This window comes from Saliphagus sp. LR7, from assembly GCF_003344565.1.
In the GTDB taxonomy this organism is placed as follows: Archaea; Halobacteriota; Halobacteria; order Halobacteriales; family Natrialbaceae; genus Saliphagus; species Saliphagus infecundisoli.
Window position 1 is genome coordinate 1 of record NZ_QPND01000001.1, and the last position, 113482, is coordinate 113482.

Below are 113482 nucleotides of genomic sequence, written 5' to 3' on the forward strand. Positions count from 1 at the left end.
GATCGTGGCTCGTCGTAGACGACGTCCTCGAACGGCTCCGTTTCGAGCCGTTCGAGACGGCTGAACCACTTTGAGGCCCAGCTGCCGGAGAATCCGTAGAGTTCGGCGGCGGCTTTCTGGGTAAGGTCATCGATCTCTTTGTAGGTGATCGCTGCCATCAGCCGCTGTACTGCTGCACCGTCATCGACCTCCGCCAAGATCTGGCGGAGGTCTTCGGTAGAGACGTTCTCCAGATTGGCCATACGGCCATTACTGACTCGAACTCTATGAACTTTTAGCCGTCAGTATCATACCTGCGTTCTCAGCTTCCTCTTTTTGCTAAGTACAGGGTCCGCAGAGATCGCGGGAGTGCACAAGGAACTGGTATATCAGGACTCCTTCAGCGGCGAGTTCTCGTTCACTTTTTCTTATGAACGTGACGACAACGTCTCGTACGAAATACGCATCCTTGGCCTGAGCTGTTCTGATGGTGATGAGGTGGTTGACCTCCAATTCGATTCGTTCTCGGCCGGAGACTACAGTTTCGTCACGAAAGACGCAACTGACGGGCAGACAGACTACGACAATCAAGATCAATTCCGGCTGTTGTCCAACGAAATCGGCGGGAACAATGGCATGACTGGCGTATTCTCGATTACCGAAGGCCGGGGAAGGCCATTGATCACCCCGATTAGAGCCGCTGACTACCAGGGGAGTTTTGAGTATTTATTCCGCCCACAATCGGAAAACACTAATCCAAGACCCGATCTGGCTATGATCTCGGGGAAGGTGTCTAACGCGACTATTACGATTCAGAGAATTGTCGATATGCCCTGAGTGAACGCACACCACATCGACCGACAGTGTTTTTCATATACAGTTTCAAGACAATCATGCGGGTCGAATTGACGATCCGCATCCCACATGGCTTCGGAACACCCTGGCTGGGGTTCGGAAGCACACACGCGGTGTCCCCACGCCGCGTTTTTGCTGCATCCTAATGTCATAGGTTGAATGGTGATCATGGCGCTGGTAACCATTGCGCTGGTGACCAGGAGAATTAACACAGAGTGTGGAACCGTGATAGCTTACGTACAGAGCAAACAGTTATGCGAGCGGTTACCAATCTATATTTGACCTGTCAAATTCTGCATCCCGACTATAGAGGCTATAAACATCACTCAATTCATAACTCGACATAGACACTGTTCTCCTCAATCTCACCAGTCAACAAATAGATTAATAGCACATAGAAAATAACACGATTGTATGGTAGATGAGTACCTTGTTCGCTCATTGAAGCGAGTTCACGATCAAGCTGCGAGTGACTTGCAGGTTACTGAACCTACATCGTCAAAAACTACCGCTGAACGCTTTAATCAGGTTCTGACCGATTTTCAAGAAGCACATCCGGATAACGACCGATTGGATAGGATTGACGAAGTAGAAGGAAAAACCGCGTCGCTGCGAAATCATGAACGGGCGAATGAAGACCTCCGAAAAATAAAGTTAAAAACGGAACAAATCGCGGACTTGTTCGAACTGGACATGGAAGATTTCGAACGCCTTGGCGAAGCGGGTGAAATGCAGCCAATCGTGATTCAACAACACGCAACACAGGAAACGGAGGTGACCGCTGAACAATCAGCAGAAATGAACATCACAGTTGAACACATTGAAGAAACCATTGAACACATTCAGCGTCCCCCTGAACAAAAGGAAGAGCTCGAAAAACTTCTGAGGGAGTTCAACGAAGAATTAGAAGGTGAGCAAGACGACACCCGTTTGCAACAATTGTTGGGAGCAGCAGCGGGAATAAGTGAAAACGTGTCGACACAAATGGCACAGCGAGCGCTCATGTACGGGGTTACTAGCGTACTCTCGTTGGCAGGTTAAGCCTTGGAGGAATCCGTGTGACGCATTAAAATGATCTACCCGAAGACTGGCGTTCTGTCAAGTCTGGATATGCTGAAAGCACGGACCGGCGAGACCATTCGCTCCGTCCTAAGACTGTATGTAGCACGAGATTCACCGTTATCGGCAATGAAATCAAACGCCTTGTGAACTGTTACTCCAAGTACAGGGTACCAAAGACGAAGTACGGTTCTCGCGCCGTTTTGACATCGCCGAAGTCGTGATATGAAAAGGCGATCGAGATAGAACGATCAGCTAGTACTCCAATCATAACAATAAGAATTATCAGTAGTGGTGCGAACTATAACCGTGTCTCTACGTACCAAGAGAGACAATATCATGGTGAATACACGGCAGACGCGGCGGCGGCTGCTGCAAACCGCCGGACTCGCGGTCGGGAGTAGTATTGTAATGGGGACAGCGAGCGCGGACCATGAGGAGACATGGACGTTCCATGCCGACCTGACAGGCGAAGCAGAGACAGAGGACGTTGAGACGAACGCGACTGGCCGAGCAACGTTTGAGATCCCACCCGACGACCACCGAATTCACTATCGGATCGACGTCGAGTGGCTCTGCTACGTAACACAGGCCCACATTCACCTCGGCGAAGAGGGTGAAGACGGCCCTGTGGTCGCGTGGCTTTACCCCGAAGAGGGCCAGGAGCCACAGCTTATTGAGGGCCGGTTCGACGGCACTCTCGCCGAGGGGAGGTTCACTGTCGACGACCTCGTTGGTCCGCTTGAAGACGCCAGTAGCAGCGAGATCGTTTCAGCGATGATCGACGGAAATGCCTATGTCAATCTCCATACGGAGGAGTATCCTGCCGGTGAGATCCGGGGCCAGATCAGTCCTGATACCGACACTGAGGAGGCGATCGCGGAAGCGACGGACGACGAAGAGGAGGTCGTGACCGACGCCGCGGACGCCGAACTCTCGCTCGGAGCGATCAACGTCGCCGATAGAGGGGACGACGAATTCGAAGGGCTGTTCGTGATGTTTAAGAATGATGGTGACACCCCTATCGATTTCACGGGTTGGACGATGCGTGACCACCCCGACGACGGAGTAGTTGGGTCTCCCGGGGGACCGTCCCCGTTCCGCTTCCCGGATGGATTTACGCTGGAGCCCGGAGAGAACGTCTATATTCATACCGGTGGTGACGAAAGCCAGGACAGGGAGGACGTGCTTCACTGGGGGCTCCGGACCACGGTCTGGGATGAAAATGGGGACACCGTGATCGTCAAGGATGCTGAGGGCGATGTCGCTCTCGAACACTCCTATGAAAATGGAGATCAGAGAGCTGCAATGCGCAGATTTACCAGTCGTCTCTCCGCCCAACTCATCTAAGGAGCACCTCACTCATTTTTGTGACAGGCAATCCATCCCTTATCCGGCAATTCTTAATTCGTTCCTCGCCTTTGCACATCGAAATAGGGGTGTAACGTAGGCGGTAGCAAACAGATGATGCCGATTTCAGAGACGACAGCAGGCGTGAGAACAGTTCTATGACACCCCAGTGAGCAGAGAAAGAGTGGCGCTGATTCTCAAAGCAGTAGCGTTAGCGAAGTCGACGGTACGCCCGAAGAAGGAGTGATGCAGCCGTACCAACTCCGGGAATGCGAGAGGAAAGGGCTGCAGCACCGAGGAGAAACAGTCCACTGAGACGCCGCCCCTTCACGACTTCCATTGCCGCATCGATGATTGTCGACACTGTGCTTGCGTTCTTGAGTAGATCGGACCGATCACCTGCTACTGTCATCAGTACACGGAATATCGGATCCGGCAAAAAACATGGTCGGGTTGCACGTGCCGGGACAGAAATCGAACGACATGGCCGAATCGAGCACGGAATGATGCGTGTTTCTTATCGAGAATGAAGCCGCATCGGAAGCCCATTTTTCGTTTGAGTCGTGATTTCGGGTTCAAGCGTGAGTGTCGACTCCTCACGGCCCCACTCGAATGCCCACTGTTGTCCGACCGTCGCTAACACCAGTTTCGCCTCCAATCGCGCGAAATCCCGTCCAATACACGTTCGTCGACCGCCACCGAAGGGGATGAACGCGTAATCATCGAGTTCCGCTTCGAACTCTTCGGTCCATCGATCCGGACGGAAGTCGAGCGGATCCTCGTAGAAGCGATCGTCTCGATGCACTGCCAGAACCGAGAGATGAACCTCTTCATTAGCGGGGATCCAGTATTCACCGACACGAACGTCCCGAGTTGCCTGCCGTGGGATCGTATGAATTGGCGGGTACTTTCGCATCGTCTCGGTAATGATCCGATCAGTGAACTCGAGATCGTCGACGTCCTCGAGTGTCGGTGGTTCCCCACCCAAGACAGTCTCGAGTTCGTCGTGGAAGCGCTGACGAACAGCAGGATTCGTCGCCAAGGCATACCAGGCAAAGCCAAGAGCAGCAGCGGTCGTCTCGTATCCCGCAAAGATCATCGTAAGCATCTGATCTTCGATCTCCGTCCGGCTGAGTGCGCCGTCCTCGCTCGCCTCGGAGAGCTTCGACAGAAGCGTTGCACTTCCCTCTTCGCTTGTTCCTGAGGTGCCGTCGTGTTCGGCTAATAGCCGGCGTACCTCATTACGAAGGCGCTCGGCAGACTGGCGAAACTCCCGGCGTGCAGGCGTCGGTACCCAGTTCGGCAAGAGCCAGGACGTTGGCTGGAACCACTTGTTGAGCCCATCTGAAGCCTTGCGTAATTCCTGCCCTTCCCCTGGCAAGAGTTCGCGACCGAACAATGTCGAGAAGAGGACCTCGAGGGTGAGGTCTTGCATCTCTGATTCCATATTGCGGACCTCACCAGCCGACCACGTCTCGATCCGACGGTAGGTCGCATCGACCATCTGATCAGTGTACCCCTGAATTCGTTTCGGGTGAAAGAGTGGTTGGAGGACCGTACGTTGTTGCTTCCATTGCTGTCCTTCCGTCGAGAGCAATCCACTCCGAAAGACGCGTTGAAAATCTGCAGTCTTCCCGAACGCGTCGATATTATCTACAAGCGCCTGTCGGAAATAGTCCGGATGGGCGAGCACGTAGACATCCACAGTTGGGAGTTCCATTCGATAGACGTCGCCGCACTCGCCGATTGCACGATTGACGAACTCGAACGGGCTGCGAGCGAAATCGAGTGTGTGGCCGAGGACAGGATCTCCCGAGGGAGCAGGTGGTCGCGGGAAGCGATTGGCCATAACTAAGACTAGATCTCCTTGCCAGGTAAATAAACCATTGTATTCAATAGATCCAACTTAGAAGTACTGGCTGATAAGCAAACTAAATAGTAAAATTATGACTAGTAAGATAAACATGAGAGTGAGTAAAAACTGAATAAAATACCTCATACGCACTACATCACCGATGGATACATACGCTACAAACCCACTCACCGGGCAAAGACTCGAAATCCGATCCGAGATTAACGAACTCGTCGACTCAGCTCGACTTGAAGTTCTCCGTATTGTAGCAGCTCTCGAGAATCCCGAACCAGTAAGCCGAATCGCGTCTCAGGCAGATCTATCGAGACAAGTCGCATCGAATCATCTTGCTAAGCTGCGAGACCGGGGACTCGTGAATAGTCACAGTGCGGGCATCGAGTTCACAGGAGGTGGGAAACTCCTTCTTGATGCTGTCGATACCCATCTTCAAGATGTTGAGCGAGTCGAATTAGCCTTCCATACACGGTCTGCACATCCCGTTGATTTGCTACGCACGCTCGCACGCCATCCCTGCCGGGAAGACCAACTCCAGTCAACGACTGAGAACGGTCCTTCGCAACGGACTGTTAGACGAGTTCTCAGCACATTCCAGGAGTATGGGTGGAGCCGAACGGACGGAAATAGGCATGGGCTCACCACCGACGGGAAACAAGCTGCCGAACAGTATGATATTCTAGAGGAGTCGGTCGCCCAGTTAGTATGGAAAGCACAGTGGGTACAACGACTACCGATTGAGGCTGCGACGGTACCATTGACCGCCTTGGCCGATGCTGATGTCACAGTCACAAATCCATTCCGGCCATGGCAAGGCCTGGGCACGGCATTCAAACTGTTCGACAGGAAGATAACCCGATTTCGTGCTCTCTGTTCGGTCTATAACCCGTTTCTCTTCCATGCGTATCGGGCGAATCTTGAGGCAGGGGTTGATTGTGAGGCGATTCTCGATCTCTCGACGCTTCTGGACGTGCTTGAGAGGCCCCACCTGGCATTTGTAATTAGTAGTACCGCCTACAAGAACTATCGGCCACTGATTCACGAGGAGTCACTGACGCTCGGCATCGGCATCTACGATGACCGGAAAATCGCCGTTGGTGCCTATAACGAACAGGGTGATGGGGAACACATCGCGATCCTCGTCTCTACGAACGACGAGATTGTCGAGTGGGGGATTGACCTCTATGAGCGCTACCGCGAAAACACCCATCCGGTCGATGATGTCATATGGGATTAGATAGATCGTCGAATAGATAAAAAGATATTCGATCAACAACTCGTAAAACAGTTATATAGAAAATTGGTTTGAAGGGCTCAATGTGGTCATATAGTCCAGCTTCCAATTTTATAGTCCCCTATATTTAATTTACCATCGGCACACATAATAACATGGCTATCGCCCATGTCACTAAGACCGTCCAAGCGGAATCACCAGTAGTGATCCACCACAGCCTGTGAATATCTCTCTGAAACCCGGTTCTGGGTTAGGAGAAATCCTTGATCAGTTCGGCATATCTAGCATGAACTGAGGATAGGTTTTCTAATCTCGACTAATTCCTTGTGATGCCCGATTAGTGGCAGTAGCAACTATCTTTCTTATTTGAAATACATAGTTTTATGATGGTGAGGAAACAAAGAACAGTCGTCAGAGCAGCGCCGCGTGCCCCAAACCTGTGGCTCACGGGTACGTGATAGCGGGGTACCCGCGAACGAGGACCTAGACATCAGCCACGTTCGCGGGCACACCGAGCAGCTCTGGCACCAGTGATAATGATGACATCAAGGGACCAGAGCACCCGAGGATTTCGAGCCCCGGATTGTAAAGCTTGTCAGAGGTTTCACCACCACCTGTTTCGTTCTACAGCAGGTAGTCGAACACGCTATACACGGTCACTCGGATCTCGATGGAGGCGACGAGCGAGAAGTGGCCATCAGCTACAGCCTGATCGATGGACCAGAGGTAGACGGTACTGCGGGCGTGTGCTCCAGATTGGAGATGGATCACAAGAGGTGAGAGGGCGATGACTGAAACTCACGTCCCCTCGAAATCAGATGACAGTGATCCGTGGAAGCAGCTAGCCGCACACCGGGAAACACTCGAAATGTGTATCGAGGAGGGAACTCCCTTCGCCGAGCGGGCCGAGAGGCTTCTCGAAAAGCTTGACGAGGAGGGATATTGAGATGGTTGCTATAGCAACTGGCGATTCATCGTTCGGGCAGCAGGGCATTTCGAATTTCGGGATCGTCGAGGGACTCAGCGAAATCGAGCAATTGCCGAGCTTTCTCGGGTGGGAGCTCAGCGAGCGTTTCGTTGAGTTCGCTATCACTTTCGTCAAGTTCGACGGCAGCCTGCGGAGTCATTGCCTGCCCACACCACACACAGAGGGATTCGTCGCGAGGCGTCTCCCGCCCGCAACGGGTACACTCCAGCGGGGCGATTGGGTCATCCTCCTCCTCAGAAACGTCGAGGCCGTGCAGGCGAGCCAACTCGCGGTCGGCTTGTTCGGCGAAGACGGAGATATACCGGGAAGCAACCCGCGAGCCACGTACCCAACCGTGGTGTTCTTCGATATGGGCTTGATTGAGGTTCCGGCTCGCCAGGAAAGCAGCGCTGGACCTGCGGAAGTTTGTTGGTGTGACTGGCTTCGAGACGTCCGCTCGGCTAGCCGCCTCTTTCAGAACCTTCAGCACCATCTTATCCGAGATCGAGTCGGATTGGTGGAGCTTCGACCAGAGAGGGGCGGTTCGGTTGTCACCGTCGGGGTGATCCGAAAGCCAGCGGTTGACGTACGGAACCGACGGGATCAGCATAATCGTTCGTCGCCCCATCTTGTCCTCGACAGTGACCTGAAGGCCGTGGTCATGATCTTGCACGTCCCCGACGGCGAGGTTCTTGAACTCTCCCCCACGGAGGCCCGCGTCGAACTGGAGGGCGATCATCGCCGCGTCGCGCGCGTTGTAGCAGGATTCGATCATTGGCTGGACGTCGTCTTCCCACCGGAGCATATCGCGGGGATCGGGCGTCGGGTCGTAGTTATTCGACGTTCCCGAGGGGATCCAGCCAATCGACTCGGGGTGATCCTCTCCCTCCGTGACGCGCTTCCCAAACACACGGAGCGCAATGCGATAATCACGGTTCGTATCCTCGTTGTCATAGTTCCGATTGATCCAGGCAACAGCGGTTTCGGCGTCGTCCCGGTCTTCGATCGTTGCCGCAAGCGTCCCATCGGGGAGCTCTTCAGCGAGAACGACGACGTGCCGGAGCAGCTTATCGTGACGGGCTTCGCTATAGTTCTGAGCGAGGAGATCAAGTCGGTCGCTGAAGGCCAGCAGAAGTTTCTGATCGTCCGGCCCCAACTCGTTGCCTGTCTCGATTCGGGTTCGAAGCCGTTCGATCCTTGCACGGTAATTATCGGTCATAGCACCGCCGTTGAAGCCGGCCTATTTAAAAATGTGGCATTGAACCTCGGGTTCGAAGCTCAGACGGAGCATACGCGGCTCCGCCGCGTCCCGTAGTTTTCACACATGGTACAGAATGGTGAAAACCCTATGCCACAGGCCGATACGATCCGCACGAACACCGGCCCCGACGCCGTACAGTGGGCGCATAACTGTCTTCTATGGCCACCACCGTCGAGGCCACTGACCGCGAGGAAGAGGTGGTGGGCGATCTCATCGGCCACATCCACCCTTCGAAGCACCCTCTCGGTCATTCTGGCTTCGAGGAGCAGACGCTTGGCCGCTCGCACGTGAGTCGGTGATGGCTTCGGACGCGAGGACGCCCCCTCGGATCTCCTCGTCGTCGGGAAGTAAGGAGACGTGGATCCGCACGATTCGTTCGCTCGTTTCGGAAGGCGTGACGGGGACGTCGTACTGGCCGATGGCCCGGTTTGACTCCCCGAACGGCAGATCACTCGAGAGAGGTTTTCCGGTGGACGTCTCCGAGCGACAGCTCTCCGTGAAGGAGGTCGTCCCCGAACTGGACGTACCGCGTGCCGTCACAGGTGTCGGTCGTGATCGTCCGCTGTCGGATCGAGACCGACGACCCTGCCCTGTCGCCGACGTGCTCGCCCTCGAGGACGGCGTCGGCGCCACCGAGGTCGGTGATGTCCGCCCGGGAGACTGCCCCATAGAACAGGCACGCCGCGCCGGCGTCCATGTAGGCGCGGTCGGTTCGAAACACCGATCGGGTCGTCATCGGTCCTGTCACCAGTATAGTCACTGGTATCGGCGGTCCGACCGGGTCAATCTTTGGGCTTGACGTTCTTCAGCCGGTCGGGAAGCGGATAGGCGCAATTGTTCTTTTTAGTGTGCTTTTTCTTGTCGGCCTGCTTGGTGGGTAGAGCGTCGACGCGGAAGATCCCCCAGGCACCGGCCTCGAGGCGGCGGCGCTCTTTCATCTCCTTGTAGATGAAGTCGCCGGTGTCGCCCAGCGGGCCGCCGGCACCGTTCTCCAACTCGAAGGTGATCCCCTTTCCGGGCGTGAACCGGGCGTCGGTGCTGATCAGCGGGGCGTTCTCGACTTCCTCGTTGAACCGCGGCCACAGGTGGTCCGCGAGGTTCCACGAGAACCCGCGGGACGTGTCACCGGTCTGTGTGACGCGGAACCGGACCGGATCGTCGCAGTGGGCGTTGAAGATCGGCGTCGCTGGATCGCCGTGAACGTCCGAGTCGTAGACCCGTTCCTGACGGTCGTCAGTGAGTTCGAACCGTCGCCAGAACGGCTCCGCGCGGTTGTTGAACGCCAGATAGCCCTGGTCTTCCGCGTCGCCGTGCTGGTTGCAGGGATCGTCCGCGTCTACGTCGTCGTCTTCGGTATCGAACGGCACGACACAGCTGTCGAGGTCGTCGTTGACGACGTACCGACCGTCGCTCATCGTGAGCGCGAACTCACGGAAGTCCGCCTCGTCGTGGCCCGTGATGATCGCCTCTCGACTCGTGACCGTCGGCTCGCCCGTACAGCCGTCGAGCCACTCCGAGCCCTCGGGCTCGACGAGTAGATTGGCGAACGCACCGTGGTGGCGGTTGCTCCGCAGGTCCGCCATGTCCCACAGCGAGACCGGCGGCGTCTCCTGGGACGCGTACCAGCGGTAGGTGATCGACTCGCCGGGGGCGATCGTCTGGTCGTAGTTGAACCCGACGGTCGCGCCGTCGGACCCATTGGGGTCGTAGCTGAGCTGATTGGGGTGTAGCGAGATTCGGTTCGATCGCTTCCAGTCGTCCAGGTCGCCCTCCGGCGTTCGCATCCGCGGGTGGTCGTCGTGGTCGTCCGGATCCGTCGGGAGGCAGTTCGTCAGCGTCAGTTCGATGCAGTCGTTGACGTTCGCTCGCAACAACAGGGAGTCAGTGGGATAGTTCCCCTCCCGGACGTCCTCGACATCTTCGTCGAGTGCGAACACGATCCCGTGTGGATCGTGGTCGCCGTACTCGTTGAAGTCGATCCGCGTCTGCAGCGCCGAGACGTCGTACTCGAGCGTTCGTGCGGCGTCGGGACAGGGCTCGCCCGGATCGGGTGCCTGTGGTGGTGGACTGCCGTCGATGCATCCGTTCCGGCGGTGCGGACGGTCCGGCAGGTGCGCGGGGTCGTCCGTCGGCTCGTCGTAGAGCAGCGTCGCTTTGTGCCCGAGTTCGGCGCGCCGGTCGAACGCCGCAGGATGACCGACCTCCCGAAGCTCCTCCGTGGTGATCTTTCCCTCCGGCGGTTCGGTGCCGGGCACCGGGTACAGGTGGTCGACTTCGGCGTCGAACATCCGGTGGATGCCCCACATGCCGTCCCAGAGGTCGTGGGAGATCATCGACCCGTACAGGTAGTCCTGGAACGGGAGTTCCGCGGCGTTCTCCAGGTGCTCGAATTCGTGACTATCGCCCTCGTGGACAGTGAAGCTGAACTGCTCGGAGGAGCCGGTCATCTGGGAGACTCCGTCCTCGATGCCGAGTCGGAACTCGTCGACCTGGTGTTCGTGCAGGACGAAGTTGTGCTGTTCCTCGTAGGGGCCGTGGACGAGTCGAATAACGGCCTGCTCGTCCGGGTAGGCTTCGAGCGTCGGCGTCTCGGGATCACCGTGGACGAACGAGCTGTGGACGTACGCCGGGTCGGGATCGAGCCCGCGGCGGTAGTACGGCGAGTTCCGGTAGTTGATCGCGCCGACGCCGGCGTTGACCCCGTGTTGCTCGTTGGGATTGACGAAGGCGTTGTCGTCGGGATCGTCGGGCTGAGTGTCCAGTCCATCGCCGTCCTCGTCGGGATCGATCAGCGGCGCGAAGTCGTGGTACTCGAGACAGAACTCCCGGAACGCCTCGTCGTCCGGCGGATTGATGATCGCCTGCGAGCCGTGGCGGATGGGTTCGCCAGTGTGGGGGTCGAGCCACTCCGAGCCCTCCGGTTCGATGATGAGCGCACCGAACTCGCCGTGCATGATTTCGCCGATGCCGCGCATGTGGTCGTGCAGGAAGATGATCCCCTCGTCGTCGGCGAACCAGCGGTAGGTCATCGTGTCGCCTGCGTCGGTCCCCGAATCGTAGTTGTAGCCGACCATCGTCGAGTCCGACCCCAGTTGGTCGAAGCCGACGAAGTGGACGTGTGCCGACGTCGCTCCGTCGAGCTCGTTGCGCACGTTGAACTCGACGCAGTCGCCGACGTTCGCCCGGATGAACAGCGGCTCGGGCATCATTTCGCCGTTTCGGACCGCTTCGGCGTCCTCCTCGGGGACGAACACCTTGCCGTCCGGATCGTAGTCGCCGTGATCGTTGTAGACGAGTTTGGCTTCCATCGCGACGATGTCGTAGACGATATCGGGTTCGACTTCCGTCGGATCGGGCTGCATCGGATCTGCGCCCGCCTCGGCATCCTCGACATCACATGGGTCGGTGTACGGCGCGCCGGGGACGAGGGCCCCGAGTGCCTCCTCCTCTTCGGAAGTGGGTTGGCGCGGGTTGTTAGGCTGTGATAGCGGCGGTTTCGGCGGAATCTCTCCCTCCTCGGCCGGGATGAAGTCGGGGAATCCAAGGATATCCGAGTCCAGTGACAGCGTCGGCTCGTTGTTCGGCAATGGCTGCAGGTGAAGCTGTTGCTGATTGTGAACCCGCATGATTCCGTTCATCCCCTCGCCGTAGTGAGGGAACATGTGACAGTGGAACAACAGGTCTCCGACGCCGCCATGGAAGCCGCCAGCACCGAAGGAGAACGCTTCCTCAGCGGACTGCTCAGGGCGAAGGGATCGAGTTCCGTGCGCGACGGTGATATACTGACGGTATCCTTCGCCCATGCCGAGATTCTGGGAGTCGAGCGTCGCGCTCTCGCCGTTGAGGGGAATCTGGTCCCATCGGTGCTCGTGGAGGTGATGGACGTGGTTCTCCTCGGGGTTCGCACCGACGACGGCGAACTTGAGCGGGTCGCCCTGGTAGGCCTCGAAGACGTTGTCGCCGCCACCGGGATCGCCGTGGAGCCACGAGCTGTAGAACGTCCGGCCTTCCGCGCCGGTCTCGCCGATCCGCTCGCTCGTTCGATCGGCCCGATAGTTGATCGCGTGAAGCATCTGCTCGATGTCCGTCCCGGGGACGGTCAGTCCCTCCGGCCTGGTTCGGCCGTGATCGTGGTAGATCGGAACGAACTCGCGGTGATCGGGGAACTCCGGATGGTGGATGTCGGCACGAGTTCCGCTTCGCAGCGGAGCGCCCGTACAGGGGTCGGTCCAGGTCGATCCTGCGGGCTCGACCATGAGCGCGCCGAACAGCCCTCGAGCCATCGAGTTGATCTCCTCGTTGTTGCCGTCGTCGGGGATACTATCCCACGCCTGGTAGGCACCGTCCTGGAAGAAATAGGCTCCCTGGCTGTCGGCATGCCACGTGTAGGTGGTCGACTCTCCCGGATCGACGACCGTGTTCTCGTTGTAGCCGACGGCCATCCCGTCGCTCTCGTCGACCTCGTAGGCGATCCCGGTCGGATGGATCGAAGCCGGTCGTTTCTCGAAGTCGTCTCGTTCGGGATGGCAACCGAGACTGTTGACGAACTCGATCTCGACCGTGTCGCCCTCGTTGGCCCGCAAGACGAGCGGCTCGATCACCGACGTGTCGACCCCCGTCGTCCCCGGGTCGACGCCCTCGGCCTCGCGAACCGCCTCGAGGTTCTCCTCGAGGACGTACATCGCGCCCACGGGGTTGTGGGTGCCAAAGGAGTTGTAGGTGATCTCGACGTCGATCGCGTGGACGGTGTACTTCCGGGTCGTGGGTTCGGCGTGTTTCGGACGGCGCTTCGCCTTGAACGTGAGGTCGAGGCGTTTTCGATCGTCGGGAAGTGGACAGCTCTTGGGGACCTCCCACTCGAGTTCGAACCCGTGAGTGGTCCCGGGCTCGAAGTCACCGCGGTCGCCGTGGCTCCGGTTCCCGTCGAGGGGAACGCCCTTTTTCACCGCTTCGAGGACGTCACAGAGCGAGCCGCTGACGATGACCTCGTCGCAGTCGTCCGGACACGGCGTATACCGAAGCGTCGCACGCACGTGAGTCATCCACTCCCGTTTCTCGTAGTCGGGAGCGCACAGTCTGAGGACGAGCCGCTGCTCCAAAACGTGGGTTCTGAACTCGAGCGAGCCCTTCTGGCCTGGCGTGAACTTTCCGAAGTCGACCTCCGGTGACCGCGTGCGTTCCTCGTCGTGGGGATACTGCTTTCTGAACGCCTCGTCGATCGTCTTCTTCTTTCCGTCCGATAGAGCCGTATACCCCGTTTCGTAGCGTTTCGAGGCGAGTTCGTCGCGCGTGTGAATCGCTTCGGACGGATGGCCGACTTCGGTCGAACGCTCATCGCCCTTCTCATCGGATCTCGTCCCGTAGCGACACGTCCAATCGGTGTAGTACAGCGGTCCCTCGTATCCGTTCCGATAGGTAGCGCCCGCGACTCCCGTCGCAGCCGCGCCAGCAGCGAGGCCGCCTACCGTGCTCATCAACTGTCGTCGCGTCAGATCGATCGACTCCGCGAGGGGTCGATCGGATTCGTTGTTTCCGTTAGTCATTGTGTGGATCGCTCCATGTGTAAGGTTCCCATAACACGCTCGTGGACCGACGTGTTCCGGGCGCCTCTTCGACGGATCCTCCCCGACCGATGACACGATTCGCCGCCGATGCCGGGCTTGACGCACACGCCCCGTGAGCCGCGTTCTCGAGCGCCGAAGCCGAACCGACGATACCTCTCACGATATCGACAGGCAGACATCGACGCGTGGCTCGTGCTGGCATGGTGGTAAGCCCCGTTCCGCTGGTGTCGGTTCAGATCGCAGTCACCTCGTCCGGAATTACGATATTAAATATCCGGTGACTGTCAGCAAGTAGCGAGTATCTAACAGACACGGAATACTGACTTTCGGATCGTAGAAGCTCCCTACCGTCCAGAAAGCGTGCCTTAGATCGGGGTCTGAAGTGCCAAACTCATAGGAAGCGGTGGATCGACGAATCCAATGGTAACGGTGGTAGAGCTTCCACCCATGGATACACCCGTTGGATTTCGGCGGGACTTGCAATACGTGGTCGCTGGTGGCGATCAACCGTCTGGCCAATCGATCCGAATATCTATTTCAAGACAGAGATAACTCATGGAGGACTGTAGCCGGATCTCGATTCGCTTGTCGATACCGATCTCGTCGGGAAGGGGCCCCTTGATCGCCGCTCCACGCGTCACGACCACAGCGAGCGAGTCACGAGTGGGAAGGAAAATACGCCTATGAATAAGTAATTTTGTATTATAATTTATATTGAATTTATTCTATGGAAGAAAGTAATAGAGCATTACTACTGAGCAGCCGATCCTCACCACCTGTTCGACCACGGAGCGGTGGTGTCGAGTGAGTACCCGGCGTCGAGGGCCGGATTCAGTCGCTCGCTCGCATCGGTTGGTTCATGGCCGAGTTGACACGAAGTGGTTCGTTCCGGCGCTCGAGATCGAGGCGCCGACGGGAGAGATACGGCGCGAGCGACTCGGCTGACAGCACCCCCGAATAGACGCCGTCGCTGATGACGGGAAGGTGCTTGACACCGGCCGACCGCATCGTGGCGGCGGCTTCGCCGAGCGTCGTGAACGGCGAGATCGTAGCCGCAGGGGCGGACATGATCGTTTGTACCGTCGGCCGGTCGTCGGTTTCCGTGACGAGTGCGGCAAAGTCGGACTCCGTAACCATCCCGACCACGGTGTCGCCCTCGAGCACCGGAAGTGCAGGGACCCGGATCCCGCGGAGGTATTCGGCCGCTTCGGAGACCGGCGTCTCGGGGGTGACCGTCGGCGGCAGACCAACGGTGACGTTCTCAACCGTCTGTTCGTACATGAGTGGCTCGTGATACCAGCAAACCGCATATAAGGTTAGTGGACATACACCACCGACCTGCTAGTATTCCTAGTAGGATAACGATCTGAGGCTGAGAAGGATACACGAACGTTCGTGTGATTCCCGCCACGACCGACGGATCGAGAGATCGCCTCACGCCGAGCGGAGCGTGACCGCGATGCCTTCGTAGTCCTCCAGAAAGGTGCCGCTGCCGCCGATGCTGACCTCTCCCTCTTCGGTTTCGAGAAAGAGGCTGTTCTCGAGGGCGAACTCGCTCGTGGCCGGTTCGACGAACGGCTGTCTGATCCGGCTCACGCGCCCCGAAACGCGCTCCCCGTCGACGGTTTCGACGTCCGCCCACAGCTCCCGTCCGTTTCGGTCGTGGAGGAACGCGTGTAAGACGGCCGTCCGGAACCAGTCGTAGTGGTTCGGGAGCGGGTCGGGGTCGGTGACGTACCGCTCGGTCGACGCCGGCCAGTAGGTGCCCAGATACAGCCCGAAGACCGCCCCCGCCAGGTTGCTTTCCGAGACGAACACCGCGTTCTCCCCGGCCTCGTGGGTTCCCCTGGGGAGTCCCGAGTCGCCGATCATCGAGACCTCGTCGTCGACCGCATAGAGGAAGGGGAGGTCCGCGCCCCACTGTCTGACCACGTCCGCCGCGTCCGAAAACGTCCGTTGGCTCCCACCGGCGTCGTCGAGTTCCCCGATGAGCAAGAAGACGAGAGTCCCGTCCTCGTGGGCGGCTCGTAGTTCGGGTTCGATCTCGGGATACACGTCGTGGGGGATCGCGACCACGATCTCGTGGTCGGCGTCGGCGATCGCGTTTCGAAACCGTTTGAGCACCGTCTCGCGGGATTTCACGATCTGGATCTCCGGTGCCTTGGGCGCGGTCTCGGTGTACCGGGCCTCGAGCACCGGCCGGATCGACTCGAGCCGCTTCGAGAGCGTGGCGATGGCTTCGTCCGGCGGGACCGCACGGATCGTCGTCGGCGATGCGTGATCGTTGACGCGCACGAGGCCCCGGTCCTCGAGGCGTTCGGCGATGCTGTAGACCGCACGCTGGGTGACGTCGGACTCCTCGGAAACCTCCCGCGTCGTCGTCTCGCCGGTCGAGAGAATGGTGAGGTAGGCGTCGATCTCCGTGTCCGAGAGGCCGAAGGCGCCCAGCTCCTCGCGCAGGTCGTCCGCTCGACTCGGTTCCGTCATCTATCCCTCATAGGACCGGGTGCGTAGTTGTGTCATTCGGTTAGTGCGTATCGCCGGGCCGGCGAGACGTCGGGAGCCGACGTTCGGTCGATCGGTATGACCGAGTACTGCGGTCGCGCGCACGCGTCGATTCCGTTCGTCGACCTTCTCCGTCCTGGGGTTCGTCATCGAAGGAGGTCCTCGAACGGGTCCCAGTCGAGGTAGATGAACGTCGCGGAACTGACCAGGATCACCAGGAGCATCGCAGTGCTCACGACCGCGATGACGTAGGACCCGGTGCCCCGTTCGACGAAGGGAACCGACAGCGCGAGGAAGGCGAGCAGGACGACGCTACACCCGAAGAAGACGCGCCACACGGCCGTCACGGGACCGTCCTCCGGCCCGAAGCGGCCCCCATCGCCGACGGAGAGCGGTCCCTCGGCGGTTCCTTCGGTATCCGACCACGAGCCGGTGCGCGTGGAATCATGGCGAGCGTCGGTGGCCTTCCGCTCCGAACGACCCCGATCGGCGGTTCGTATCGGACGCGTACACCACCGTCGATCACCCGTCGGTCGCCGGCGTCGAAGACTCTTCAACTCCCTCGAGGGGCTCGCTCTCCCAGTACTCGTGGTCCTCGTCGGACCGGTGACAGGCCACCGCACGGCCCGTCGACCCGTCGTCCCCGAGAGCGGGGGCGGTTCGGGTACAGGCCTCGCGGGCTTCGGGACAGCGCGTGTGGAATCGACAGCCCGAGGGCGGGTCCACCGGGTCAGGGATGTCGATCGACCGCACCGGCGGGTCGGCGATCTCCTGGGCGCTCGGATCGAGGTCGGCGGTCGCCCACCGCAGGACCTTCGTGTAGGGGTGCTGGGGGTTCCCGAGGACCTCCTCAGGCGGCCCGATCTCGACGATCTCGCCGAGGTACATGATGCCGATGCGCCCGCCGGATTTCTCGGCCAGGTACCGGGCGTTCGACAGCGTATGAGAGATGAACACGAACGACGTGTCGAACTGCTCCTGGAGCTCTAACAGGAGATCCATCGTCTCGACGCGAAGCGAGACGTCGAGCGCCGAAACCGCCTCGTCGGCGAGGATCACGTCCGGGTTCATCAGCAGTGCCCGCACGAGCGCGACCCGCTGTTGTTCGCCCCCGCTCAGTTGGTGTGGGAAGCGGTTAGCGTAGTCCTGGGGCGGGGTCATCCCGACGCGCCCGAGAAGCGCGTAGATGCGGGCCTGCCGGTCCTCCGTCGACATGTCGGGCTCCCAGCGCTTCAGGGGTGCCTCGAGCGACGTCAGGACCTTCTTGTTGGGGTTGAGCGACGCGCCGGGGTCCTGGTGGATGATCTGGAGCGCCCGGCGGATCTCCCCATACTCGATGTCGACGTCACCCGTGTCGTCCTTGGCGTCCCAGACGTCCTGGCCGTGGTACGTGACGGAGCCCTCGGTCGGCCGCTGGACGCCGATGACGGTCTTGCCGAGCGTCGTCTTGCCACAGCCGGACTCGCCGACCAGTGCGACCACGTCGTTTTCCGTGATATCCAGCGAGACGTCGTCGACGGCCCGGACCGTTTCGGGCTCGTCGAACAGCGAGTCGAACAGGCCCTGTTCCGTCTCGAAGTGGACCGAGACGTCCTCGAGCGACATGACGACGTCGTCGTCACTCTCCACGGTCGCGCCGGCGGTCGCAGGCCCGGACGTCTCGCCGTTCCCGTCCCCGTTCTCGTCGAACCCGTGGTCGCCGACGTCGGCGGCGAACTCCTCGCCGGGATCGAACGGGACGGCGTCGGCGGCCTCCTCGTGATGGAAACACGCGGTCCGCTGGTCGGGACCGGCCTCGAACCACGGCGGGACCGTGTCGAAACACTCCTGGGTCGCGAGCGGACACCGCGGGGCGTAGTGACAGCCGTCGGGCGTATGAGCCGGGTTCGGGGCCGTCCCCTCGATGGGCGTCATCGTCGACAGCGGAGCGTCGAGGTTCGGGACCGCCGTGAGCAGCGCCCGCGTGTAGGGATGTGCCGACTCCCGAACGATCCGCTCGCTGGGCCCGACCTCCGCGAGTTCGAACGCATACAGGATGGCCAGCCGATCGGCCAGTCCCGCGACCAGCGGCAGGTCGTGGGTGATAAACAGGATCGAGAGCTCGTACTTCTCCTTTAGATCGTCCAGCAGGCTGAGGATCGAACGCTGCATCAGCAGGTCGAGCGCCCCCGTCGGCTCGTCCATCAGCAACACTTTCGGCTTCAGAACCAGCGAGAGGGCGATCAGCGCGCGCTGGCTCATCCCGCCCGACAGCTCGTGGGGGTAAGAGTCGAGCACCCGGTCGGGATCGAGATAGAGATCCGAAAGCAGCTGGTGGGCCCGATCCATCCCCGCCTCGGCGTCGTACTCGTGGGCGTCGAGCGTCTCCTCGAAGTGGCCCCGGATCGTCATCGTCGGGTTGAACGACGACAGTGCGCCCTGGAACACCATCGCGATCTCCTCCCAGCGGAACTTCTCGAGGTCGTCGCCGTCGAGATCGAGGACGTGAACCGGGTCGGCCCCCTGTTCGGGGTAGTAGCGCACGTCGCCGGTCGTGATCCCGGGTTCCTCGACGGCGTCCATCATCGAGTTCGCGAGCATCGACTTGCCCGAACCCGACTCCCCGACGACGCCGAGGATTTCCTCGCGCTTGAGGTCGACGCTCACGTCGTCGAGGACCATCGCGTCTCGCCTCTCCAAGTCGTAGGTGACGCTGACGTTCCGGGCCTCGATGATCGGATCCGCCGAGTCGGCCATGGTTTCGTCGCCGGCGCCGGCGGTCGATTCCTCCTGGGTGAGTGAATCGGAATCGTTCCGTGTGTGTGCCATTCAAACCCCTCCTGTAGCCGTTGCAGTGGTCGTCGTCGATCCGCCCTTGCCGCCCTCGTCCTCGTCGTCCTCGATGGTCTCGGCGTGGCGTGCGCGCACCCGTGGGTTGAACACCCGGTCGGTACCCTGTGCGAACAGCGTCAGCCCGAGCGCGAGGACGATGACCGTCACCATCGGCACCACGAGCCAGTGGAGGGCCGCGGCCGAGGAGGTGGCCCCGGCCCGGTTGACCGCGGCGTCCATCATGACGCCCCAGTTCGTACTCGTATAGGGGAGGACGCCGAGGAAGTAGAGCCCGACGGAGCCGAAGATGACGGCACGGGCCTGTTGGACGAAGTTCATCGTGATGTACGGCATCAGGTTCGGAACGATGTCGCCGAGGACGATCCTCGGCGTTCCGATCCCCATGATCCGGGAGGCCTCGATGTACTCCGCGTCCCGGAGCGTGAGGACCTGCGAGCGGATCGCCCGCCCCAGTCCCGCCCACGCGTTGATCGTGATGAGGATCCCGATGACCGCCGGATTCCCCTCTATCTGGAGGACGGCGGCGAGGACGATCGTCAGCGGCAGTCCCGGGACCGTCATCACCATGTCGTTTATCGTCATCGCGACGCTGTCGAACCGTCCGCCCTTGTACCCGCTTACGGTGCCGACGGCGGTTCCGAGGACGACCGTGAACACGGCGCCGCTCGAGAGCATGATCAACATCGCCGGCGTCGCGTGGACCGTCTGCGAGAGGATGTCGACGCCCGACGCGGTCGTTCCGAGCGGGTGTTCGAGCGTTCGGAACGCCCCACGGAGCCGTGGCCCCTGGTTCGTGCTCGGAGCGTCGACGAGCCGCGGGCCGACGATGCCCATGAACAGGTAGAACGCGACGATGAGCGCGCCCGTCCGGGCACGCCAGTCGTCCCAGATGATCCGGGCGGGCGCGAGGACGCGCTCCTCAAGCCACTGGCGGCGTCGCTCCGACTCGGTCATCGTGATCTCCGCGGTCTGCTCGAACTCCGAGACCGTAGAGCCGCCGTCGGCCGCGACTCGGCCACGGCGCCCGTGGCCGGTGATCGCCGCCCGTTCCGGCGCGTCCTCGTGGTCCCCGTCGTCGCCGAGTGCGTCGACGAGAGGGTCGTTCCCGTCGTCGCCCTCAGTAGGACTCACGTGATTCACCTCCTTTCGCCCGGGGGTCGAGTCGCCCGTAGGTCAGATCGGCGACGGTGATTCCGATGACCATCGCGACGGTGATGAGGATGAACCCGCCCATCATCAGCGGGTAATCGCGGGCGTCGATGGCCCGGATCAGGTAGAACCCGATCCCGGGGTACGCGAAGATGTTCTCGATGATGACCGCCCCGCCGAAGACGGTGCCGATGGCGATCATCAGCCCCGTGTACATCGGCAGTATCGCGTTTCGTGCGACGTACCGGATCGCGATGCGACGCGTCGGCAGTCCGCGCAGGCGGGCCGCCCGGAGGTAGTCCTCCCCGAGGATGCGGATGGCGTTGCCCCGCATGTTCAGCGCCCACCCGCCGAACGCGACGACCGTCATCGAGAGGATGGGTAACGCGCCGTGGTGGAGCACGCTCGCCAGAAAGGGGAGGTTGAACCCGACGGTGACCTCGGAGGCGTACCGGCCGCCGGTCGGGAACAGACCCTGCTGATATCCGAGAAACGTCAACCCCAGCAGTCCGACGACGTAGCTGGGCGTCGAGTTCAGGACCAGTCCGATGCCGGTCGATCCCACGTCGAACGTCGACCCTTCGCGATACGCCATGAGCGCGCCGAGGCTCACGCCGATGACGAAGGCGAGAAACAGCGACGACCCCGTCAGGAAGACCGTCCACGGGATGGCCGGGCCGACGATATCCGCCACGGGTTCGCCGTACCAGACCGACCGTCCCAGATCGCCCTGAGCGAGCCCGATCATGTAGTCGACGTACTGGACGTACACCGGCCGGTCCGGGTCGATCCCCGACTGGGCCTCGATGCGCATGTTGATCGCCTCGGGCGAGAGGTCGCTCCCTCCCTGCTGGATGATCTGGGCGCGCAGGTAGTCCATCGGCCCCCCCGGGAGGAGCCTGATGAGCGCGAAGCTAAACGACACCACCGCGAAGACGGTGAGGACGGATTGTGCGAGTCGTTTGACGATGTATTTCATGAGCGGGTTCGGTGGTGGAGCGTCGACGACTGGAGGGCGGTGGCCATCATCGGGACCCTACTCCTCGGGCGTTGCCAGCTCGGAGATGTAGTCGCCGGGGGCGATCGTTTCGGAGTCGCGCAGATCGTCGTGCAGTACGGGCGCCTCGAACTCCGAGGGAACGTTCCAGGAGTCGGTGGCGTCCCCGCTTTGGAAGATCCAGTCGAAGTGGAAGTACGGATGTGTGTGATCGTAGGAGGCCCACCCCTGGAGCGCGAGCTTGAAGTTGCCCTCGCTGTAGTCGCCGCCCCAGTAGGTCGCCGAGTCCTGCATGACCGGCTCGGACTCGATGCCGAACTCCTGGAGCTGGGAGACGATCGTCTCGACGCCCGAGACCCAGTCGGAAAAGCCCGCGGGCCCCTTGATCGGGAGTTCGAGTGGCTCGCCGTCCATCTGCCAGGTGCCGTCCTGGCGCTCGTAACCCGCCTCCTGGAGCAGTTCGGCGGCTCGATCGGTCTGTTGTTCGGCACGACCGTAGGTCTCGAACTGGTCGACGACGCCCTCGAGCCAGTGGCCCTCGATCTGGTCGTCGAACTCGCCGGTCAGGCCGCTCGGGTACGTGACCGCAACCTTCGACCCGGTGCCCGCGCCGGAGTTCTTCGCGGCGTCGTCCCGGTTGATGACGTGTGCGATCGCCTTCCTGACCCGCACGTCGTCGACCGGCTCCTGGTCGTGGTTGAACACGATCCCCATCCCCCAGTGACGGGAGACCAGCGCGGTCTGCATGTGATCGGGAAGCTGACTCGTCTGGTTCTGGGGCATGAACAGCGTCGCCGAGCCGTCGGTCTCGCCGTTTTTGAGCGAGTTCCACCGTCCGGAGTTCTCCGGCTTGTAGAGGTATTCGACCTCGGGAAAGTTGATGTTTCCCGCGTCCGGGTGGTCCTCGTACTTCGTGACGAGCGTCCGCTGGCTGTCTGCGTCCTCCCACTGGAAGGGGCCGTTTCCGACCGGTTCGGGATCGGTGAAGTCGGTGAGTTCGCCCAGAGCCGTCGAGCGCTCGTCCTCGCTCTCGGCGTCGTCGAGCGCTTGCACGAACTCGCCGTACGTACCGTCGTAGGCACGCAACTGCGTGGGTGCGAGCAGCGAGAGGAGGATGTCCTCGTTTATCTCCCGATCGAGGGTTATCTCGGCGGTCGTCTCGTCGGCCCCCTGGACCCGGTCGGGGACGGCATTGAGGTCGCCGTCGGGCAGGACGTACGGGCCGATCCCGCCCGCGCCACCGCTGTTGTAGAGGTCGAGTTTGAGCTGGTTCGCGACGTCGGTCCCCGTTACGGGATCGCCGTTGTGCCAGGTCTGTCCCTCCCGGACCTGCAGGGTCACGGTCGTCCCGTCCATCGTCCAGTCGCTGATGAGGTAGGGATGGTACTCCCTGGTGGAGACGTTGTACCGCATGAACCGGTCGAAGAGGGTCCGGCGTGCCTCGCCGTCGTTCGTCCCGTTCCAGGGGTTGTACTGGGAGTCGGCGGGGACCGCCCACTGCGAGAGGGTCAGCCGGTCGTCCTCGGCGTCCTCCTTCAGCGTCCAGTCGCCCGTCCGCGGGAGCCAACTCGTCGGCCAGTAGACCTGCATCCGCTCGTCGTCGGCCGGCGGCACGTTCCAGTCGTCGGTGGCCTGGAACGACTGGGCGAGCTTCTCCATCACCGGCAACACCGGCAACGTCTGGTTCGTCACGTACGCCAGCTCTTGGGTCATCGCCAGCGACGTGCTCTCGAACTGATCCGGGTTCGTCTCGTTGCCGCTCTCGTTCCCGCCGTCGCTGTCGTTTCCAGCGGTGTCGTTTCCGGCCTCGGTGTCGTTGCCGTTTCCGTTACCGTTGCCGTTGCCACCGCCGTTGCCGTCCCCGGTCGAGCCCGAATCGTCCGTCGCCTCCTGGCCCCCACAGCCGGCAAGGCCGGTCGCAAGCCCCGTCGTGCCGACTATCAGCATGTGGCGGCGCGATAGCGCCGGCGCGTTCGGCTGGTCAGCGTTCTCTGGCATCGTCCACTGTCATTATAGACCGGTGTATTAAAACTTCTGGTAGAATCCGTTCTTCAAGATTTTAGCCAGCGTTAAGTCCTCGATCCGAGTGGACACGACTCGAATGAAGGACTCATCGACCGAGAACCTCACCGGATCGGCTCGTCACCGGGACCGTCTCGAACGGTCGGAGAACCTCGACGTGAGCCGGCGTAGCTCCGATGGGCCGGCACGTACGGCACCCCAATCGTCTGCCCGTACTGCTGGCGTACGAGCCGGGAGTCGAACGAGTTCGTCACCGCCGTCCGAAGCCGGACCGTTCGCTCCGAGTGGCGGCCGTGACTGGCCGACCGGCGAGGTCGATGGGCGTCTCGCCCGTGGGGGCCAGTGAGCCGACGAAACGCAGGCGGGGACGACGACCACCCCTGGTGGAAGGAAGCCGTCGTCTACCAGGTGTACCCGAAGAGTTTCAACGACAGCGACGGGGACGGGATCGGCGATCTCGCGGGACTGGCGCGGCGCGCCGACTACCTCGACGACCTGGGGGTCGACGCCGTCTGGCTGTGTCCCGTCTACGGGTCGCCGATGGCGGACAACGGCTACGACATCAGCGACTACCGGTCGATCCATCCTGCCTACGGCGACATGGATGACTGGCGGCAAGTCCGCGACGTGCTCCACGAGCGGGACATCCGGCTGGTGATGGACCTCGTCGTCAATCACACCTCCGACGAGCACGAGTGGTTCCGGCGTTCGCGGCGCGAAGAGGACGGTTACGCGGACTATTACCACTGGCGGGAGGGAGAGCCAGACGAGCCGCCGAACAACTGGGAGTCGATCTTCGGCGGACCGGCCTGGTCGTACGACGAGGCCCGCGGCGAGTGGTACCTCCACCTCTTCGACGAGAAACAGCCCGACCTCAACTGGCGAAATTCCGCGGTACGAGAGGACGTCCACGGGATGATGCAGTGGTGGCTCGACGAGGGAGTCGACGGCTTCCGGATGGACGTGATCAACCTCATCTCGAAGACCGAGGGGCTCCCGGACGGAGACCCGGACGCGGGACTGACCGGGGCCGAGCACTTCATGAACGGGCCGCGCGTCCACGACCGTCTCCGGGAGATGCACGACCGGGTGCTCGACGACCGGGACCTCCTCGTCGTCGGCGAGACTCCCGGCGCCTCCGTCGCCGACGCCCGCGAGTACGTCGGGCCGAACGGCGACGGCCTCTCGATGGTGTTCCAGTTCGAGCACGTGACCGTCGACCACGGCGACGACAAGTGGACGACGGCGGACGTGCCCCTGGCCGAGTTCAAGGAGATCATCGCGAAATGGCAGGCCGGGCTCGCCGACGAGGGGTGGAACAGCGTCTACCTCAGCAATCACGACCAGCCCCGGATGGTCTCCCGGTTCGGCGACGACGGCGAGTATCGGCGCAAGTCCGCGAAGTTGCTCGGAACGCTCACGCACACGCTCCAGGGAACCCCGTTCGTCTATCAGGGCGAGGAGATCGGGATGACGAACGCCCCCTTCGAGTCGCCCGATGAGCTGCGGGACGTCGAGGCGAAAAACTACGTCGAACGGGCCGTAGAACACGGCGAGGCCGACTGCTACGAGGACATCCGGGAAACCGTCGAGGCAACGGCCCGGGACAACGCCCGGACGCCGATGCAGTGGTCGGACGATACCCACGCGGGCTTTACCGACGGCGAGCCGTGGATCGAGTGCAATCCGAACTACGCGGAGGTCAACGTCGAGCGCGCGCGCTCGGACCCGGATTCGGTCTTGAACTACTACCGGGAGCTGATCGCGCTCCGCCACGAGCGGGACCTGCTCGTCTACGGGGAGTTCGAACTGCTCGCTCCCGACGACCCCGACGTCTTCGCCTACTCGCGGCGCCTCGACGGCGAGCGCGGCCTGATCGTTCTCAACGTCGCGGCCGACGCCACGAGCTTCGACGTACCCGCCGAGGTCGACCGCGACGGCCTCGAGCTAGTGATCGCCAACGCTGACGACGCGCCGGCGACGGTCCCAGCGACCCTCGACCTGGATCCCTACGAGGCACGGGTGTATCTGACGCCCTCGCAGGAGGGTGGTGTGGGCCAATGACCCCCCGAACCGCCGACGCCGCGTTCGACCGCCAGTGGTGGAAGGAAGCGATCGTCTATCAGATCTATCCGCGGAGCTTCAACGACAGCGACGGCGACGGGATCGGTGACCTCCGGGGGATCGTCGAGAAGGTCGACTATCTCGACGACCTGGGCGTCGACGTCGTCTGGCTGTGTCCCGTCTACGACTCCCCGATGGCGGACAACGGCTACGACATCCGGGACTTCCGGTCGATCGCCGACACCTACGGCAGCGTCGACGACTGGGAGCGCCTGCGCGACGTGCTCCACGAGCGGGGCATCCGGCTGGTCATGGATCTCGTCCTCAACCACACCTCCGACGAGCACGAGTGGTTCCGGCGTTCGCGGCGCGAAGAGGACGGCTACGCGGACTACTACCACTGGCGGGAGGGAGAGCCAGACGAGCCGCCGAACAACTGGGAGTCGATCTTTGGCGGTCCGGCCTGGTCGTACGACGAGGCCCGCGGCGAGTGGTACCTCCACCTCTTCGACGAGAAACAGCCCGACCTCAACTGGCGAACTCCCGCCGTGCGAGAGGAGATGAAGGCGGTCGTCGAGTGGTGGCTGGAACGGGGTATCGACGGGTTCCGCATGGACGCCGTGAGCCACATGTCCAAAACCGACGGGCTTCCCGACGGCGATCCGTCGAACTCGCCCGTCGGCGCCGAACATTACAGCCACGGCCCGCGCCTGGAGTCGTACCTCGCGGAACTGAACGCGGACGTGCTCTCGGCGTACGACGCGATGACCGTCGCCGAGATGGGAATGACGACCGTCGACCAGGCCGCCGACTACGTCAACGCGGCCGACAACGGGATCCACATGGTGTTCCAGTTCGACCACCTTGACGTCGGCGGCCACACGGAGGACTGGGAGTTCGACGACGGGACCGACGGATCCGACGGGGACGACGCCGGCAGCGACGCGGGCGGAATCGACCTCCCGGAGTTCAAACGGGTCGTCACCGAGAAACAGCGCGAACTCGACTGGGACGCGATCTTCCTCGGGAACCACGACGTGCCCCGGATCGTCTCGCAGTTCGGCACCAACTCCTACCGCGAGCGATCGGCGACGCTGCTCGGAACCTTCCTGCTGACGATGCGGGGAACGCCGTACATTTACCAGGGCGAGGAGATCGGGATGACCAACACGGAGTTCGAGAGCCTGGACGCGCTGGACGACCCGAAGACGGTCGGACGGGTCGAGGCGCTCCTCGAGGACGGCGTCGTCGACTCCTTCGAGGAGGTCGCCGGCGTCGTCAACGCCCGGAGCCGCGACCACGCCAGGACCCCCATGCAGTGGTCCGACGACCCCCATGCGGGCTTCACCGGCGGCGAGCCCTGGCTCCCCGCCAACGAGAACTATCCCGCGGTCAACGTCGGCGTCCAGCGGTCCGGCGAGGAGTCCGTCCTGGCGGGCTACCGGCGGCTGATCGACCTCCGGCAACGGTTCGATGTGCTCGTCTACGGCGACTACGAGCTGCTCGCGCCCGACCACGAGCAGGTGTACGCGTACGTCCGAACCGGTAACGCGGAAACGGTACTGGTCGTGCTCAACTGGTCGGCCAGTCCCGCCCACGTGCCCGATCTCGATGTCGCGACCGACGACGCCGACCTGCTGTTCGCGAACGCGGCGGACGCGCCGGCCGACCCGAGCGGGGCGACGCTGCAGCCCTACGGGGCAACCGTGTACCTGCTCTGAAGTCATCGCCGTCCCGATCTCCTGGCTCGAACCGCTACTGATACATCCGCAGCGGCCGCGCCTGGGAACTCTCCTCGTCGCCGGCCTCCTGCATCCGCTGGGCGAGCCGTTCACGCTGGTTGCGGATCTCCTCGGCGCGCTCGACGAGCGTGTTCACATCGACGTCGATGTCGGCGATCGGGCCGATTCCGCTCTCGATCAGCACCCGGGCGGCCTCGGGGTCGGGGAACTGCGGGTTGGTCTCGACGACGAGGCCGACGCTCGTTCGGTCGTGCTGGGCGGCCAGATTGAGCAGCGCACCCGTGGGGCCGCTGACGGCACCGTCCTCGCGGGGGGTGTCGATTCCGGCGGAGTCGAGGACATCCCGGCCGTCGCCGGTCGCGATGCCGTACAGTGCCGGGACGCCGTCTTTCTCGGCGGGAAAGCCGCTGAGGTAGATCGGCGTCACGCCCGCCTCGTCGAGCCACCCCGAGAGGCAGTCGGCGACGCTGCCCACCGCCTGCGAGGCGATCGGGGCGTCGCTCTGGAGGGCTAACAGATCCCGCTCGGCGTCGCGATAGAGTCTGACCGGCGGCCGGACGGTCGGATCGCCCTCGCGGTAGACGCCGATCCGGGGGAGTCCGTCACAGTGGACGCTCGCGTAGTGGTCCATCTCGAACGCCTCGATCAGGTGGTCGGTCGCGATCTTTCCGACGAGCCCGATGCCCGGAAACCCCTCGACCAGCGTCGATTCCTCGAGGTCGGCTTCCTCGCCGTGGACGCGAATCTCTGCCATACGCGAGTGGTTCGCGGGCTGGCTCTTAAAATCGAGGGCGGCAGGCGCGTCACCCCGATATCACGAGCTGGTCGGTCGAGCCCCGCTGGAACTCGAAGGGAGTGGGCCTGATCTCGGCGTCGTAGCCCTCCGCCCTGAGCTCCTCTATGAGGCCGTCGAGAAGCCCCGAGGGTTCGGCGTCGAGCCCCTGGAGGGGGTAGACCCTGACCTCGCGGGCGACCCGGGCGAGTTCCCGGAGGCTCGCGGCGTGAAACGCCCGGTCGAACCGGTCGTCGTACAGAAAGAGCAGGTGTGCAGAGAGCGCGAGCGAGAACGCGTCGTCGGCGAAGGGGAGGTCGGGGAGCGCCCCGGCGACGTACCGGCCGCCCGACGCCGCCCGGTAATCCCCCAGGAACGTCTCGCAGGCGCGCTTGAGCAGTTCGATCCGTCCCTCGACGCTCCCGTAGTACTCCCAGTCGAAGAGCTCGCGCTTCTCGGGAAGCTGGTCGGCGACCGCGGCAGTGTCCGACCGACACCGGCGGGCGAGCTCCGCCGGGGGGCGGCGGTAGGCCCTATCGGCGCCGACGGCCGACACCCCTCGGTCGGCCACCCCCGCGGCGAACGAGCCCGCCCCCGAGGGACAGTCCAGCACCCGCTCGCCCTCGAGGTCACGCGCCTCGAGGTCGAACATCGCCAGATACTCCTCGAAGGTCCGTCCGATGACGGCGACGTCGCGCACCTCGAAAGCGTCGGGGCCGTCCATAACGAACTGAATAGTACACTGATGTATAAATATATCCATCAGAGAGGGCAGATCGGCGGCGGTCCGGTCGCTTCGAAACCCCCAAACGCCCGCCCGCCGAACTCCGCCCGATGGAGCCCCCACTGGACCCGCTCGAGCGCTACCGGCCGATCGTCGACGACTTCGAGGCCTTCCTCGCGGCGTGTCGACGGCCGCTTCCCCGTGCCGTCCGCGTGAACACGATCAAGGCCACCGTCGAGCGCGCGGCCGCGGTCCTCGAGAGAGAGGGGGTCGAGTTCGAGCGCCGCGGGTGGAACCCACAGCTGTTCACGCTCGCCGAGGAGGGCCCTGGTCCGGGCTCGACGTTGGCCTCGTTTCACGGCCTCACGTACGGCCAGGAGGAGGTCTCGACGGTGCCGCCGCTCGTTCTCGACCCCGAACCCGGCGAGCGGGTCTGGGACGCCTGTGCGGCTCCCGGGGGAAAGGCGACCCAGCTCGCGGCCCTGATGGACGACTCCGGCACAATTATCGCCAACGACGACAACCTCGGCCGGCTCTCGGCACTGCGATTCAACGCCGAGCGCCTCGGGGCGACCGCGCTCGCGGTCACCAACCAGGACGCCAGAAACTACTCGCTCAACCCCTTCGGATTCGACGAGTTCGACCGCGCGCTCGTGGACGTCCCCTGTTCCTGCGAGGGGACGATCCGGAAGAATCCCGACACCCTCGAGGGATGGTCGATGGACCACGTCCACTCGGTGTCGGGGATCCAGCGCGACGTCCTCCGGCGGGCGGTCCAGGCAACGAGAGAGGGCGGAACGGTCGTCTACTCGACGTGTACGTTCGCGCCCGAGGAGAACGAGGCGGTCGTCAACGAGGCTCTCGCCGCGGAGGACTGCCGGCTCCGGGAGGTCGATATCGAACTCGAGTACGCCCCCGGAGTCACGGAGTGGGAGGGCGACGAGTACGACCCGAGTCTCGAGCGCGCGGCCCGGATCTACCCCCACCACAACAATACTGGCGGGTTCTTCGTCGCGAAGTTGGAGGTGGGCGCGTGAGCGAGAACATCGGGGATCGCTTCGACCGACTGCCGGAGACCGATGCCGACCGCGAGGTCGAGGGTCGCGTCAGCCGCGAGGGGGTCGTCGAATACTTCGAGGACCGGTTCGGAATCCCCCCGGAGACGTTCGAGGACTACACGTTCTGGGAGAAGGGTGCCGGAAAGATCTGGCTCTACCGAGGGGAGGCCCCCTCCCCCATCGAGGTCGAGGCGATCGGGATGACCTGTCTCCGGACGCGCCAGGAACACTGGAAGCCGACGACGGACTTCGCCCAGCGATTCGGAAGCGAGGCAACCCGCTGTGTGATCGACCTGGAGCCCGACGCCGCCCGACGGTTCGTCGCCGGCGAGGACGGGGAGATCGCGTGGGACGGCGACTGGGGATACCTGATCGCGGCCCACGATCTCGTCGGGCGTCGCGAGCCGATCGGCGTCGGTCTCTACGTCCACGGCGAGCTGCGGTCGATGGTGCCCAAGGGCCGCCAGCGCGACCTTTAGACCTGATCGATCCGCGCCGTCTCGCCGGCCAGGAAGTCGAGCGTCCAGCCGTCGAACCCCTCGCTTCGCTCGAGGAGGGCGCCGTGGCGCCCGCCCCGAAAGAGCGCGAGCTGGGCGTCGGGAAGGTCCTCGTGGGTCTCTCTGAGGATCGACTCGGGGAAGAAAGGGTCCTCGTCGCCGCCGATGACGAGCGTCCGGGGCTCGATCTCCCCCAGACGATCGCAGCCGTCGTAGGCGAGGGTGGCGTCGATCGAGGCGACGACGTCGCCCGGATCGGCGGGCTCGGGCGGTCGAAGCTTCCCGACGCTCCGGGCGAGCGCGGGGTAGAGCCGCCGACGCCGACCCGTATACATCTCCTCGAACAGGGTCGCCCGGAGCTCGATCCAGTCCTCCTCCAGCGCATACCACCGGAGCCGCCGGCCGATCTCCCGGCTCCCGGGAGCGAGCCGACAGCCCGAGACCCCGAGCACGAGCCGGTCGACGAGGTCGGGCCGCTCGCGGGCGATCTCCTGGGCGATCAGTCCGCCCATCGAGATGCCCATGACGGGCGCGGGACCGAGCCGTTCCTCGAGCACCCGGACGTACTCTCGGGCCATCCCCTCGATCGAGGCGTCGGGATCGAGCCCGCGCGGGCGGCTGACGACGTAGACCGTGTACTCCTCGGCGAAGCGCCGGAGGGCCCACGCGGTCGCCCGCCTCTTGACCCGACCGTAGCTTCCATCGAACAGCGCGTCGTCGAGCCCGGGAACGACCAGGAGCGTCCCCGGCCCGTCGCCGACCCGGAGATACGGGTTCTCGCCGAACGATCCGGATTCCACCGCGGGCGAAGCGAGCATTCCCCCTATCCGAGGACGCTCGCGGTCAAAAGCGTGAGCCACGCGTGAGCAGACAGTCTCGACGCACCGATTCTCATTTCTCCCTGACAGTCCCACCGTCCAGCCCTTCCCACTCGACCCGGTAGCCCAACTCGGCGAGGACGGCGCTCGCGTCCGAGAGGCCGCGATCCGCCAGCGCCGCCTCGACCGCCGAGAGCGCCATCCCTGCCTCGATCTCGCCCTCCAGATCCGCGAGGACGGCCGGCCGGACCAGCGTTCGCCCGACCCGTTCGTGCTCGGGGAACTCGACGGCCTCGAGGGCGTCTTCGCCCACCCCGTGGCGGTCGGCGACCGACGAGAGGGGAATCGCGTCCTCCTCCGGGACGAGTTCGTCGGGAAGCGCGGCGGCGCTCTCTGCGACCAGATCGGTCTCGTACTCCCGGAGGACGCCCGTGACGTCCTTGAGTCGAACGCCGCCGGTGTAGGGAATCGCGCGGTGGTCGCGGGCGGCGATCTCCTCGCCGACGCCCAGGGATTCGTCCACGGCGACGAGCAGATCGACGTCCTCGACGCTCTCGAGTTGGGAGAGCTTCTTTGCGATGTACTCGGGGGTCCAGAACCCCATGATCTCGAAGTAGATCCGGAAGTCGGCGTGGCGATAGTCGAACGCGAAGTCGGGGATCATCACCCGAGTACCCGTCGCCAGCGGTTCGGGCTCCCGCAGGAGTTCCCAGTCGAGATCTAGGTTCGAGAAGCGGGCGGCAAAGTCGGCCTCGACGCCGCTGTCGAAGCTCACCTCGGCGATCGGCTCGTCCCCCGGTACCCGAACGGGGTCCTCGTGGGAGAGCGAAAGCGTGCGTTCGGTCCCGCGGTCGTCGATCGTCGCCTCGACGCGCCACTCCGCGCTCTTCGCGACGGTTCGAAGCAGGCGCGCAAAGCGGGTGCCGTAGCGCCGCGTCGCCCGGAACAGCCGCGTTGGACCCGTCACCACGAGTTCTCGGCCCTCGTCCGTTTTGTGGACCTCGTACATCAGTCGGAGGCGTTTGACCGCCGAGACGAGCGTCGCCGGCTCCGCCGAGCGCACCCGCATCTCGGTCGCGTCGAACAGCGCGGTCTGGGCCAGCGAGAGGTTGTAGCGGTCGATCAACTCGTCTGGACCCCACGGAACCTCGACCGAGGCGAGGGTCTGCCGTTCGTCCAGATCGGCGTACAGCGACTCCGCGACCTCGTCGGGGGCGGCCCCGAGCGACTCGCCCGCCCTAGTGAGGGCCTCCGTCCGGTCGTCGCCCGTCACGACCCCCACGTCCGCCGCGGCCTCGAACGCGGCCGTCCGGGCCGAGCGGGGCTCTACGGGCGCTCGCGTCTCGAGGACGACCTCGCGGTCGAGCAGCGCCGAGAACCCTCGGACGAGCTTGAAGTCCGAAGCGTCGGTCTCGAGGTCCGCCAGGGCCTCGTCCAGGCGCTCGCGGGGCTCGCCGACGTGGCCCTGGTAGGTGCCGATGACCCGTGCGGCCAGCGGCCGGTGCTCGCGGCCGGCGAACTGGGGGTGGTAGCCGCCACCGGCGCGCGAGACCCGGAGGTGCTCCTTGCGTAGCACTGGCTGGTCTCGGCACTCCACCGCCAAAAGCGGTCCGGGCCGGGCAGTGAAAAGGGGCTTTTGTGGGTAGGCCCCGATGCTTTCGCCCCTCGGTGTCTGGGTCCGGGTATGATCGGTGTACTCACCGTCGGCAAGAAAGCGGCAAAGTTCGGCTACAAGAAGTACGGCGTCCCCGGCGCGATCCTCGCTGGCGCCGGCGGCGTCGCGGGCCTCGTCGTCGCGAAGAAGGGCTTCAAGCGTCTGACCCAGTCGGCCATCGAGGGCGACACGCCCCGTCTCGAGAGCGGCGAGAGCTCCAGTAGCTCCGGCGACACGGACGCCGACTCCGACGCGTAGAGCCCGTTTTTCGCGAGCTCACTCCGAGGGCGCGAGCCGCTCGACGACCGTCCCGTTCTCGCCGACCGCGAGCGCGCGGTCAGTGCCGACCGCGACGGCCCGGAGCCCTTCGGCCCCGATCGGGTCAGCCCCCTCCCAGTCAGTGCCCGGATCGGCGCGCTCGAGGACCTCGCTTCCCGTACAGACGACGGTGCGCTCGCCGTCGCACGCCAGTCCCGCGAGCGAGTCGGCGACGCGCTCGGGCGTCCAGTTTTTCCCCTCCCGGCGGTGGAGGGCGCCGTCGTCGCTGCCGACGAACGGGCCTTCCGCCCCGATGGCGACGGCGACGAGCGTCCCGGAGGCACCGACCGGCCCGATCACCTCGAAGCTCCCGCCCCCGTCCTCAGTCTCGAAGATCGCGTCGTTCGTATCACAGCAGTAGCCCGTTTCGCCCTCGAGTACGATGCCGCTCAGGCTCGAGCCGCTTCCCGGCGTGGCGGGACCCTCCCAGCGCGCATCCGTGCCGTCGTAGCGCCCCCGGAGGACCCCCCCGGAGCCGTCGATCGCCAGAATCGTCTCCTCGCCCGCAGGGCCGGCGACGGCGATCCCAGCCAGGTTGTCCGTCCGGCCGCCCGGCGCGGTGTGGTCGGTGTGACGCCCGGTTTCGGCGTCGATCCGGCCGATCGCACCGCTCTCCCCGGCGACCCACACCGCCTCGCCGTCGTCGGTCGCGTCGATCCCGTGGAGGTCGTTTCCGTCCGCGCCCGGACCGTCCTCGAGAACCGCCGACCACTCGTCGTCGCTCGCGAGGACGACGCCACCCTCACCCGTTGCGTACGCCTTCCTCCCGGCGACGGCGGCATCCCGGAGCGTCGCCTCCGTCGGTGCCTCCGTGAGCTCCCAGCCCGCCGGTTCGGGCTGTGGCTCGGGCTCCGTCCCCTTCTCCGGCGAATCGCCTGCGGATCCGGACTCGTCCTCGTCGATGTCGGGTCCGTCGCCGGAATCAGCCGCGGAACCCAGCTCGGGCTCGTCGGTGCCGGCGGCGGACGGCGATGCGGGTTCGTCGGCGGCGTCGCCGGAGGAAGCCGATGCCATCTCGTCGGTCGAGCTCGCTTCGAGGTCGGGATCGGGACGCTCCGTCTTCGCCGTCTCCCGTCCGGATCGATCGCCGTCCGTGTCCGTCCGCTCGGCGTCGGGCCTCTCGCTTCCCTCCGTCCGCCGACTGCGGGCGTAGAGGACGACCGGCGGGAGGAGATACGACGAGATGGCCGCCAGCGCGAACCAGCGGTTGATGAAGGTGAGCGTCCCGAACGCGGTGAGCCCGGCGGTCGCGACGGCGTGGATCCAGCTTCTGGTGTACTGCCGGAAGAAGGCGCCGAAACCGTCGGGGTCGGTCGGTAGTTCGGTGGTCATCGGGTGTGGGGTCGGCGGCGGAGTCGCCGCGGTTGTCGTCCGGACGGAGCGCCCGGAGCCCCAAAAGGGGTGGAGTTGCAGGCGGCGGACTCGGGGCCAGATCCAGGGGTCGCCTGCCGGCGATTCACTGCCGCTGGTCGGCGATCCGCGCCTCGTCCGTGTCCTCGCTCACGACCTCGTAGAGGGTCGCCCGCGAGCCGTCGCCGGTCGGCCGGAGGATCCGTCCCAGACGCTGGGTGAACTCGCGTTCGCTCGCCGACCCCGAGAGGACGACCGCGACCGACGCGTCGGGGACGTCCACCCCCTCGTCCAGCACGTTCGAGGTCACGACCCGGTCGTACGTCCCCTCCCGAAACCGCTCGAGTATCTCCCGGCGTTCCTCGGTTCCGGTCTGGTGGGTGATCGCCGGGAGCAGAAAGCGCTCGCTCGCGTCGTACGCGAGATCGTTGTGGGCGGTGAAGACGATGGTGCGCTCGTCGGGGTGCTCTTCCAAGATTCCCTCGAGAGCCTCGATCTTGGCGTCGCTCCCGAGCATGATCTCGCGGGCACGGCGATGGGCGAGCAAGGCCTCCCGCGCTTCGGGGTCGTTCCCGGAGCGCTTGACGAGTTCCTGGTAGTCCGAGCCCTGCCGGAACTCGATGTTCGAGCGGGCGAGGTAGCCGGTGTAGGTCTCGCGGTGGCGTTCGTATTCCTCGCGTTCTTCGGGGGAAAGCGAGACCTCGAGGCGTTTCAGGTCGTAGGCCGCGAGGTGGGTGCCCGCGAGTTCGTCCGGCGCGATACGGTGGACCAGCGGGCCGAGAACCTCCGAAACGACCTCGTGGGCGCCGTCGGGACGCTCGAACGTCGCCGTCAGCCCCAGTCGGGCGGGCGCCGCGAGCAGGCGGGCGATCTCTCGATATCCCTCCCCCCCGAGGTGGTGGACCTCGTCGAAGACGGCGAGGCCGAACCGGTCGCCGACCGCATCCGCCTTGAGGTAGGCCGAGTCGTACGTCGAGACGGTGATCGGCTCGCGGCGCTGGACGCCGCCGCCGAAGCGCCCGATCGGGCAGTCGAACTCGCGTTCGAGCTCCCGGACCCACTGGTTGAGCAGGTCGATCGTCGGCGCGACCACCAGCGTGGGCGTCCCGAGGGACTCGATCGCCTTCAACCCGATCACGGTCTTCCCGCTTCCGGTGGGGAGTTCGAGGACGCCCGCGGGTGCGGCGGGGACCGGTGGCTCCTCGACTTCGGCCCACCGATCGGTCGCGAGCCAGTCCTCTATGGCCTCCCGCTGGTAGGCCCGGAGCTCGTAGGCCGAGGCGAGTTCGGGGAGGGAGTCGAGCGCGAGGACGCGGTCCTCGACTGTGTACCGCTCCTCGAGGGTCGCCCGGAGCTCCGCGTACCGGAACGCGGGCGCACGGAGGGTTCCGGAGCGGGGGTCGGCTTCGAGGGCGTCGGGAGGGTCCTCGAGGGGGCCGTCTGCCCGGATCGTCCCCTCGTCGTACCGGAGTTCGATCGTCGCCACCCCGGGAGGTGGGCGGCGCTGGCATATAGGTGGTACGACCCCGTTCGCGGTACGGCTTCCGGCCGACGGCTCCGTATCTCAACCCTTTTGTCGCCGCTCGGCCTTGAAGGCGATATGAGCGACGACGAGGGGACGAACGCCGTCGAGGACGCCCCGTCCGACGAGACCCGCGACGCCGCCGGCGCCAGCGGGGACCCCGGCATGGGGACCGACCGGGAGTCGGATCCCGAAGAGCTCGTCGAGCGGGCCGCCGACTACGACGAGGAACTCGCGGCCGACGTCGAGGCGGTCATCGGAGTCGATCGGCGCGACGAGGAACTCGACTCCCTCCAGGAACGCCTAGAGGAGCGCGAGGCCGAGATCGAGGAGCTGGAAAGCAAGCTCAAGCGCAAGCAGGCGGACTTCCAGAACTACAAGAAACGCGCCGAGAAGCGCCGCGAGCAGGTCGAGGAGCGCGCGACCGAGGACCTCGTGGGGCGGCTCGTCGGGGTGCGAGACGACCTAAAGCGGGCCCTGGAGGAGGAAAGCGGCGACGTCGAGGCCCTCCGCGAGGGCGTCGAGATGACCGTCAGGGAGTTCGACCGGTTGCTGGAGGACGAGGGCGTAGCGGAGATCGACCCCGACCCCGGAAGCGACGTCGATCCACAGCGCCACCAGGTGATGGTCCGGGTCGAGAGCGACCGCCCCGAGGGGACGGTCGACGAGGTGTTCGCCGCCGGCTACGAGATGGGCGAGAAGGTGATCCGAGAGGCCCAAGTGACCGTCAGCGACGGGAGCGGCGACGGCGGCGACTGAGCCTCTGGGATCGGTTCCGGTCGCGGATCGGCCGACTCGAGCCAGTTGAACTCGTCGCTTCGGCGCGTGTAGTAGCCTTTAAAGGATCGAGCCCACTAGGCGTCCCCAATGACGAGTTCCAAGATCCTCGGTATCGACCTGGGGACGACCAACAGCGCCTTTGCGGTGATGGAGGGAGCCGACCCGGAGATCATCGTCAACTCCGAGGGCGACCGAACGACGCCGTCCGTCGTCGGCTTCACCGACGACGAGCGCCTCGTCGGGAAGCCGGCGAAGAACCAGGCGATCCAGAACCCCGAGCGGACCGTGGCCTCGATCAAGCGCCACATGGGCGAGGACGACTACACGGTCGAGGTAGACGGCGAGGAGTACACCCCCGAGGAGGTCTCGGCGATGATCCTCGGGAAGGTCAAGCGCGACGCAGAGGAGTACCTCGGCGACGACGTCGAGAAGGCCGTCATCACCGTCCCCGCCTACTTCTCAGACCGCCAGCGCCAGGCGACGAAGGACGCCGGCGAGATCGCCGGCTTCGAGGTCGAGCGGATCATCAACGAGCCGACCGCAGCGTCGATGGCCTACGGTCTCGACGACGACTCCGACCAGACCGTCCTCGTCTACGACCTCGGTGGCGGGACGTTCGACGTCTCGGTGCTCGATCTGGGTGGCGGCGTCTACGAGGTCGTCGCGACGAACGGGGACAACGACCTCGGCGGCGACGACTGGGACCGCGCGATCATCGACTGGCTCGCCGACGAGTTCGAGTCCGATCACGGCTTCGACCTCCGGGAGGACCGCCAGGCCCTCCAGCGGCTCAAGGACGCCGCCGAGGAGGCCAAGATCGAACTCTCGAGCCGAAAGGAGACGGAGATCAACCTCCCGTTCATCACCGCGACCGACCAGGGCCCGGTCCACTTGGAGAAGTCGCTGACCCGCGCGAAGTTCGAGTCGCTGACCGCCGACCTGATCGAGCGCACCGTCGGCCCGACCGAGCAGGCCCTCGAGGACGCGGGCTACGACGCCGACGACATCGACGAGGTCCTCCTCGTCGGCGGCTCGACCCGGATGCCCCAGGTCGAGGAGAAAGTCGAGGAGATCGTCGGCGAGGAGCCCCAGAAGAACGTCAACCCCGACGAGGCCGTCGCGCTGGGCGCGGCGATCCAGGGCGGCGTCCTCGGCGGCGACGTCGACGACATCGTCCTGCTCGACGTCACGCCCCTCTCGCTCGGTATCGAGGTCAAGGGCGGCCTCTTCGAGCGCCTGATCGAGAAGAACACGACGATTCCGACCGAAGAGTCGAAGGTGTTCACCACCGCGGCGGACAACCAGACGTCGGTGCAGGTCCGGGTGTTCCAGGGCGAACGCGAGATCGCCGAGGAGAACGAACTGCTCGGCGAATTCATGCTCTCGGGGATCCCCCCCGCGCCGGCGGGCACGCCCCAGATCGAGGTCTCCTTTAACATCGACGAGAACGGGATCGTCAACGTCTCCGCCGAAGACCAGGGCACCGGCGAGAGCGAGGAGATCACGATCGAGGGCGGCGCCGGCCTTTCCGACGACGAGATCGACCGGCTCCAGGAGGAAGCCGAGGAACACGCAGAGGAAGACGAGAAGCGCCGCGAACGCATCGAGGCGCGAAACTCCGCGGAGGCGACGGCCCAGCGCGCCCGCACCCTCCTCGAGGAAAACGAGGAGGTAGACGACGAGCTCCGCGAGGAGATCGAAGCGGGTATCGAGGACCTGGAGGAGGTCGTCGAGGACGAGGACGCCTCGACGGAGGAGATCGAGGAGGCGACCGAGGAGCTCTCGACGGAGCTCCAGGAGATCGGCAAGCAGATGTACCAGGACGCCGCGGGCGCCGAAGGTGCGGCCGGCGCCGGTGGGGCTGGCGCGGGTGCCGCCGGCGGCGCGGCGGGCGCGGGTCCGGGCGGTGCTGGCGGCCCCGGCGGTGCGGCCGGTCCGGGCGGCGCTGCCGGAGCGGGCGCAAGCGCCGAGGGCGAGGAGTACGTCGATGCCGACTTCGAGGACGTCGAGGACGACGAGAGCGAGGACGAAGACGAGTAGCTCTTCGACGTCCTCGGAGGACGCAGGCCTCCCGTGAAGTTCTCTGCCCCCACCGAGCAGTGGCTGCCGGGGCCGTGCGGGACGCTTTTGACGGTCGCCCCCGTACGTGATACGGTATCGTGGCACGCGAGGGTCGAACCGGCGACCGGATCGAGGGATCGCGGCTCCAGCTCGACCTCTGGCATCCCGACTGCTTTACCCTCGAAATCACCGAACGGCTGCCCGGCGGATTGCTCGGCCACGGCGTCCATGCGATCGACGGGAAGGCGACCTGCCGGTTTACGGCCTACGGGCGGTCGGTCGCGGAGTTGGAGACGCTGGTCGAGGCCATCCGGGCCTCCTCCCGGACCGACTCGGTCCGGGAGGTCGACCACCAGTACGCCACCGGCGTCGAGACGCCCGGCACCGAGACCGTCACCACGGGGCTGGTCGTCCAGTACGCCCTCGCCGACAGCATCAACGACGCGCTCGTTTCCCGGGGGTTCATCCCCGACGAGCCGGTCCGGATCACCGGCGGGCGCGAACACTGGACCGTCGTCATCCACGAGGACCGCGCGACGATCGAGGCGCGTCTCGAGGAGGTCCGCACGGAGAAGGACGCCGAGATCGGAGTCGAGTCGATGACCACCCTTCACGGTGGCGTCACGGCTGGAATGTTCCGGACCGACCGGCTTTCCGAGCGTCAGCGGGAGGTGTTCGAACTCGCCCGACGGCGCCACTACTACCGGTGGCCCCGGGCGGTGGCCGCCGCCGACCTCGCCGACGAACTGGGAATCGCCGAGGCGACCCTGCTCGAGCACCTCCGGAAGGCCGAATCCAAGCTTCTCGATCCCGACTCCCCCGAGCACGATCGCTGACCCCCTGTGTACCTAGGGTGGGGAGTTAATCATTCCCATGCGTTATGTTACCTCCACCCATGTCTGGAACGGATACGAAGTCCGACCGGAGTCTCGCACGGGACATCGGGCCGTTCGGGGCGATCGCGACGGTCGTCGCCGGCACGCTCGGCGCCGGCCTGTTCGTCACGCTCGGGACGGCGAGTTCGACGACCGGCCCGAGCGTGATCCTGATCATCGCGCTGTCGGGGATCATCGCGATGGCGGTCGCGATCAACTACAGCTGGCTCGCGACGATCTTTCCGGCCGCGGGCTCGACGTACTCCTACATCACCCGGGTGTTTCGCAACCGGCTGGCGGGGTTCGTCGCGACCTGGTCGCTATGGCTGGGATACATGGCGGCGGTCTCCGTGCTCGCACTCGGCTTCGGCAGCTACCTCCAGGTGTTCTATCCGGCCGTCGACGCCCGCTTTGCGGGGGTCGCGCTGATCACCGTCCTCTTCGTCGTCAACATGCTCGGCGCCCGCCGGTACAGCATCTCACAGAACGCCATCTTCATCCTCCTGATGGTCTCGATCCTCGTGCTCGTGGTCCCCGGAACCTTTACCGTCGAGGCCGGCAACTACACTCCCTTCTTTACGGGCGGGTTCGACGGCGCGCTCGCGGCCGCCGTCCCGCTTTTCTACGCCTACATCGGGATCGCCGTCGCGGGCGAGATCGGCGCGGAGGTCAAGAACCCCTCGCGGAACCTGCCCTTGGCGATGGCCGGCGGGACGCTGATCCTCATCGTCCTCTACATGTGGACCGCGGCGGTCATCTACGGCGTCGTCGGCGACTACACCGTCCTCGCGAACTCCGACCGGCCGCTGTCGACGGCCGCCGAGACGTTCCTCCCGCTGAACGCGACCGCCGTCGTCGGCTTCGGCGGGTTGCTCGCGACCGCCTCGAGCGTCCACGCCGTAATGGCCGCGGGGATCAAGCTTCCGTACTGCTGGGCGTGGGACGAGGTGTTCTCGACGCGCTTCTCGGAGGTCAACGAGCGCTGGCGGACGCCCCACTGGTCGCTGTTCACCCTGTTTGCGGTCTCCTCGGGACTCACCTTCTGGACCGGCGGGCTCGATCAGGTGATCGCCATCGCGACGTTCAGCTACCTGATCGCCTACGCCGGGACCTCCTTTACTGCGATCTACCTCTATCTCAACCGGCCGACCCTGCGCGAGAAGGCCGCGTTCGACCCCGGCGCGTGGATCTTCGTCCCCGGCGTGCTCGGCCTCGGGGGCTGTCTTCTCTTGCTCTCGCAGGCCTACCAGGGGTCGATGACGATCTACGTCCCCTGGCTCGCGATCGGGCTCGTCGTCTTCGGGATCTACTGGTATCTGGGCCAGCGTGCCGAGACCGACGTCGACGCCATCCTCGACACCCTTCCGGGAGTTCCGACCGACGAGTACAGCCCGCGGATCGCCGACGACCCGATCGCCGACGACGTCGCAGACGACTGAGAGCCATGTCCGACCCATCACATTCCCCGACGACGGCGATCGACCACGACGAGACGATCGAGCTACTCCAAGAACTCGTCCGGATTCGAAGCCCCTACTTCGAGGAGGAGGAGATCGTCGAGTTCGTCCACGACTGGCTCGAGGAGGCGGGGCTCGAACCCGAGTATCAGGAGGTGAGCGAGCCCGAGATCACCGGCTTCGAGGGGCGAAACGTCCTGGCGAGACTCGAGGGGAGCGACCCCGAGGCGCCGACGCTCCTGTTGAACGCCCACGTCGACACCGTGCAACTGGTCGAGGGCTGGGAGGAGGACCCGCTCTCGGGCCGGGTCGAGGACGGAAAGCTGTACGGCCAGGGCGCCTGCGACATGAAAGGCGGGCTCGCGGCGATCATGGTCGCCGTCCGGGAACTCGCGGATGCCGACCTCCGGGGCGACGTCGTCCTCTCGGCGGTCGTCGACGAGGAAGGTCCCTACGGACTGGGCGCCGACCGGATGATCCGGGAGGGGCTCACCGACGCCTACGACGCGGCGATCGTTACCGAGCCGGGACCGATCCTCGCCCAGTCCGAGATCGAGAACCCCGCGCTGATCCTCGGCGCCCGCGGGCGATTCCTCTACGATCTGGTCGTTCGGGGCCACGCGGCCCACGGCTCCCAGCCCGAGAAGGGGAAGAACGCCGTCGTGGACGCCGGCCGGCTGGCCGAGGCGCTCGCGGGAATGGACGTCGGAACCCATCCGCAACTCGGCGACGGCTCGGTTTGCCCGCTCTCGATCGAGGGCGGAAGCCAGACGCTCTCGGTCCCCGATCGGTGTCGGCTGATGGTCGATCGCCACGTCGTCGTCGGCGAGGACGCGGAGAGCGTGCTGGCCGACGCAGAGCGAGTCGTCGAGGGTCTCGAACTCGACTGCGAGGTCGATGTCGGCTTCCGGGAGGCCCCCGAAGAGGACATGCGCTACGGACCGTACGTCACCGACGAGGACCATCCCCTCGTGGCGTCGCTCGCCTCGGCGACCGAATCCGTCGCGGGTGTCGAGCCGGCGATCGGCTACTTCTCGAGCGTCGGCGACTTCAACTACTTCGGCCACCGCGCGGAGCTTCCGACCGTGATCCTCGGCCCCGACGGCGAGAACATCCACGGCACCGGCGAGTTCGTCTACACCGACGACGTGATCGAGGTCGCCGAGATCATCGTCGAAGCCGCGCGGTCGTACCTGGGGTGAGGCCGTGGCTCCCGTGGCCCTCGAGGGAAGCGGAGAGGCGGAGTTCCCAGTCCTGGGAATCGATTCGGGAGCCATCGAGCGAAACGCCGCACGGATCGTCGATCGGGTCGATCCCGACGTCGTCGGCGTGACGAAGGGGGTCTGTGGCGATCCCCGGGTCGCGCGTGCGATGCTGGCCGGCGGCGCCGCCGGGATCGCCGACTCCCGGGTAGCGAATGTCGTGGGGCTCCGCGAGGCCCTCCAGTGTGACCTCCTCTTGCTCCGGGCGCCGATGGGCACCGAGTGCTCGGCGGTCGTCGAGAACGCGACGTGGTCGATGGAGTCCGAGGCCGCGACCCTGAGAGCGGTCTCGGCGATTTCGACCGACAGGGAGGTCGTCCACCGGGTACTGGTGGCGATCGACGTCGGCGACCGCCGGGAGGGCGTTCTGCCCGAGGAGTTCGACGAACTTCTCGAGGCCGCAATCGACCTCCCGGGGGTCGAGGTCTCGGGGCTGGCGACCCACGTCGGCTCGTTCGGTGGCGTCGTCCCGACGCGGGAGAACGTCGGGCGACTGGTCGAACTCGTCGAGCGAGCGGAGGAGCGCCTCGGCCGGCGCCTGGCGGTCGTCTCTGGCGGGAGCACGAACGCGCTCGGGCTTGCTTTCGAGGGCGACCTGCCCGGGCAGGTGACACAGCTTCGAGTCGGCGAGGGGATCCTGCTCGGGACCGATCCGGTCACCGGCGAGGCGATTCCGGGGCTCGAGACCGATGCGATCGAACTGGTCGCGGAGGTCATCGAGTGCAAGCGAAAGCCCTCCCTCCCGGAGGGAGAGCGGAGCCGTGACGCGTTCGGTCAGGAGCCCGCGTTCGCGGACCGCGGGGTTCGACGGCGGGCGATCCTCGCGCTTGGGCGCCTGGACTGTGCGATCGGAGAGCTTACCCCGCTCCGGGAGGGCGTCGAGGTGATCGGGGCGAGCAGCGATCACACGGTGGTGGACGTCGCCGACGCGGGATCGGTCGAGGTCGGCGATACGCTCGCCTTCCGGCCGGGATACGCCGCGCTCGCGCGTGCCGCGGCCGCGCCGTCCGTCGCGGTTGCGGTCGGATAACGGGCCGCCGGGCGTCGAGCGGGCGTTTCAAGTGGCTCAACGGATTATCGGTGGACAACTAATGAGCGAGGACTTCTACGATGTGCTCGGCGTGGGGTCGAACGCCTCCGCCGACGAGATCAAGCAGGCCTACCGGGAGAAGGCCACGGAGTACCATCCCGACGTCAGCGACGACCCCGACGCAGAGGAGAAGTTCAAGAAGATCCAGAAGGCCAAACAGGTCCTGACCGACGACGAGAAGCGGGAGGCCTACGACCGGATGGGCCACGACCGCTACCAGCAGGCCGAGAAACACGGCTACGACGCCGGCGGCGCCGGCGGTGGCGGGATGGGCGGGGACCCCTTCGGCGGGATGGGCGGTGGCGCCGGCGGGATGGGCGGCGGCCTCGGGGACATCTTCGAGCAGGTCTTCGGCGGCGGTGGCGGGCGCGGACGGGGGCGAAGCCGCCCCCAGAAGGGCCAGGACCTCCGGACCGGCCTCGAGATCGACCTCGAGGAGGCGTACGCGGGGGCCGAAAAGGAGTTCTCCATCGCTCGGCCCGAGGAGTGTCCCGACTGTGGCGGGAGCGGCCACCCCCCCAGTGCCGACGTCCAGACCTGCCCGGAGTGTCAGGGCCAGGGCCAAGTCACGCAGGTCCAGCAGACGCCCCTGGGTCGGGTCCAGCAGACGACGGCCTGTCCCCGGTGTGACGGCGAGGGAAGCCTCTACAGCGAGACCTGCGGGGAGTGTCGCGGCGAGGGCTACGTCCAGGGCGAGGCGACCCTTTCGGTCGAGGTCCCCGAGGGGATCCGCGACGGCCAGACTCTCAGGATGGACCGCGAGGGCGCGCCGAGCCCCGAGGGCGGTCCTCGTGGGGATCTCCTGATCGACGTCTCGGTCCGCGAACACGACGAGTTCGAGCGCGAGGGCGACGACCTACGCTACCGGATGCCCGTCTCCTTCCCGCAGGCGACCTTCGGCGACACGGTCCAGGTCCCCACCCTCGAGGGCGACGTCGAGTTCGAGATCCCCGAGGCGACCCAGAGCGGCGAGACCTTCCGGTTACAGGGCAAGGGGATGCCCCGCCTCCAGCGCCGGGGCGAGGGCGACCTCTACGTCCAGGTCCAGATCGTCACCCCCGACTCGATGAACGCCGAACAGCGCGAGGCTCTCGAGAACTTCGCCGAGGCCGGCGGCGAGGAGATCGACGTCAACGAGGGCTTCTTCGAGAAGATCAAGCGGTCCTTCTGACCCCCGTCCCCTTTATTATCGCTCGCCCCGTCTTCCGTGGTGGGTGTTTACAAACTCATGACTGCCAAGCGTATCCTGCTGCTCGCGGGTGACTTCGTCGAGGACTACGAGATCATGGTGCCGTTCCAGGCCCTCCAGATGGTTGGCCACGAGGTCCACGCGGTCTGTCCCGAGAAGGCCGCGGGCGACGTCTGCCCGACGGCGATACACGACTTCGAGGGCGACCAGACCTACACCGAAAAGCCCGGCCATAACTTCGAGTTGAACCACGACTTCGAGGCGGTCGACCCCGCCGACTACGACGCGCTCGTGGTCCCCGGCGGACGGGCGCCCGAGTACCTGCGGACCTACGACGAGGTACTCGAGATCGTCCGGCACTTCTTCGAGGCGGACAAGCCGGTCGCGGCGCTCTGTCACGGCGCCCAGATCCTCGCGGCCGCGGACGTCATCGACGGCCGGGCGTGTACGGCCTACCCCGCTCTCGAGGCCGACGTCGTCGGCGCCGGCGGCGAGTGGCGCGACGAGGTCACCCGCGACGGTAACCTGGTGACCGGCCAGGCCTGGCCCGACCACCCCGCCTGGCTCGCCTCGTTCCTCGAGGTGCTCGGAACCGACCTCGAATCCGAGGCGCCGGTCGCGGCCGACTGACCTCCCGTTCGACCGGCGGCCTTTTGCTCGCCGCGTCGGAAGCTCCCTCCATGACCGAGACGGCCGGAGAGCTGTTCGTCCGCGAGCGCCGGAGCGAGGCGCCCGCGCTCGTCGATCGCGAGGGCCGGACCTACGACTACGACTGGCTGTTCACCTCGACGTGGAAGGCGGGGAACTTCCTCCGGCACTCCGGCGTCCGCGAGGGAGTGAGCGTCGGCGTCGTCGGCGACGGCCCCATCGCCCTGCTCGCGGGGTTCGGGACCGCGCTGCTCTCGAGCACCGTGCGGTTCGCCCCTCCGGAAAAACTCGGCGAGGAGGTCCGGGCCCTGGTCGCGCCCGTCGCCACTCTCGAGGAGTACGACCTTCCACGGGGCGCCCAGCGGGTCGGTTACGGCGGCGAGGCCGACGACCCCGCGGTCCACGACCTCGAGGCCGGCCTCTGGAGCGAGAACCCCTCGTTTCCCCCCGTCGATCTCGACCCCGACACCCCCATGGTGGCCGACGGCGGGGCGACCTACAGCCACCGCGACCTGTTCGAGACGGCCCACGCGGTCGCCGCCGAACACGAGTTCGGAGAGGGGACGCGGGTCCGCCCGGCCGGCGGGTTCACCGATCCCCGCGCGTTCGCGGCAGGCGTTCTCGCGCCGCTCGTGGCGGGGGGAACGGTCGTCCTCGACGGCGAGGCCGACGTCGCGATCGGTGGTGGAGACGACGAGGATGGGCCGGATCGGGTTTCGCTCTCGAGAATCGAACTCGACTCGTGGCTCAGCGGTTCTCGAGGGAATCCGTACTGTCGGTAGGTCCGGCGCCGCCCGCACCGCTTGCGGGTTCGAGGTCGGAACCCGCGTCGGGACCGCCGGGCCCGCGGTCGGCATCGACGACGCCCTCGGTCCAGGTCCCCCGGAGGAAGTAGGCGCCGGCGAGGACGACCATGCAGACGTTGGAGATCGCCTCGCCGTACCAGATGCCGGTGGCGCCCAATTCCAAGGGTTCGGCGAGCGCGTAGGCGAACGTCGCCCGGAAGACGATGAAGCCGACGATCGCGAACGCCATCGCGACGCGGGTGCTTCCGCTGCCCCGGAACCCTCCCTGGACGATGTAGAAGACCCCCAAAAAGACATAGGAGAGGCTGACGATCCGGAGGTAGTCGGCGCCGATCGCGGTCACGACGTCGGCGCCGCTGCCGGTGACGAAGACCGCGATGATCGGCGTCGAGAAGGTGTAGACGAACGCCGAGAAGAGCGCGAGCGAGCCCGCGATGATCGCGACCCCGGTGTAGACGCCGCGTTTGGCCCGCTCGACCTGACCGGCCCCGAGGTTCTGACCGACGACGGTCTCGACGCCACGGGCCAGTCCCAGGGCAGGAAGGACGACCATCGAGGTCACTCGGGTCCCGATCCCGTAGGCCGCGACGGCCTCCGCGCCGACGAGGGCGACGAGCGCCGTCAGGACGGTGACGCTCGCGGCCTTCGTGCTGACCTCGACGCTCGCGGGCGCACCGATCGAAACGATCTTTTTCACCGTCTCGCGCTCGAGCAGGAAGTCGGAGGGTCGAAGCTCGATCCCGACGCGCCCGGAGAGCAGAAGCCAGAGGCCGACCGCGGCGATCAGCGCCCGCGAGATGATGGTCGCGATCGCCGCACCCATCACGTCGAGGCCGTCGAAGCCGGTCGTCGCGAAGAGGGCGGCTTCGAGGCTCTCCGCGCCGACCCAAGCGAAGACCGGGTTGTTCTCGAAGCCGAGGATGAAGAAGGGGTCGATGACGACGTTGATCCCGACGCTCGCGGCCATCAGATAGAGCGGCGTGCGGGTGTCGCCCCAGCCCTGGAGCAGCGACTGGAAAATGAAGAACGCGAAGACGAAGGGCATCCCCAGGAACTCCATCCGGACGTACTCGAGGGCGTAGCGGTATTCCAGAGAACCCGGATCGGCGCCGATCAGCTGGAGCAGTTGGGGCGCGAACAGGTAGCCGACGCCGCCGACGACTCCGGCGGCGAGCAGGGTGAAGGTGACCGTCTGCCCCGCAACGCCGGCGACGCGATCGACGTTGCCGGCACCCTTGTTCTGGGCGACGAGGACGGTGCCCGCGACGGTAAAGCCGATCGCGAAGCTGATGATCAGGAAGACGATCGCCCAGGCGTAGGAGAGCGCCGAGACCCCTTCCTGGCCGAGCCGGCCGACCCAGAACGTGTCCGCGAGGTTGTAGCCGACGTGGAGCAGGTTCGTCAGCACGATCGGAACCGAGAGGACGACCAGCGGCCGAACGAGACCGCCGTCGATGACGTTTACCGACCGGTCGCTCCCGGGACGGCTCACGAACGTCCCTCCGGTCCGGTCGCACCCCAGGGGGCGGCCTGGCGACCGCGAGCGACTGCCGGCGTCGTCGTCCGCTCGCGGCGGTCCTCTCGGAGCGTCTGGACCATTGTCGTCCGGACGACGAGTTCGCGGGTAGGGGTTTCGGTTCCGGCACCGACCGCCCGGTCAGCGTGCCTCCCGGAGGTCGTCCAGGGACTCGGGGTTCTCGATGCTGCTCATGTCGCCGGGGTCGGAGCCGGTGTAGGTCGCCCCGATCGCCCGGCGGACGATCTTGCCGCTCTGGGTCTTGGGGAACTCCGTGACGAACAGGACCTCGCGGGGCCGGAACGGTTTGCCGAGCGCACCGGCGACCTGTGCGCGTAGTTCCTCCCGGAGGTCGTCGCTTTCTTCGACTCCCGCCTCGGTGATGACGTAGGCGACGACGGCGGTCCCCGTCGTCTCGTCGGGGACGCCGACGGCGGCGGCCTGATTCACCGCGGGGTGGTCGATCAGTGCGCCCTCGACTTCGGCGGGACCGACCTTGCGGCCGGCGACGTTGAGCGCGTCGTCGGCCCGACCGTGGAGGAACCAGAACCCGTCCGAATCGACCTGGGCCCAGTCGCCGTGGTCCCACAGCGGCGGGTCCTCGAACGTAGACCAGTACTCCTCTATATAGCGCTCGTCGCCCGACCACAGGGATTTGGTCATCGAGGGACAGGAGTCCCGAGCGACGAGAAAGCCCCGCTCGCCCTCGTCGGCCACGCTCTCGCCTGCGGAGTCGACGACGTCGGTCGCCATCCCCAGCCCGGGCCCGCCGAGCGTGCAGGGCTTCAGCGGCTGGTTCGGCATCGGCATCAGGAAACAGCCACAGATCTCGGTCCCCCCGGAGATGTTGATGATCGGCGCCTCGCTTCCCCCGACGTGTTCGTAGAACCACTGCCAGCTTTCTGCGTCCCAGGGTTCGCCCGTCGAACCCAGGATCCGCAGCGAGGAGAGATCGTGGCCCTCCAGGGGTTCGGTGCCGTGTTTGCGGAGCGCGCGGACCGCCGTCGGCGAGATCCCGAACTGGGTGATCCCGTGGCGGTCGATCATCTCCCAGAACCGGTCGGGCCCGGGGTGGTCGGGCGCGCCCTCGTACATGAACACCGTCCCGCCGAAGCTGTGGACCCCGATCAGTGTCCAGGGCCCCATCATCCAGCCGATATCCGAGACCCAGAAGAAGCGATCGGCGGGCTTGAGATCGAAGCCGAAGTGGAGTTCCTTGGGACACTGGGTCCCGACCCCGGCGTGGGTGTGAACGATTCCCTTCGGTGTACCCGTCGTCCCCGAGGAGTAGAGCAACATCGACTCCTGGTCGGAGGGGAGCGATTTGGTGTCGTAAGCGTCGGCGGCGGCGCCGACGGCCTCCGCCCACCACTCGTCGCGTTCGTCGGTCCAGGGGATCTGGTCTCGATCGTCGTCTTTGGATCCGAGCCTGTCGAAGACGATCGTGTGCTCGACGTGGCCCGCCTGCTTGATCGCGCCGTCGGCCGCGCCCTTCAGATAGACCGGATCGCCCCGGCGGTAGAAGCCGTCGCCCGTAAAAAGGACCGAGCACTCCGCGTCGGCGATCCGGGTCGCCGTGGCATCGACGCCGAAGCCCGAGAAGATCGGTACCGCGATCGCACCGACCTTCAGACAGCCATAGAGGATCGAGACGACCTCCGGCACCATCGGCATGTAGAGTCCGACGGTGTCGCCCGTCTCGATCCCGCGTTCCTCTAAGGCGTTCGCCACCCGGTTCGCCTCGCGGTGGAGTTCGTGGTAGGTCGTTTCCCGGACCGCGCCGTCCTCACCCTCCCAGATCGTCGCGACCCGGTTTCTCGCCGGGTTTCCGACCTCGGCGTAGCGATCGACGGTGTTGTGGGCGACGTTGAGCTTTCCGCCGGGGTACCAGTCGGTGAACTGTGGGCCCCCGCGGCTCACGGCGTCGCCGTTCGCGTCCTCCGGGGCGCGTCGCGCCCCGCTGTCGTCCCGGACGGCGTCGTACTCCTCGTAGAACTCGATGCCCAGATACTCGACGAGTTCGTCCCAGAACCAGTCGATTCCGGCCTCGCCCTCCGCATCGACCGCGCAGGTCCGCTCGATCAGGTCGTCGTAGTCGTCGATCCCGTAGGTCTCCATGAACGCGGCGACGTTCGTCGACTCGGCGAACTCCCGGGAGGGCCGGTGGACGATGTCGGCGGTGTCGTCTGGCATCCGTATATCACGAATTCTCACCTCGGGGGAAGTAGCTTGCCCCGATAAATTCCACGCCTCGCGCCGGCCCACAAACGCTTTTGGCGGCGAGGTTCTACCGCCGACCATGTACGTACGGGACGCGAAAAACCGGGAGGAGGTCTGGCTTCTGGACCACATCGAGGGAATGGGCCTCGACGACACCGCCTTTCGCTCCAGGGACTACGTCGTCGCCATCGACGAGGAGTCCGGCGAGAAGGCCGGGTTCGGCCGGATCCGCGTCCACACGGAGGCGACCGATGACGGCGACGACGCCTGCGAGCTGACGAGCATCGGCGTCCTCTCGAGTTGGCGCGGCCAGGGCGTCGGCGCCCACGTCGTCGAACGCCTGCTCGAGTACGCAGCCGACGACGGGTTCGACGCGGTGTACGCGCTGACCGGCGAGGCCGACTATCTCGAACGGCTGGGCTTCCGACGGATCGATCGGTCGGAGCTACCGGCGGCCGTAGACGAGCGCCTCGACGAGAAACGCGACCGCTCGGATCCCGAAGCGGTGCCGCTGCGGATCGACCCCGCCACGTTCCGGATGCCCGAGCGGCTCCGTGAGGCGTTCAAGGACGCGAGCGAGCAGGACAGAGAAGAGGAGGGAAGCGAGGAGACCCCCGAGGACTTCGGGATCGATCCCGACACGGCGACCTACAAGTACGACACCGGTCGGTGAAACTCTCGCGAGGCAGTTCCTCCCGGTCGGCGGCCGGCTCCCGGGCTTCCGGGTCCGTTTCTCAACCTTGAAGCCCCGCACCGGCGAACACGATCGGTATGTTCGACGCCGACGACCTGGCGGAGATCCGCGAGGGCCGCGAGGAGTGGGAGGCCGAGACGGTCGAGCCCCTCCTCGAGCGCTTCGGCGAGCGCCGGGACAGCTTCCGGACGGATACTGGCGGCCAGGAGGTCGACCGGCTCTACACCCCCGAGGACGTCGCAGACCTCGACTACGGCGAGGATCTGGGGTTTCCCGGCGAGGAGCCGTACACCCGCGGCGTGTACGCCACCGGCTACCGGGGGCGGCTGTGGACGATGCGCCAGTACGCCGGGTTCTCGACGCCGGAAGACACCAACGAGCGGTTTCACTACCTGCTCGACGAGGGCCAGACCGGGCTCTCGATGGCGTTCGACCTCCCGACCCAGATGGGGTACGACTCCGACGCCGGGTTGGCCGAGGGCGAGGTCGGGAAGGCGGGCGTCGCGATCGACTCGCTGGCGGACATGGAGACCGTCTTCGAGGAGATTCCGCTGGACTCGGTCTCGACGAGCATGACGATCAACGCGCCCGCCTCGGTCCTGCTGGCGATGTACGTCGCCGTCGGCGACGAGCAGGGCGTCCCCCGCGAGGAGTTGCGGGGGACGATCCAGAACGACATTCTGAAGGAGTACATCGCCCGGAACACCTACATCTACCCGCCGGGGCCCTCGATGCGGATCATCACCGACGTCTTCGAGTTCTGTGCCGCCGAGGTCCCGAACTTCAACACCATCTCGATCTCGGGCTATCACGTCCGGGAGGCCGGTTCGACCGCGGCCCAGGAACTCGCCTTCACGCTGGGCAACGGGATCGAGTACGTCGAGCAGGCCGTCGAGGCGGGACTGGACGTCGACGACTTCGCACCCCAGCTCTCCTTTTTCTTCAACGCCCACAACGACATCTTCGAGGAGGTCGCGAAGTTCCGTGCCGCCCGCCGGATGTGGCACGACATCGTCGAGGAACACTTCGACCCCCGGGATCCGAAATCCACGCAACTGAAGTTCCACACCCAGACCGCCGGCTCGATGCTCACCGCCCAGCAGATCGAGAACAACGTCGTTCGAGTGGCTTACCAGGCGCTGGCCGCGGTTCTGGGGGGAACCCAGAGCCTCCACACGAACGGGAAAGACGAGGCCCTCTCGCTGCCGACCGAGAAGTCCGTTCGAACCGCGCTGCGGACCCAGCAAATCCTCGCCCACGAGTCCGGCGCCGCGGACACGATCGACCCGCTGGCCGGCAGCTACTACGTCGAGAGCCTCACCGACGAACTCGAGGCGGAGGCCTACGGGATCTTAGAGAACGTCGAGGACCGGGGCGGGATGCTCCCGGCCGTCGAGAGCGGCTGGGTCAAACGGCGGATCCAGGACACCGCCTTCGACCGCCAGCGCGAGATCGACGAGGGCGAGCGGATCATCGTCGGCGTCAACGAGTTCGAGGTCGACGAGGAGTCGGAGATGGACGTCGAGGAGGTCACCGCGGAGGACCAGCGCCGCCAGCGAGAGCGCCTCGAGTCCGTCCGCGAGGACCGCGACGGGGAGGCCGTCGAGGCCCGCCTCTCCGACCTCGCCGACGCGGCGGCGGGCGAGGCGAACCTGATGCCCCCGATCGTCGCCGCGGTGAAGGCGTACGCGACGGTCGGGGAGATCTGTGACGTTCTCCGCGGGGAGTTCGGGGAGTACCAGCCCGACGCCGTGTAGGCGCCACGGCCGATCGCCCCGACCGGTCAGTCGTCGGCCTCGACGGGGCGCTGACGGTCGCGGTCGTCCTCGCCGACCCCCTCGCTCTCGCCGTCGCCGGTCTGGGACGCCCAGAGGTCGGCATAGGCGCCACCCTCCGCGACGAGTTCGCGGTGGGTGCCGGTCTCGATCACCTCGCCCTCGTCCATGACGACGATCCGGTCGGCATCCTGGATCGTCGAGAGCCGGTGGGCGATGATGAAGGCGGTCCGGTCGGCGGTGAGTTCGTCCAGGTTCTCCTGGATGAGCGTCTCGGTCTCGGTGTCGACGTCGCTGGTCGCCTCGTCGAGAACGATCGCGTCGGGGTCGTTCAGGATCGTCCGGGCGATCGAGACCCGCTGGCGCTGACCCCCTGACAGCTTCACGCCGCGTTCGCCGACCATCGTGTCGTACCCCTCGGGGAGGTCGGCGATGAACCGGTGGGCGCCGGCGGCCTTCGCGGCGTCGCGGATCCGGCCTTCGACCTCGTCGGGGACCGCCTCGCCATCGACGAGCGCCTCGAAGGCCTCCCGGTCGCCGTAGGCGACGTTCTCCCGGATCGTCCCCGAGAACATGTAGGGGTCCTGCTCGACGACCCCGATCCGGTCGCGAAGCGCCTGGAGATCGTACTCCCGGACGTCGGTGCCGTCGACGCTGACCGAGCCCTCGTCTACGTCGTAGAACCGGGGCGGGAGCTTCAGCAGGGTGGACTTCCCGGAGCCGCTCGTGCCCGCGAAGCCGACGGTCTCGCCGGCCTCGATCTCGAGGTCCACCCCGTGGAGGATCTCCTCGCCGTCGTCGGCGTAGCTGAAACGGACGTCCTCGAAGGCGACCTCGCCGTCGATCTCGTCGGGCTCGGTGCCGTCGTCGGGCGACTGAACCTCGGAGTCGTGGGCGAGGACGCCGAAGACGCGCTCGGCGCTGGATTTGGCCTTCTGGTAGTTGTTCGCGGTCTTCCCGATCCGGGTCATCGGCCCGTCGAGTTCCCGGAGGTAGAGGAAGAAGGTGACGAACGTGCCGGCGGTGAGCCCGCCGGCGGTGATCGCCGACCGGCCGCCGACGACGAGGGTGATCACGAACATCGCGCCGACGATCAGGCGAAGCGAGGCGAAGAAGGCCTTCCTGACCGTGATCGCGCCGATCTTCTCGTCGCGGTAGCCCTCGCTTTGTTTCCCGACCCGGCGGTTCTCGACGTCGTAGCGGTCGAAGGACTTGACGATCGCTGCACCCCCGAGGTTGTTCGAGAGGCGGGTGTTCAGCCGGGCGACGAGCTCGCGGATGCGCTTGTACTTGGGTTCGATCCAGATGATGAACTTCGCGGTGACGACGGCGATGATCGGCACCGGCGCGAGCACGAAGACGGCGAGCTCGGGCGCGGTGTACAGCATCCAGGCACCGACCAGCCCGAAGATCATCACGGCTTCGGTGATCTGGCGGAGCTCGTTGTTGAAGAAGTCCTCCAGCCGGTTGACGTCGCTGTTGAGAATCGCCATCATCCCACCGGTCTGGTGGTCGTTGAAAAACGAAAGCGAGAGCCGTTGCATGTGGTCGTAGGTGTCGATCCGGAGGTCGTGCTGGAGGCGCTGGGCGGTCGTCTGGAAGAAGTAGCGGGAGGTGAAGTGGGTCACCGACTGGATCACGTAGGCCGCGATCGTCAGCCCGCCGAGGTAGTAAAGCAGGGAGAGGCGGTCGCCGACGGCCTCCTCGGCGAGCGGTTCGGTCGGGATCAGTCCCGTCGCCGCGAGCAACTCGTCGACGCCGCCGCCGGGTCGGACCGCCAGGTCGATCGCCGCGGCGAGCATCAGCGCCGGGAACAGCCGCGCCGCGCGGTTTACCATCGTCGAGACGAACCCGACGAGCAGCGGGAACCAGTAGGGGATCGCGTACTCGAACGCTTTCAGTATCGGATCGCCGTCTATTCCGTCGCGTATGTCCTCGAAACTGCCGTGTGGGTCGGATGGCATCGGGTGGTGGACTCGGCGTTCACGACGGCTACTGATAAGGAGCCGCCAGCCGGAAACCCTCGCTGGCTCTCCGAAAACCGCATCATCAACCCGTACGAACTCCGTTTCGTGTCCTCGGCCGACCCGCCCTCGAGACCGGCCGACCGGGGAGCGTAACGCTCACCTCGCGGTCGGACAAAGGGGAGACGATGCGCTTCGACCACGCCGGGATCGCGACCGACGACGCCGCCTCCCTCGCCGGGCTCTACGCCGACCTGCTGGACTGTGCGGTCGTCCACGAGGAACGCTTCGACGGGATGGACGTCGTCTTTCTCGATCTCGGAAACGGTTATTTCGAACTGCTCGAGCCCCACGGCGGAGGAGCGGTCGCCGACTACATAGCCGAGCGCGGCCCGGGGATCCACCATCTCGCCGTCCGCGTCGAGGACGGCGACGGAGGGATCGAAGGCGCAATGGAGCGCGCCCGAGAGCGCGGCGTCGAACTCGTCGACGAGGAGCCCCGGGAGGGAGCCTGGGGCCACCGGGTCGCCTTTTGTCACCCCGCCTCGACGGGGGGCGTGCTCCTCGAGTTCGTCGAGCACTGATCGGGTCGGAGACGAGTCAGTGCGCCGTCGGTCGCGACATCGGTAGCGCAACCGAACGGCACATCGTCGTCTCCGCTCCTATGACTCCCGACCGGCCGGAACCGCGATCCATTTTTGTCTGCGCTCCCGGAGCACCAACATGGAGAGCGTAGAGGCCGCAGGAGTGGGAATCGGGGACGACCACCCCCCGCGGATCATGGGCGTGTTGAACGTGAGCGAGGAGTCGCCGTACGATCCCAGCGTCCACGACGACCCCGACGAGGCCGCCGCCTACGTCGACGAGGAACTGATCGGGGAGGGGGCGGACATCGTCGACGTCGGGCTCGAGTCGGCGAACAAGCGATTCGAGGTCCTCTCCGAGGACGAGGAACTCGATCGGCTCGACGTCGCCTGCGAGACCGTCGAGGCGGTCTCGGGCGAGGCCGTCTTCTCGATCGAGACCCGGTACGGCGCGGTCGCCGACGAGGCCCTCTTGCGGGGGTTCGACATGGTCAACGACGTCTGTGGCTTCACGGACCCGGAGATGCCAGACGTTTGCCGGGATCACGACGCCGCCGTCGTGAAGATGGCGAGCCCCGACGATCTACGGCGGCCGGGCGCCGTCGAGGAGATCGACTGGGCCGCCAGGAAGTCCCCGGAGTGGGCCGACTCGGCCGACTACGCCGACATGATATACGAGGCGTTGAAGCGAAACGGACTGACCGAGAAGACGATCGTCGATCCCGCCTTCGGGGGCTGGAGCGAGGCGAAGACCCTCGCGGACGACCGGGCAACCTTCCGCCGGCTGGCGGAGTTCCGTGCGCTCGGCCGCCCGCTGTTGGTCTCGATCAACCGGAAGAACTTCCTGGGCGAGATCGCGGGCCGGGAGACCGACGAACGGCTGCCGGTCAGCCTCGCGGCGACCGCGCTCGCCGTCGAGCGAGGCGCCCACGTCCTCCGGACCCACGACGTCGCCGAAACCCGGGACGCGGCGGCGATCGGTCGCGAGTTCGCCGATCGGCGCTCGAGCGAGGACGGGGGGGTCAGCGTGACCTCCATGGAACCCAGCGAGTTCGAGGCCCTGGTGGCCGACCACGCCAACGGCGCGATTGCGGACGCGAGCCCCCGGTTGGTCCGGATCGACGGGCTGGAGTCCGCCCAGCGGGGAGCCGTCGAGCGGGCGGCCTGGGAGACCGAAGCGACCGCCGTCTCCCTCGGGGAGACGGTTGCGCTCGCCGGACGCCGTTCGGACCTGCGCTCGATCGGAAGCCGTCTCGACGGGGTCGGGGAGGCGCTTCGGGACGTGCTCGAGTGACGGCGGGGCACGGACCCCTTTTTGTGCCGTCGGCGTCAACCGCCGGACGCATGGAGTTCGAGACGTGGGAGCCGGTCTACCGGAAGATCCTCGCCGACTTCGGCTTCGACCGGCGAGCCGACGAGCGCGCCCGGGACGTCCTCGTCGGTCTCACGGACCCCTTCGATCGCGAGCACCTGCCGGCGTTTTCGGGGGCGACCGTCGCGATCGCGGGTGCGGGTCCCTCGCTGACGGACCCGGATGCCCTCGAGCGCGCCCGCGGGGCCGACCTCGTCGTCGCGGCCTCGACGGCAGTCGATCGGCTCGAGGATGGCGGCGTCGGGGTCGATTGCATGGTCACGGACCTCGACAAGAACCCCGAGACCGTCCGCCGGCTCACCCGGCGAGGGACGCCCGTCGCGGTCCACGCCCACGGCGACAACGTCGACCTGGTTCGCGAGGTCGTCCCCGACTGCTCTCCGGGTTCCGTCCTGGCGACGACCCAGGCCGAACCCCGAGGTCCCGTCGAGAACTTCGGCGGGTTCACCGACGGCGATCGGGCCGCCTTCCTCGCGGATCACTTCGGCGCGTCTCGGTTGCTGTTTGTCGGCTGGGACCTCGACGACTCCTCGGTGGACCCGATGAAAGCGAAGAAACTCGAGTGGGCCGGGCGGCTGCTCGCCTGGCTCGAAACCCGTCGGGAGGAGCGGTTTTCGGTTCTCGACGGCCGCCGCGAGCGCTACGAGCCGCCGATCTAAGGAGCGAGCGCCTCGATCGTCGCCTCGATCTCCGCTTCCGTCGCGCCCCGCGGGAAGCCGACGGCGACGTCGTCGACGCCGTCGATCGCCGCGAACCGCTCGAGCAGGTCGCGGGCGCGTTCCGGCCGGCCCGACGCACACAGTTCGTCGAGGAGGTCCTCGGAGATCAGCGAGAGTGCCTCCTCCCGGTCGCCGCTGGCCCAGGCGGCCGCGACCGCCTCGGCGACGTCGCCGTGGCCCTGGCGGGCGAGGGAGTCGCGGTAGTAGGTCCCCATCGCACCGAGGTAGAAGGCCATGTGCCGGCGTGCGAGCTCGCGGGCGCGGTCGCCGTCGGCGAGCGCACAGGCGGTCACGGAGATCGTGACCCGGACGTCGTCGGGGTCCCGGTCGCCCAGTTCCGCCCCCCGAGCGAGGTCCGCCAGCCGCTCCTCGACGCCCTCCGGCGTGAGGACGAGCCCGTGCCAGCCGTCTGCGAACCGTCCGGCGAGTTCGACCGACTTCGGTCCCATCCCGGCGGCGTCGATCGGGACGGGTTCGTCGGGTGGAGCACAGCGCAAGCGGAGCCCCGCGAGGGTGAACGAGTCGCCGTCGTAGTTCACTGTCTCTCCCGAGAGAACTCCCCGAACGATCTCGATCGTCTCGCGGGTCCGGCGCAACGGGCGGTCGAAGTCGGCGCCGTGCCAGCCCTCGATGACCGCGGGGCCGCTCGGGCCGATTCCCAGCCGGAATCGCCCCTCGGAAACCTCCTGGAGGGTCGCCGCGGTCTGGCCGAGCAACGCGGGCGAGCGCGAGTAGATCGGGAGGACGCTCGAGCCGATCCCGATCTCCTCGGTGGAGTGGGCGATCGTCGTCAGGACGGTGACGGCGTCCCGGCCCCACGTCTCGGGGAGCCAGACCCGGTCGTAGCCCTCGCGCTCGGCCGAGCGGGCGAAACCGACGACCGTTTCGACGTCTGGTTGGGCGGCGACGGGAAGGTGGACGGAGCGCTCCATATCGCCGATTCGGACGCCCTCGCCATAACGGTGGGTACCGATGGATGGCGTTCAAACGGATTCAACCCCCACCGAGTTTCCGTCGGTCGGCCGCCTGCGCGGTCGTCGATCGCCCCGGCCGTCGTGACGACCCCTCTTTCGGTCGGTACTGACGAACGAAGGGACCTTTTTGGCCCCGCCCTCCATCGAAGGGGGTATGACGGCCCGACGCGACCTGCTCGTCCTCAGGACCGGAACCCACGGGACGCCGGTCGAGGCGTACGCCGAGGCGCTTCGCGAGCGGCTTCCCGACTACGACGTCCGGCTCGCCCGGACCCCGGCGGCCGAACGCGAGGAGATCCGCGATGCCGGGATCGTCACCGGGATGACGATCGACGAGGACCTCCTCGCCCGTGCCGAGAAAATGGCGGTCTTCGCGTGTGCGTACGCGGGCACCGGCCACCTCCCGATGGACGCCCTCGCCGAGCGGGGCGTGACCGTCACCAACGCGTCGGGCGTACACGGACCGAACATCGGCGAACACGTCCTCGGGTCGATCCTCGCTTTCACTCGTCGGTTCCACGTCGGCGAGCGCAGACAGCGCCGCCGGGAGTGGCGCCACTATCAGGCCACGGAGCTTCAGGGCTCGACGGTGACCGTCGTCGGGATGGGCGCGATCGGGGAAGCAGTGTTGGAGCGGCTCGAGCCCTTCGGCGTCGAGACCATCGGGGTTCGCTACACCGCCGAGAAGGGCGGGCCGGCCGACGAGGTCGTCGGTTTCGGCGAGGACGCTATCCACGAGGCGCTCGCGCGGACGGACTACCTCGTGCTCGCCTGTCCGCTGACCGACGAGACCCGGGGGTTGATCGGCCGCGAGGAACTCGTCACGATCGATCCCGACGCGGTGGTCGTAAACGTCGCCCGGGGGCCAGTCGTCGAGACCGACGCGCTGGTCTCGGCGTTGCGATCGAACCGAATTCGAGGGGCTGCCGTGGACGTCACCGATCCCGAACCCCTTCCCGAAGAGCACCCGCTGTGGGGGTTCGAGAACGTCCGGATCACGCCCCACAACGCCGGCCACACCCCCGCCTACTACGATCGCCTGGCCGACATCGTCGCGGGAAACGCCGAACGGATCGCCGAGAACGGCTCGACGGAGGGATTGCGGAACCAGGTCCACCCGTGAGATGAGTGGGCGTGTGAAGGAGTAACGCTTATACCAGTAGAACGAACGTTATAGATATGCACCGCTACGGCGGGGTGACGAAGGTTCGCGGGGAGTGTACGAACTGCGCGTCCGAACTCGTCATGTGCGTACTGGCCGACGGCGGCCCGATCCGGAACGGCCGCGACGAGTGCGACCGCTGCGAGGAATCGGCGTTCCGGCCCGCCTGAGAGCGAACGAGCCTTTAGGTACCCCTCTCCCGACTAGCCGGCGTGAGCCTCGCGGAGAACCTCGCGATCGTCTTCGTCGCCGGCCTCGTGACCGCGCTGGCGGCCGGGATCGGCGCCCTCCCCTTTCTCTACTTCGATACGATCAGCGACCGCCGCAACGTCGTCCTCTGGGGGATCGCCTCGGGCGTGATGGTCGCGGCCTCTACCTTCGGGCTGCTCGACGAGGGGCTGGCCGCGGGAACGCCCCTCGAGCTCGGGGCCGGGATCGTAGCGGGTGTGGTCCTCGTCGTCGTCGCTCGCCGGGCCCTATCGGGGGCGGACGTCGGTCCCCGGGCCTATGCGGAGGCCGACCGCCGGAAGCTCGCGCTCATCCTGGGCGTGCTGACCGTCCACAGCTTCCCCGAGGGCGTCGCGATCGGCGTCTCCTTCGCCGACCTCGGGCTCGAGGGCGGACTCCCCCTTCTCGGGATCACCGTCCCGTTGCTCGCGATCTTCATGACCGTCGCGATCTCGATCCACAACGTCCCCGAGGGGACGGCGATCGCGATTCCGCTGCGGTCGATGGGGATCGCCGACTGGCGGCTCGTCTGGTGGGCGATCTTCTCGAGTCTCCCCCAACCCGTCGGTGCGGTCCTCGCGTTCGCCTTCGTCCGACTCGCCCGGGACCTCCTGGCGGTCGGCTTCGGCTTTGCCGCGGGCGCGATGATCTACCTCGTGGCCAGCGAGTTCGTCCCCGAGGCCCGCGAGATCGGCGAGGGACTTCCCGGCGGCGGGCTCCGAGAACTCGCAGGCGGGTTCGCCCTCGGAGTCCTCGTCATGGTTCCCCTGCTCGCGATCTAGGGAACCGACAACGGTTAGGCTCGCCACCCCCCAGCCCGACCATGGACAGCGTCGACCTCACCGAGCGCGAACGGGCCGTCGTCAATGCCTTCCAGGGCGGGTTCCCGGTCGCTTCCGACCCCTTCGCGGTCGCCGCCCGAGCGATGAACGAGCAGGGGGTCGAGATCGGTTCCGAGGAACTCCTCGAGACGATCCGGAACCTTGACGAGCGGGGCGTGCTCTCCCGGTTCGGCGCGCTCGTGGACGCGAGCGAGATCGGTGGAACCGCGACCCTGGTGGCGACCCACGCGCCCGAGGAGCGCTTCGACGAGGTCGTCGGGGCGATCAACGACTTCCGGGAGGTCGCACACAACTACGAGCGCGAACACCCGTATCTCAACGTCTGGTTCGTCGTCAGCGTCGCGGACGAAGATCGCGTCGGCGAGGTTCTCGCAGAGATCGAAGCCGAGACCGGCCAGAAGGTCTACAACCTCCCCAAACGACGGGAGTTCCGCGTCGAGGCGAAGTTCTACGTCGATGGGCCACTTGAGGGCGGGATCGACCTTTCGGAGGAGGGGCCCGACGTCGAACCCACGGACCGGACGACGCTTTCGCCGGCCGAGCGCGATCTGGTCGTCGAGATTCAAGGGGGCCTTTCGCTCTCGCCGACGCCGTACGCCGACGTCGCGGCGGCGATCGGGCGGGACGCCGAGTGGGTCCGGGCGACGATCAAACGCTTCGACCGGGAGGGAAAGATCCGGCGGGTCGGCGTCGTCCCGAACCACTACGCGCTCGGCTACACGGAAAACGGGATGACCGTCTGGGACGTCCCCGACGATCTGGTGGAGGAAGTCGGCCCCGCGATCGCCTCGCTTCCGTTCGTCACCCACTGCTACGAGCGCCCGCGCCACGAGGGCGTCTGGCCGTACAACTTCTTCGCGATGACCCACGGCCGGAGCGAGGGAGAGAGCGAGGAGCGCATCGAGGCGGTCCGCGAGCGGATGGCGAGGTTCTGGGACGTCGCTGACGACGACTGGGACACCCTCTTTTCGACGGAGATCCTGAAGAAGACCGGGATTCGCCTCGAGGAACGGGCGAGCGCCAACACCGACGGCGATCGCGGGGGCGAGGCGGAAGGGGCCGGGTCCGGCGCCGAGCGCGCTCCGGACGGGAACTGAACCGATGATCCCGCTCTTTCACGACTTCAGCGAGTCGACGGTGCTCGTCGTCGGCGGCGGGAGCGTCGGCGCCCGGAAGGCCCGGCGCTTCGCCCGCGAGGCCCGGACCGTTGTCGTGAGCCCCGAGTTCACCGATGCGTCGTTCGGCGACGCCGAACTGGTCCGGGCAGCACCGGATCGGGAAGCGATCGAGGACTGGCTCGAACGCGTCGAGCCGGCGCTGGTCGTCGCCGCGACCGACGACGAGGAGCTGAACGGAGCGGTCGCCGATGCCGCCCGCGACCGGGGGATCCTGGTCAACCGCGCGGATCGGGCGGGAAGGGATCGAGGCGAGGGGAGCGTCGTCGTTCCCGCCACCGTCCGGGAGGACCCCGTCATCGTCGCGATCGCGACCGGCGGTGCCGCCCCCGCACTGAGCAAAGACCTCCGGCGCGAACTCGAAGAGGAGATCGAGGGTGCGGGCGCGATGGCCGAGTTCCTGGGGGAGTTTCGGACGGAGCTCAAGGCACGAGGGGTGGCTCCCGACCGGCGCCGGGAACTGGTCGGCGACGCCGTCGCCTCGCCCGCCGTTTGGACAGGTTTACGTACCGGAGCCCCCAACGACCGGCAAGTGATCGAGGACGTACTCGACCGGCTCGAGGGCGGGGGTGAGTCGGGGTGATCGACGCCGGCGTCGTGACCAGCGCCCGGGTGACCCACAAGGGCGCGAGCGTCGACGACATCGCCGCGGCGAGTCCCGACAGCCAGCGGACCGCCGTCTCCGACCTGCTCGCCCACCCCGACGTCGAGGAGACCTACGTCCTCTCGACGTGCAACCGGATCGAGGCCTACGTCGTCGCCGCAGACGAGAGCGTCGGCCGGGCGGTGCTCGCGGAGTTCTTCGCGGGCGTTCCCGAGGCGGCGACGGTCTACGCCGGCCACGACGCGAGCTTGCGCCACCTGCTGCGCGTTGCGTCGGGCCTCGAGTCGGTCGTCGTCGGCGAGGACCAGATCATCGGCCAGGTCCGGACCGCCTACGAGGACGCCCGCGGGGTCGGCGGGATCGGCGACCTGCTGGAGACGAGTGTGACGAAGGCGATCCACGTCGGCGAGCGCGCCCGCACCGAGACCGCGATCAACGAGGGCGTCGTCTCGCTTGGCTCGGCGGCGGTCTCGCTCGCCCGACGGGAGGCCGGCGACCTCGCGGGGGCGACCGCCCTCGTCGTCGGTGCCGGCGAGATGGCTCGCCTGGCGGCCGAACGCCTCGCGGCGGCCGGGGTCGGGGAGCTGATCGTCGCCAACCGGACCCTGCCCCACGCCGAACACGTCGTCTCCGAGCTCGAGGTTCCCGGCGAGGCCGTCGCCCTGCCCGCCGTCGGGAGCGTCGCGCCCCGCGCGGACGTCGTCGTCGCCGCCACCGGAAGCCCCGACCCGGTCGTCGAGCCCGACGACCTCAAGTCGGGGGGAGAGGCGGTCGTCGTCGACCTCGGCCAGCCCAGGGACGTCCGGCCCGCCGCGGGCGACCTGCCCGGCGTCGCGGTCTACGACCTGGACGACATCGAGTCCGTCACGGAGAACACCCGCAGCCGGCGGGTCGAGGCGGCCCGCGAGGTCGAGGCGATGATCGACGCGGAGTTCGACCGCCTCGTCGAGCAGTACAAGCGCGCCCGGGCCGACGAGGTCATCGCCGCGATGTACGAGAGCGCCGAACGGACCAAGCGCCGGGAGGTCGAGACGGCGATCGCCCGGCTCGAGGAGAACGGAGAGGTGACCGACGCCCACCGGGAGGTCCTCGAGGCGATGGCCGACTCGCTCGTGGGCCAGTTACTCGCGGCACCGACGAAGAGCCTCCGGGAGGCCGCCGCCGAGGACGACTGGGCCACGATCAGCACGGCCCTCCAGCTGTTCGACCCCGAGTTCGGGGCCGACTCCCCGGCCTCCACGTTCGAGGACTCCGGCTCCGAGCGTCCCCTCGAGGCGGTCGACGACGACTGAGACGGTCGTCGCCCCTGGCGGGCCGACGCGGCCGGCACAACCGTTATCCGCGTGGCCGGCGAGCGATCGGACATGGCAGAACTCCTTTCCGACGACGAGATCGAGGAGCAGGCTCCCGACGAGTGGCACCGCGAGGACGACGAGATCGTCCGGAGCTACGGGTTCGACGACTACCTCGCGGGCGTCGACTTCGCGAGCGAGGTCGGCAAGATCGCCGAGGAGGAGTTCCACCACCCCGAGATCCGGATCGAGTACGAGGAGGTCGAGGTCCGATTTACGAGCCACGAGGAGGGCGGGATCACCGATGCCGACGTCGAGATGGCGGAACTGGTCGACGGCGCCTACGACGGCGACTGAGATGGGAATTCGGTACGCCTTCGGCGTCCGACTGCGTCCCGAGACTCCCCCGGAAATCTCGCTGGAGCCGCCGACGATCGAACGCCGGTGTCTGCTCTCGGCGCCGGAACCTGGGAGCGAGGGCTGGCTCGAGTTTCGAGAACTCGTCTGGCGCGGGGAGGTTTCCGATCGGGAGCACGTCCGGCGCTTGCTGGCCGAAAAGATCGGAATCGAAGTCGAGTCCGTCGACTTCCGGGCCCTGGAGGCCGACCCCGACTCCTTCGAGCGGTTCAAGGAAGCGGTCGCCGACGACTTGGAAGCGTTCAACGCGGAGAACGTCTCGGAGGTGCTGACCAAGTATTTCGGCTCGAGCCTCGAGATCCGGGAGCCATAGATTGGGTCGGTAGTGGACCGTCGTGGGGGGCGACGACCGACGTCGCCGTTCGTGTCACTGGAGTGTGAGCGCAGGCGATAAGTAGGTAGTCTGAAATCATCGAGTATGCGGAAACTCGATCGGCGAACACTGATGGCGGCGGGGACGACACTGGCGGCGGGTGGACTGCTCGGGTCGACGGCGACCGCCCAGGAGGGCGACGACGGCGAGGGCGGAGCGGAAGGCGGCGGTTCCGGCAATGGGGACTTCGGGCGGCCGGACGGGGTCGCCTGGCGATACGACGGATCGTACCGGATCGATACGACCGTCGCGACCGGTGGCCGGGTCCACACTCAGGAGAACGGGAGCATCTCGACGCTCGACGCCGAGGACGGGTCGCTCGAGTGGGAGACGGACGACATCGGGGCCAGCGGAGCACCCGTGGTCGAGGGCGACGCCGTGTACACTGCCGGGGAGTCGATTCGGGCGTTCGATGCCGAAACGGGAGAAGAGCGATGGGAAAGCGAGGTCGGCGGGAACGGGATCGCGGTCGCACACGGAACGGTCTACACCTCCGCCGAGGGAACCCTCTACGCCCTTGATGCCGACGACGGCTCGATCCGGTGGGAACGCGACAGCTTCGAGGTCAGTTGGGAGCTCGGTGAGGACGAATTCGAGAAGACCGGCGAGGAAGTGACGCTCGGGGACGCAGATGAAGAGGGCGTCTACGCCAGTTCACCGCTTCCCGATAGCGGCAATTCGGGAATCGCAGCGTTCGATCCGGAAACGGGCGAGACCGAATGGTCGCTGAGCCATTTCATGGACATAGAGACGCTCACTGCAGGGTCGGGTCACGTCGCCGTCTGGTCGGGCGGCGACCAGATTGCGTATCTCTATCCGATGGGTGCCCAGGAACGGGTCGTGTCGGACCTTGCAGAAGACATACTAATCACGGATGGGATTTTCTTCACCAACGGACCGTACGAGTTCACGGCGTACGATCTTTCCGACGGCGTCGAGCAAACGTGGCAGTACGAGGGTGATGCCATCTTCCCGTACAGCGTCCCGGTGGTCGTCGGCGACACCGTAGTAACGGCACATGCTACCCCGAAGGTCGGAGGGGAAGGAACGGATGAGCGGATCGTGGCCTACGACCTCTCGACCGGCGAGGAACGGTGGCAGTACGCGTTCGACGGCTCCGAATGGTCCCACGGCGGGTTCACTTGGGTCGCTGCCGACGAGGACACAGTCTACGTCAGCCGCAATGACGAACTGCTCGCACTTCGGTCCGGTCTCGACGACCGCGATGGCTCCGAAGACGACGAGTCCGGGGACTCGGAGGACGAACCCGGGGAGGAGCCCGAAGACGAGGACCCCGCCGACGAAGACTCGGGGAACGAGGAGCCGGCGGGAGACGAGCCCGAAGGGGACGGAGACGGAGGAGGCGACGAGCCCGAGGACGGCCAGGACGAGGACCCGTCCCTCGAGCTCTCGGTGTCGGCTCCCGACTCGATCGCTCGCGGCGAGTCCGCGAGCGTCGATATCAGGGTCTGGAACCACGGCGAGGACGCCGCCGACGTCACGATCACCCTCGAGGCCGGCGACGTCTCCGAGTCGGTGACCGTGTAGGTCGTGCCCGGCGACTGCTATGCGAGCTTCCACGCCGTCCCGTGTGGCGAGCTCTCGGTCGGCGACAACGAGTGGACCGTGACCGCCGGCGACTGCGCCGAGAGCGGAACGCTGACACTCGCCGAGTAGCCGCCCGACACACCCGTCGGTATCCGGAAAGTAGTCGGGCGGACGGTCCGTTCCCGGCGACAATTTCTTACGTTCGGGCACCCAATTCCCGTGTCCTGCATACAGCATGGTCCCCGCCTACGACTTCTGGCTGCTCGACCTGGACGGCACGCTGATCGACGTCGAGTGGGCCTACACCCGCGAGGTGTTCGACGCGGTCGGCGACCGGCTGGGCCGGCCCTTCTCGGATCGGGAGGCCGAGGTGCTCTGGCACGGCCTGAGCGGCTCGCGGGACCGCCAGCTCGAGGCCTGGGGGATCGAGCCGACCGCGTTCTGGAAGGCGTTTCACGCCGAGGAGGACCCCCTCGTCCGGGCCGAACAGACCTACCTCCATCCCGACGCCGCCTTCGTCGCCGATCTCGACGGGCCGGTGGGCCTGGTAACCCACTGTCAGCGCTTTCTCGCGGAGCCGGTCATCGACGGTCTCGACATCGGCGACTGGTTCGACACGGTCGTCTGCTGTACCGAGGAGACCGGCTGGAAGCCCGATCCGGCACCCGTCGAGAGCGCGATGGCCGACCTCGGGGTCGCCGACGGGAGCCGGGGCGTGCTCGCGGGCGACGGCTCGAACGACGTCGGCGCCGCCTGGAACGCCGGCCTCGATGCGATCCACGTCGAGCGGGTCGGCCACGACCGGCGCGGGCGGTGCGTGCTCGGGGACTACCGCGTCGAGAGCTTCGACGAGCTGGCCGCGGACTAATGGGGCCGCCGTAGGGCGATTTCGGGACGACGTCTCCGAGCGTCTCAGCCGGGCGCTCCCAGGCTCGGTCTCTCCCCGGCGGCGGTCCGGAACTCGGCCTCGACGAGCGTGCCGTAGGCCCGCCGGAGCCGCTCGGAGAGCGCCTGGTGGGAGATCCCCAGGCGGGCGGCGAGGTCCTCCATCGAGATCGCCCGCGGGATCTCGAAGTAGCCGTGTTCGAACGCCGCCGACAGCGCCTCCTCCTGTTCGGGCGTCAGCCGGCTCTCCGTGCCGGCCCGGCCGGCCCCCGAGCCGTCGGTCACGTTCGCGATCCGCTCGATCGTCGCCTCCATCCCGCGCTCGGCGAGGCGGTCGTGGCTCCGGGAGAGGGTTTCGCGGTCGGGGAATCGCAGCTCGAGGTGCCACCGTCCTCCTGCGGCGGTCGCCTCGAGGACGGTCCCCTCGCCCGCGAGCACCGCCTCGAGGCGGTCCCGGGCGGGCGGGTCAAAGGCGACGTCGTAGAGGGTTCGGTCGCTCCGGGAGCGGCGCTCGAAGGAGTCGACCGAGCCGTCTGCCGCGAGCGCCGCGTCGATCGTCTCGAGGGCGCTCCCCGAGACGAGTACCGCGGGGAACCCGATCGAAACCGACCGCTCGAGGCGGATCGTCGCTCCCGGCGCTCGGTCGAGGGTGGTCTCGAGGGCGACGTCGGCCGCCGGCAGCCGGAACTCCGTGATCGCTGGCATCGCGCCACCTATACCGTCCGCCGGTAAATAGCGCGCCCCCGCTCCCGGAGACTGTCCGCGGGGCTGTCAGGCGGGCTCGATCGGGAGGTCGCTCTCCCGGATCGTTGCCTCGAGTTCCGCCACTCCCGACTTCGCCCGCCGGTCGGGGTCGGCGACGAGTCGGAGGCGTTCGTGGCCCAGCGAGACGAACCCGCAGTCGAGTCGGGCCGCGGTGTCGGAAAGCCCGAGCCCGGCGTCGGCCTCGCCCGCGAGAACCCGCCGAGCCGGGCTCTCGACGCCGGCCAGGCCGAGCCCGTAGCCCGTGATCGAATCGCGGAGCTCCCGTGGATCGGCCCCGCGCTCGTCGGCGACCGCCTCGAGACGGTCGTCGAGGGCGGCCCGGAGCGAGGCGTCGGTCGATCGGGTCGCGAGCCGGAGGTCGCGCTCGACGAGATCCGAGAGGCCCTCGAGCTCGGCGGGGTTTCCGGGCGGGACGACCAGCCCCCACTCGCGGTCCCAACTTGCCAGGCGGTCGCCGTCGGCCTCGCGGGCATCGGCCTCGCCCAGGACGGCGACGTCGGGGACTCCCTCGCGAAAGCGCCGGCGGGCGGGCCGGGAGCCGACGGGGAGATATCGGGGGTTCTCGAGGCGATCGAGCAGCCGGTTCCAGGTCGGGTCGGCCTCGCCGACGCCGAGGAGCGCGGGCGGACGCGTCGAGGGCGAGAACAGCTCTACGGAGACGTCCTCGCCCGCCCCCAGGTAGGCCGTCTCGGGGGGGACGCGGACGACGCCGTCGGCGTCGGCGAGGCTCGTCGTCGCGCCGCTTCCCTTGTCGACGGGGTAGACCAGCCGATCGCCATCGCCGCCCTCGACGAGTCCCACGGAGACGAGCCGGAGCCGGCCCTCCTCGGAGCGCTCCTCGACGGCCATCCGTCCCTCAACGGTCGCCGTCGCGGGTTCGGGGAGACCGGCGGCCTCGCGGAGTTTCGGGGCGACGAACACGCGAAAGATCGTCATCGCCGACACCGGGTAGCCGGGGAGGCCGACGTAGGCCGCGCCGCCGAGTTCGCCGACCAGCATCGGCTTGCCGGGTTTGATCGCCGCGCCGTGGAGCAGGAGCTCTCCCCGCTCCTCGATCACGCGGTAGACGACGTCGACCGCGCTCGCGCTGGTCGACCCCGACGAAAGCACGAGGTCACACTCCCCGGCCGCCTCCCGGAGGACGCCCTCGAGTTCCTCGCGGTCGTCGCCGGCGTGGCGATAGAGGACCGGGTCGCCGCCGGCCTCGGAGACGCCCGCGGCGATCGTGTAGCTGTTGACGTCGTAGATCTCGCCCCGGGAACTGTCCACCTCCCCGCCGGGCCGGACGAGTTCCTCGCCCGTCGAGACGATGCCCACCCGAGGACGCGCCCGAACGGGGACCTCGCTCTCCCCGATCGCCGACAGCAGGCCGACCTCGCGGGCCGAAAGGCGGGTGCCGGGGCCGAGCGCCCGGTCACCCGCGGCGACGTCCGCGCCCGCGACCATCACGTTGTCCCCGGGCGCGACTGCGGTCCGGACCAACACCCGCCCCTGGCCGGGATCGGTGCGCTCGACTGGTACCATCGCGTCCGCGCCGGAGGGCATCACCGCGCCCGTCGAGATTTCGATCGCTTCCCCTTCGCCGACCTCGACGTCGGGTTCCTCCCCTGCGTGGACCTCGCCGACGACCGCGAGATCGGCGGGATCCGCTTCGTCGGCCCCGAACGTGTCCCGCGCTCGCAGCGCGTAGCCGTCGAGGCTCGCCCGGTCGAACCCGGGGACGTCGAGGTCCGACTCGATCCGCGAGACCAGCACGCGTCCCTGTGCCTCCTCTATGGAGACCCGGTCGACCCCTCCCTCCAGCGCGAGGGAATCGATCGTCTCCCGGACCTCCGCCGGGGAGGCGAGGTCGCGAAACTCCGTTCTGTCCATGGCGGCCGTTGGCGGCCGATCGACAAAAACGTCCTTACGGCTCCCAGTCCTCGACCTCGACGGTCTCGCCCGCCGGGATCCCCTCGCTCGCCTCGCTCACGACCACCCAGCCGTCGGCCAGCGCCGCGCTCGAGAGCACGCCCGCGCCGCCGGCCCGGATCGGGGTCGCGACCCGCTCGTTGCTCCCGCCGTCTTCGTCCTCGCTCCCGGCGAGTTCCACTCGCGCGTACGTCCTGATCCCCGGCTCGCTCGGGATCTTGCGCTCGAGCCTGGCCGTCCTCGCGGGATGGGTCTCGACTGTGGTTCCCTGGAGCCACGCGAGCAGGGGCCGGAGAACGGCGTTTGCGGCGACGATGGCGGCGACCGGGTAGCCAGGAAGCGCGATCACGGGCGTTCCCTCGACGACTCCGAGAGCGACCGGGTAGCCGGGTTTGATCCCGACGCCGTGGACGACCACCTCGCCCAACCCCTCGATGGTCTCGGGGAGGAGGTCCCGTTCACCAACGGAGGACCCCCCGGTGGTGACGACGACGTCCTTCGTGAGGTCGCGCTGGATCGCGACCCGCAGCGCCTCGGGGTCGTCGTCGACGACGTTCCGATGTGTTGCCCGCCCGCCCCAGCGCTCGACGAACCGGGAGACGGTCAGCCCGTTGGTCTCGATGATCTCGCCGGGCGCGGCGTCGGCCCGGACGAGTTCCTCTCCGGTGGGGACGACGCCGACGGTCGGTCGGGGGGCCACGGGAACCCGTTCGACGCCCACCGACCGCAGCAGTCCGAGCGCGGAGGGGCCGAGGCGACGGCCCGCCTCGAAGAGAGGGTCGCCGCGGGCGACGTCCTCACCGACCGGTGCGACGTTCTCGCCGACGGTCACCCGATCGGTGATCTCGACGTCGCCCCCGAAAGGCTCTGCGTACTCGATCCGGACGACGGCGTCGGCGCCCTCGGGGAGTTCGGTTCCGGTGTCGACCCGCCGTGCGGTCCCGGGCTCGACGGTCCCCTCCACCTCGCGGAGGACGGCCGGCGAGCGCGCGCCCGCGTCGAAGGTGTCTTCGGCTCTGACGGCGTAGCCGTCCATCGCGACCCGCTCGTAGTCGGGAACGTTCCGGGCGGCCGACCGGGCCGCAGCGAGCACCCGACCGTCGGCCGCTGCGAGTTCGAGGCGAACGGGGTCGAAGTCGGGGTCGGGTACGGCCGCCCGGAACCGCTCGCGGGCCTCTGAAAGGGGCGTCCGCGACCTGAACCCCGATTCGGAGCGATCGTCGTCGAGCCCGTCCATGTCCCGACAGGGGCGGGTAAGAGTCAAAAACGTGCCGGGAGGCGACCGGGACAGTTATCCTTCCGTTCTCTCACACGTTCCGTATGGTCCTGACGGATCCGGTCCCCGTGGCCGTCGTCCTGGTCGTGGCCGTCCCCGCCGCGTTCGTCGTCGCCTACGGCGCGAGCGAGCTCCGCCTCGCTTCCCACCTCCTCCGGTCGCGACCCGACTCCGTCCTCGAGACGACCGAGGGCGGCCCCGTCGAACTCCGGGGCGAGGCGCGGCCGGTCCGCGGAACGGTGGAGGCACCGTTTTCGGGAGCCGACTGCCTGGCCTGCGTCTACGAGGTCGAGGAGTACCGGAGTTCGGGCAAGTCGAGCAGTTGGCAAACCATCGATTCCGGCGAGGAGTACGTCCCCTTCCTCGTGGACGACGGCTCGGCGAGCGTCCTGGTCGAGCCGCCGGGCGCGGACTTCCGGCTCTCCCGGGACGGCAGAGTCGAAGTCGAGGGCGGAACCCGCCCGCCCGAACGGATCGCCCGCTACATCGACAGCGACGACGACATCGACTCCCAGGACACGTCGATCGATCTCCGGGTGTTCGAGCTCAAGACGGGCAACGACCGGCGCTTCGCCGAGTACCGGCTCGACCCCGGCAGCGAGGTCCACGTGCTCGGTATCGCCCGCCACGACACGACGGTCGCGACCCGGTCGGGCCAGGTCAACGCCGCCGTCGGTGTGGGAGAGGCCATCCTCGATCCGAACCGCTGGGTCCGGCTGCGCCACCGCTTCGTCGGCTACCCCTTCCTGATCTCGGATCGAAGCGAGCGCCGGCTGGGGCTCAAGGCGGCGCTCGTCGGCACTGCGTCGGTCCTCGCCGGGGTCGGCGTCGTCGCCGCCGTCCTCGTTTTCCTCCGGTTGTAGCCGGCCCGCCGGGGACCGCGGCCTTTTTCGTAGCGGCGTTCGAACCCGTAGCCATGTCACCGCTCCGCGACGCGTTGCGGGACCTCCCCGACGGAGTGTTCTTCGACCTCCTCGAGAGCGAGGCGGCGTACCTGGTCGTCCTCGACGTTCCCGGCGTCTCCGCGGAGACGGTGGACGTCGCCGTCGAGGACGGCACGGTCCGGGTCGAGGCCAGACGCGAGAAGGACCTTCCCGAGGAGTACCGCTACGTCGAGGAGAACCGGTCGCTCTTTTTCGACGCCTCCCTCCCACTCCCCCGGGACGCTGCCGGCGACCCCGAGGCGACGGTCACCGATGGCGTCCTGGAGATCCGCCTACCCAAAGACCGGGGTCGGCGGAGCGCCGGTGACGCCGACGGTGCCGACGGCTCCACGGAGGCGGCGGCCTCCAACACGGACGCCGGCTCCCTCGAGTCCTCGACGACGGCCGACGGCGAGGACGGAACCGACGGCGACCGGGCGTAATCGGGGTGGAAACGCCTGGGCACCCTCCGCGCGTACCGACGGTTCGTCCTCGTCGCCGGACGATTCCTTCCCCTCCTGCTCGCCTACGCCCGCGACCGCCGGCGCTTCCTGTTGTTCGGCCGGCCGCGCCGGGTCGGGGGCGAGGTCCGCCGCGAGCGCGCGACCCGCCTGCTCGACTCGCTGCTGACCCTCGGGCCGACGTTCATCAAACTCGGCCAGTTGCTCTCGACCCGCCCCGACGTCCTCCCGCCCCAGTACATCGAGGTGCTCTCGGCGCTCCAGGACGAGGTTCCCCCCGCCGACTGGGCCGACGCGAAGCCCGTCGTCGAGGCCGAACTCGGGCCCGTCGAGGAACGCTTCGAGACCTTCGACACCGACCCGATCAGCGGGGCGAGCCTGGGCCAGGTCTACCGCGCGGCGGTCGACGGGCGGGAGGTCGCGGTGAAGGTCCGCCGGCCCGAGGTCGAGGAGTTAGTCGAGGCCGACCTCCGGGTGATCCGGTGGTCGCTTCCGATCCTGATGTACTTCGTGGACGACTCCCGGGCGTTCTCCCTGGAGAACCTGGCCGACGAGTTCGCCCGGACGATCCGCGAGGAGATGGACTACGAGCGCGAGGCGACGATGCTCGCCGAGATCCGGTCGAACTTCGCGGGCGACGACCGCTTTGCCGTTCCGGCCGTAATCGAGAGCCACTCGGGCCCCCGCGTGCTGACGATGGAGTACGTCGGGGGAACGAAGATCAACGACGTCGATGAGCTCAAGCGACGCGGGATCGACCGGAGCCGCATCGCCGAGAACTTGGAGCGGGCGTATCTCCGGATGATCATCGACGACGGCGTCTTCCACGCCGATCCCCACCCCGGGAACCTCGCGGTCGACGACGAGGGCCGGATCGTCTTCTACGATTTCGGGATGTCCGGCCGGGTCGACGAGTTCGTCCAGGGGAAGATCGTCGAGTTCTACGTCGCCGTCGCCAACCGCGACACCGACGCCATCCTCGACGTCCTCATCGACATCGGCACGCTCTCGCCGGAAGCCGACCGCCAGGTGATGGCGGAGGTGATGGAACTCGCCATCGAGGACGCCCGCGGCGAGCACGTCGAGCAGTACCGCGTCCAGCAGATCATCGGCCGGATCGAGGACTCGATCTACGAGTTCCCGTTCCGGCTTCCGGCGAACCTCGCTCTGGTACTGCGGGTCGCGACCGTCGTCGAAGGAGTCTGTGTCACGCTGGATCCCGACTTCGACTTCATCGACACCGCGACCGACTACCTCACCGAGCAGGGCTATCGCGAGGAGTCGGTCCGCCGGTATCTCGAGGAGGGTGGCGAACGGGTTCGGGAGTCGGCGGAGTCGGCGACCCGGATCCTCCCCAAGAGCGAGCGGGCCCTGGATCGCCTCGACCGGGACGACCTCTTCGTCCGGGTCGGCGTCGAGGACGCCGACCGGGCCTTCGAGAAACTGGCCAAGCGGCTCGTCTACGGCATGTTGCTGACGATGGGGCTGTTCTCGATCGGCGTCCTCTACGCGCTGGAGGCCCCCCTGGCGGCGATCGTCGCGGCGGTGTTTACCGCGGCCATCGGGATCCAGCTCTACCGATCGTTCCGCCAGCCCCGCCGGTCGCTCGGGTCGGCGCCCCAGTTCACCCGCCAGAACCTCCGCCAGCGCCGCGAGGACGACTGAGAGGCCCAGAGACGGCGATGTACCGGTCGATCGATGCGATCGACGGTGCACCGACTCGTCTCCGACCCGAGGAGAGGGCCGACGGAAGCCGAAAACCGTTTTCCTCCCGCTGTCGAGAAAGGGGTATGGCATCCGACTACGGCGACCTTGCGGATCTCCCCCTCCGGATCGACGCGGTCTCGACCCAGCGACGCGAACGCGAGACCTCGAGTGGCTTCGCCCGGGCGACCACCGAGTTCGCGCTGACCGGAAGCGACGGCGAGGAGGCCCACACCGGCCGGGGAGAGGACGTTACCTACGATGCCGACGACCACGACGCCCTCGCGGATGCCGGGCTGCCCGACCTCACCGGCGAGTTCACCGTCGACTCCTTTTCGGCCCGCCTCGTCGACCTCGATCTGTTTCCCGAGCCACCCGACCGCGAGGAGTTCCGGAACTACCGGCGGTGGGGCGTAGAGAGCGCGGCGCTCGACCTCGCGCTCCGTCAGGCCGATACCGACCTCGCCTCGGCGGTCGGCCGGAGCGCCGACCCGGTCCGGTTCGTCGCGAGCACGCGCCTGGGCGAGCCCCCGCGGATCGACCGGGTCGAGGAACTGCGCGAGCGGGTTCCCGGCCTCGAGTTCAAACTCGATCCCACCGCCGACTGGGACCGAGACCTGGTCGCCGAGCTCGCCGAGACCGGCGCCGTCCGGATCGCGGACCTGAAGGGGGCCTACGAGGGAACCGAGGTCGACAACCCCGCCGACCCCGACCTCTACGAACTCGTCATCGAGGGCTTTCCGGATGCGATCGTCGAGGACCCCGCGCTCACCGACGAGACCCGCGAGCTGTTCGAGGAGAACGAGGTCCGCTCGCGAACCTCCTGGGACGCCCCGATCCACGGGATCGAGGACGTCCGCGCTCTCCCCTGGGAACCCGACTGGCTCAACATCAAGCCCTCCCGGTTCGGCTCGATCGAATCGCTCCTCGAAACGATCGACCACTGCGAGGAGCGCGGGATCTCGATGTACGGCGGCGGCCAGTTCGAACTCGGCGTCGGCCGCGGCCAGATCCAGACGCTGGCGGCGATCTACTACCCCGAGACGCCCAACGACGTCGCGCCCCGGCGCTACAACGATCCCGCGGTCGCCGACGAACTGCCGGCGAGTCCCCTCGAACCGCCCGCGGAGTCCGTGGGGTTCGGCCGATAGAGAACCCGGTACTGGATTCCGGACGTCGTTCGTCAGTACTCGACATCGCTCGGTAGAGCAGGTAGGTGTGACCTTAGTAGAGTACAGAGCGACGGCAGAATCGCGCGCAGTTTCAGCGTCGCGGTAGAGTGGTCTGGTTGCCTACGACTGGAGGGAAATGTATATGAGTTGCGACGAAAGAACGGCATATGTGTACGTGCCCTGCGAAGTCCGTCAGCCGTTTCAAAACGGACTCTTTCACTTTGCCAAATCCCACCACACGGTGATGAAGTAGAATGGGTAACGATGGCCTCTCAATTAACGGCCCAAGTACACTTCGTGGCGCGGCTATCATGCTGGTGATTGGCCTCGTAGCGACCGGCTACGGAGTATATGACTATACCCAGCAATCCGATGCCGTCGCAGATGCTGTTGAAGTCAACGCTGAAATCGCCGAACTCGATGTCGAATCGACTTCAGCCGGGAGTAGTACTGGTGTGGACTACCGCCCAACAGTCCGCTTCACATACGAGTACGAAGAAACAAGCTACACAAGCACGAATGTGTTCCCTTCAACTATTTCCCCGAATTACGACACCGAATCGGAGGCTCGTTCTGTCATCGATGGATATTCAGTCAACGAGTCCGCTACTGCCTACCTTGATCCGGCAAATCCCGGAGCCGCGTTTCTAAAACAGGACACATCGAACGCGCCGCTCATCGTCGTCGCCATCGGCTTATTCTTTGTTCTCGTCGGTGGCGCGTCAGCTATGAAGCGGTATCGTAGTCGCTGACTCGACCCACTATCCAACAAGCAAACACGACCTTCAACTGGTCGTTCCGAACACGCCCACCTCCGAATCGACGGAGAGGTGACGGCAAATACGCATCTGAAGGGAGCAGATAATCCGGCCTAAGCAGAGAACAACGCGTCGTGACGAGTTCGACGACACGCTACCGACGGACTACTCCCCCGGAAGCTCCGCCTCGCGCCGGTCGTGGATCGGGCCCTCGCGCTCGGCGAGGTGGGCCGGCTCCCGGCCGTTGTGAACCGCCAGGATCTCGCTCACGATGCTCGTCGCGATGCCGTAGGGTGAGCCGGCACCCAGATCGAGCCCGACCGGAGTGTAGAGACTCTCGAGTTCCCCCTCGTTGAGCTGGCGACCCTCCTCCTCGAAGGCATCTCGCATCTCCTCGAACCGCTCGGGAGGTCCCATCAACCCGACGTAGGGGAGTTGGCCGAGCAGTTCGCCGACCGCGAGCCGGTCGTCGACGAAGTTGTGAGTCATCACGACCGCGTACCCCGCCAGGTCGACGTCGTCGCCGATCCGGGCGGGCGAGGTCGAGACGTGCTCGCTGGCTTCGGGGAACCGCGATTCGAGATCGACCCCGCCCCGGAAGCCGACGACGATGGTGTGAAACCCGTTTCGCTCGGCGAGATCGACGACGGGACCGACGTCGTGGCCCGATCCGATCACGAGGAGCCGCGGGTCGGGCCGGATTCCGTCGGCGAAGACCGTCGCCTCGCCCGCCTCGCCGGCGACCTCGACGCTCTCGCTGCCGCCATCCTCGAGCACGCGCACCGCGAGCCTCTCGATCCCGTCGGCGAACCAGCCGGGGACGGACCCCTCGACCTCCTCGTCGCGGTAGTACGCCCGCGTCCCGAGCGGGAGGTCGCCGTCGAGGACGGTGAGCGACGCGATCGGCTCGTCGGCTTCGACTGCGGAAACCAGCGGGTCGTAACGCTCGTCTACGGGCTCGACGAGGACGTCGATGATCCCGTTGCAGCCGACGCCGAGCCCCCAGACGTCGCCCTCGTCGTCCATCAGGTTGTAGCGCTCGATCCGGGGCTCGCCCGCCGCGAGCACGTCGCTCGCGAGTCCGGCGACCTCGCTCTCGAGACAGCCCGCCGTGATGTGCCCGAAGCCGCCGCCCTCGCGGTCGACGACCATCTTCGCACCCGGCCGTCGGTAGGCGCTTCCCTCGACGGCGACGACGGTGGCGACCACCGCCTCCCGACCCGCTCGCCGGACCTCGCGGATCCGTGCCAACACGTCGGCGCTCGGGGCGCTCCAGTCGCCCTCCCGATCGGTCATACGCCCCCTTCGGGTTGCGGACGCCTATCGTTTGCGCCCGCATCGGGGTCACGGCCGCGGGTCGTATTCGTAGCCGATCGACCCCGACAACCCCTGGCGCTCGAGCTGACGGGCGACCTCCCGGACGTCCCCGGGCCCGGCGAACGCGAACAGGCCGTCCACGTAGGGCAACGCGGCGGCCATCCCCCGGCAGGTCGGCTCGTACTCCGGCGAGCCCGCGAGCGGGTTCAGCCAGAGCACGCCCGCACTCGCCCCCGACAGCCACGCCATCCCTTCCTCTAGCTCTCCGACGTCACCGACCTCGAGCCCGTCGCTCGCGACGAGGACGACGGTGTCCCGGTCGACCGCGCCGGGATGCGCCCGACGGATCGCCGCGATTGCCTCCCCGATCCGGGTCCCCCCGCCCCACTCGGCTTCGGCACGCTCGAGGGCGGTCTCCGCGTCTCTCGACCCGATCGCCCGCGTGACCTCCCGGACGTCGGTATCGAAGAGGAAGGTGCGGACCTCGCGCCACTCGCGGGTCATGTGGCCCAGTGCCGCGAGCAGGAACGGGCGGTCCACCGTGTCGAGCACCGACCGGCTCACGTCCGCGAGGACGAGCGCCCGGACCGCCCGCTCCTCGCGGCCCGCCGTCGGCAGCGGGAGCGGGGCGCCCCCGCCCGCACGCCGCAGCGCGCGCCTGACGTCCGGGCGCTCGTCGCCCGACTGGGTGACCCGCCGCCCCCGGAGGCCCGCGAGCGCCCGCCCCAGCCGATCGATCGACCGCTCGAGGGTAGCGTCCTCGCGGCCGACGGCGTCGATCCGCTCGGGGCTCCCGACGGGGCTGTAGACCGAGGCACTCGTCCCGTCGGAAGCGGGGTCGACGCTCTCGGTCCCGCCGGTCGGTCCGGCACGGCGGGCGACCGTTCGGCTCTCGCCCCCCTGTGAACCCGATCCGTCGCCTCCGCCCTCGGGAGCCGCCTCGACGGGCGCGGGCTCTCCGGCGTCCGGCCCGTCCTGCTCGGGCGGCGTCCAGGCCTCGCCCTCGCCGGCGAACTGGCGCCAGAAGGAGGGAAACAGCCGCCCGAAGGCGTCCTCGTCGTCGGGACCGGCGACGAGCGCGGCCTTCAGAGCCGCCCGGACCCGTTCGCGATCGGAGAGCCCGACCGTCGCGAGGGCGCGGGCCGCGACCAGGGAGCCGTCGGCGGGCACCGAGACCCCTTCCCGGCGGAGCGCCCGCGAGAACGAGACGAGAGCGCCGAGCGTCCGCTCGCGGGCCGCCTCAATGTCGGTGCCCTCCTCGTTCTCGAACACGGTTACTCCGCCGTCGCGTCGGCGACGACCCGCTCTATCAGGTCGTCGTCCACCCGCTCGACGTCCTCGGCCTCCTTCAGGAGACAGCCCAAAGTGTTCCGGACCGTCGCCGGCTCGAGGCCTTCCCCCTCGCCGTCCAGTTCCCGAACGGCCCGCGCCCAGTCCAGGGTCTCCGCGACCCCCGGCTGCTTGAGCAGTGGCTCCTCGCGCAATCGGGCGACGACCCCGCAGAGTTCGGCGGCGACCGCGGCGTCGAGTTCGGGCACCTTCCGCTCGACGATCGCCCGCTCCTTCTCGAAGGACGGCGGGTCGATGTGGAGGTAGAGACACCGCCGTTTGAGAGCGTCGCTCAATCCCCTGGTCCGGTTCGAGGTGACGATCACGACCGGCGGCCGGTCGGCACTGACGGTGCCGAGTTCGGGAATCGATACCTGGAAGTCAGAGAGCACCTCCAGAAGAAGGGCTTCGAACTCCTCGTCGGCGCGATCGACCTCGTCGATGAGAAGTATCGGCGGCCGGTCGCCGTCTCCGGAAAGCGCCTCGAGGAGGGGGCGCTCGAGGAGGTAGTCGCGGTCGAAGACCGATCGTTCGTCGCCGTCGCCGTCCGCGCCGGCTTCCCCGGAACCGCCACCGTCCTCGACCCCGCCCTCGCCGGCCTGGACGGCCAGGAGCTGTTTCGTGTAGTTCCACTCGTAGAGGGTGTTCTCGGCGGCCAGACCCTCGTAACACTGGAGCCGGACGAGGTCGGTCGAGAAGCCGCCGGCGAGGACTTTCCCGAGCTCGGTCTTCCCGCTTCCCGGCTCGCCCTCGATCAACAGCGGCTTGCCGAGCCGAAGCGCGAGCAGGACCGTCGTTACGATCTCGTCGTCGGCCACGTAGGACTCCGCCTCGAATACCTCTCGAAGCCGCTCCTCGTCTACGTCCGCGAACGGGGCCGCCGCGGCGGCCGCCGATCCGGGATCGTCCCCGCCATCGTCGTCTGTTCCCATTGCCCGCGACTAGGGACCCGTCGCCTAAAAACGCGCGGCGGCCACGCGTCGGTCAGCCCGCCCGATCGAGCGCTCGATCGACGGCCCGTTCGGTGTACGCTTCGAGTAGCCGCCCCCGAAACTCGCTCGAGGTGTCGATGTCCTCGATCAGCACCCACTCCTCGACGTCCTCGGTCGCACGCTCGCCCGCCTCGCCCGCGAGGTCGTCGCCGAGCGACGCGCCCGCGAGGAATTCCTCGACCGCCTCGAGCCGACGGCCGTAGCCGAAGGCGCCGTTGGCTCCGACCCGTGTCGACTCGATCTCGTTCCCGTCGATCCGGAGGCGGACCCCGACGCCGACGACGGCGTACCCCGAGGAGGGGCTGGTCTTCTTGACGTACGCACCGCTTCCCTCGCAGGCAGGGATCTCGATCCCGGTGACGATCTCGCCCTCCTCTATGGCCGTCGCGTACATCGCGAGGAAGTAGTCGTCGATCGGGATCGACCGCTCGCCGTCGGCGCCCCGGACGTGGACCGTCGCGTCGGCCGCGAGCAAGGGTCCAGGAAGGTCCGAGGCGGGGTCGGCGTGGGCGACGTTACCGCCGACGGTTCCCCGATTGCGGACCTGGACGTCGCCGATCTCGCCGATGGCGTCGGCGACCGCCGGCGCGCGCTCGTGGAGGGCATCGTTCTCCAAGGCGTCGGCGTACGTCGTCGTCGCGCCGATCCACATCCCCTCCTCGGTGGTCTCGACGCCCGAAAGGTCGTCGATCCCGCCCACGTCGATCAGGGTGCCGGGATCGGCGAGGCCGGACTTGATCGTCGGCAGCAGGCTGTGGCCGCCCGCGAGGAGTTCGGCGTCCTCGGTGTCGGAAAGCAAGTCGAGAGCCTCCTCGACGCTTTCGGCGCGGAGGTAGTCGAAGGCTGGCGGGTACATCTACTCGCCCTCCTCGCTCGCGGCGTCGGTCCCGCCGCGCATCTCGCCCGCGGCCGCCTCGACGGCGTCGACGATCGGCTCGTAGCCCGTACACCGACAGAGGTTGCCCTCGATTCCCTCCCTGATCTCCTCGCGGTCGGGATCGGGTTCCCGTTCGAGCAGCGAGAGCGAACTCATCAGCATTCCCGGCGTGCAGTAGCCACACTGGAGGGCGTGTTCGTCCCGAAAGCTCTCCTGGAGGGGGTGGAGGTCGTCGCCGTCGGCGAGTCCCGACACCGTCGTCACCTCGCTGCCGTCGGCCTGAACGGCGAGCACGGTACAGGACTTGACGCTGTCGCCGTCCAGCCGGACGGTGCAGGCCCCACAGACCGTCGACTCGCAGCCGACGTTCGGACCCGTATACCCCAGCTGATCGCGCAGGGCGTGGACGAGCAGCGTCCCCGACTCGACGTCGAACTCCCGGTCCTCGCCGTTGACCGTCAGGCTGATCTCGTGGGTAGCCATCTCAACCCCTCGAGACAACGTCTCTCACGCGCTCGCGGAAGCTCGAGGACTCGTCGTCGACCTCCGAGATCCGGTCCTCGACGTCGCTGAAGAAGCGGTTGACGACCTGGTTCGCGACCGGGTTCATCACCCGCTGGCCCATCCGGGCGACCTTCCCGAAGACGTCGGTTTCGGCCCACCAGTCGACTTCGACGCCGTCGTCGGTCTCGCTCAGGATCATCCCCGAATCGAGTTCGAACGAACTGCTCGAGGAGCCCCCCTCCGCGCTCGCGTGCATCTCGGGGAACTCCCGTTTCGTGATCGTCACGATGGTCTCGAAACTCGGGTTGACGCTGCCGACCTGAATCCCGACGAGCGTCGCGTACCGCCCGCCCTCCTCGAACGCTCGGGCGGCGACGTCGTCGGGGTCGGCCTCCGGAAGCGTAGGGGGCTTTTCCTCGCCGTCGGCCTCCTCGGCCAGCGCGTCGAAGTCGACCTCGTCGGGGTCCTCCCCGACGTCCTCGACTCTGACGAGGAACTGACAGCCCGGCAGACACTCCTCGATTAACACGGGGTCGGACAGCGCGAGCCATGCCTCCTCGGTCGTTACGCCCTCGATCTCGAACGTATCACTGAATTCCATTGGTAGTCCTCCGTCGGTCGCAGTCGTCTGCCGTCCGTTCCGTCCCGATTCCGCAGCCTTCATCGCGTCTCACCCCCGGGCTGCCCGCCACAGGGTCTCCTCGGACAGCGGCGCGTCGAGGTCGTCCACCCCGAACGGGGAGAGGGCGTCGATCGCCGCGTTGACGACGGCCGGCATCGCCGCGATCGTTCCGGCCTCGCCGACGCCTTTCGCGCCGAGCGGGTTGTTCGGCGAGGGCGTCTCCGTGCTCTCCCACTCGACCTCGGGAAGCTGCCAGGATTTGGGCATCGCGTAGTCCTGGAGCGAGCCGGTGGCGAGGTTCGCGTTCTCGTCGTAGCGGCCCTCCTCGTAGACGGCCTGGCCGATCCCCTGGGCGACGCCGCCTTTGATCTGGCCCTCGACCAGCTTCGGGTTGATCTGCGTGCCGACGTCGTCGACCGCCACGTAGCGCTCGAAGCCGAGCTCGCCCGTGTCGGGATCGACCTCGACGATCGCGACGTGGGTGCCGAACGGTGCCGTCGACCCCTCGGGCGTGAAGAAGGCCGTCTCCTCCATCCCCGCATCGACGCCCTCGGGGAGGTCGCCGGGGCTGTAGGCGGCCTCGGCGACCGCCTCGATCGTCACCGTCCGGTCGGGCACTCCGCGAACCCGGAACTCGCCGTCGTCGAACTCAATGTCCGCTTCACTGGCCTCCAACTGGTGGGCCGCGATCGTCCGCCCCTTCTCGACGAGCCGTCCGGCGGCCTCGCGCAGGGCGCCTCCGCCCATCGGGAGGCTCCGACTGCCGGCGGTGCCGCCACCTTCGGGGACGCGGTCGGTGTCGCCCTCGATCACTTCGACCGCGTCGTAGTCCACGCCGAGTTCGTCGGCGACGACCTGGGCGAAGCTGGTCGCGTGGCCCTGGCCCGTGTCCTGGGTACCAGTCCCGACGACGACCCCACCTTCGGGGTTCATCCGGACGAGCCCGCCTTCCATGTCGCCCGAGCTTCCGCCACAGACCTCGACGTACGACGAGAAGCCGATTCCGAGGTACTTCCCTTCCTCGCGGGCCGCCTCCTGGCGCTGCCGAAACCCGTCGTAACCCACGATCTCGAGGGCTCGATCGAGCGTCTTCTCGTAGTCACCGCTGTCGTAGCTCCGGCCGAGGGCGGTCTCGACCGGGAACTCCTCGGAGGGGATGAAGTTCCGTCGGCGGAACTCGGCGGGGTCGATCTCCAACTCCCGCGCACAGGCGCTCGCGAGTCGTTCGATTACGTAGGCCGCTTCCGGCCGGCCCGCGCCCCGGTAGGCCGAGATCGGTGCCGTGTTGGTGAACACCCCTCTGACGGAGACGTGGCCCGCGGGGACGTCGTACTGGCCACAGAGCATCGCGGCGGTGCCCCGTGGGATGCCGACGCCGCCGCCGGTGGCGTACCCCCCGAGGTCGGCGTCGATGTGGCCCCGGAGGCCCAGGATATCGCCCTCGGCCGAGAGCGCGGCCTCGATCTCGGTCTCCTGGTGGCGGGCGTGGACCATCGACTGGAAGTCGTCGGTCCGTCTGGCCTGCCACTTTACGGGGCGTTCCAGGGCCATCGCACACCACGCAGAGAGCAGGTGGCCCGAGTAGGGCTGGAGCTTCGCGCCGAAGCCGCCGCCGACGTCGGGCACCCGGACCGTCACGCGGTGTTCGGGAACGTCGAGAACCGAAGAGAGGCGGTCCTGGACCGAGTGGGGATTCTGGCTCGAGAGCTCGACGATCAGGGCGTCCTCGGACTTTCGGTACTGGGCGACTGCGGCCCGGGGTTCCATCGCCGTCGGGATCACGCGGTTGTTCGCGACGGTGAGCGCCACGGTATGGTCGGCGTCCGAAAAGGCCTCTTCGGTCGCTGCCTCGTCGCCCGTTGCGGACTCGAAGCAGACGTTGCCCTCGGCGGCGTCGTGGAGCCTCGGGGCGCCCTCCGCGAGCGCGTCCTCGAGTTCGGGGGCCGCCTCAAGGCGGTCGTACTCGACCTCGATCAGGTCCAGCGCCCGGAAGGCGTCGTAGCGGCCCTCGGCGACGACCGCGGCGACCGGCTGGCCCTGGTAGCGGACCCGTTCCCGGGCGAGCAGGGGGCGCTCGACGGCGACGCCGTTTTCGGGATCTGCGGCGGGCATCGTGCCCTCGATCCCCGACTCGAGGAGGTCGTCGTGGGTGTAGACCGCGAGGACGCCGTCGGCGTCCTCGGCGGCGCTCGTGTCGATCGCGCCGATCTCGGCGTGGCCGTACTGGCTGCCGAGAAGCGCCAGGTGGGCCATCCGGGGGTACTGGACGTCGTCGGTGTAACGGGCCTCGCCCGTCAGCAGGTGGGGGTCCTCGCGGCGCTTGACGGCGCTGCCGGCGAACTCGCCCGCGCGGACGTCCTCGGCCTCGACGGTCTCTACCGGCATCGCCACCTCCCCGGGGTCGTGAGTACCCGTGTCATCGTTCGTGTGGGATTCACACGGAGCCACATTAACGCATTCCTTCCGGAACCCCCCGAACCCATTACCGCCCCGTGCCAAGCGGAGCCATGGTCGATAGCACGGATCCCTCCGGGTTCGATCTCCTCTCGCGGACGGAAGCGGTCGATCGGCTCCTCGCCCTCCGCGCGGAGTGCCTCACCGAGCGGCCGGCGACGACGGCCCCCATAGACCGGATCGCCGGCCGGACGGTCGCCGAGTCGATCGACGCGTCCCGGGACCTGCCCGCCCGTTCGCAGGCGACGATGGACGGCTACGCTCTCGACACGGCCGCCGACTACCCCCTTACCGTCGTCGGCGAACGCTTCCCCGAGAGCGATTCGGGAGGGATCGAGAAGGGCGAGGCCGTCCGGATCGCGACCGGCGCGCCCCTGCCCGAGGGAACGGACGCCGTCCTGCGCCGGGAGCGGGCGGCCGTCGAGGACGGCCGGCTGACCGGTCCCTCCATAGAGCCGGGGACGAACGTCTACGAGCACGGCTCGAACGTCGCCGGGGGCGAGCGGATTTTCGAGAAGGGTGAACGCCTCGCGGCCCCCGACGCGATCCTCCTGCGGGACCTCGGGATCGAACCCGTTCCCGTCCACGAGCCGCTCTCGGTGGGCGTGCTCGCGACCGGCACGGAGATCCACGAGGGGCGCTCGCCCGACCGCGACTCGCCGACCCTCGCGGCCCTCGTCCGTGAATGGAGCCACGAGGCGACCCTCGAGGGCAGCGTCCCCGACGAACTCGGCCGCGTCCGCGAGCGGATCGCCGACCTCGCGGCGGTCCACGACGTCGTGCTCACCTCCGGCGGGACGAGCCTCGGCCGGAAGGACCACGCCGTTGCCGCCCTCCGGGAGTTGGGAGAGGTCGTCTTCCACGGTGTCGGGATCAGACCGGGCAAGCCGGTCGCGGTCGCCGACCTCGACGGCGCCGTCGCCCTCGCGGTCCCGGGAAAGCCGATCGCGGCCCTCACCGCCGCGCGGGCGGTTCTGGAACCGTTCTTCACGGGTCAGCGCAGGGAGCCGACCCTCGAAGCCACCCTGGCGCGGGACCTCGCGCTCGGCGGCGACCTCGAGTACTGGGTTCCGGTCTCGCTCTCGGCGGGCGAGGGGCTCCCGGAGGCGATGCCCTATGGCCACGCCGACTCGCCGCTCGCGCTCGCTTCCGATCGGTTTCCGGCGGGACGGGTCGCCTCGAGCACGCGCGCCGCGCGGGCCGACGGCGCGGCCGTTTTGGGGAGTGACGCCGAGGCCGGCGACCGCGTCGCCGTCCACCCATATCGATGAGCCTCCCGGTCGTCTCCCCGCCTGCGGAGGACGACCCTCCCGAGGACGACGACGGGCCGATCCCCGGCCTCGTCCTCGCGGCGGGCGAGGGGACCCGTTTCGGGCAGGAAAACAAGCTCCTCGCCCCCGTCGGTCGCAAGCCGGTCGTCGTCCGCGCGGTCCGGACAGTCCTCGACTCCCGTATCCGGCCCGTCACGGTCGTCGTCGGCCACGAGGCCGACCGGGTGCGAGAGGCGCTGTCCGACCTCCCGGTTCGAACGGTCGAGAACCCCCGTTATCGGGAGGGACAGGCGACCTCCGTCGAGGTCGGGATCGGCGCCCTTCCCGAGGACGCGCCGGCGGTCCTGATCGCGCTCGGCGACATGCCGTTCGTCGATCCGGGAACCGTTTCGGCCCTCCGTCGTGCCTATCGAGCCGGAGGCGGGACGGCGCTTGCGGCCGCGGCCGACGGGAGGCGGGGAAACCCCGTCCTCTTCGACCGGCAACACTTCGACGCGCTCGTGGGTCTCGAGGGCGACGTCGGCGGCCGCGGGGTCCTCCGGGAGGAGGGCGTTCTCGTCGAGACCGGCGACCCCGGGGTGATCCGGGACGTCGATCGGCCCGCCGACCTCCCTGATTGAGCCCCCCGAGAGCGCCGGTCGCGACGCTCGCCGGGGAGGAGCACGCGAAAAAGTCGGATTCGAGGGCCGCTTATCGTCGGAGCCGGACGCGGTCGTCCTCGTAGGAGTCCACGTGATCGCCGTGGAGTTCGTTCGAGTCATCGTCGTCGCCCCAGCCGACCAGGTCCTTGATCTTGTCCGTGAGGTCCGCGTCCTGGTCGCGATCGACGGTCGCGCGGCCGTCGTTTACGTCGCTGACGGTGCCGATGCGGTCGCCCTCGGCGGTGACGACGTCCTTGTTCCGATCGTCGTCCGTGAAGTCTCGTGCCATCGCATCCTTTTTAGATCGAAGATACAGAGGTGGTCGCTGCTTGTGTGGGCCGGCCCATCACGAGGGGGGAGGTGTCGGCGCCGCCAGAGGTGACGGCGACCGCAATCGTTACTTCGGCGCACGCGAAATCCCAGCCATGGTAGCCCGCGGACGCTACGGGAACCTCGATTATCCCTCCCTGACGAAAGCCGGCTTCCTGCTCGGCCTCGCCATGTTCCTCGTCGGGGTCGGCGGGGAGTACGTCGGATACGCCTACTTCGGCGGCCTCCCGGGGTGGGAGGAGACGCTATTGTACCTCCTTGCGGTGATCGGCCTTCTCGTCGGCTTTGTCTCCCCGTTCGTCTTCGGGGTCTTCCTCCCGCTGACGGAGTGACCGAGGGCCGAGCCGCGGTCGACGGCGGACGCGACCGACGGACGTGGTCGCCCATCGACGGTCGGCGTCTCGAGGCCCGCACCGATCCGGTGAGTATTCGACCCCGGCCGCCCTCGCGGACGTATGCGGATCGAACCCTTCGCCCTGGAGCGGTGGTTCGGGGAGCACGAACACGACGCCGAGATCATGCTCGCCGAGAGCGGGATCAGGAGCCTGGACGCGAGCCGGTTCGACACCGACCCCGGAGAACTGGGGTACGTGATCCCGACCGACGGCGACCCCGAACTCCGGGCGGCGATCGGGGAACGGTACGGTCGGAGCGAGGAGGAGGTGCTCTGTACCTGTGGCACCCAGGAGGCGAACTTCCTCGCGTTCCTCGCGCTCTGCTCGGAACCCGACGCTGAAGCGGATCCCTCGGCGTTCCGGGCGGGCGATTCCAACGGGGGAAACACGGTTTCCGGCCGGCGACACGGGCGAGAGCCCCACGCGGTGGTCGTGGTGCCGACCTACCAGGCGCTGTCGGCGGTTCCGGACGCCTTCGGATCGGTGACTGAAGTTCCACTCGAGGAGCCCGACTGGAGCCTCCCGGTCGAGGCGGTCGCCGACGCCGTTCGCCCCGAAACCCGCGCCATCGTGCTCGCGAACCCGAACAACCCCACCGGGAGATATCACCCCGAGGAGCGGGTGCGGGCACTGTACGATCTCGCGGCCGACAACGACGCCTACCTGTTCTGTGACGAGGTCTACCGGCTGCTCGCGGAGGACCCGTTCGACCCGGTCGCCGGCCTCGGCCCCCACGGGCTCTCGACGGCGAGTCTCACCAAGGCCCACGGGCTCGCCGGCCTCCGATTCGGCTGGCTGGTCGGCGACCGGGAGCTGATCGACCTCGCCAGACGCTGGAAGGACTACACCACCATCTCGCCGCCGCTGGTCGGCCAGCACGTCGCCCGGCAGGTCCTGACGGATCCCGACCGCGAGGCTGAGATCATAGCCGAGAACCGCCGGCTCGCGGGCGAGAACCGCGATCGGGTCCGCGCGTTCCTCGACGAGCACGGCCTCGAGTGGTACGACCCCGTCGGCGTCAACGGCTTCGTCAGCGTTCCGGAGGGGTTCGCGGACGCCCGGGAGTTCTGTCGGCAGGTGGTCGAATCGGAGAGCGTCGTGCTCGCGCCGGGCGAGTGCTTTGGCTACCCCGACCGGTTCCGGATCGGGTTCGGGCTCGAGCCCGCCGCGCTGACCGAAGGGTTGGAGCGACTCGAGCGGTTCCTCTCCGATCGAGCGGCGTCGACGGCCTGAACCGGCGAACCCCCCGCAGAACCGCGGGAGGGGCCGGAGAGCCGGGATCCGTTCCAAACCGTTTATACCGCTCGATTGAGTAACGCGGGTATGGCCAGACAGCAAAAGGAAGTCCGCGATCTCCAGGAGGGCGCGTATGTCATGATCGACGACACGCCCTGTGTGATCAACTCCTACTCCACCGCCAAACCGGGCAAACACGGCAGCGCGAAGGCCCGAGTCGAGGCCAAAGGCGTCTTCGACGGCAAGAAGCGGTCGCTCTCCCAGCCCGTCGACGCGAAGATCTGGGTCCCGATCATCGAGCGCAAACAGGGCCAGGTCGTCTCCGTCGACGGAAGCGACATGCAGCTGATGGACCTCGAAACGTACGAGACGATCACGATGCGGATCCCCGACGGCGAGGATCCGACCCCCGACGAGAACATCGAGTACCTCGAGCTCGACAACCAGCGAAAGATCGTATAGGAATGCAGCCGTTTCCGGGGGCCCGACCCGACCGCACCGGCGAGTCCGACGCCGCCTTTTCGGTCGTCGGCGCGCCCCTGGAGACGTCGACGACCTTCCAGCCGGGGGCACGCTTTGGCCCCCGCCGCGTCCGGCAGTTTTCCGAGACGTTCGACGACTACGACCGCCGGACCGGCCGGCGCTTCTCCGAACTCTCTGTCACCGACCGGGGCGACGTCCGCGCGTGGGACGACGCCGCGGAATCCCTCGAGTGGCTCGAGGGCGAACTCACAGACGTCGTCCGGAGTGGCGGACTCCCGCTTCTGATCGGCGGCGAACACACCGTCTCGCTCGCCGGCGCCCGTGCGACCGACCCCGACGTCTTCGTCGCCCTCGATGCCCATCTCGACCTCCGCGAGGCGTACGACGGCAACCCCCTCTCGCACGCCTGTGTCACCCGGCGGGTGATAGAGGAGGTCGCCGACGAAGCGGTCATCGTGGGCGCCCGGACGGGGAGCGAGGCCGAGTGGGAACGCGCCGAGGAGGGAGACGTGACCGTCGTCACCCCCGGCGAGGTGGCCGACTGGGAGCCCGACGTCGAGGGGAGCGTCTACCTGAGCGTCGATATCGACGCGGCCGACCCCGCTTTCGCCCCCGGAACGGGGACGATGGAGCCGTTCGGCCTCGAGCCGACGGCGATGCGGGACGCCGTTCGGGCGGTCGCTCCACGGGCGGTGGGCTTCGACGTCGTCGAGGTAAACGACCGCGACGACGGGCAAGCCGGTGCCCTCGCGGGAAAACTTCTGCGGGAGTTCGTCTTTGCGGCCGCCGCCCGGGAGTAATCCCTCAGAGCGGGACCGACGAATACTCGTGTCCCGACCGGGAACCACTCCCCATGAGTGGACTCGACGTCGAGCCGACCGACGAGCGGGAGTCGGCGGAGCCGGAGGACGGAGACAACACGATCGAGGTGACGCCGACGGACTCAATCGACCGGGAGACGATCGACGTCGAGCCCGCGGGAGAGCCCGTCGAGGGCCCGAGCTACGTCCTCTACGGCGGAAAAGGCGGCGTCGGGAAGACGACGATGGCGGCCGCGACGGCTCTGGACAGCGCCCGCGAGGGAACCGCGACGCTCGTCGTCTCGACCGACCCCGCCCACTCGCTTTCGGACACGTTCGAGACGGAGGTTCCCTCGAGCCCCGAGCGGATTCGCGAGGAGATCCCGCTGTGGGCCGCCGAGATCGACCCCGACGCCGCCTTGGAGGAGAGCCAGGCGGCCTTCGCCGCGGAGGGCGGCCTGGGCGGACTGGGCGACCTGCTGGGCGAGGAGGGGCCGATGGACGCCCTCTTCGGGGGGGCGATGCCCGGCGCCGACGAGGCCGCCGCGATGCAGCTCCTGCTCGAGTACATGGACGACCCTCGGTTCGATCGCGTCGTCGTCGATACGGCGCCGACGGGCCACACCCTCCGCCTGCTCGAGCTCCCCGAGATCATGGACACGATGATGGGCCGGATGATCACGTTCAGGGAGCGCCTTGGCGGGATGATCGACGGCGTCAAGGGGATGTTCGGCGGGGAGGCCGCCGAGGGCGAGGGCGCCGACATGGCCGAGATGCGCGAGGTCCGCGAGCGCATCGAGCGCCTGCGGGCGGTGCTCCAGGACCCCGAGCTGACGGACTTCCGGATCGTGATGATCCCCGAGGAGATGAGCGTCGTCGAGTCCAAACGGCTTCGCGAACAGCTCGACCGCTTCGAGATCGCCGTCGGCACCGTCGTCGTCAACCGGGTGATGGAGCCCTTAGCGGAGGTTACCGACGACGTCTCGGGAGAGTTCCTGAGCCCCGACCTGGAGGACTGCGAGTTCTGCAAGCGCCGGTGGGAGGTCCAGCAGGGTGCCCTGGAGGAAGCCCAGGAACTGTTCTACGGCACCGACGTTCGTCGGGTACCCCTCTTTGCGGAGGACGTCCGGGGCGAGACGATGCTTTCGGTCGTCGCGGCCTGTCTCCGATAGCCGTTCGCCCGGACCGCTACTGTAGCGTGGGGTACATTTTTATACATATGGTCTGACGGATTGATGTATGGACGGAACCCTCCGGCGAAAGGGTGTGGCCGGCACGATCGGTGACGGGATCGAGTGGCTCCGACGGAACCCGGTGTTGATCGTCCTCTTTTTCGGCTACGGGCTCCTCGAGCTCGTCGGGGAGTTTCTGGGTTTTCTCGGTGGCCTTGTCACCCTGCTCGGCTATCTCGTGTACCTCTACATCAACGGGCTCGTCCACGTGGTCGGACGCGACGAAGCGATGGGCGATCCCGTCGATCTCGGGCGTGCCTCGAGCGCCGTCCTCGGACAGTTCGTCTCGCTGATCGGGATCTTCATCGTGTACGTACTGGCGGTCGGCATCGGATTCGTCCTCCTGATCATCCCGGGACTCTACCTCGGCGTCCGGCTCTCGCTTGCCCTCCCGGCGTGCGTCATCGACGAGAAGGGCGTCACCGAGAGCCTCGAGACGAGCTGGTCGGTCGCCAAGGGGAACCTCCTCAAGCTGTTCGGCATTTTCCTCGTCTCGTTTCTCATCGTCGTCGGGACGGCGATCGCCACGCTATTGGTTACCGGATTCGGCGAGGGGTTCTACCTAGCGTTCCTCGTCGTCTCGGCGGTCCTGACCGCGGTCGTCACACCGATCGTGCAGTTCGCCTACGCCCGCATCTACCTCGAGAACCGATCCGGTTCGGGCGACGGAGAGGACGTCGACCACGTCGCCTGGTAGCGACTGCGTCTAGTGGAGATCGGTCTCGCGCTCGACCTCCGGATCCGGCTGCTCGGTCGGTTCTCGAGGGCCGAGCAGTTCCTCGCTGGCACACTCCAGACAGTAGTGGTTGTGTCCCTCCGATTCGGTGTAAAGCGGGACGCCGGCGACGGCGTACTCCTCCCGGTAGCGCCGCACCAGTCCCTCCCTGGCCGGCAAGTCACAGGCCGTACACCGGAATACCTCGTCTTCCTCCTCGCGGACGACCCGGCGATCGACCGTCCGGACGTGGCCGAATTCGGTCACCGAGTGGCGTCGACCGAGCCGGCGGCGGATGGCCGGCGTGACGGCGGCCCCGAACGAGAGGAAGAACGCGCCGAACATGAGGACGAACGCCGAGAATCCGATCGAACCAGCGGTGACGAGCTGGGCGACGGCGGCGCCCAGACACACAGCCCGGAGCCGATCAGCAGTACGCCGGCGATCGAATAGAGGACCTCCGAGACAGTGTCGGCGACCCCGACGGCGTCGCTTCGCTCTCCGCTCATCCTCCGGAGCTCCTCGACCCGGAAAAATAAATCGGTCGGTTGTCAGGATCGGCGGTCGGGACCGACGGTCAGACGAGCCGCTGGATGAAGCCGTAGGCGGCGTCCCGGAGGCGGTCGGGGAGGTATCGGGCATAGATGCCGTACTGGGCGACCGGGCCCACCGGATAGCGAGCGGGCGGCTCGGGGACCGTCGCCGCGGTGACGACCGCGCGGGCGACCTCGCCGGGATCGACCGCGAGGGGACCGTCGCCGCCGACCAGCGTCGCGTCCTGGTAGAGCTCCCGGATCGCCCCGTAGAGGTCCTCGTACGCCGGCGTTCCGTCGGCGCCGGGCAACTCCTCGCGAGCCCGATCGGTGAAGCTCGTATCGACGGGGCCCGGCTGGACGACGACGACGTCGATCCCGAACTCCCCGACTTCCGCGCGCAGGGAGTCGCTCATCGCCTCGACGGCGAACTTCGTCCCCGAGTAGGCGCCGGTTCCCGGGAGCGCGATCCGGCCGAGCACGCTCGAGAGGGTGATGATCCGGCCCGAGCCCTGGGCGCGCATGTGGGGGAGGGCGGCGCGGGTCAGGCGGTGGGGGCCGTAGACGTTGACGTCGAACTGGCGGTGGAGGTCGCCCATCGAGACGTCCTCGATCGGCCCCATCTGCGCGTAGCCGGCGTTGTTGACCAGACAGTCGATGGCGCCGCCGACCTCGACCGTGTACTCGACCGCGCGGGCCACCTGGTCGGGGTCGGTGACGTCGAGTTCGTGGACGTGACAGCCGGCCTCCGCGAGGTCGGCGACGTCGGCCTCCTCGCGGGCGGTCGCGACGACCTGCCAGTCGGCCTGGAGGAAGGCCAGCGCGGTCGCCCGGCCGATCCCCGACGAGCAGCCGGTGATAAGGACGCAGTCCTTGCGGGTGTACCCCTCCCCGGTCCGCTCGCCGTCCGTACTCTCGGCCCCGGCCCCGTCGGCGCCGGTCTCCTCGGTGTCCTCGGCGATGGCCATGGGCGAGTCGTTCGGGCGAGGGGACCTAAAGTACCGACGGTTTGGCTGCCGACCAGTGAGGGCCGGCGGCTACTCCACGTACTCCCCTTTGACGTCCTCGGCGTAGGCGTCGGCCAGCCGGACGGGTTCGGGGAGCTTGTAGCCCGAACAGAGTTCGAGGACCGCCCCAGCGGCCGTCTCCGAGCCGACCCGGTGACCGGAACTCACGTACAGCGGGTTGATGTGGCGGCCGGGCGAGTCGTACTGGCGGCTCTGGACGGCGTAGCCCAGGAGGGTTCCCTTGGGCGCGTCGACGTCGCCGTCGGCCTCGATGGCGACCCGGTCGCCCTCCGCCAATCCCTCGGTTTCCCCGCGGGGGGTGCCACAGAGGAGGCTCTTGGCAACCCCGACGCTCGGGAAGTCGGCGACGACGCCCATGTGGGTCGCGATCCCGGCCTGCCGGAAGTGGATCCGGCCGCTGCCGTCGAACAGCGCGAGGTCCGGTTCGACCGAGAGTTCCGAGAGCGCCGCGAGGATCGGCCCACCTTCTCGAAAGGAGAGGAGTCCGGGGATGTAGGGGATCTCGAGGGGCGTCACCGCCGACACTCGCTCGACGACCTCGCCCGCGCGGGTGGCGACGACGGCGCTTATCGCGCGGTCCTCGCGGTCGTCGTCGGTGAGCAGAAAGGACTGATCGACGCCGACGACCGTCGGGGGGTCCCCGCCGCCCGCGGTCGCGGCGAGCGGGTTCGAGAGCGCCGCCGGCTCGGCGGGATCGAACGCGAGGTCGCGATCGGCGAAGACGGCGACGTCGGCGATCTCCTCCTGGAGGGCCTCCATTTCGGCCTGCGAGAGCGAGGGATCGGGCGCGAGGTCGGGACGGGGCACCATCAGAACCGTCCGCGGCCGGGACCGCCAGGGCCGCCCGGCCCTCCAGGGCCACCGGGACCTCCTGGTCCACCGCCGCCGAGCTGGAACTGGTCGGGCGTCCGGATCGTCCGCGTGCGCTTGACGTACTCGCCGTAGGCCAGCCCCACCAGCAGGCCGACGAGGTGGGCGGCGTGGGCGATGTTGCCGCCCCCGCCGGTTCCGATGAAGAAGACCGAGAGCACCGCGGTCCCGATGGTGAGCAACCAGAGGGGGACGGGGAGGATGAAGTAGAGGTAGACCTTGAGATTGGGGTTCAGGACCGTGACCACGCCCATGATCGCGAGCGCGGCGCCGCTTGCACCCAGGACGCTCGCGGGCTCGCCCTGGGCGAGCGAGATGCCGACCTGCCCGAGGCCGGCGAGGACGCCGCTGACGACGAACAGGATCGCGAAGTTCCGCGACCCGACGTAGCGCTCGACGAGGGGTCCAAAGAAGAAGATCACGATGCTGTTGAAGACGATGTGAAAGAAGTTGATCGGGCTATGGGCGAAGACGCTTGTCACCCAGGTCCAGACGTAGCCAACGTTGTCTGTAGAGAGAGCAAAAATCGCCTGATGTGTCCCCGAGCCGGCAGCGAAGAGGACGACCAACTGGAGCCCGAACGTGATCCACATCAGCGCGAGGAAGGTGTAGGTCGCGTTCCCCCGGAAGTACCCCAGGGGTCCGCCGGGACCCGTATCGAAGGGGAGCTTCGCGGCCAGCGAGCCGTCGGAACCGCTTTCGCCGCCGGCGACGCCGTCGTCGAAGCCGCTATCGAAGACGCCGCCCGGGTCGTTCCAGTTCTCCAGGCCCGAGCAGTCGTGGTTCTCGGGGAGCCGGTGGTCCCCGCAATAGGTGCCGCCACAGTGCCGGCAGTTGTACGGCATGTTGATCTCCGTCCCGCACACGTCGCACGTGGCCATTGTCGGAGGGGAGGGGCGGGATCGCTATGGGGTTTGGGGTTTCCGCCCGCTTCCGGGAACTACCGGCCGGCCCCTCGCAACCGGTCACTGGTCGGGCAGGATCCGCTCGCCGACGTACTCGCGTTCCCAGGCCAGGCGCTCTTCCAGGGCCGCCTCGCCCTCCTCGCTGATCGCGTAGTAGTTCGTCCGGCGGTCGAGGGTCCCTTTCTCGACGAGCCCCCGATCGACCAGCGTGTCGAGGTTCGGGTAGAGCCGGCCGTGATTCACCTCGAGGTCAGCGTCGGCCTCGATGTGTTCTTTGATCGTCTGGCCCGAGGGCTGATCGAGTCCCGAGATGACGACGAGCAGGTCGCGCTGGAACCCCGTGAGGGTGAAAAGCGACATACCCCGCCCGACGACGGAAACCCCCATTGTAAACCGTTCCGTTTTCGCCCGTCCGGTCGGGTTTCCTGGGGTAGTCCCGCCCTTTCGTCGGCCGGCCCGAGAACGACCGGGACTACCCGCCCTCGCGGCGCACCGACTCGACGAACGCGAACCCGTCGTGCTCCTCACGGGCTATCTCCCGCCAGGCGTCGGGGTCGATCTCGGGGAAGTAGGTATCGCCTTCGACCTCGCCGTCGACCTCCGTCAGGACCAGCCGGTCCGTCGCCGGAAGGAGGGCCCCGTAGACCGACGCGCCGCCGGCGACGTACGCCCGCTCGACCCCGCGCTCGCGAGCGTCCCGTTCGGCGATGGAGAGTGCCTCCGCTACATCCCGCGCCCGCTCGACGCCCTCGAGGGTCTCGAGGGCGCCCGTCGTGAGCACGATCGAGGTGCGATCGGGCAGGGGCTCGCCGAGCCCTTCGAGGATCCCCTCGTAGGTCCGCCGGCCCATGATGACCGGATGGCCCGTCGTCTCGCGTTCGAAATGGGCCATGTCCTCGGGGAGATCCCAGGGAATCGCTCCCTCGCGGCCGATGACGCCGTTGTCCGCGACCGCCGCGATCGCGACCAGCTCGAGGTCGGTCTCGCTGCCCATCACTCCGCCACCGAAAACGAGAGCGGGCCGTGGGACTCGTACCCCGAGAGGGTGACGTCCTCGGGAGAGAGCTCCTCGAGCGAGGTCGTCGCGAGCTCCAGGGTCGGGCGTTCCTTCGGCTCCCGGGAGAGCTGGGTGAGGAGATTGGGAACGTGGTCCGACCCCTCGTCCTCGGGAGGTTCCACGGGGGCTTCGGACTCGAGCCACTCGCGGATCGCGAGGTAGTCCGCCGGCTCCGTGACGTCCCCGACGCGGGCGCGAAGCTCCGGGAGGTGTTCGGCGTACCACTCGCCCCGGTCGCCGCGGCCACAGTAGGCGTGGGCGTCGACGACGGTGTGCGCGAAGGTGCCGGGCTCGTAGCCGGTCCGTTCGGCGATCAGCCGAGCTAGGAGGGCGTAGGCAGCGACGTTGAAGGGGATTCCCAGTGCAACGTCGCCCGATCGCTGGGTGAGCTGGCAGTTGAGCCGGCCGCCGGCGACGTTGAAGACGAAGGTGTAGTGACAGGGCGGCAGCGTCGAGACCGCCGCGTTCGCGGGATGCCAGGCGTTGACGACGAGCCGGCGGGAGTTGGGAGACTCCTCGATCGTGTCGATTACGTACTGGAGCTGGTCGAACGTCTTCCGTCCGTCCGCCTCCTCGGTTACCCACCGGTGGTCGGCCTCGGCCCAAGCCTCCCCCGGGAGCTGCCCCTCCGCTTCGGGCACGGGAAACCGCCGCCAGAAGCGGCCGTAGGCGGTGTCTACTCGCCCCTCGTCGTCGGCCCAGGCGTCCCAGATTCCCGTCTCCTCGCGGAGCTCCCGGATGTGTTCCTCGCCGGAGAGATACCAGCAGAGTTCGTGGAGCATCGAGTTCCAGCGGTAGTCGTCCATCCGCTTGGTCGTAAGCAACGGATACCCCTCGGCGAGATCCACCTCGTAGTGGGCGCTGAACGCCGAGACCGTATCGACCCCCGTTCGATTCGGTTTGTAAACCCCCTCCGAGAGCACCGTCTCGACGAGATCCAGGTACTGACGCATTGTTCTCCCGTTGCTCGCGGGGTCACATATATCCCGACTTCTTCGTCTTCGCTACTCCTCGAGTACCTCCCGAACCCGCTCTGCTGTAAGGGACATATCAACGTGTGCCACACCCAGCGCGTCGGCGACCGCGCCGACGACCGTCGGCGGCGCGGCGATCGTTCCCGCCTCGCCGATCCCCTTCACGCCGAGGGGGTTGCGCGGGCTGGGCGTCACCGTCGTCTCGGTCTCGATGTCGGGGAGCTGTTCCGCTCGGGGAACCGGGTACTCCGCCATCGAGTCCGAGAGGAGCCGTCCCTCGTCGTCGTAGACGGCCTCCTCGTACATCGCCTGGCCGATCCCCTGGGCAACCCCGCCGTGAACCTGCCCCTCGACGATCGTGGGATTCACTTGCTCGCCGCAGTCGTCCACCGCGACGTAGCGCTCGATCTCGACGTCGCCCGTGGCGGGATCGACCGCGACGAGCGCCGCGTGGGTGCCGAAGGCGTAGGCCGTCCCGTCGGGCTCGTAGAAGGTGGTCGCCTCGAGTCCCGGCTCCAAATCCTCGGACAGCCCGCGGCCGTAGGCGGCGCCGGCGACCTCCTCGAAGGAGATCGCACGATCGGGTGCGCCCGCGACCCGGAACTCCCCCTCCTCGAGAGCGACGTCCTCGACGGCGGCTTCCAACCGATGGGCCGCGATCTCGCGGGCCTTCTCGCGGACCTCGCGGGCGCTCTCGACGACCGCGCTCCCGCCAGTGATCGTGCTTCGGGAGCCGAAGGTGCCGGTGCCCTTCGGGATCGCGTCGCTGTCGCCCTCCCGGACGTCGATCGCCTCCATGGGAACGCCGAGTTCGTCGGCGACCAGTTGGGCGTACGTCGTCTCGTGGCCCTGGCCGTGGGAGTGGGTGCCTGCCGCGACCGTCACCCCGCCGTCGGGGTGGACCCGGACGACGCCGCTCTCGAAGCCGCCGCCGGTCGATTCGGTGAAGCAGGCGATCCCGACCCCACGGAGCCGGCCGTCGTCGGGGTCGTCGCTCTCGACGGACTCCGCCGTTCCGTCTTCCGTCCGCTCGTCGTACCCGATCGCCTCGAGGGCCTTCTCGAGTGCGGGCTCGTAGTCGCCGCTGTCGTAGCTCGCGCCGACCGCCGTCTCGTAGGGGAACTCGTCGGGTGAAATCTGGTTTCTCCGGCGGAGTTCAGCACGGTCGATCCCGAGTTCGCGGGCGGCGACGTCGACGATCCGCTCGGTCACGTAGATGGCCTCCGGCCGCCCGGCGCCCCGATAGGAGTGAAGCGGCGCGGTGTTCGTAAAGACCGCGCGGGTCCGACAGCCGATCGCGGGGATCGCGTACTGGCTCGAGAGCAAGCCCCCGTACCAGCCGGGCATCGAGGCGCCGCCGCCGAGGCCGTAGCCGCCGACGTTGGCGGTCGTCTCGACAGCGAGTCCTCGAAAGGTGCCGTCGGCGTCTACTCCCAGGTGCGCCGTCGTCCGGTGGTCGCGGGCGTGGGCGCCCTCGAGGTAGTTCGCCGACCGGGTCGCCGTCCACCGGACCGACCGCTCTATGTTGCGGGCCGCCCAGGCGGCCATCGCCTCGCCGGGATGGTGGTGGCCCTTGTGGCCGAAGCCGCCGCCGACGCGGGGGGCGATCACCCGGATCGCGCTCTCGGGAAGCCCCAGGGTCGAAGCGAGCTTTCCGCGGTGGCCGTGGGGGGACTGACTCGTCATCGTCACCGTCAGCCGGTCGTCGGCGGCGTCGTACTCCGCGACGGCCGCCCGGGGCTCGATCGCCGAGGAGATCAGCCGGTTGTTCTCGAGATCGATGGAGACGACTCGATCTGCGTCCTCGATCGCGGCCTCCGCCTTCGAGAGATCGCCCTGCTCGGTCGTCGCGGCGACGTTATCGGGAGCGCTCTCGAACAGCGTCGGCGCCCCCTCCTCGCGTGCGGCCTCCGGGTCGGTGACGACCTCGCGGGAGTCGTAGTTCACGGAGACGGCTTCGACGCCGTCCCGAGCGCGGTAGCCGTCCTCGGCGACGACGGCGGCGACCGGCTGGCCGTGGTAGCGCACCCGGTCGCGAGCGAGCACCGGGTGGCCCGGCGGCTCGCAGTCGAGCGATCCGGTCGAGATCGGGAGGACGCAGGGCGAGGGGGAGTCGGCGAGATCCGGCCAGGTGTAGACGGCCTCGACGCCCTCGAGTTTCTCCGCCGCCCGGGTATCGATCGACTCGATGTCAGCGTGGGCCCGCTCGCTCCGGACGAAGGTGAGGTGGGCCGCATCGGGAGGAACGAGGTCGTCGGTGTACGTCGCGCGCCCCGTCAGAAGTGCCTCGTCCTCCCGGCGGGGGACCGGACTCCCGGTCAGGTCGTCGCTCTCCTCGCTCATCGGGACTCACCTCCCTCGGCGCTGCCGGTGCCGTCGATCGCGTTCTCGATGGCTCGCTCGACGTACGCCGGGAGCAACTCCCGTCTGTGAGAGGCTGAGGCGTGGCGGTCGCCGTACGGGAGTTCGTCGTCCACTTCGTCGCCCGCTCGATCGAGAGCGTTACCGATTTCGGTCGGGAACCCGTTCCCGGCGAGGTCCGCCACCGGAGTTCCCTCTATCGTTTTCTCGACGCCCGCGAGCCGGATCGCGCGCTCGACGGCGCCGCCGGCCGCCACCCGCGCGCCCGCCACCGCTTCCGACTCGACGTCGAAAACGACCGCCGCCGAGACCATCGCGTACCCCGAGGCTGGGTGGGTCCGCCGGGCGTAACCCCCCGCGTCGTGGGCCGGGAGGACGAGTTCGGTGACGAGTTCCTCGCTCTCGAGGGCGGTCCGGTTTTCTCCCTCGAAGAGATCGTCAGCGGGAATCGTCCGCTCGCCGTCGGGTCCCGCCACGTGGACCGTCGCGTCGGCCGCGAGTGCGGCGGGCGGGAGGTCGCCTTCCGGGTCGGCCTGTGCGAGGTTTCCCCCGACAGTGCCCCGATTTCGGACCTGCGGATCGCCGACGTGCTCGGCGGCCGCCGCGAACACGGGGATCGCCTCGCGGACCCCCGCCGAATCCACGCACTCGGCGTAGGTCGTCGTCGCGCCGATCCGAACCCCTTCACTCCCCGCGTCGATCCCCGAGAGCGACTCGAGCCGGCCGACGTCGATCAGCCGTCCCGGATCGGTTTGGCGGGCCTTCAACTCGGTGAGCAGGCTCTGGCCGCCCGAGAGGACGCGGCCACCTCCCGAGAGCAGGTCGATCGCCTCGCTGACGTCGCCCGGCCGATAATAGTCGAACTCGGGGGGATACATCAGTCGGCCCCCTCGCCAGCGCTCGAATCCATGGCGAGCGACTCGATGGCATCCACGATGTTGTGGTAGCCGGTACACCGACACCGGTTGCCCTTCAGCGACTCCCGGATCGACTCCCTGGAGGGGTCGGGATCGTTTTCGAGGAGGTCGGCGGTCGCCATCACCATCCCGGGGGTACAGTAGCCACACTGGAGGGCGTGAGCCTCGTGGAACGTCTCCTGGATCGGGTGGAGGACGTCCCCACCGCCGTCGCCCTCGCCGGCGAGCCCCTCGACCGTTCGAATCTCTCGTCCCTCCTCCTGGACCGCGAGGCGGGTACAGGCATTGACGGCCTCGCCCTCGACGTGGACGGTACAGGCCCCACAGGACCCCGTTTCACAGCCGACCTTCGGGCCCGTATAGCCCAGGTCCCGGAGGGCGTGGACCAGTAGCGTTCGGGACTCGACGGTCGCCGTCTCCCACTCGCCGTTGATAGTCAGCGTGATGTCGTGTGTCGTCATGACTCGTTGGAGTGGGCCACACGACCGACGCCCATTACGGTGCTGGTCGGAGAACCACGATCGTGCACAAGCTCGAAGAAAAGAAGGGCAACGCTTACACTACCGTGCGTACCGCCATCGATCATGGACGAGACCGTACTGGTGGTCGGCGGCGGCGGGCGCGAACACGCCATCGCCCGCGCGCTCGCTTCGTCGGACGCCGAACTCTACGCCTGTAGCGAAAACCGGAATCCGGGGATCGACGCGCTCGTCGAGGGGTTTCGAAGCGTGGAGACGACCGATCCCGAGGCGGTCGTTTCCTACGCCGAAGCAGTGGGTGCGACGCTGGCGGTCGTCGGTCCCGAGGCGCCGCTGGCGGCAGGGGTCGTCGATGCCCTGGACGACGCGGGGATCTACGCGTTCGGACCCCGACAGGCGGAAGCCCGCATCGAGACAGACAAGGCCTTCCAGCGGCGGTTCATGGCAGAAAACGACGTTCCAGGGTGTCCGGAGTTCGAGACGTTCGACGACCCCGAGGCGGCCTGCGACTACATCGACGACAGCGAGGAGGACCTCGTCATCAAGCCCGCGGGGCTCACCGGCGGGAAGGGCGTGAAGGTGATCGGCGATCAGGTCACTCCCGAAGAGGGGAAAACGTACATCCGGGAATCGGGCTACGACCGAATCGTCCTAGAAGAGCGCCTGATCGGCGAGGAGTTCACCGTCCAGGCGATCGTCGCCGACGGCAGCGTCGAGACCGCGCCCGCGGTCCAGGACCACAAACGCGCCTACGAGGGCGACGAGGGGCCCAACACTGGCGGGATGGGCAGCTACACTGCCCCCACCTATGAGCTCCCGTTCATGACCGAGGAGGAGTACGCCGACGCCGTCGGCATCGTCGAGTCGACCGTCGACGCCCTCGAGGGCTACAAGGGGATCCTCTACGGCCAGTTCATGCTCACCACGGAGGGCCCGAAGGTCGTGGAGTTCAACGCCCGCTTCGGCGACCCCGAGGCGATGAACACCCTTCCCGTCCTCGAAACCGACTTCCTCGACGTCCTCGTCGCGGCCCGCGAGGGCGCGCCCGTCCCCGAACTCGAGTTCGCAGAGCGAGCCACCGTCTGTAAGTACGCCGTTCCCGCGGGCTACCCCGACGATCCCGAAGCAGGTGCCGAGGTAACGGTAGACGAGGAGAGCGTCGCGGAACTCGCGGACGATAGCGGAGAGGCCCTGCTCTACTACGCCAGCGTCGATGCCCGCGACGACGGCGTCTTCACGACGACCTCCCGCTCGTTTGCGGTCGTCGGCATCGCCGATTCGATCGCCGATGCGGAGGAAATCGCCGAAGAGGCCCTCGCGCTCGCCGGCGAGGAGGGCCTGCGCTCGCGCCACGACATCGGGAAAGCAGATCTCGTCCAGTCCCGGATCGACCACATGGCGGAGTTGCGCGGGAACTGACCACCGCACTCGGGCGACCGTCGGCGACGGCGGCCGAGACTACTGCCGTCCGTCGGCCCGCTCGCTCGAGGAGGCGGTCACCTCGAGTCCGGGGCTGTAGTAGGAGACGGGATCGGCGTCGGGCCGGTCGAAGCGCTCGGCCCCCAACAGAGTGTTTTCCGTGATACGCGCCTCGGCGGAGTACAGCGTCCAGGGGTCGTGTTCGACCGCGGTGAATCGAAGATTGTCGTCGAGATCCTCGGCGTAGAAGCCGTAGCGTTCGACGAGAAACGCCGCAAGCGGTTTCTCGGGTGCCGAAAACGGCTCTCCTGTCGGGCGGTACGTCGCCTCGTAGGTCGCCGGACGGGCGCCGGGGTGGCGACGGCGGCTTCGAAACCGGACTCCCCCGTCCTCGACCGACAACGAGATCCGGGCGTAGTAGTACGGGAGGTGGTGAAAGAGGCGGGCACCGAGGACGCCCGCGACCCCCTGGGCGTCGAGGCTGAAGAAGTAGACCGCCGGCTTTCCCTGGTACGTGACGTAGGTCCGCACGTTGATCTCGGGAAGCGAGAGCCCAACCCACCGCGGCAGGCCCCGCGGGCGGATCGCCCCGTTTACGAAGGGAACGACCGAGAGCCAGGCCTTCCCGTCGTGGGTATCGAGATCGAGCACGTCGGGGACGTGGGGACGGAGGAGGGCGGGATCGACCGGCCAGTTCTCGAACAGGAGGTGGCGCCAGTCCATCTCGAGGGCGACGACCATGGCGGAAGGAGGGAGCGAAAGCGGAAATCGGTTCGGGTAGACAGGTGCGAGCGTCTCGGTTACTTGTCTTTCGGGAGCGAACGTTTCGGGATGACCCCGAACGATCCGACCCCCGACGCGGAGCGAACCCGCCCCTCGACGGAGGCGAGCTACGGAATCCCCGCGGAGGAGACGGGAATGCTCGACTGGGAGTTCGTCGCCGAACGGCTGCGGGGCGATCGCTCCTACTGGGTGACGACGATCCGGCCCGACGGCAGGCCCCACGCCCGCCCGACGTGGGGCGTCTGGATCGACGGCGCCTTCCACTGTGGCGGCGAGCGGACGCGGTGGGTCCGGAACCTCGCCGCCGACCCCTCGATCGTCGTCCACCGCGGGGACTCCGAAGAGGTCGTGATCCTCGAGGGCGAAGCCGAACGGATCGACCGCAAACGCGTCGGCGAGGAGTTGATCGACCGCCTCGAAGCGGCCTACCGGGGGAAGTACGACGTGGGAGACGGAACCCCCTTTTTCCGGGTCCGTCCCGAGCGGGTGCTCGCCTGGAGCAAGTTTCCGACGGACGCGACCCGCTGGACGTTCGAGAAATGACGGAGTTACCCGGGCGAGCCGGGGCACCTGGTTTCTTGTGGACCCCCGCCCTACGACGCCGCAGTGACCGACGACCGCGAGCCGGCCGACGCCCGCCACGACCGCATCTCGACCCATCCCACGCCCGGTCGGGGGAACTCGCTTTCGGGCTGGCCGGAGGCGAAACACCCCGTGCGGGTCGCCGTCAACTACGTCGTCGTCTGGCTGATCCGGCTCTCGCCGTCGCTCCGCCTCAAACGACTCCTGTTACGGGCGCTCGGGGCCACGGTCGCGCCGGGGGTCTCCTGGGGACTGGAAGCGACGCCGGACGTCTTCTGGCCCGAACTGATCACCCTCCGGGAGGACGCCCTGGTGGGCTACGACGCGACCCTGCTCTGTCACGAGTTTCTCCAGGAGGAGTACCGAACGGGGGAGGTCGTCGTCGGCGAGCGCGCGACCGTCGGCGCGGGCGCGATCGTCCTCCCGGGGGTGGAGGTCGGCGCGGGCGCGACGGTCGCGGCGAATTCCCTGGTTACCCGGGACGTCCCCGCGGACACGACCGTTGCGGGGGTGCCCGCCGAGGCGATGGGCTCGGGCGGAGAGTGACGACGAAACGACTATGGTGGATCTCGCCGACCACCCGGTATGACCCTCGAGTCGCGCATCGAGGCGGGGGGACGCCGGCTGCTCACCTCGCCGCTGTGGCTCGGCCTGTCGATCACGGCCGTGCTCGTCGCCCCGATCTTCCTCGTCCCGGGGATCCCGGTGTGGGTTGGCGCCTTCTGGCTCGTGACCGTGACCCCGACCGTCCTCCTCGGAACCTACGCGACGTTCGCCCTCTACCGGTGGCTCCGCGGAGCGGTCGGACGGGACGCGCCGACGGCCACGGCGGCCGAGGAGCCACGGACCCGCGAGCGTCCGATCGACCGGCTCCGGGAGCGGTACGCGACCGGCGAGATCGACGAGGAGACGTTCGAGCGGACCGTCGAGCGCTTACTCGAGACCGATCCCAACGAGGGAGGTCGCGAGCGCGATCTCCTCCGGGAGTAGCCTAAAGTCCGAGGACGGCGACCCCGGCGACCGTCGCCGCAGTGATCGCGACCGTCCAGACGGCGATGCTCGCGGTCATCCAGCCGAGCGTGGAGCGACCGCGGGCGCCGAGTCCGAGGGCGATGACCGCCGCGAGGTGGACCCCGGTAAGGACCGGGGCGGCGAACGCGAGGCCGGGGAGGCCGTAGCTGTTCCAGACCCGCCGGGCGCGCTCGCGGCGTTTCGATCCCTCGCCCTCTCCCCAGCCAAAGCGTGCGGCGAGGCGCTCGTAGGCGAGGACGATCCCGTAGATCGGGAGGGCGTTGCCCGCGAACGCGACCCCGGCCACGAGGAGGGGGTCAAGTCCGATCGCGATCCCCGCGGGGATCACGAGCAGGATCTCGAGCCACGGGATCGCCGCGAGGACGAAGACGAGCAGGTACCGCCAGGGGCCGCTCGCCCTGGCGATCCACTCCCGGACCTGCCCGCCCTGGAGGAGAGCGTCTCCGGCGAGCGTGTCGGCGACCGGGAGCAGTGAATCGACGAGACTCGAGGCGTCCATCGACGGACGTCGGCCCGGCGGGAGAAAGAACGTGTCGATCGAGCTACAGCGACGACCAGGCGGTTCGCGCACGGTTCCAGGAGGTGAGGTCCGCGATCCAGCGGGCCGCGATCAGCTTCTTCAGGTTCTTCGCGGGGAAGCCCCCGAAGGTGTCACCGAAGGGGTACATCGAGACCTCGTGGGCGACGGCCTTCTCGCCGACGGAGACGACCGTCCCTTTGTCGTCGTACTCCCAGGTCAAAAGCGGGCGGTTCTCGATCGCGCGGGCGATGTTCTCGCCGGCGACCTCGGCGGCCTGCCAGGCGGCCTGGGCCGTCGGCGGCGCGGGCACGTCGCCCTGGTCTACGATCGCCGAGTCGCCGATCGCGAACACCCGGTCGTCGCTCGTCCGGAAGTTCGCCTCGGTGGTGACCCGGTTGTGTTCGTTCTCGAGGTCGGCGCCCTCCATGGCGTCCTGGCCGGTGATCCCGCCGGTCCAGACGAAGACGTCGTAGTCGAGGGGCTCGCCCTCGTCGAAGTGGATCGTGCCGTCCTCGGCCTCCGTGATCGGGTCGTCGGTGTGGATGCGGACGCCCGCCTCCTCCAGCAGCGAGCGGAGTTCGCGCTGGATCTCGGGGTCGTTGCCCGGGAAGATCTCCTCTAGGGCCTCGACGAGGTGGACGTCGATCGGCGCGCGGTTGGCGTCGCGGAACTCGGCGATCTCGCCGGCCGACTGGATCCCCGAGAGCCCGGCGCCGCCGACGACGACCTGTGCGGGCTCGCCCCGAGTCGCCTCCCGGCTCGCGGCGTCGATCGCGTCGTGGATCTCGAGGGCGTCCTCCAGGCTCTTCAGGGTCAGCGAGTGCTCTTCGAGGCCGGGAATGCCGTAGTAGGCGGTCTGGCTCCCGAGGCCGACGAGGACGTAGTCGTAGTCGACGTCCTCGCCCTCGGCGAGGGAGACGACCTGGTCGTCGGTGTCGAGGCCCGTCACCGTGTCCTGGACGAACCGGGTGGAGGGGTCGGCGATGTCGTGGACGGGGACCGTGATGTCCGAGCGCACGCCCGGGTCCCGGATCACGCGGTGGGACTCGTGGAGCACGAGGTGGTAGTCGGTCTCGGAGACCCAGGTGATCCGTGCGTCGTCGTCGAGTTCCGATTGGAGCTTCTTGATCGTTCCGGCGCCGGCGTACCCGGCCCCGAGAACGACGACGTTCTCTGGCATACCCGCCCCTCGGAAACACACCGATACAAAGGTGTTGAAGCGCGAACGGTGTGTCCGTCAGTACCACGCGGAGCCGACTGCCGGAAGCGCAAGCGTGTGGCAATATTTGTGCCCGCCCCGTTCGACGGGCGGCCCGACGAAAGACGGTTCAGATGATCCGTCGTCCGAACGCGCTGGCAGCGAGTTCGGTCGCCAGGGTCGCGGTCTCGTTCGCTTCGTCGAGGATCGGATTCACCTCGACGACGTCCATCGACCGGAGGAGTCCCGAATCGCCGAGGCGTTCGGAGACGGACTCGAGCGCGGAGTGGGCCTCCCGGTAGCTGACGCCCCCGCGGACGGGGGTGCCGACCCCGGGTGCGGTCTTGGGGTCGAGCCAGTCCAGATCGAGGCTGACGTGAACCCCGTCGGTGCCCGCCGCGGCGACCTCCAGAGCGTCCTCGACGACGGCGTTGACCCCCCGCTCGTCGATGTCGGACATCGTGTAGGCGGTCATCTCGCTGTCGCGGATCGCCACGCGTTCGCGGTCGTCGAGACTCCGGAGGCCGACGTAGGCGACGGACTCGTCGCGGACCCCGGGCGCCTGGGCCCAGGACATCTCAGCGAAGGCGCCCCGTCCGAGGATCGCCGCCAGCGGCATCCCGTGGACGTTCCCGCTGGGGGAGGTCTCGGGGGTGTTGAAGTCGCCGTGGGCGTCGAACCAGACGACGCCGAGATCCGCCTCGCGGGCGGCACCGCCTACCGTCCCGATCGCGATCGAGTGGTCCCCGCCGAGCACGAGCGGGGTGACGCCCTCGGCGATGGTCTCGGCCACTCGCTCCTCGAGTCGGGTACAGACGTCCTCGATCTCCGCCAGGAACTTCGCCTCGCCCTCGCTGGGCGGGCTGGCGTCGGGGTCGCGTTCCTCCGCGCGGGCGACGACGAGGTCGCCGTCGTCGGTCGGGGTAGTTCCGGCTTCCGCCAGCCCGTCGGCCAGTCCCGCGTACCTGATCGCGGAGGGGCCCATGTCGACCCCGCGTCGGTTCGTCCCGTAGTCCATCGGCGCGCCGATCACCCGGACGGCTCCGTCCATGACCGACCTACGGCGGCGGGCGGTTTAGTTGTAGGCGACTCGCCGACCGGCCGGACGGAAGCTTTAGGAATAGACGGACCTAATCTCCGGGTGATGCTGAGCGACGTGATGGAGGACTACCTCAAGGCGATCTACCGGCTCCAGCGCGACCGGGAGGACCGGATCAAGACCTCCGAGATCGCCGAGGAGCTCTCGGTCACGTCGCCGACGGTGACGAGCATGGTCGAGAAGCTAGAGGACCGCGGGCTCGTCGACCGCGAGAAGTACAAGGGCGTCCGGCTCACCGAGGAGGGCCGCGGCGTCGCAATCGAGGTCGTCCGCCACCACCGCCTGCTCGAGGCCTACCTGACCGAACACCTGGATTACGACTGGGCGGAGGTCCACGACGAGGCCGACCGGCTCGAACACCACATCAGCGAGGAGTTCGAAACCCGGGTCGCGGCCGCCCTGGACGACCCCGAGGTCGATCCCCACGGCTCGCCGATCCCCGGCGCCGACCTGGAGCCTCCATCGACGCGGACGGGCGATCCGGTCTCGGCGTTCGCGGAGGGCGACCGGGTCGTCGTCCGGGAGGTCGCAGACCGCGACGCCGAGGTGCTCTCATATCTCGCAGACCACGGCGTCGAACCCGGCGTCTCCCTCGAGATCAGAGAGATCGCCCCCTTCGGAATGATCACGGCGCGGGCGGCGGGCCACGACGAGGACGTTTCTCTGCCCGAGGAGGTCGCGAGACACGTCCGGGTTGCCCCGCCGGCCGAGGTCGAGGGCTGAGGAGAGTACGGCGACGGAGCGACCGCAGACCCGCTCTCGACCTCGCGAATCGTTCCTGGCCGGGAAAATCCCACGATCGGTCGGGGCAAAGGGTTTAGTGGAGCCCTCCGAAACTACGAATCGACGTAACCGATCGCCAATCCACGGGTTTAAGGAAATCTATCACGAAGGATATCACAGAACACATCATGTCATCGATCGAACTCACCCCGAGCCAGAAGAAGATCCTGCGCGCGCTGACGAACCTCCACAAGGACTCCGAGGACGCGATCAAAGGCGAGGACATCGCCGAGCAGGTCGACCGCAATCCCGGAACGATCCGCAACCAGATGCAGAGCCTGAAAGCCCTCCAGTTGGTCGAGGGCGTCCCCGGGCCGAAAGGCGGCTACAAGCCGACGGCGACGGCCTACGAGGCCCTCGAGATCCAGCAGATGGACGAGCCCGCCTCCGTCCCGCTTCGCCACGAGGGCGAGGACGTCGAGGGCGTCATCGTCGAGGAGATCGACCTCTCGAGCGTCCACCACCCCGAGCTCTGTCGTGCCGAGGTCCACATCCAGGGGGCGATCGACGGCTTTCACGAGGACGACTCCGTGACCGTCGGCCCGACGCCGCTCTCGAAGCTCAAGATCGAGGGCAGCGTCGACGGGAAAGACGACACGAACAACATCCTCATCCTCCGGATCGACGACATGGTCGCCCCCGCCGAGGAGCCGGCCCACTGACCGGCGCCCGACTCACTCCGCGTCGTCCGACGCTTCTCGCTCCCCGTCCTCCACAGCGGGGAGCACGTCGACGCTCGCCACCGCGTCGTCGGCCGCGACGTCCATCACCGTTACGCCCAGCGTGTTCCGCCCGACCGTCGAGATCTCGGCGGCCCGCGTGCGCATGATCTGGCCGCGCTCGCTCATCACGATCAGGTGATCGTCCGCGTCGATGGCCTCGACGGCCGTCACCGGCCCGTTGCGGTCGTCGGTCTTGATGTCGATCAACCCCTTGCCGTACCGCGACTGGGTCCGGTATTCCGAGAGCAGGGTACGCTTGCCGTAGCCCCGCTCCGTGACCGTCAGCAGCGAGCGGTCGTCCCCGGCGCCGCCGCCGGTCGCGACCAGCCCCGCGACAGCGTCGCCGTCCTCGAGTTTGATCGCGCCGACGCCCCGGGCGTTCCGGCCCATCTCACGGACCTCGCTCTCGTCGAAGCGGATCGTCATCCCGCCCTCGGTGGCGACGACGAGGTCGCCGGTGCCGTCGGTGACCTCGACGTCGACCAGTTCGTCGCCCTCCTCGAGAGAGGCCGCGATCAGGCCCGTCGTGCGAATGTTCTCGAAGGCCTCACCCGCCGTCCGCTTGACGTACCCCTGGCGGGTGACCGTCGTCACGCACTCGCTTTCGGCGAACTCGTCGGTGTCGACGACGGCCGTGATCTCCTCGCCGGGATCGAGGTCGAGGACGTTGACCGCGGACTTCCCCCTCGCGGTGCGGCCCATCTCGGGGATCTCGTAGGTCTTGAGCCGGTAGACCTGGCCGTGGTTCGTAAAGCAAAGGAGGTAGTCGTGGGTGTTCGCCCGGAAGACGGCCGTTACCCGGTCGCCCTCCTTTACGTCCGCGCCGATGATCCCCTTCCCGCCCCGACCCTGGGGGTCGAAGGCATCGACCGGCATTCGCTTGACGTAGTCGTCCTCGGTCATCACGACGAGGACCTCCTCCTCGGGGATGAGGTCCTCGTGGGTCACGGTGCCCGCGTCCTCGACGATCGACGTCCGCCGGTCATCGTCGTACTCGTCTTTGATCTCGCGGAGTTCCTCCGTGATCACCGAGTCGAGACGCTCGTCGCTGTCGAGGATCGCCTCCAGGCGCTCGATTTCGACCTCGACCTCCTCGTACTCCTCCTCGATCTCGACGGCCTCCATCGAGGTGAGACTCCCGAGTTGCATCCGAACGATGTGGTCGGCCTGGTCGGCCGAGAACTCGAAGGTCTCGCGTAGGCCCTCCTTTGCGGCCGAGCGGTCCTCGGAGTTCTGGATCAAGTCGACGACCGCCTCGACGTGTTCCAGCGCTCGCAGTCGCCCCTCGAGGATGTGTGCGCGCTCTTCGGCCTCCGCCAAGTCGTACTCGCTGCGCCGCCGGACGACCTCGCGGCGGTGGTTGACGTACTCCTGGAGGGTCTCTTTCAGGCTCAGAACCCGGGGCTGGCCGTCGACCAGCGCGAGGTTGATGACGCCGAAGGTCTTCTCCAGGTGGTTCTCGAGCAGGCGGTTCTCGACGACCTCGGTGTTCGCGCCGCGCTTGAGCTCGACGACGATCCGGACGCCGTCGCGGTCGGACTCGTCTCTGAGATCGCTGATCCCCTCGATCTCCCCCTCGTTTACGTCCTCGGCGATGCGTTCGACCAGCCGGGCCTTGTTGGCCTGGTAGGGGATCTCCGAGATGACGATCCGCTCGCGGTCGTTGCCGAACTCCTCGACTTCGAACTCGGCGCGCACCCGGATGCGTCCGCGGCCGGTCTTGTACGCCGAGTAGATGGCGTCCCGGCCGACGATGTTCGCGCCCGTCGGGAAGTCGGGGCCCTTGACGTGGTCCATCAGGTCCTCGACGGTCGCCTCCGAGTTCTCGATCAGTGCGACCGTCGCGTCGATCACCTCGCCCAGGTTGTGCGGTGGGATGTTCGTGCTCATCCCGACGGCGATCCCCGAGGAGCCGTTGACCAGCAGGTTCGGGAACGCGGCCGGAAGGACGTCGGGCTCCTGTAAGCGGTCGTCGTAGTTCGCCGAGAAGTCGACGGTGTCCTTTTCGATGTCCGAGAGGAGTTCCTCGGAGACGGCGGCCATCCGGGCCTCGGTGTATCGGGGCGCTGCAGCGGGGTCGCCGTCCATCGAGCCGAAGTTCCCCTGGCCGTCGACGAGGGGATAGCGCATCGAGAACTCCTGGGCCATCCGGACCAGGGTGTCGTAGATCGGGCTATCACCATGGGGATGGTAGTCACCCATCGTCTCGCCGACGATCGAGGACGACTTCCGATGGGAGGAGCCTGAGGTGACGCCCATCTCATGCATCGCGTACAGGATCCGACGGTGGACCGGCTTCAGCCCGTCCTCGACACGGGGGAGGGCACGTCCCGCGATGACGCTCATCGCGTAGTCGATGTAGCTCTGTTCCATCTCGTCTTCGATGCGGACGGACTCTACGGCTGCGGCGTCGATGTCGGTGGGATCGGGAACGTCTGAACTCATGGAATTACCTCGAATTGTTGGATCATATATCGATCCACTCGGCTTCGGGAGCGTGATCCTTGATGAACTGTTTTCGCGGGCCGACGGCGTCGCCCATCAGTACGGAGAACATCTTGTCGGCGGCGGCAGCGTCCTCGATCGTGATCCGTTTCAGGATGCGGTTTTCGGGGTTCATCGTCGTCTCCCAGAGCTGTTCGGGGTTCATCTCGCCGAGGCCCTTGAACCGCTGGACGCGGGTCGGGTTGCCGTTACATTTCTCTTCGACGATCTCGTCGCGTTCGGCGTCGGTCATCGCGTCGTAGGTCTCGCCGCGATACCGGATGCGGTACAGCGGCGGCTGGGTCGCGTACACGTAACCGCCCTCCAGCAGCGGGCGCATGTGCCGGTAGAAGAAGGTCAGCAGCAGGGTGCGGATGTGGGCGCCGTCGACGTCGGCGTCGGTCGCCATGATGATCTTCTTGTAGCGGACGTCGGCGACGTCGAACTCGTCGCCGATCCCCGCGCCGATCGCGGTGATCATGTTCCGAATCTGGTCGTTCTCGAGGATGCGATCGAGTCGGTGTTTCTCGACGTTGAGCACTTTCCCCCGAATGGGGAGCACTGCTTGGAACTCGGGGTCGCGGGCCTGTTTGGCGCTCCCGCCTGCCGAATCCCCCTCCGCGATGAACAGTTCGGCCTCCTCGGGATCCTTCGTCTGGCAGTCCGCGAGCTTTCCGGGCAGCGACGTCGAGTCGAGCGCGGACTTCCGGCGGGTAAGCTCCTCGGCCTTCTTCGCCGCTTTCCGGGCTTTCGCGGCCTCGACGGCCTTCATCACGATCGCCTGGGCCGTGTCGGGGTTCTCCTCGAAGTAGGTGCCCAGTCCCTCGTGGATCGTGCTCTCGACGATCCCCCGGACGTCGCTGTTGCCGAGTTTCGTCTTCGTCTGGCCCTCGAACTGGGGATCGGGGTGTTTGATCGAGATCACTGCCGTCAGCCCCTCGCGGATGTCCTCGCCCCGCAAGTTCTCGTCGAGGTCCGAGAGCAGGTCGTTCTCGCCCGCGTAGTCGTTGACACACCGTGTCAGCGCGGTCTTGAACCCGGTGAGGTGAGTGCCGCCCTCGCGAGTGTTGATGTTGTTCGCGAAGGCATGGATCGAGCCCTGGAGCTCCTGGGTCGCCTGCATCGCGACCTCGACTTCGATTCCCTCGCCGCTATCCTCAAAGTAGATGACGTCGTCGTGCATCGCCGAGCGCGTCTCGTTCAGATACTCGACGAACTCACGGATCCCGCCGTCGTAGCGGTAGGTCTCCTCGACCTTCTCGTCGTCGTGGCTTCCGTCTCGGTCGTCCTCGGCGCGTTCGTCCCGCAGCGTGATCGCGACCCCGGAGTTGAGGAAGGCCAGCTCCCGAAGCCGGTTCGAGAGCGTCGAGAAGGAAAAGTCGGTCGTCTCGAAGATGTCGGAGTCCGGCCAGAACGTGATCTCAGTCCCCGTCTCCTCGCCCTCCAGATCGCCGACGCGTTCCATCTCGCCCTGTGGGGCGCCCCCCGCGAAGGTGTGAGAGAAGACCCCGCCGTCGCGGCTGACCTCGGTCTCGAGGCGTTCGGAGAGGGCGTTGACGACGCTGACGCCGACGCCGTGGAGCCCGCCCGACACCTGGTAGGACTTGTTGTCGAACTTCCCGCCGGCGTGGAGCACCGTCATGATGACCTCGAGGGCGGGACGGTCGTATTCGGCGTGGGTGTCGACGGGGATTCCCCGGCCGTCGTCGGCGACGGAGACCCCGCCGTCCTCGCGGATGGTGACGGTGATCTCCTCGCAGTGGCCGGCGAGCGCCTCGTCGATCGAGTTGTCCACCACCTCGTAGACGAGGTGATGGAGCCCTCGAGCGTCGGTAGAGCCGATGTACATCGCCGGCCGCTTCCGGACGGCCTCCAGGCCTTCTAGAACCTGGATCTGGCCGGCGCCGTACTCGCGTTCCTGGGACATGAGAAACCTGTCTTCGGGTAGTGGTCGGTCCTTGATAAAGCTCACGTGTGCGCGCTCGCGCGTAGAGCAAGCTAGTTCACTTTCACTCCGGTAACGCACAGCTTTTACCCGCGCCGTTAGTATGGAGGCGTAATGACGTCGCTCCAGTCGACCCTCGGCGACGATCCGGGGATCGCCGAGGAACTCGCGGACAACCAGCGGGCGATCTCGATCGCCGAGTTCTTCGAGAAGAACAAGCACATGCTCGGCTTCGACAGTGGCGCCCGCGGCCTCGTCACGGCCGTCAAGGAGGCCGTCGACAACGCCCTGGACGCCGCCGAGGAGTCGGGGATCCTGCCCGACATCTACGTCGAGATCGAGGAGGCCGGCGACTACTACCGACTGATCGTCGAGGACAACGGTCCGGGGCTCACCGCCGACTCGCTGCCGAAGGTCTTCGGGAAACTCCTCTATGGCTCCCGATTCCACGTTCGCGAGCAGTCCCGCGGCCAGCAGGGGATCGGGATCTCCGCGGCCGTCCTCTACAGCCAACTCACGAGCGGCAAACCCGCGAAGATCACGAGCCGGACCCAGGGAGGCGAGACCGCGAAGTACTTCGAACTCATCATCGACACCGACGAGAACGAACCCGAGATCAGTGTGCAAGAAGAGACGACCTGGGACCGCCCCCACGGCACCCGGATCGAACTCGAGATGGAGGCGAACATGCGCGCGCGCTCGCAACTCCACGACTACATCAAGCACACGGCGGTCGTCAACCCCCACGCCCGGATCGAGCTTCGCGAGCCCAACGCCCACTTCAAGTCCGAGCGTGCGACCGACCAGCTTCCCGAGGAGACGGAGGAGATCCGTCCCCACCCCCACGGCGTCGAACTCGGGACCGTGATCAAGATGCTCGGCTCGACGGACTCACACTCCGTCTCGGGCTTCCTCCAGGGCGAGTTCACCCGGGTAGGCAAGAAGACCGCC

Annotated in this window: 104 protein-coding genes and 3 pseudogenes (1 of these 107 cut by a window edge); 57 read left to right on the forward strand and 50 right to left on the reverse strand. The window is 67.2% G+C overall.

Features of this window, described 5'->3' with window-relative positions; all coding sequences use genetic code 11:
* Positions 1–242, reverse strand: a pseudogene (locus tag DVH23_RS00005) (IS630 family transposase); the annotation flags it as partial.
* A 106-nt stretch (positions 243–348) separates the two neighbouring features.
* Between DVH23_RS00005 and DVH23_RS00010 the strand changes: the two are divergent.
* The 3 genes from DVH23_RS00010 to DVH23_RS23365 all read left to right on the forward strand — a co-directional run bounded on the left by DVH23_RS00010 (position 349) and on the right by DVH23_RS23365 (position 3243).
* Complete coding sequence (locus DVH23_RS00010; protein WP_114575387.1) at positions 349–816, forward strand: hypothetical protein; 468 nt, start codon at positions 349–351, stop codon at positions 814–816.
* A 432-nt stretch (positions 817–1248) separates the two neighbouring features.
* A complete protein-coding gene (locus tag DVH23_RS00015; RefSeq protein ID WP_157972288.1) occupies positions 1249–1875 on the forward strand; it encodes a hypothetical protein in 627 nt (208 codons plus the stop codon).
* A 429-nt stretch (positions 1876–2304) separates the two neighbouring features.
* Positions 2305–3243, forward strand: coding sequence for a CHRD domain-containing protein (locus tag DVH23_RS23365; RefSeq protein WP_157972289.1), 939 nt, complete (start codon positions 2305–2307; stop codon positions 3241–3243).
* 211 nt (positions 3244–3454) lie between these two features.
* On the opposite strand, the gene DVH23_RS24485 is transcribed toward DVH23_RS23365, so the two are convergent.
* Together DVH23_RS24485 and DVH23_RS00030 are read right to left on the reverse strand one after the other, a co-directional pair.
* Complete coding sequence (locus DVH23_RS24485; RefSeq protein ID WP_114575389.1) at positions 3455–3655, reverse strand: hypothetical protein; 201 nt, start codon at positions 3653–3655, stop codon at positions 3455–3457.
* A 105-nt stretch (positions 3656–3760) separates the two neighbouring features.
* Complete coding sequence (locus DVH23_RS00030) at positions 3761–5092, reverse strand: cytochrome P450 (protein WP_114575390.1); 1332 nt, start codon at positions 5090–5092, stop codon at positions 3761–3763.
* Positions 5093–5258: 166 nt separating this feature from the next.
* On the opposite strand from DVH23_RS00030, the pseudogene DVH23_RS25200 reads away from it, so the two are divergent.
* The 3 genes and pseudogenes from DVH23_RS25200 to DVH23_RS24030 all read left to right on the forward strand — a co-directional run.
* Positions 5259–5465 (forward strand): annotated as a pseudogene (locus tag DVH23_RS25200) (helix-turn-helix domain-containing protein); the annotation flags it as partial.
* Between the two features lie 3 nt (positions 5466–5468).
* Positions 5469–6347, forward strand: a complete 879-nt coding sequence (locus DVH23_RS00035) for a transcriptional regulator FilR1 domain-containing protein (protein ID WP_232833674.1) — start codon at positions 5469–5471, stop codon at positions 6345–6347.
* A 784-nt stretch (positions 6348–7131) separates the two neighbouring features.
* The gene (locus DVH23_RS24030; RefSeq protein WP_198667798.1) at positions 7132–7290 is read left to right on the forward strand and encodes a hypothetical protein; all 159 of its coding nucleotides are present in this window, start codon (positions 7132–7134) and stop codon (positions 7288–7290) included.
* Between the two features lie 25 nt (positions 7291–7315).
* On the opposite strand, the gene DVH23_RS00040 is transcribed toward DVH23_RS24030, so the two are convergent.
* The 3 genes from DVH23_RS00040 to DVH23_RS00050 all read right to left on the reverse strand — a co-directional run bounded on the left by DVH23_RS00040 (position 7316) and on the right by DVH23_RS00050 (position 14115).
* Positions 7316–8530: a tyrosine-type recombinase/integrase gene (locus DVH23_RS00040; protein ID WP_114575392.1), complete on the reverse strand. Its 1215-nt coding sequence runs from the start codon at positions 8528–8530 to the stop codon at positions 7316–7318.
* Positions 8531–9020: 490 nt separating this feature from the next.
* On the reverse strand, positions 9021–9308 hold the full coding sequence (locus tag DVH23_RS00045; RefSeq protein WP_114575393.1) for a hypothetical protein: 288 nt from the start codon (positions 9306–9308) through the stop codon (positions 9021–9023).
* 46 nt (positions 9309–9354) lie between these two features.
* A complete protein-coding gene (locus DVH23_RS00050; protein ID WP_114575394.1) occupies positions 9355–14115 on the reverse strand; it encodes a multicopper oxidase domain-containing protein in 4761 nt (1586 codons plus the stop codon).
* A gap of 468 nt (positions 14116–14583) precedes the next feature.
* Here DVH23_RS00050 and DVH23_RS25205 point away from each other — a divergent pair.
* A pseudogene (locus DVH23_RS25205) lies at positions 14584–14831 on the forward strand (PadR family transcriptional regulator).
* A gap of 136 nt (positions 14832–14967) precedes the next feature.
* Here the strand turns inward: DVH23_RS25205 and DVH23_RS00060 are convergent.
* From DVH23_RS00060 to DVH23_RS00090, 7 genes are all read right to left on the reverse strand, one after another.
* On the reverse strand, positions 14968–15417 hold the full coding sequence (locus DVH23_RS00060; RefSeq protein WP_114575395.1) for a cyclic nucleotide-binding/CBS domain-containing protein: 450 nt from the start codon (positions 15415–15417) through the stop codon (positions 14968–14970).
* A gap of 153 nt (positions 15418–15570) precedes the next feature.
* On the reverse strand, positions 15571–16623 hold the full coding sequence (locus DVH23_RS00065; protein ID WP_114575396.1) for a TrmB family transcriptional regulator: 1053 nt from the start codon (positions 16621–16623) through the stop codon (positions 15571–15573).
* Between the two features lie 164 nt (positions 16624–16787).
* The gene (locus DVH23_RS00070; protein WP_114575397.1) at positions 16788–16988 is read right to left on the reverse strand and encodes a hypothetical protein; all 201 of its coding nucleotides are present in this window, start codon (positions 16986–16988) and stop codon (positions 16788–16790) included.
* 175 nt (positions 16989–17163) lie between these two features.
* Positions 17164–19449, reverse strand: a complete 2286-nt coding sequence (locus DVH23_RS00075) for an ABC transporter ATP-binding protein (RefSeq protein WP_114575398.1) — start codon at positions 19447–19449, stop codon at positions 17164–17166.
* Complete coding sequence (locus DVH23_RS00080) at positions 19450–20613, reverse strand: ABC transporter permease (RefSeq protein ID WP_114575399.1); 1164 nt, start codon at positions 20611–20613, stop codon at positions 19450–19452. It abuts the gene before it with no gap.
* A complete protein-coding gene (locus DVH23_RS00085) occupies positions 20591–21601 on the reverse strand; it encodes an ABC transporter permease (protein WP_114575400.1) in 1011 nt (336 codons plus the stop codon). Before DVH23_RS00085 ends, DVH23_RS00080 begins: the two co-directional genes overlap by 23 nt.
* Positions 21602–21658: 57 nt before the next feature.
* Positions 21659–23617 carry an ABC transporter substrate-binding protein gene (locus DVH23_RS00090; RefSeq protein ID WP_198667800.1) on the reverse strand — a complete coding sequence of 653 codons (1959 nt, stop codon included), beginning with the start codon at positions 23615–23617 and terminating at the stop codon, positions 21659–21661.
* A gap of 366 nt (positions 23618–23983) precedes the next feature.
* Here DVH23_RS00090 and DVH23_RS00095 point away from each other — a divergent pair, with 366 nt between their 5' ends.
* Together DVH23_RS00095 and DVH23_RS00100 are read left to right on the forward strand one after the other, a co-directional pair.
* Positions 23984–25705, forward strand: coding sequence for an alpha-glucosidase (locus DVH23_RS00095; RefSeq protein ID WP_114575402.1), 1722 nt, complete (start codon positions 23984–23986; stop codon positions 25703–25705).
* The gene (locus DVH23_RS00100; RefSeq protein WP_114575403.1) at positions 25702–27426 is read left to right on the forward strand and encodes an alpha-glucosidase; all 1725 of its coding nucleotides are present in this window, start codon (positions 25702–25704) and stop codon (positions 27424–27426) included. The genes DVH23_RS00095 and DVH23_RS00100 overlap by 4 nt, the downstream gene beginning before the upstream one ends.
* A 34-nt stretch (positions 27427–27460) precedes the next feature.
* On the opposite strand, the gene DVH23_RS00105 is transcribed toward DVH23_RS00100, so the two are convergent.
* Entirely contained in the window at positions 27461–28201 is a 741-nt protein-coding gene (locus DVH23_RS00105; RefSeq protein ID WP_114575404.1) for a proteasome assembly chaperone family protein, read from the reverse strand.
* Positions 28202–28250: 49 nt separating this feature from the next.
* Complete coding sequence (locus DVH23_RS00110; protein ID WP_114575405.1) at positions 28251–28943, reverse strand: hypothetical protein; 693 nt, start codon at positions 28941–28943, stop codon at positions 28251–28253.
* A 122-nt stretch (positions 28944–29065) separates the two neighbouring features.
* Here DVH23_RS00110 and DVH23_RS00115 point away from each other — a divergent pair, with 122 nt between their 5' ends.
* Both DVH23_RS00115 and DVH23_RS00120 read left to right on the forward strand, forming a co-directional pair.
* Entirely contained in the window at positions 29066–29980 is a 915-nt protein-coding gene (locus DVH23_RS00115; RefSeq protein WP_114575871.1) for an RsmB/NOP family class I SAM-dependent RNA methyltransferase, read from the forward strand.
* Positions 29977–30480: a hypothetical protein gene (locus DVH23_RS00120; protein WP_114575406.1), complete on the forward strand. Its 504-nt coding sequence runs from the start codon at positions 29977–29979 to the stop codon at positions 30478–30480. Before DVH23_RS00115 ends, DVH23_RS00120 begins: the two co-directional genes overlap by 4 nt.
* Here DVH23_RS00120 and DVH23_RS00125 read toward each other — a convergent pair.
* Both DVH23_RS00125 and DVH23_RS00130 read right to left on the reverse strand, forming a co-directional pair.
* The gene (locus tag DVH23_RS00125) at positions 30477–31316 is read right to left on the reverse strand and encodes an alpha/beta fold hydrolase (RefSeq protein WP_114575407.1); all 840 of its coding nucleotides are present in this window, start codon (positions 31314–31316) and stop codon (positions 30477–30479) included. The two genes, DVH23_RS00120 and DVH23_RS00125, sit on opposite strands and share 4 nt — an antisense overlap.
* Positions 31317–31389: 73 nt before the next feature.
* Complete coding sequence (locus DVH23_RS00130) at positions 31390–32892, reverse strand: DUF790 family protein (RefSeq protein WP_114575408.1); 1503 nt, start codon at positions 32890–32892, stop codon at positions 31390–31392.
* Between the two features lie 108 nt (positions 32893–33000).
* Between DVH23_RS00130 and DVH23_RS00135 the strand changes: the two genes are divergently transcribed.
* On the forward strand, positions 33001–33228 hold the full coding sequence (locus DVH23_RS00135) for a hypothetical protein (protein WP_114575409.1): 228 nt from the start codon (positions 33001–33003) through the stop codon (positions 33226–33228).
* Between the two features lie 18 nt (positions 33229–33246).
* Here the strand turns inward: DVH23_RS00135 and DVH23_RS00140 are convergent, their stop codons facing one another.
* Together DVH23_RS00140 and DVH23_RS00145 are read right to left on the reverse strand one after the other, a co-directional pair.
* On the reverse strand, positions 33247–34620 hold the full coding sequence (locus DVH23_RS00140; protein WP_114575410.1) for a hypothetical protein: 1374 nt from the start codon (positions 34618–34620) through the stop codon (positions 33247–33249).
* Between the two features lie 124 nt (positions 34621–34744).
* Positions 34745–36124, reverse strand: a complete 1380-nt coding sequence (locus tag DVH23_RS00145; RefSeq protein WP_232833676.1) for a DEAD/DEAH box helicase family protein — start codon at positions 36122–36124, stop codon at positions 34745–34747.
* A 114-nt stretch (positions 36125–36238) separates the two neighbouring features.
* Between DVH23_RS00145 and DVH23_RS00150 the strand changes: the two genes are divergently transcribed.
* The 9 genes from DVH23_RS00150 to DVH23_RS00190 all read left to right on the forward strand — a co-directional run bounded on the left by DVH23_RS00150 (position 36239) and on the right by DVH23_RS00190 (position 46304).
* Positions 36239–36919 carry a nucleotide exchange factor GrpE gene (locus DVH23_RS00150; RefSeq protein WP_114575412.1) on the forward strand — a complete coding sequence of 227 codons (681 nt, stop codon included), beginning with the start codon at positions 36239–36241 and terminating at the stop codon, positions 36917–36919.
* A 108-nt stretch (positions 36920–37027) separates the two neighbouring features.
* The gene (dnaK, locus tag DVH23_RS00155; protein ID WP_114575413.1) at positions 37028–38980 is read left to right on the forward strand and encodes a molecular chaperone DnaK; all 1953 of its coding nucleotides are present in this window, start codon (positions 37028–37030) and stop codon (positions 38978–38980) included.
* 119 nt (positions 38981–39099) lie between these two features.
* Positions 39100–39837, forward strand: a complete 738-nt coding sequence (locus DVH23_RS00160; RefSeq protein WP_232833677.1) for a helix-turn-helix domain-containing protein — start codon at positions 39100–39102, stop codon at positions 39835–39837.
* A gap of 59 nt (positions 39838–39896) precedes the next feature.
* A complete protein-coding gene (locus DVH23_RS00165; protein WP_114575414.1) occupies positions 39897–41315 on the forward strand; it encodes an APC family permease in 1419 nt (472 codons plus the stop codon).
* 5 nt (positions 41316–41320) lie between these two features.
* Complete coding sequence (locus DVH23_RS00170; RefSeq protein WP_114575415.1) at positions 41321–42535, forward strand: M20 family metallopeptidase; 1215 nt, start codon at positions 41321–41323, stop codon at positions 42533–42535.
* Positions 42536–42539: 4 nt separating this feature from the next.
* Entirely contained in the window at positions 42540–43625 is a 1086-nt protein-coding gene (locus DVH23_RS00175; RefSeq protein WP_114575416.1) for an alanine racemase, read from the forward strand.
* 61 nt (positions 43626–43686) lie between these two features.
* A complete protein-coding gene (dnaJ, locus tag DVH23_RS00180) occupies positions 43687–44856 on the forward strand; it encodes a molecular chaperone DnaJ (protein WP_114575417.1) in 1170 nt (389 codons plus the stop codon).
* A 57-nt stretch (positions 44857–44913) separates the two neighbouring features.
* Entirely contained in the window at positions 44914–45504 is a 591-nt protein-coding gene (locus tag DVH23_RS00185; protein WP_114575418.1) for a DJ-1/PfpI family protein, read from the forward strand.
* Between the two features lie 50 nt (positions 45505–45554).
* Positions 45555–46304 (forward strand): hypothetical protein, encoded by a 750-nt coding sequence (locus DVH23_RS00190; protein WP_114575419.1) that lies wholly within the window; start codon positions 45555–45557, stop codon positions 46302–46304.
* Here DVH23_RS00190 and DVH23_RS00195 read toward each other — a convergent pair.
* Both DVH23_RS00195 and DVH23_RS00200 read right to left on the reverse strand, forming a co-directional pair.
* A complete protein-coding gene (locus DVH23_RS00195; protein WP_114575420.1) occupies positions 46270–47820 on the reverse strand; it encodes an MATE family efflux transporter in 1551 nt (516 codons plus the stop codon). The genes DVH23_RS00190 and DVH23_RS00195 overlap by 35 nt on opposite strands.
* Positions 47821–47985: 165 nt before the next feature.
* The gene (locus DVH23_RS00200; protein WP_114575421.1) at positions 47986–50037 is read right to left on the reverse strand and encodes an AMP-binding protein; all 2052 of its coding nucleotides are present in this window, start codon (positions 50035–50037) and stop codon (positions 47986–47988) included.
* Positions 50038–50143: 106 nt separating this feature from the next.
* Here DVH23_RS00200 and DVH23_RS00205 point away from each other — a divergent pair, with 106 nt between their 5' ends.
* Entirely contained in the window at positions 50144–50737 is a 594-nt protein-coding gene (locus DVH23_RS00205; protein WP_114575422.1) for a GNAT family N-acetyltransferase, read from the forward strand.
* Positions 50738–50835: 98 nt separating this feature from the next.
* Positions 50836–52515, forward strand: coding sequence for a methylmalonyl-CoA mutase (locus tag DVH23_RS00210; RefSeq protein WP_114575423.1), 1680 nt, complete (start codon positions 50836–50838; stop codon positions 52513–52515).
* A 26-nt stretch (positions 52516–52541) separates the two neighbouring features.
* On the opposite strand, the gene DVH23_RS00215 is transcribed toward DVH23_RS00210, so the two are convergent.
* The gene (locus DVH23_RS00215) at positions 52542–54497 is read right to left on the reverse strand and encodes an ABC transporter ATP-binding protein (protein WP_114575424.1); all 1956 of its coding nucleotides are present in this window, start codon (positions 54495–54497) and stop codon (positions 52542–52544) included.
* A 188-nt stretch (positions 54498–54685) separates the two neighbouring features.
* Between DVH23_RS00215 and mce the strand changes: the two genes are divergently transcribed.
* The 3 genes from mce to DVH23_RS00230 all read left to right on the forward strand — a co-directional run bounded on the left by mce (position 54686) and on the right by DVH23_RS00230 (position 57112).
* Complete coding sequence (mce, locus tag DVH23_RS00220) at positions 54686–55081, forward strand: methylmalonyl-CoA epimerase (RefSeq protein WP_114575425.1); 396 nt, start codon at positions 54686–54688, stop codon at positions 55079–55081.
* Positions 55082–55220: 139 nt separating this feature from the next.
* Positions 55221–56375, forward strand: a complete 1155-nt coding sequence (folP, locus tag DVH23_RS00225) for a dihydropteroate synthase (protein ID WP_114575426.1) — start codon at positions 55221–55223, stop codon at positions 56373–56375.
* 50 nt (positions 56376–56425) lie between these two features.
* Positions 56426–57112 (forward strand): 6-hydroxymethylpterin diphosphokinase MptE-like protein, encoded by a 687-nt coding sequence (locus tag DVH23_RS00230; protein ID WP_114575427.1) that lies wholly within the window; start codon positions 56426–56428, stop codon positions 57110–57112.
* On the opposite strand, the gene DVH23_RS00235 is transcribed toward DVH23_RS00230, so the two are convergent.
* Positions 57109–58104 (reverse strand): TIGR04024 family LLM class F420-dependent oxidoreductase, encoded by a 996-nt coding sequence (locus DVH23_RS00235; protein WP_114575428.1) that lies wholly within the window; start codon positions 58102–58104, stop codon positions 57109–57111. The genes DVH23_RS00230 and DVH23_RS00235 overlap by 4 nt on opposite strands.
* Positions 58105–58300: 196 nt before the next feature.
* Here DVH23_RS00235 and DVH23_RS00240 point away from each other — a divergent pair, with 196 nt between their 5' ends.
* From DVH23_RS00240 to DVH23_RS00280, 11 genes are all read left to right on the forward strand, one after another.
* Complete coding sequence (locus DVH23_RS00240) at positions 58301–59269, forward strand: D-2-hydroxyacid dehydrogenase (RefSeq protein ID WP_114575429.1); 969 nt, start codon at positions 58301–58303, stop codon at positions 59267–59269.
* 56 nt (positions 59270–59325) lie between these two features.
* On the forward strand, positions 59326–59478 hold the full coding sequence (locus tag DVH23_RS23370) for a hypothetical protein (protein WP_157972290.1): 153 nt from the start codon (positions 59326–59328) through the stop codon (positions 59476–59478).
* Between the two features lie 42 nt (positions 59479–59520).
* Positions 59521–60318, forward strand: coding sequence for a ZIP family metal transporter (locus DVH23_RS00245; RefSeq protein WP_114575430.1), 798 nt, complete (start codon positions 59521–59523; stop codon positions 60316–60318).
* Positions 60319–60359: 41 nt separating this feature from the next.
* On the forward strand, positions 60360–61475 hold the full coding sequence (locus tag DVH23_RS00250; RefSeq protein ID WP_114575431.1) for an Lrp/AsnC family transcriptional regulator: 1116 nt from the start codon (positions 60360–60362) through the stop codon (positions 61473–61475).
* Positions 61476–61479: 4 nt separating this feature from the next.
* Positions 61480–62136 carry a bifunctional precorrin-2 dehydrogenase/sirohydrochlorin ferrochelatase gene (locus DVH23_RS00255; protein ID WP_114575432.1) on the forward strand — a complete coding sequence of 219 codons (657 nt, stop codon included), beginning with the start codon at positions 61480–61482 and terminating at the stop codon, positions 62134–62136.
* Entirely contained in the window at positions 62136–63449 is a 1314-nt protein-coding gene (gene hemA / locus DVH23_RS00260) for a glutamyl-tRNA reductase (protein ID WP_114575873.1), read from the forward strand. The genes DVH23_RS00255 and hemA overlap by 1 nt, the downstream gene beginning before the upstream one ends.
* 72 nt (positions 63450–63521) lie before the next feature.
* The gene (locus tag DVH23_RS00265) at positions 63522–63806 is read left to right on the forward strand and encodes a 4a-hydroxytetrahydrobiopterin dehydratase (protein WP_114575433.1); all 285 of its coding nucleotides are present in this window, start codon (positions 63522–63524) and stop codon (positions 63804–63806) included.
* 1 nt (position 63807) lies between these two features.
* Entirely contained in the window at positions 63808–64179 is a 372-nt protein-coding gene (lwrS, locus tag DVH23_RS00270; protein ID WP_114575434.1) for an LWR-salt protein, read from the forward strand.
* A gap of 105 nt (positions 64180–64284) precedes the next feature.
* Positions 64285–65787, forward strand: a complete 1503-nt coding sequence (locus DVH23_RS00275) for a PQQ-binding-like beta-propeller repeat protein (RefSeq protein WP_114575435.1) — start codon at positions 64285–64287, stop codon at positions 65785–65787.
* Positions 65788–65790: 3 nt separating this feature from the next.
* The gene (locus DVH23_RS24930) at positions 65791–65916 is read left to right on the forward strand and encodes a hypothetical protein (protein WP_255565097.1); all 126 of its coding nucleotides are present in this window, start codon (positions 65791–65793) and stop codon (positions 65914–65916) included.
* 106 nt (positions 65917–66022) lie between these two features.
* On the forward strand, positions 66023–66655 hold the full coding sequence (locus DVH23_RS00280; protein WP_114575436.1) for an HAD family hydrolase: 633 nt from the start codon (positions 66023–66025) through the stop codon (positions 66653–66655).
* A gap of 44 nt (positions 66656–66699) precedes the next feature.
* Here the strand turns inward: DVH23_RS00280 and DVH23_RS00285 are convergent, their stop codons facing one another.
* From DVH23_RS00285 to glp, 3 genes are all read right to left on the reverse strand, one after another.
* Complete coding sequence (locus tag DVH23_RS00285; RefSeq protein WP_114575437.1) at positions 66700–67377, reverse strand: helix-turn-helix domain-containing protein; 678 nt, start codon at positions 67375–67377, stop codon at positions 66700–66702.
* Between the two features lie 66 nt (positions 67378–67443).
* On the reverse strand, positions 67444–69309 hold the full coding sequence (locus DVH23_RS00290; RefSeq protein WP_114575438.1) for a molybdopterin biosynthesis protein: 1866 nt from the start codon (positions 69307–69309) through the stop codon (positions 67444–67446).
* Between the two features lie 34 nt (positions 69310–69343).
* Entirely contained in the window at positions 69344–70585 is a 1242-nt protein-coding gene (gene glp / locus DVH23_RS00295) for a gephyrin-like molybdotransferase Glp (protein WP_114575439.1), read from the reverse strand.
* 83 nt (positions 70586–70668) lie between these two features.
* Between glp and DVH23_RS00300 the strand changes: the two genes are divergently transcribed.
* The 5 genes from DVH23_RS00300 (at position 70669) to DVH23_RS00320 (ending at position 75636) form a co-directional block, all read left to right on the forward strand.
* Positions 70669–71487 carry an E3 ubiquitin--protein ligase gene (locus DVH23_RS00300; RefSeq protein ID WP_114575440.1) on the forward strand — a complete coding sequence of 273 codons (819 nt, stop codon included), beginning with the start codon at positions 70669–70671 and terminating at the stop codon, positions 71485–71487.
* Positions 71488–71540: 53 nt separating this feature from the next.
* The gene (locus DVH23_RS00305) at positions 71541–71990 is read left to right on the forward strand and encodes an Hsp20/alpha crystallin family protein (protein WP_114575441.1); all 450 of its coding nucleotides are present in this window, start codon (positions 71541–71543) and stop codon (positions 71988–71990) included.
* A 75-nt stretch (positions 71991–72065) separates the two neighbouring features.
* A complete protein-coding gene (locus DVH23_RS00310) occupies positions 72066–73673 on the forward strand; it encodes an AarF/ABC1/UbiB kinase family protein (protein WP_114575442.1) in 1608 nt (535 codons plus the stop codon).
* Between the two features lie 125 nt (positions 73674–73798).
* A complete protein-coding gene (locus DVH23_RS00315) occupies positions 73799–74863 on the forward strand; it encodes a hypothetical protein (protein ID WP_114575443.1) in 1065 nt (354 codons plus the stop codon).
* 275 nt (positions 74864–75138) lie between these two features.
* Positions 75139–75636, forward strand: a complete 498-nt coding sequence (locus tag DVH23_RS00320) for a DUF3592 domain-containing protein (RefSeq protein WP_114575444.1) — start codon at positions 75139–75141, stop codon at positions 75634–75636.
* A 171-nt stretch (positions 75637–75807) separates the two neighbouring features.
* Here the strand turns inward: DVH23_RS00320 and DVH23_RS00325 are convergent, their stop codons facing one another.
* The 7 genes from DVH23_RS00325 to DVH23_RS00355 form a co-directional block, all read right to left on the reverse strand.
* Complete coding sequence (locus DVH23_RS00325) at positions 75808–76938, reverse strand: XdhC family protein (RefSeq protein ID WP_114575445.1); 1131 nt, start codon at positions 76936–76938, stop codon at positions 75808–75810.
* Between the two features lie 48 nt (positions 76939–76986).
* Entirely contained in the window at positions 76987–78231 is a 1245-nt protein-coding gene (locus tag DVH23_RS00330) for a VWA domain-containing protein (RefSeq protein ID WP_198667801.1), read from the reverse strand.
* A 2-nt stretch (positions 78232–78233) separates the two neighbouring features.
* A complete protein-coding gene (locus DVH23_RS00335) occupies positions 78234–79220 on the reverse strand; it encodes a MoxR family ATPase (RefSeq protein WP_114575446.1) in 987 nt (328 codons plus the stop codon).
* Positions 79221–79272: 52 nt separating this feature from the next.
* Positions 79273–80136, reverse strand: coding sequence for a xanthine dehydrogenase family protein subunit M (locus DVH23_RS00340; protein ID WP_114575447.1), 864 nt, complete (start codon positions 80134–80136; stop codon positions 79273–79275).
* The gene (locus tag DVH23_RS00345; protein WP_114575448.1) at positions 80137–80640 is read right to left on the reverse strand and encodes a (2Fe-2S)-binding protein; all 504 of its coding nucleotides are present in this window, start codon (positions 80638–80640) and stop codon (positions 80137–80139) included.
* Position 80641: 1 nt separating this feature from the next.
* Complete coding sequence (locus tag DVH23_RS00350; RefSeq protein ID WP_114575449.1) at positions 80642–81262, reverse strand: CoxG family protein; 621 nt, start codon at positions 81260–81262, stop codon at positions 80642–80644.
* Between the two features lie 69 nt (positions 81263–81331).
* A complete protein-coding gene (locus tag DVH23_RS00355) occupies positions 81332–83668 on the reverse strand; it encodes a xanthine dehydrogenase family protein molybdopterin-binding subunit (RefSeq protein WP_114575875.1) in 2337 nt (778 codons plus the stop codon).
* Between the two features lie 122 nt (positions 83669–83790).
* On the opposite strand from DVH23_RS00355, the gene DVH23_RS00360 reads away from it, so the two are divergent.
* Together DVH23_RS00360 and DVH23_RS00365 are read left to right on the forward strand one after the other, a co-directional pair.
* The gene (locus DVH23_RS00360) at positions 83791–85008 is read left to right on the forward strand and encodes a molybdopterin molybdotransferase MoeA (RefSeq protein ID WP_114575450.1); all 1218 of its coding nucleotides are present in this window, start codon (positions 83791–83793) and stop codon (positions 85006–85008) included.
* On the forward strand, positions 85005–85628 hold the full coding sequence (locus DVH23_RS00365; RefSeq protein ID WP_114575451.1) for an NTP transferase domain-containing protein: 624 nt from the start codon (positions 85005–85007) through the stop codon (positions 85626–85628). The genes DVH23_RS00360 and DVH23_RS00365 overlap by 4 nt, the downstream gene beginning before the upstream one ends.
* Before the next feature lie 70 nt (positions 85629–85698).
* On the opposite strand, the gene DVH23_RS00370 is transcribed toward DVH23_RS00365, so the two are convergent.
* A complete protein-coding gene (locus DVH23_RS00370; protein ID WP_114575452.1) occupies positions 85699–85938 on the reverse strand; it encodes a hypothetical protein in 240 nt (79 codons plus the stop codon).
* A 136-nt stretch (positions 85939–86074) separates the two neighbouring features.
* Between DVH23_RS00370 and DVH23_RS00375 the strand changes: the two genes are divergently transcribed.
* The 6 genes from DVH23_RS00375 (at position 86075) to DVH23_RS00400 (ending at position 90822) form a co-directional block, all read left to right on the forward strand.
* Complete coding sequence (locus DVH23_RS00375) at positions 86075–86311, forward strand: hypothetical protein (RefSeq protein ID WP_114575453.1); 237 nt, start codon at positions 86075–86077, stop codon at positions 86309–86311.
* Positions 86312–86434: 123 nt separating this feature from the next.
* Entirely contained in the window at positions 86435–87607 is a 1173-nt protein-coding gene (locus DVH23_RS00380; protein WP_114575454.1) for an aminotransferase class I/II-fold pyridoxal phosphate-dependent enzyme, read from the forward strand.
* 90 nt (positions 87608–87697) lie between these two features.
* A complete protein-coding gene (locus DVH23_RS00385) occupies positions 87698–88072 on the forward strand; it encodes a translation initiation factor IF-5A (RefSeq protein ID WP_114575455.1) in 375 nt (124 codons plus the stop codon).
* A 2-nt stretch (positions 88073–88074) separates the two neighbouring features.
* Positions 88075–88893, forward strand: coding sequence for an agmatinase (gene speB / locus DVH23_RS00390; RefSeq protein WP_114575456.1), 819 nt, complete (start codon positions 88075–88077; stop codon positions 88891–88893).
* Between the two features lie 53 nt (positions 88894–88946).
* Complete coding sequence (locus tag DVH23_RS00395; protein ID WP_114575457.1) at positions 88947–90065, forward strand: ArsA family ATPase; 1119 nt, start codon at positions 88947–88949, stop codon at positions 90063–90065.
* Between the two features lie 67 nt (positions 90066–90132).
* The gene (locus DVH23_RS00400) at positions 90133–90822 is read left to right on the forward strand and encodes a glycerophosphoryl diester phosphodiesterase membrane domain-containing protein (protein ID WP_114575458.1); all 690 of its coding nucleotides are present in this window, start codon (positions 90133–90135) and stop codon (positions 90820–90822) included.
* Positions 90823–90831: 9 nt separating this feature from the next.
* On the opposite strand, the gene DVH23_RS00405 is transcribed toward DVH23_RS00400, so the two are convergent.
* The 10 genes from DVH23_RS00405 to DVH23_RS00450 form a co-directional block, all read right to left on the reverse strand.
* Positions 90832–91254 carry a hypothetical protein gene (locus DVH23_RS00405; RefSeq protein ID WP_114575459.1) on the reverse strand — a complete coding sequence of 141 codons (423 nt, stop codon included), beginning with the start codon at positions 91252–91254 and terminating at the stop codon, positions 90832–90834.
* 163 nt (positions 91255–91417) lie between these two features.
* Positions 91418–92341 (reverse strand): SDR family oxidoreductase, encoded by a 924-nt coding sequence (locus tag DVH23_RS00410; RefSeq protein ID WP_114575460.1) that lies wholly within the window; start codon positions 92339–92341, stop codon positions 91418–91420.
* 69 nt (positions 92342–92410) lie between these two features.
* On the reverse strand, positions 92411–93211 hold the full coding sequence (locus tag DVH23_RS00415; protein WP_232833678.1) for an endonuclease V: 801 nt from the start codon (positions 93209–93211) through the stop codon (positions 92411–92413).
* Positions 93211–94152, reverse strand: coding sequence for a rhomboid family intramembrane serine protease (locus tag DVH23_RS00420; RefSeq protein ID WP_114575462.1), 942 nt, complete (start codon positions 94150–94152; stop codon positions 93211–93213). The genes DVH23_RS00415 and DVH23_RS00420 overlap by 1 nt, the downstream gene beginning before the upstream one ends.
* Positions 94153–94236: 84 nt before the next feature.
* Positions 94237–94536: a PadR family transcriptional regulator gene (locus DVH23_RS00425; RefSeq protein ID WP_114575463.1), complete on the reverse strand. Its 300-nt coding sequence runs from the start codon at positions 94534–94536 to the stop codon at positions 94237–94239.
* Between the two features lie 112 nt (positions 94537–94648).
* The gene (locus DVH23_RS00430; RefSeq protein WP_114575464.1) at positions 94649–95170 is read right to left on the reverse strand and encodes a dihydrofolate reductase; all 522 of its coding nucleotides are present in this window, start codon (positions 95168–95170) and stop codon (positions 94649–94651) included.
* A complete protein-coding gene (thyA, locus tag DVH23_RS00435) occupies positions 95170–96186 on the reverse strand; it encodes a thymidylate synthase (RefSeq protein ID WP_114575465.1) in 1017 nt (338 codons plus the stop codon). Before thyA ends, DVH23_RS00430 begins: the two co-directional genes overlap by 1 nt.
* Positions 96187–96237: 51 nt before the next feature.
* Complete coding sequence (locus DVH23_RS00440; protein ID WP_114575466.1) at positions 96238–98550, reverse strand: xanthine dehydrogenase family protein molybdopterin-binding subunit; 2313 nt, start codon at positions 98548–98550, stop codon at positions 96238–96240.
* Positions 98547–99446, reverse strand: coding sequence for a xanthine dehydrogenase family protein subunit M (locus DVH23_RS00445; protein ID WP_114575467.1), 900 nt, complete (start codon positions 99444–99446; stop codon positions 98547–98549). The genes DVH23_RS00440 and DVH23_RS00445 overlap by 4 nt, the downstream gene beginning before the upstream one ends.
* Positions 99446–99946 carry a (2Fe-2S)-binding protein gene (locus DVH23_RS00450; protein ID WP_114575468.1) on the reverse strand — a complete coding sequence of 167 codons (501 nt, stop codon included), beginning with the start codon at positions 99944–99946 and terminating at the stop codon, positions 99446–99448. The genes DVH23_RS00445 and DVH23_RS00450 overlap by 1 nt, the downstream gene beginning before the upstream one ends.
* Before the next feature lie 123 nt (positions 99947–100069).
* Between DVH23_RS00450 and purD the strand changes: the two genes are divergently transcribed.
* Entirely contained in the window at positions 100070–101383 is a 1314-nt protein-coding gene (gene purD / locus DVH23_RS00455; protein WP_114575469.1) for a phosphoribosylamine--glycine ligase, read from the forward strand.
* A 39-nt stretch (positions 101384–101422) separates the two neighbouring features.
* On the opposite strand, the gene DVH23_RS00460 is transcribed toward purD, so the two are convergent.
* Positions 101423–102124, reverse strand: a complete 702-nt coding sequence (locus DVH23_RS00460) for a YqjF family protein (protein WP_114575470.1) — start codon at positions 102122–102124, stop codon at positions 101423–101425.
* Positions 102125–102214: 90 nt separating this feature from the next.
* Between DVH23_RS00460 and DVH23_RS00465 the strand changes: the two genes are divergently transcribed.
* The 3 genes from DVH23_RS00465 to DVH23_RS00475 all read left to right on the forward strand — a co-directional run bounded on the left by DVH23_RS00465 (position 102215) and on the right by DVH23_RS00475 (position 103738).
* The gene (locus DVH23_RS00465; RefSeq protein WP_114575471.1) at positions 102215–102709 is read left to right on the forward strand and encodes a pyridoxamine 5'-phosphate oxidase family protein; all 495 of its coding nucleotides are present in this window, start codon (positions 102215–102217) and stop codon (positions 102707–102709) included.
* 63 nt (positions 102710–102772) lie between these two features.
* Positions 102773–103294, forward strand: coding sequence for a DapH/DapD/GlmU-related protein (locus tag DVH23_RS00470; RefSeq protein ID WP_114575472.1), 522 nt, complete (start codon positions 102773–102775; stop codon positions 103292–103294).
* Positions 103295–103333: 39 nt separating this feature from the next.
* Positions 103334–103738: an SHOCT domain-containing protein gene (locus tag DVH23_RS00475; RefSeq protein WP_114575473.1), complete on the forward strand. Its 405-nt coding sequence runs from the start codon at positions 103334–103336 to the stop codon at positions 103736–103738.
* Position 103739: 1 nt separating this feature from the next.
* On the opposite strand, the gene DVH23_RS00480 is transcribed toward DVH23_RS00475, so the two are convergent.
* The 3 genes from DVH23_RS00480 to rocF form a co-directional block, all read right to left on the reverse strand.
* Positions 103740–104279 (reverse strand): small multi-drug export protein, encoded by a 540-nt coding sequence (locus tag DVH23_RS00480; RefSeq protein WP_114575474.1) that lies wholly within the window; start codon positions 104277–104279, stop codon positions 103740–103742.
* A 43-nt stretch (positions 104280–104322) separates the two neighbouring features.
* Entirely contained in the window at positions 104323–105480 is a 1158-nt protein-coding gene (locus DVH23_RS00485; protein ID WP_114575475.1) for an NAD(P)/FAD-dependent oxidoreductase, read from the reverse strand.
* 148 nt (positions 105481–105628) lie between these two features.
* A complete protein-coding gene (gene rocF, locus DVH23_RS00490) occupies positions 105629–106549 on the reverse strand; it encodes an arginase (RefSeq protein ID WP_114575476.1) in 921 nt (306 codons plus the stop codon).
* A gap of 90 nt (positions 106550–106639) precedes the next feature.
* Here rocF and DVH23_RS00495 point away from each other — a divergent pair, with 90 nt between their 5' ends.
* Positions 106640–107320: a metal-dependent transcriptional regulator gene (locus tag DVH23_RS00495; RefSeq protein WP_114575477.1), complete on the forward strand. Its 681-nt coding sequence runs from the start codon at positions 106640–106642 to the stop codon at positions 107318–107320.
* Positions 107321–107508: 188 nt separating this feature from the next.
* A complete protein-coding gene (locus tag DVH23_RS00500) occupies positions 107509–108042 on the forward strand; it encodes an Rrf2 family transcriptional regulator (protein ID WP_114575478.1) in 534 nt (177 codons plus the stop codon).
* A gap of 12 nt (positions 108043–108054) precedes the next feature.
* Here DVH23_RS00500 and gyrA read toward each other — a convergent pair whose 3' ends face one another.
* Positions 108055–110547 carry a DNA gyrase subunit A gene (gyrA, locus tag DVH23_RS00505; RefSeq protein WP_114575479.1) on the reverse strand — a complete coding sequence of 831 codons (2493 nt, stop codon included), beginning with the start codon at positions 110545–110547 and terminating at the stop codon, positions 108055–108057.
* Between the two features lie 22 nt (positions 110548–110569).
* The gene (gene gyrB, locus DVH23_RS00510) at positions 110570–112513 is read right to left on the reverse strand and encodes a DNA topoisomerase (ATP-hydrolyzing) subunit B (protein WP_114575480.1); all 1944 of its coding nucleotides are present in this window, start codon (positions 112511–112513) and stop codon (positions 110570–110572) included.
* A gap of 132 nt (positions 112514–112645) precedes the next feature.
* On the opposite strand from gyrB, the gene DVH23_RS00515 reads away from it, so the two are divergent.
* Positions 112646–113482, forward strand: the beginning of a protein-coding gene (locus tag DVH23_RS00515) for a DNA topoisomerase VI subunit B (protein WP_114575481.1). Its footprint extends 1605 nt past the window's final position; only the first 837 of its 2442 coding nucleotides appear in the window; its start codon is at positions 112646–112648; its stop codon lies beyond the right edge, outside the window.

What these genes read in the sequence shown, in the direction of transcription:
- DVH23_RS00475 (WP_114575473.1), top strand. Translation starts at nt 103,334, where the DNA reads ATGACCCTCGAGTCGCGCATCGAGGCGGGGGGACGCCGGCTGCTCACC.
- DVH23_RS00050 (WP_114575394.1), bottom strand. Translation starts at nt 14,115, where the DNA reads ATGACTAACGGAAACAACGAATCCGATCGACCCCTCGCGGAGTCGATC.
- purD (WP_114575469.1), top strand. Translation starts at nt 100,070, where the DNA reads ATGGACGAGACCGTACTGGTGGTCGGCGGCGGCGGGCGCGAACACGCC.
- DVH23_RS00485 (WP_114575475.1), bottom strand. Translation starts at nt 105,480, where the DNA reads ATGCCAGAGAACGTCGTCGTTCTCGGGGCCGGGTACGCCGGCGCCGGA.
- DVH23_RS00190 (WP_114575419.1), top strand. Translation starts at nt 45,555, where the DNA reads ATGACCGAGACGGCCGGAGAGCTGTTCGTCCGCGAGCGCCGGAGCGAG.
- DVH23_RS00425 (WP_114575463.1), bottom strand. Translation starts at nt 94,536, where the DNA reads ATGTCGCTTTTCACCCTCACGGGGTTCCAGCGCGACCTGCTCGTCGTC.
- DVH23_RS00500 (WP_114575478.1), top strand. Translation starts at nt 107,509, where the DNA reads ATGTCATCGATCGAACTCACCCCGAGCCAGAAGAAGATCCTGCGCGCG.
- DVH23_RS00345 (WP_114575448.1), bottom strand. Translation starts at nt 80,640, where the DNA reads ATGGCTACCCACGAGATCAGCCTGACGGTCAACGGCGAGGACCGGGAG.
- DVH23_RS00480 (WP_114575474.1), bottom strand. Translation starts at nt 104,279, where the DNA reads ATGGACGCCTCGAGTCTCGTCGATTCACTGCTCCCGGTCGCCGACACG.
- glp (WP_114575439.1), bottom strand. Translation starts at nt 70,585, where the DNA reads ATGGACGGGCTCGACGACGATCGCTCCGAATCGGGGTTCAGGTCGCGG.
- DVH23_RS00255 (WP_114575432.1), top strand. Translation starts at nt 61,480, where the DNA reads ATGATCCCGCTCTTTCACGACTTCAGCGAGTCGACGGTGCTCGTCGTC.
- DVH23_RS00285 (WP_114575437.1), bottom strand. Translation starts at nt 67,377, where the DNA reads ATGCCAGCGATCACGGAGTTCCGGCTGCCGGCGGCCGACGTCGCCCTC.
- DVH23_RS23370 (WP_157972290.1), top strand. Translation starts at nt 59,326, where the DNA reads ATGCACCGCTACGGCGGGGTGACGAAGGTTCGCGGGGAGTGTACGAAC.
- DVH23_RS00060 (WP_114575395.1), bottom strand. Translation starts at nt 15,417, where the DNA reads ATGTACGAACAGACGGTTGAGAACGTCACCGTTGGTCTGCCGCCGACG.
- DVH23_RS00185 (WP_114575418.1), top strand. Translation starts at nt 44,914, where the DNA reads ATGACTGCCAAGCGTATCCTGCTGCTCGCGGGTGACTTCGTCGAGGAC.
- DVH23_RS00320 (WP_114575444.1), top strand. Translation starts at nt 75,139, where the DNA reads ATGGGTAACGATGGCCTCTCAATTAACGGCCCAAGTACACTTCGTGGC.
- DVH23_RS00015 (WP_157972288.1), top strand. Translation starts at nt 1,249, where the DNA reads ATGGTAGATGAGTACCTTGTTCGCTCATTGAAGCGAGTTCACGATCAA.
- DVH23_RS23365 (WP_157972289.1), top strand. Translation starts at nt 2,305, where the DNA reads ATGGGGACAGCGAGCGCGGACCATGAGGAGACATGGACGTTCCATGCC.
- DVH23_RS00410 (WP_114575460.1), bottom strand. Translation starts at nt 92,341, where the DNA reads ATGGCCATCGCCGAGGACACCGAGGAGACCGGCGCCGACGGGGCCGGG.
- DVH23_RS00365 (WP_114575451.1), top strand. Translation starts at nt 85,005, where the DNA reads ATGAGCCTCCCGGTCGTCTCCCCGCCTGCGGAGGACGACCCTCCCGAG.
- DVH23_RS00230 (WP_114575427.1), top strand. Translation starts at nt 56,426, where the DNA reads ATGGAGTTCGAGACGTGGGAGCCGGTCTACCGGAAGATCCTCGCCGAC.
- DVH23_RS00280 (WP_114575436.1), top strand. Translation starts at nt 66,023, where the DNA reads ATGGTCCCCGCCTACGACTTCTGGCTGCTCGACCTGGACGGCACGCTG.
- DVH23_RS00170 (WP_114575415.1), top strand. Translation starts at nt 41,321, where the DNA reads ATGTCCGACCCATCACATTCCCCGACGACGGCGATCGACCACGACGAG.
- rocF (WP_114575476.1), bottom strand. Translation starts at nt 106,549, where the DNA reads ATGGACGGAGCCGTCCGGGTGATCGGCGCGCCGATGGACTACGGGACG.
- DVH23_RS00140 (WP_114575410.1), bottom strand. Translation starts at nt 34,620, where the DNA reads ATGACCACCGAACTACCGACCGACCCCGACGGTTTCGGCGCCTTCTTC.
- DVH23_RS00350 (WP_114575449.1), bottom strand. Translation starts at nt 81,262, where the DNA reads ATGGAATTCAGTGATACGTTCGAGATCGAGGGCGTAACGACCGAGGAG.
- mce (WP_114575425.1), top strand. Translation starts at nt 54,686, where the DNA reads ATGCGCTTCGACCACGCCGGGATCGCGACCGACGACGCCGCCTCCCTC.
- DVH23_RS24030 (WP_198667798.1), top strand. Translation starts at nt 7,132, where the DNA reads ATGACTGAAACTCACGTCCCCTCGAAATCAGATGACAGTGATCCGTGG.
- DVH23_RS24485 (WP_114575389.1), bottom strand. Translation starts at nt 3,655, where the DNA reads ATGACAGTAGCAGGTGATCGGTCCGATCTACTCAAGAACGCAAGCACA.
- DVH23_RS00150 (WP_114575412.1), top strand. Translation starts at nt 36,239, where the DNA reads ATGAGCGACGACGAGGGGACGAACGCCGTCGAGGACGCCCCGTCCGAC.
- DVH23_RS00360 (WP_114575450.1), top strand. Translation starts at nt 83,791, where the DNA reads ATGGTCGATAGCACGGATCCCTCCGGGTTCGATCTCCTCTCGCGGACG.
- DVH23_RS00135 (WP_114575409.1), top strand. Translation starts at nt 33,001, where the DNA reads ATGATCGGTGTACTCACCGTCGGCAAGAAAGCGGCAAAGTTCGGCTAC.
- DVH23_RS00460 (WP_114575470.1), bottom strand. Translation starts at nt 102,124, where the DNA reads ATGGTCGTCGCCCTCGAGATGGACTGGCGCCACCTCCTGTTCGAGAAC.
- folP (WP_114575426.1), top strand. Translation starts at nt 55,221, where the DNA reads ATGGAGAGCGTAGAGGCCGCAGGAGTGGGAATCGGGGACGACCACCCC.
- DVH23_RS00075 (WP_114575398.1), bottom strand. Translation starts at nt 19,449, where the DNA reads ATGGCACACACACGGAACGATTCCGATTCACTCACCCAGGAGGAATCG.
- thyA (WP_114575465.1), bottom strand. Translation starts at nt 96,186, where the DNA reads ATGCGTCAGTACCTGGATCTCGTCGAGACGGTGCTCTCGGAGGGGGTT.
- DVH23_RS00415 (WP_232833678.1), bottom strand. Translation starts at nt 93,211, where the DNA reads ATGGTGCCCCGTCCCGACCTCGCGCCCGATCCCTCGCTCTCGCAGGCC.
- DVH23_RS00235 (WP_114575428.1), bottom strand. Translation starts at nt 58,104, where the DNA reads ATGGAGCGCTCCGTCCACCTTCCCGTCGCCGCCCAACCAGACGTCGAA.
- DVH23_RS00430 (WP_114575464.1), bottom strand. Translation starts at nt 95,170, where the DNA reads ATGGGCAGCGAGACCGACCTCGAGCTGGTCGCGATCGCGGCGGTCGCG.
- DVH23_RS00265 (WP_114575433.1), top strand. Translation starts at nt 63,522, where the DNA reads ATGGCAGAACTCCTTTCCGACGACGAGATCGAGGAGCAGGCTCCCGAC.
- DVH23_RS00105 (WP_114575404.1), bottom strand. Translation starts at nt 28,201, where the DNA reads ATGGCAGAGATTCGCGTCCACGGCGAGGAAGCCGACCTCGAGGAATCG.
- DVH23_RS00200 (WP_114575421.1), bottom strand. Translation starts at nt 50,037, where the DNA reads ATGCCAGACGACACCGCCGACATCGTCCACCGGCCCTCCCGGGAGTTC.
- DVH23_RS00100 (WP_114575403.1), top strand. Translation starts at nt 25,702, where the DNA reads ATGACCCCCCGAACCGCCGACGCCGCGTTCGACCGCCAGTGGTGGAAG.
- speB (WP_114575456.1), top strand. Translation starts at nt 88,075, where the DNA reads ATGCAGCCGTTTCCGGGGGCCCGACCCGACCGCACCGGCGAGTCCGAC.
- DVH23_RS00110 (WP_114575405.1), bottom strand. Translation starts at nt 28,943, where the DNA reads ATGGACGGCCCCGACGCTTTCGAGGTGCGCGACGTCGCCGTCATCGGA.
- DVH23_RS00440 (WP_114575466.1), bottom strand. Translation starts at nt 98,550, where the DNA reads ATGAGCGAGGAGAGCGACGACCTGACCGGGAGTCCGGTCCCCCGCCGG.
- DVH23_RS00030 (WP_114575390.1), bottom strand. Translation starts at nt 5,092, where the DNA reads ATGGCCAATCGCTTCCCGCGACCACCTGCTCCCTCGGGAGATCCTGTC.
- DVH23_RS00335 (WP_114575446.1), bottom strand. Translation starts at nt 79,220, where the DNA reads ATGGGAACAGACGACGATGGCGGGGACGATCCCGGATCGGCGGCCGCC.
- DVH23_RS00315 (WP_114575443.1), top strand. Translation starts at nt 73,799, where the DNA reads ATGGCATCCGACTACGGCGACCTTGCGGATCTCCCCCTCCGGATCGAC.
- DVH23_RS00040 (WP_114575392.1), bottom strand. Translation starts at nt 8,530, where the DNA reads ATGACCGATAATTACCGTGCAAGGATCGAACGGCTTCGAACCCGAATC.
- DVH23_RS00355 (WP_114575875.1), bottom strand. Translation starts at nt 83,668, where the DNA reads ATGCCGGTAGAGACCGTCGAGGCCGAGGACGTCCGCGCGGGCGAGTTC.
- DVH23_RS00375 (WP_114575453.1), top strand. Translation starts at nt 86,075, where the DNA reads ATGGTAGCCCGCGGACGCTACGGGAACCTCGATTATCCCTCCCTGACG.
- DVH23_RS00215 (WP_114575424.1), bottom strand. Translation starts at nt 54,497, where the DNA reads ATGCCATCCGACCCACACGGCAGTTTCGAGGACATACGCGACGGAATA.
- lwrS (WP_114575434.1), top strand. Translation starts at nt 63,808, where the DNA reads ATGGGAATTCGGTACGCCTTCGGCGTCCGACTGCGTCCCGAGACTCCC.
- DVH23_RS00210 (WP_114575423.1), top strand. Translation starts at nt 50,836, where the DNA reads ATGTTCGACGCCGACGACCTGGCGGAGATCCGCGAGGGCCGCGAGGAG.
- DVH23_RS00305 (WP_114575441.1), top strand. Translation starts at nt 71,541, where the DNA reads ATGTCACCGCTCCGCGACGCGTTGCGGGACCTCCCCGACGGAGTGTTC.
- gyrA (WP_114575479.1), bottom strand. Translation starts at nt 110,547, where the DNA reads ATGAGTTCAGACGTTCCCGATCCCACCGACATCGACGCCGCAGCCGTA.
- DVH23_RS00340 (WP_114575447.1), bottom strand. Translation starts at nt 80,136, where the DNA reads ATGTACCCGCCAGCCTTCGACTACCTCCGCGCCGAAAGCGTCGAGGAG.
- DVH23_RS00300 (WP_114575440.1), top strand. Translation starts at nt 70,669, where the DNA reads ATGGTCCTGACGGATCCGGTCCCCGTGGCCGTCGTCCTGGTCGTGGCC.
- gyrB (WP_114575480.1), bottom strand. Translation starts at nt 112,513, where the DNA reads ATGTCCCAGGAACGCGAGTACGGCGCCGGCCAGATCCAGGTTCTAGAA.
- DVH23_RS00385 (WP_114575455.1), top strand. Translation starts at nt 87,698, where the DNA reads ATGGCCAGACAGCAAAAGGAAGTCCGCGATCTCCAGGAGGGCGCGTAT.
- DVH23_RS00045 (WP_114575393.1), bottom strand. Translation starts at nt 9,308, where the DNA reads ATGACGACCCGATCGGTGTTTCGAACCGACCGCGCCTACATGGACGCC.
- DVH23_RS00420 (WP_114575462.1), bottom strand. Translation starts at nt 94,152, where the DNA reads ATGGCCACGTGCGACGTGTGCGGGACGGAGATCAACATGCCGTACAAC.
- DVH23_RS00205 (WP_114575422.1), top strand. Translation starts at nt 50,144, where the DNA reads ATGTACGTACGGGACGCGAAAAACCGGGAGGAGGTCTGGCTTCTGGAC.
- DVH23_RS00125 (WP_114575407.1), bottom strand. Translation starts at nt 31,316, where the DNA reads ATGCTCGCTTCGCCCGCGGTGGAATCCGGATCGTTCGGCGAGAACCCG.
- DVH23_RS00065 (WP_114575396.1), bottom strand. Translation starts at nt 16,623, where the DNA reads ATGACGGAACCGAGTCGAGCGGACGACCTGCGCGAGGAGCTGGGCGCC.
- DVH23_RS00400 (WP_114575458.1), top strand. Translation starts at nt 90,133, where the DNA reads ATGGACGGAACCCTCCGGCGAAAGGGTGTGGCCGGCACGATCGGTGAC.
- DVH23_RS00240 (WP_114575429.1), top strand. Translation starts at nt 58,301, where the DNA reads ATGACGGCCCGACGCGACCTGCTCGTCCTCAGGACCGGAACCCACGGG.
- DVH23_RS00085 (WP_114575400.1), bottom strand. Translation starts at nt 21,601, where the DNA reads ATGAAATACATCGTCAAACGACTCGCACAATCCGTCCTCACCGTCTTC.
- DVH23_RS00165 (WP_114575414.1), top strand. Translation starts at nt 39,897, where the DNA reads ATGTCTGGAACGGATACGAAGTCCGACCGGAGTCTCGCACGGGACATC.
- DVH23_RS00380 (WP_114575454.1), top strand. Translation starts at nt 86,435, where the DNA reads ATGCGGATCGAACCCTTCGCCCTGGAGCGGTGGTTCGGGGAGCACGAA.
- DVH23_RS00465 (WP_114575471.1), top strand. Translation starts at nt 102,215, where the DNA reads ATGACCCCGAACGATCCGACCCCCGACGCGGAGCGAACCCGCCCCTCG.
- DVH23_RS00090 (WP_198667800.1), bottom strand. Translation starts at nt 23,617, where the DNA reads ATGCCAGAGAACGCTGACCAGCCGAACGCGCCGGCGCTATCGCGCCGC.
- DVH23_RS00325 (WP_114575445.1), bottom strand. Translation starts at nt 76,938, where the DNA reads ATGACCGATCGGGAGGGCGACTGGAGCGCCCCGAGCGCCGACGTGTTG.
- DVH23_RS00370 (WP_114575452.1), bottom strand. Translation starts at nt 85,938, where the DNA reads ATGGCACGAGACTTCACGGACGACGATCGGAACAAGGACGTCGTCACC.
- DVH23_RS00275 (WP_114575435.1), top strand. Translation starts at nt 64,285, where the DNA reads ATGCGGAAACTCGATCGGCGAACACTGATGGCGGCGGGGACGACACTG.
- DVH23_RS00290 (WP_114575438.1), bottom strand. Translation starts at nt 69,309, where the DNA reads ATGGACAGAACGGAGTTTCGCGACCTCGCCTCCCCGGCGGAGGTCCGG.
- dnaJ (WP_114575417.1), top strand. Translation starts at nt 43,687, where the DNA reads ATGAGCGAGGACTTCTACGATGTGCTCGGCGTGGGGTCGAACGCCTCC.
- DVH23_RS00450 (WP_114575468.1), bottom strand. Translation starts at nt 99,946, where the DNA reads ATGACGACACACGACATCACGCTGACTATCAACGGCGAGTGGGAGACG.
- DVH23_RS00395 (WP_114575457.1), top strand. Translation starts at nt 88,947, where the DNA reads ATGAGTGGACTCGACGTCGAGCCGACCGACGAGCGGGAGTCGGCGGAG.
- DVH23_RS00445 (WP_114575467.1), bottom strand. Translation starts at nt 99,446, where the DNA reads ATGTATCCCCCCGAGTTCGACTATTATCGGCCGGGCGACGTCAGCGAG.
- DVH23_RS00250 (WP_114575431.1), top strand. Translation starts at nt 60,360, where the DNA reads ATGGACAGCGTCGACCTCACCGAGCGCGAACGGGCCGTCGTCAATGCC.
- dnaK (WP_114575413.1), top strand. Translation starts at nt 37,028, where the DNA reads ATGACGAGTTCCAAGATCCTCGGTATCGACCTGGGGACGACCAACAGC.